The organism is Rufibacter sp. JT3400010 (assembly GCF_054956755.1).
The window spans coordinates 1-115,343 of the sequence record NZ_JBUDXA010000011.1 but is presented as its reverse complement, the minus strand read 5'-3'; the positions used below and the strand labels follow the sequence as shown (position 1 = coordinate 115,343).

The window sequence follows — 115,343 nt, the reverse complement described above, 5'->3', positions numbered from 1 at the left end:
TATGAAATGCCCTACAACATTAAGCGGGCAAAAAATGGAGGGTTTGGTGGAATCATCACCAGTTCATCTTTTGAGTATGACAGCAAGACCTATCATCTCCTGGGGCTAAGTGCCCGTGGGGAAATGATTGTTTGTCCATGGCATTCGTTGGGTTTCAGCCTTGGCGGAGAATTTCACTACAGCCGAAAAGTGCAGTACGGCGGCATAAACGTCAACCTCATGCTAGGCAGATTTCGGCCTAAGAAAGCAGATTGATGCTGAAAGGATAAATCTTTTTTCCTTTCCAAGGTCCATTCTCTGCTTTGGCTTTGCCTATTTTCCCTCCTCTAAATGCACGTAATACCGCGTGATCTTACCCCATTGCAGCGTCTGAAAACCAGCCCAGCCGCCGGCTGAGATAAGCGTGTTCAGGACGGCGCGGCCACCCGATTGCTCGCCTTGGTTATTGGGTTTTTCGTCTCGGCCAATTTCCATACCCATGATCTTGGTACCCTCGCGCACTACCCGGAAGGTGCTGGTGGCGTCATCGGTGAAGAAATGTTTTACTTCGTCGCCATCCAGGGCGTCTTTTTGTGGTTCGGGTTTAGGGCAGGGGCGTACCACAAACTGGGCGGCGTCTTCTTCCTCCACTACTTCAATTACGCTCACCCAGTTCTCAATGGGTGAGGCAGGCAGAATGATCTGCATGAAATCTCCCACCCGCACTTTGGTCGCGTTGGACGGATGCCCTTGCTTATCATAGAGCTGAAAAGTGGAGTTGACGCCGGTCAGGGTAGACCAACTGTTCACGTCAAACAGTTTCTGCTTGGTGCGGGTGAACTCCTGGCGGGCGGAGGCTTCGTCTGGGTACGTGTTCTCGTTGTAGAAAAACTTGTCTTTGGATTCCTCTCCCTTTAGTACTTCCCACTCTTTTTTGATCTTATTCAGAAAATCAGTGATAGCCATCGCGCTCCGGTTTTGTCTGGTAAAATGTTCTTTCCAAAAGCGTACGGGAGAAGAAGGGTGAGGTTAAGCAAAGCAGGAACCTACTGCCCTATTTTGGGCTGATTTCTCAAATTCAGTACAAATACAGAAAAGCAACGGGATATCCCGAAATGGATGCAACCGGTATATTCTGTTTCAGACTTGGTTTACAGAAAACACCTTCAAAACAGCGTTACTTCACCGGAGCCGACTGCGCAATACCATCCAATACTGGTCTAATCTGGTTGGCCTGTTGCATCATGTGGTACAACTGGTCGGTTTGGCCGTGCTGGAGGCACTGCTGAAACTGCTGCAAATGTTTGATGTACTCGCCCAGGGCGTGGCTCAGGAAATGGGCGTTCTGCTCAAAGATGGGAGCCCACATATCTGGCGAGCTTTTGGCCAGACGCACCGTAGACGCGAAACCAGAACCTGCCAGGGTGAAGATGTTTCGTTCGTCTTTCTCTACGTCCAGCACCGTTAAACCCAGCAGAAACGAACTCACGTGCGACAGGTGCGACACGTAGGCCACGTGCTTGTCGTGCTCCTCGGGCTGCATGTAGATGGTGTTCAGACCCAGCACCGAAAAGAGTGCCTCGGCGGTAGCCAACGCGTGAGCGGAAGAGAGTTCTTTCTCGCAGATAATGTTCATCTTGCCCTGGTACAGCCCTTCCAGCGCGGCGGTGGGGCCCGAATTCTCAGTACCGGCAATGGGGTGGGCGGCCACAAACTGGGCACGGTTGGGGTGCGTTTTCACAGCTTCGCACAAGAGACTTTTAGTGGAGCCCAGATCAATGACTACCGTCTGCGGCGGCACTAGGTCCAGCAGGGAAGGCAACAGTTTCTGAATAGCCGTCACCGGAATAGCCACCAGAATGACATCTGAAAGCGCGGCGGCTTCGGGCAGAGGCAGCACCCGGTTCACTAAACCTATTTCCACCGCCTGGGCAGCGTTCTGGGGGTTCTGTTCCACCCCAATCAGTTCGGCCGCGAAACCAGCTTTTTTGAGGTCTAACGCAGCCGAACCGCCAATAAGCCCGGTTCCTATGATGGAGATAGTTTTCATGGTTGAAAGCGTACGCATAGTAGAAACGCGAAGGTACTACAAGTTTTGCTATCGGCTTTCATTTGCGTGGGCGCACGTACGTAAAATAGCCTGGCTGATTTAAGGCCGTTTTTGGAAAACAACCTCTAAATCGGCGTATCACCAACTGGGCTATTTTGGAGCGTTAAGGTTAGCCTTCAGACATGAATTCTTTGTATTCGGGGTGCCGCTTTACGTAGGCTTCCACCACGGGACAAGACGCCACAAATTTCATTTTCTGGGCGCGTATGTGGTCCAGGGCGTTTTTCACTAACTGATCGGCCAGGCCCCGGTTGCGGAAGCCTTCGGGCACAAACGTATAGTCTAGGTCAAATTCCCTTTTCTCAGTGATAGAGTACGTGAGTTCGGCCTCTTCTCCGTCCAAGTCTATGTAAAACCTGGAATCATCTTCGTCATGAATGACTGTTTTCTTGTCCATGTATGCGGTTGTTTTATGGAAAGATATACGGGAATGGCGCCGGAAGGAGACTAAATACAGTACTTATCCCGTGCTTTACCGCATTAGTTGGGTAACAGAATAAGGCAGACAGCGGTAAAAGAAAACAAATGAGCCGGTGCTTCGGGCCATTTTCAGCAAAGGTACGTCACCGCATCTAAGCCTATGAACTATATAGACCTCCTTCTTTTGTTTATCGTGCTCACCAATCTCTGGACCGGTTGGTACCGTGGGTTTGCCTACGGAATGCTGGATCTGATCAGGTGGGTGGGCAGTCTGCTCATTGGGTTGAGTTTGTACCCGTACGTAGCAGATTGGCTGGGTACGGTGGTGGACTGGAACGAGCTGTGGTTATTGCCCATTTCCTTTTTTCTGGTGGCGTTACTGGCCAGTATTTTTATTCAGATGCTGGGCGAATGGGTGCTTGCCCAACTTCCGTCTACCATTCACCGCAACAGGGGGAATCAGGTGTTGGGCTTGTTGCCCGGCTTCTTCAGCGGCCTGGTGACCGCCATTATTGTAGTGGTATTGCTCACCGCATTCCCGTTGCCGCAGGGCGTGCAGGACGAGGTGCAGGAAAGCCGGTTGGCGTCACAATTATCTACCGTTTCAGACAAAGCCGAAATGGCCTTAACGCCCGTCTTCGGCGAAGCCATGAACCGCACCATGCGCAAACTTACGGTGCAGCCCGGCTCTGATGAGATGATTGAACTGCCCTACAAAGTCACCAGCATGAAGCCTCGCCCAGACCTGGAGGCCGAAATGCTGCAACTGGTTAACGAAGAACGCGCCAAAGAAAACCTGAAACCGCTTGCCGCCGATACCTCTCTGCGTCGCGTAGCCCGCCTGCACTCTGAAGACATGTTCCGGCGCGGCTATTTCTCCCACTACACCCCCGAAGGCTGGAGCCCATTTGACCGCATCAGGAAAGCGCGCGTCCCCTTCAGGTGGGCCGGGGAGAATCTGGCGCTAGCTCCAACCCTAGACATTGCGCATAATGGTTTAATGAACTCGCCGGGGCACCGCGCCAATATTCTGCGAACTCAGTTTGGCCGGGTAGGTATTGGCGTGCTGCAAGGCAGCGACCGGCGGTTAATGATTACCCAGAACTTCAGGAATTAAATGAACGGAGACAGTCAACATTATAGAATGGATTGTCGGTATCCGTACCGTTGCTGGCGCGAGCGGGACGCTCGCGCCAGCAACTTGAACCAAAGTACTATTTGGTATTACCCTTGAGAAAACACCTCCCAAATAAAAAGCCGCTCCTTCTCAGAAGCGGCTTTCCTTTAAGGCCGATGTGGAGGGTGTTACTTCTGAACCACTTTAATCAAAGTATTAGCGGCTATCTTGTCAGTTAACTGCATGCCGTTGAGAATGGCCATTTCTTCCAGACGTTTGTCTGGCACGTTGTAGGACCGAAGCACCTGAGACAGCGTGCCCGGTGTTTTGACGGTTTTGATGCGCACTACCTCGGGCTTGCGGTTGATTTTTTCCTGGTCGGTAAGTTGGCGGAAGTTCTGGGCGGTGGCACTGAACGCCGGGAAATAGGTATTGAAATCAGTAGCCGCGGAGACACCCGTAATGTTGTAAATCATGCCTCCGTACTGAATAAAGTAACTCAATGCCTGAATGGGAGCCGCTTGCTGTTGCTGGGCTTGTTGCTGCTGCTGCTGTTGGGGAGCCTGTTGCGCCATAACGGCCAAAGCAGGCAAGCCATTTACGGTCACTTGCTTAGATTCAATGGCTTGCAGTTGATTGTCGGTGAGCATTTTCTGGGCAGCAGCTTCTAACGAGGTGCCCTGGGCCAGACGCAAAAACATCATCGCTTTGCCGTCCTGCGGGGCCATCTGCACCTGTTGCGGGGTGTTCTGGTGTTGCCAGCCGGTGGGAATAGGGAACTGGAATTTCAGCTCTGGGTGGTAAAAGATGTTATTTTCCACGAAGCCCTGTTTGGGGTCATCGCCGTAAATCAAACCTTCCAGCATGCGCAGATAGCTGTCCCGACCCTCTTTCAAGTTAGTGGCGTTGGTTTGCTTTTTCCACTGGTCGGCTAATTGGTGCACGGTGTTATAACGGTCGCCGGGGTTAGGGTGGCTGGACATGAACGTAGGGATCTCTTCCTGTCCGCTTTGTTGCGTCTGGCGCTGCAAGGTCTGGAAGAAATCTGCCATGTGGCTGGCGTCATACCCAATTTTGGTGGAATATTCCACGCCCAACTCATCTGACTGGCGCTCATCATCGCGCCCGAATTTCAGGAACAAAAGACTGGCCCCCTGTGAAAGCTCATTGCCGTATTGGGCCAGGGTAGGGGAGGCAATCATACCGCCCATGAGCAGAACTTGCGCTATGGTAGATTTGCTTTGCTGCTGCGCCGAGTGCCGGGCCGTAATGTGCCCTATCTCATGGCCCAATACCCCGGCAAACTGCGCCTCACTGTTAAAGTGCGCCATAATGCCCCGGGTAAAATATACATAGCCGCCGGGCACCGCAAAGGCGTTCAGCACCGGAGTATCTACAATCTTGAATTCATATTTCAGGTTAGGGCGGTGCGAAATGGCGGCCATTTGGGAGCCCTTCTCCTGGATGAAGCGCTGCAACGTTGGATTTTCCACCAAGCCGAACTGGGCCACAATCTCGGGATCTGACTGCAAGCCCATGGCAATCTCTTGTTCTTCAGACACAAAGTTGATGTCCCGTTTACCGGTAACCGGGTTGGTGGCGCAGGAATTAAACAATAGCAGAGCCGCAACGGCCAGACTATAGGGATAGTGTTTTTTCATAGTGGTAAGGATTAGGGACATATAATATTACTGATAGTACTTACCAGCCGCGCCAGTAGTGCTGCTCTTTGCAACGTTTCCAGATATTAATGGTTGCAGCGTGCTTTTGATAGGACTAATCTTAGATAGATGAGTTGAGGGTGAACTTGCCTTTTAAGGCTGTTTTTAAGAAAATACCTAAAAAATAGAGAGGCATACTGGTTAAAAAAGGAGAGCATAAGTAAGATTTTCTCAGAGCCCAGAGGCATCTGTTGGCGGAAGCAAATCCAGAAAAGATTGTTCTTTCCAGCGCATGCGGTAGGCGTTCATGGCCGTGATCCCTAACTTCTGGAGTAGCCGGTAATTGACCACCGCGCCCACCGGAGCCCCAATGATAGGAATGAGCTGCGCCATTTTTGCCAGGTCAATATAGTCCCGGTATTCTTGCTGGAAAGTACGCCAATCAAACTGGTGAATGTCTTCGGGGAGATGGAGTTTCTGGGTTTCCCAATCTACCATCTGCAGGTACACCTCGCGCTTCTGTTGCTGTCCGCTAAAGGCCAATTGGAAAATGTGTAACAAGTAAATCCGCTCGCGGTAATCTTCTACAGAGTGGCCGTAGAGGGCCGCAATGTCAAAGAGCATCTTCAATTTGATGCCCAACAGAAGGGGGAAATCGGCGAGGCCGAGCAGGATGCCTCCGGCCCCGGTAATGCCTCCTTCGGCAGCGGCCGTTTTCTTGTAAAAGTCAATGCGTTCTAAAACCGCCGCTTCCCTCCACTCCAGGGTAGCAGGCGGCAAGGATTTGCTGGTGGTATACTTCGCCCCGAACAGCACCGCCCTAATCATCTGTTTAATGGCAGCGGTGATGGCCTTGTGGACTTTCTCTGGAATGTAGCTGTTCAACTTCTGCTGCATGCCCCTAGTGAACTGGTTCATCAAAGACGGCTCCTTCTGCATCTGCTGTTGCCACTCCCGCAGTTCCTGCAAAATCTTTTCTTCGTAAGCAGAGGGCGTCATGGCGAAAAGTTGAAAGGGTAAAACTCTAGACGAAGAACGACTTTTTAAGCGAAGAGCGCAACTATCCGTTACCTCGCCTTGGTTTCTGGCAAGAACACCGTCAGGTTGGATTTCTTTGAATTATCAATATTTTAACAAGAAAATAGAAGCCTACTTTGCTGTGTAGTTCACCAACGCATATAGTGCTAATAAATTTAAGTTTTACGTTATTACAGTAGTTATAGAGCATTAATAAACTAAAAATTGAAACAGCTTATTTTTATACTGATAGTTGGTACCTCTTTGACTTATTACCAAGTCAAATCGACCCTTGCTTCATCTCTGACTAAGGCGCTGGCAACAGAAAGAATATACAGCTTAGAACAGGATACTGGCAGAGTTACCTTCCAGAAAATTGAGCAGGTAGTTCAAAAAAGGAAACAAAACACATGGGTTGAATTTAGCGACAGCGCCGCCTCTCTAGCTTTGCATTTCGAACCTCGACACAAGGATACTCTTAATGTTTCATACTCTTCTGAGTGTTGGCTTTACTACCCATACACGATTAAAGACGGTAAAATCATTGTCTACTGGGACAAGTTGATTGACAGTAAATACAGCGACTTCGATATTCTAAAGGCAATAAGGAAAACAAGTAAGAAATCTATTGGCAAACCATTCATGGTCTTAGAACTAGCCAACGACACTACTCTCAAGGCAACATACCTACTTCCTGATTTAGTAAAGAAGATTAACAGTTCCAGTAAGGAGAGAATATTCTTCCCTGCAAAATTTACTGTTTCGCAAGAATTCTATCTATAAAAAAGAAGAAAAACGCCCTATAACATCTCGTGCATGAGGCATGCTAAGGCCGACGACCTCGCACGTATCATACACGAGGCCGTTGGCACAAATCGTAAAATAAAGAAAATGGAAAAACCAACCTTCCCGCTCATCTCGATTTATAATGAAGAAGTGTTAGAATTGATGCAAAGCGAGGAAGGCTATTCTAGAGCGACGGCTTTTGGACTTATTAAACAAAATGACAATAACGTTGCATTTGACAGCAAAGGAGTAAAGTGGAATTATCTTTACAAGTCTGCAAAGTTTAAGAACGACTTCATCACTCGATTGCTGGCAAACACATTTTATAACCCTAAGCTCGACGTTACCCTGGAATGGAGGGAAACAGGAAATTATAATATAGCGGAGCTTAAAGAAGCTATCAACCGCTGTGTTGACAAGGATGACGATATTATTACCCAATCTGCAGAAGGTGAAACTATAAAAGAAGCTGTCAACTCCTCTGTTTCGTTTATAGAAATAACCAAAGTACTGAAGAAGTATGCGTTTGGGGTAAATGAAGAGAAGTTGTGGCTAGAAATGGATAAAGAATAAAAACCACTTGTTTTACTTTTCAACAATAAATACCAAAATAACACTACCGTTTCTTTCCCTTTTTCACCGCCATTTCATTGTCACTCAGTTCTTGCCCGAAATCTGGTAGGCCGTCTTTGGTCCATCTGAGGACCCGGGCGCGGGTATGGCGGTTGGGGTCATACAAGGGCTCGCCTTTGATGTCTTTATAGTCGCGGGCGTGGTAAATCATAATGTCGGTTTTGCCGTCCTCAGCCACAATAAAGCTGTTGTGCCCCGGCCCGAAACGCTTGAGCGCCTCGTTGGTGGAGAAAACCGGTTCGGGTAATTTGTGCCAGGAGGTGGGGTTCAGGAGGTCGGCATTTTCATCTGCCCAGAGTAAGCCCAGGCAGTAGTTGGCATCGGTGGCGCTGGCCGAGAAGGTCATGAACACCTTGCCGTTTCGGATGATGACAGCCGGAGCTTCGTTTACGTTATGCCCTTTCCGTTCCCACGCATATTCTGGTTGGGTAATGACTACCTGTTGGTCACCCAGCGTGGTGGGGCTAGTCATTTTAGCGATATAGATGCCCGTGTTCACCTCCTTGTTAGAGGCCCGATCTACCCACAGCATGTAGCGTTGGCCCTTGTGCTCAAAGGTAGTGGCATCTAAGGTGAACTGATTGGGTTTGCTCACAATCTCGCCTTCCTCTTTCCATTCGCCTTGGGTGGGGTCTGCCGAGGCATTAGACAAAGCGTATTTGCGTATCGCCCATTTGTCTTCCACTGAACCGGCCGCGAAGTAGATGTACCATTTCCCCGCTATCTGGTGCAACTCAGGCGCCCAGATGTGATTGCCCATGGGGCCTTTGGTGTGCTTGCGCCACACCACCACAGGTTGTGCTTTTTTTATGCCGTTGATGGTCTTGGACTTCCGTAGTTCAATGCGGTCGTACTCGGGCACGCTGGAAATGAAGTAATACGTGCCATCAGAAGCTTTCCAAACGTGCGGGTCAGCGCGTTGCGCGGCCAACGGGTTGTCAAACTGGTTCTTCTTCAGTTTCTGTGCGGGCACAGCCCATCCGCTGAGGAAGAGCGTCACCGCAAGGAGGAGTTTCAGGTATTTACTGGAGTTCATGTGGTTTGTACCGTTCATATTCAACCGAGTTTCCCTTTTAGGCTTGTTTTGCTAAATATAACTGTAAAATATACATTTATAAATACACAATCCATAGATTCCTGCAAAGCCTTTTCTAAGGTTTACTTTTGGCGTTTGAATTGTTACAGCTTAGGCTTATCTGCAAAAAAGGGACAGCGTTTTGAGCCTGATTATTGAATTTCAGGCTCAAAATGCTATCCCTTTCTAAATTAATGCCAAAGCAGATTCTTCGGCACCAGAAGAGCCGGGAGTACTACTTACGGCCCTTGCCCCGGGTACCGGCGGTTCTGGTTGGTTTCTGGTCAGAGCCTGGTTTTGGTTTTCTGGCCGAGGCTGCTTTGGGGTTTCTGGCGGGCAGGGAGCCTTTGGGTGACCGAGGCGTTTTCTTGGAAACGTGCTCAGATTTGGTTTTCAGGTTTTTGCCGGTGGCTGGTTTGGGTCTCCGTTCTGCGGGTGCCTTGGAAGTTCTGGCAAAGTCTGGTTCATCATCAGCGTAGCTGGCTGCCTCTTTCTTCGGTCTTCTGCCGGGGGTATAGTCTTTGGGAATGCGGCGGGTGGCGCCGGAATCTGGGGCAGGTCTGCGGACCACTTTGGATTTGGGGTTCTCGTACTCCGCCGAGGTTCGTTTGGGTTTGCCTACGCTGTGTACTTTGACGCCAAATTCCTCTATTACCTCATCTTCGTCTTCCGGCACATCCTCGGCATCCGCTTTGCGGGCAGAACGGGCCGCTTCTTTGCCCCAACTAGAGGCATCTTCGGTTTTAGAAGATTCCGCCACCAGTTGATTGATGGACTTGATTTCCTCCAGCGTCAGGTAGCGCCAGTGGCCGGTAGGCAGGTCATCCAGTTTCACGGTCATGATGCGCACGCGCTTCAGCTTTTCCACTTTGTAGCCCAGCGCTTCGCACATGCGTCTTACCTGGCGGTTCAGCCCTTGGGTTAAGACAATCCTGAACACCTTGTGGCCCTGCTGCTGCACAAAGCATTTCTTGGTCACGCCCTCAAACAGACGTACCCCGTTGCTCATGTTCCGGATGAACTCGTCTGTTACGGGTTTGTCTACCATCACCACGTATTCCTTCTCATGGTTGTTATCGGCGCGCAGAATTTTGTTCACAATGTCGCCGTCGTTGGTCAGGAAAATGAGGCCTTCAGAGGCATTGTCCAACCGCCCGATGGGGAAAATGCGCTTAGGGTAGCCAATAAAGTCAATGATGTTTTTCTTGTCCTTGGTGTCTGTGGTGGTGGTTAGACCGGTGGGTTTGTTGAAGGCGATGTAGATAGGCCGCTCGTTCGGTTTTTTAGACCTGATGGCCTCGCCGTCCACGGCTACTTTGTCGCCGGGTTTTACGGTAGCACCTTTCTTGGCATCGCGGCCGTTAATGGTCACGCGGCCTTCCTCTATGTACTGGTCGGCTTCACGGCGCGAGCAGAAGCCCGAGTCGCTGATGAATTTATTGAGCCGAAGTCTGTTATCTGTTGACATGTTCTTGCTGATTCTGAATACTATACGTGTGCGGAAAAAGGAGCGCCAGGATTTTGGCACTATGTTTCTGAAAATGAAACAATTTAAGCGAAGGTGTCTAGATACAGGTCTTCTACTTTCTTGCGGGCCCAGGGCGTTTTGCGCAGAAAGGTAAGGCTGGACTTAATGCTGGGATTGTGCGTGAAGCTGTTGATTCTGATACGCTCCCCCAACTCTTCCCACCCGTAGTGATCTACCAACAGCACCAGAATCATTTCAAGGGTTTTCCCGTGCAGCGGATTGTTTTTCTGTTCTTCCATATTTCCAGTACAAAGGTAGTCTTTCTAGGTGAGTTTACGCGAATACCCCACAGAGGGTGGTTTGCAGGGTATTCAAGGCCAGGTTTTGCTAATAGCTGCTTCGTTTTACACTTGTTTTTCTGGAAATAGGCTAAAAAACAAAAATGTATCCCTTAATAGCAGCTGAAATTGTAATCCTATTGAGAATTGTCTGTAACTTAAGGGAGTTTTTAGCTATTGCTGTCTATCATAGCACCAAACCTATTCTTTCTACATGGATACCCTTGCCTTACCGCTTTCTGTTCCTGCTTCATCCCTTTCCATAGAGGAATTTATTCAGACTTATGCCAACCACCCGGTGTACATTGCTCCGCGTGGCCCGCAACTACACGCCAAAAACTGGCAGGCCGAGGCAGCCCTTCGGATGTTTCTGAACAACCTGAGCGCAGAAGTGGCCGAAGACCCGGAACAGTTGATTGTGTACGGCGGAACAGGGCAGGCGGCGCGCACTCCGCAAGACGCCCGCAAGATTGTGGAACTGCTGCTCACGCTGGAGGAAGACGAAAGTTTACTGATTCAGTCTGGAAAACCGGTAGGCAAAATCAGAAGCCACGCCGAGGCCCCGCGCGTGCTCATTGCCAACAGCAATCTGGTGCCCAAGTGGGCCACCTGGGAGCATTTCAACCAACTGCGCGAGCGTGGTCTCATGATGTACGGGCAAATGACGGCCGGTTCCTGGATTTACATTGGCAGCCAGGGCATTCTGCAAGGCACCTTTGAAACCTTCGCTGCCTGTGGCCGACTCCATTATGAAAACGATTTGCGCCACAAACTGGTGGTAAGCGGCGGTTTGGGCGGCATGGGCGGCGCTCAACCCTTGGCGGCTACCATGGCCGGCGCCACGTTCCTGGGCGTAGACATTGACCCCGAAAGAATCAGGAAGCGTTTGGAGACCCGCTACATAGACAAAATGACCTTTGATTACCGCGAGGCCGTGCGTCTGGCCCTGGCCGCCCGGGACAAAGGCGAAGCGGTCTCTATTGGCCTAGTAGGAGACATTGGCGATGTGCTGGAAAAACTTATCCAGGACGGCATCACCCCAGATATTCTTACAGATCAGACCTCGGCGCATGACCCGCTGAACGGCTATGTACCTCACGGCCTGTGCCTGCCCCAGGCGTTGGAGTTACGCGAAGCAGACCCAGCCGCGTACCGCGAACGCTCCTTAAAAAGCATGGCCCGCCACGTGGGTTTTATGCTGGAACTACAGCGCCGCGGCAGCCGCACCTTTGATTATGGCAACAACCTGCGGGAGTACGCGCAGCAGGGCGGCGAACCCAACGCGTTCCAGATTCCCGGGTTTGTGCCCGAGTACATCCGGCCGCTTTTCTGCGAAGGCAAAGGCCCGTTCCGGTGGGTGGCGCTCTCCGGTGATCCCGCCGATATCCAAGTAACGGATGAAGCCTTGAAAGCACTTTTCCCGGAGAATACGCACCTGATCAACTGGCTGAACCAAGCTCAGTTGCGCGTGGAGTTCCAAGGACTTCCCAGCCGTATCTGCTGGCTGGGCATGGGCGAGCGCGAAAAAGCCGGGCTCCTGTTCAACCAACTGGTGCGGGAAGGCAAGGTGAAAGCTCCCATTATCATTGGCCGTGACCACCTGGACTGCGGCTCTGTGGCCTCGCCCTACCGTGAAACCGAAGGCATGTTAGACGGTTCAGATGCGGTTTCTGACTGGCCGCTCCTCAACCTCATGGCCAATGCCAGCGGCGGCGCCACCTGGGTTTCTTTCCACCACGGCGGCGGCGTAGGCATGGGCTACTCCCAGCATGCGGGCATGGTGATTTTGGCAGACGGAACAGACCGCGCCGATGGCTGCTTGCGCCGGGTGCTGCACAATGACCCTGCGCTAGGCCTCTTCCGCCACGCCGATGCCGGATATGACACCGCCCAGGAGAACGTCCGAACCTTTGGGTTAGGGTTGTAGGAATAAACCATTTTGCATTGATGTATGAAAGATGCAGGAACGTGTTTTCGGCCTCTTTTCTTTAAAATACCGTTGAAACAGTTTAACTTAATATAAAGGTCTAAACAGTACAAGCTGCTTTCCATCTTCAGGTAGCCCATAAATGGAAATAACACCCCTCGCTCGTCTCTGGCGAGTGTGAGCTACCTGCGGCCTCTGGCCGAGTTATGGACAACTACCAGGCTAGATTCATGTAGCGGCGGGACGCCGCAGGTAACTCACACTCGCCAGAGGCGAGCGGGGGGGGGGACATTTATTGAAAAATCCACTAACCCTTTCAATAGCTTTCAGCTCCTGAAAACAAGAATTCTGATTAGATTGAGCCTCCCATTCTAATCTTTTAAAACCACATGGCAGCACCAGACGAAGTAATGACGCTTATTGGCCCCTTTACGCAAATCCTGCCGATGACGCATCTTCCTTTAGAGGGTCCTATCGCCGATGAGCAACTGGAGGTGCTGGAAAATGCAGGCGTACTCCTGAAGGGAAAGAAGATTGAGAAAGTAGGCAACTATGCTCAGTTAACGCGCGAAGCAGAAGCCAACCACTACCAGTTGCAGGAAATCAAAACTCCTATGGTGCTGCTGCCGGGGTTGATAGATGCCCACACGCATCTGTGTTTCGCGGGTTCCCGAGCCAATGATTACGCCTTGCGGGTTGCCGGTAAAAGTTATCTGGAGATTGCCCACAGCGGCGGCGGAATTCTGGATACGGTTTCAAAAACCAGGGCCGCCCCGTTAGACCAACTGGTGCAGGAACTCCTGGTTCGCTGCGATCGTCACCTCGCCGAAGGCGTGACTACCTGTGAGGTGAAAAGCGGTTACGGCCTCACCGTAGAAGCGGAACTCAAAATGCTGGAAGCCATTCAGCAGGTAAACCAGCAGCATCCCTTAGATTTGGTGCCCACGTGCCTAGCTGCTCACCTGTGTCCGCCTGAGTTTGCAGATGCGTCCTCCTATTTACAGCATGTTTTAGAAGAACTGCTGCCAAAAGTGAAAGAACGGAAGCTCGCCCAACGGGTAGATATCTTCATTGAAGACACCGCTTTTTCTGAAGCAGAGGCGTTGCCTTACCTGCAAGCTGCCCATGCCCTGGGCTTTGACCTCACCGTACACGCTGACCAATTCAGTACCGGAGGCAGCAAAGTCGCCGCCCAGGTAAAAGCCGTCAGTGCCGACCATCTGGAGGCCAGCGGCATTCTGGAGGTAGCGTTGCTGAAGGAAAGCGGCGTGGTAGCTATCGTTCTTCCTGGTGCTTCGCTAGGCTTAGGTATGCGGTATGCGCCCGCCCGTCAAATGCTGGATAATGGGCTCTGCGTCGCTATTGCTACGGACTGGAATCCTGGTTCTGCACCCATGGGCGATTTGTTGTTGCAGGCAGCCTTACTGGGAGCTGCCGAGAAACTGACCATAGCTGAGACTCTTGCCGGTATTACCTGCCGCGCCGCCCACGCCCTTCGACTCACAGACCGGGGAAAACTGGCCCCCGGCCTGCCAGCCGATATGATTGCTTTCCCCACCGGCCATTACCAGGAGATTCTGTACTACCAGGGAAAACTGAAGCCAACCATGGTTTGGAAAGAAGGAATATTACGGTAGAAGAGGGGTACCTATGTGTTTTCAGAAAGTCTGCATCCATTTTCAGAAAATCCCCATCCATACTAATTCCTGGATTTCTGCTTTTCTAAAAGAATGCGCACGATACGGGTGTCTTCATCATCCCAATTGATATTTTTGATGTTCTCTATCAATTGTACAGACAAACCATCATATTGCCCAAACGTGTTATAAACCTCAATCAGGAATTCGGTCTCATTTATTTCTTTGATGAAGCCATACAGCCCCAAGTCCTGATAAAAATTTACATAGATGAGGTTTTCTTCCTTTAAAGCCTGCTGCAGGATCTCTTCAATGCTGCAGTTCCCGATATGGAAGATAGCCGGAACGGAGGTGTCGGCGTAGAGCTTGCGGAGGCTAGCCTCTTTTACTTCTAATCTGCGCAGGAAAACATCGTCAAAATCTGCCCCAAAAAGATCAGAGGTTCTGATGATGGTGATACCATTGGGGAGGCCTTGTTGCGAAATAGACCTGATACTCACTGTTTCATCGTTTTGGTCAAGCAAATAGCCGAAGTGCAGCTTGGGGCCATCAGATGAGTTGACTCTAAGGGTTACTGGTTTCTGTTCTTCTATAGATTTTTGAAGTAATGCGTAGAGTAATGTCATGCAGGAAAGGGTAGGAAGATTTGTCTTTTATTAAATGATATTGTTGATGTAAAATAAGAAAATATTCTGTACCCGACAGGCCTGGAAAAGTAATGATGAGTAAAAGATATCACTCGCCAGAGGCAAGCGAGATGATTACTTTTTATGAATATCCTTTACCCTACATTAAAATTAGCTTCCATATATGTACAAACCCACAGATAAAACAACTTGGAAAGGAAGAATAGACCTACCTGATGGCGAACTGGGACTGAGGTGGCATCAGGTAATCCAGTTGCTAGATCTCACCGGCGAAGTGCCAAACGGGAACGGAAATTTCGTCTTTTTAGGCTTCTGTTGTGAGGAAGGGGTAAGAAGGAACCAGGGCAGGGTAGGAGCCGCCGCCGGTCCGGGTGCTATCCGTCAGGCTATGTCCGCTTTCGCGGAGCATCTGCCCGCCGGGGTGCAGTTGTTTGACGGGGGAGATGTGTTGTGCACGAACCAGCACTTGGAAGAGGCGCAGGCGCAACTAGGCAGAAAAGTGGAGCTGTTACTCCTGAAAGGTTTCAAGCCGATTGTGTTGGGCGGCGGACATGAAACGGCGTACGGCCACTTTTTAGGCGTCCAGAATGGTCTGAAAGAAAGTGAGAACCTGGGAATCATCAATCTGGACGCTCATTTCGACCTTCGCAGCTATGCCCAAGGTTCCAGCTCTGGTACGCCTTTCCGCCAGATAGCCGATGACCAAAACGCAGCCGGAAGGCTGTTCCATTACCTGTGTCTCGGCATTCAGGAATACGGCAATACCCGTCAGCTTTTCCAGACTGCCTCAGAATTGGGAACAGAATATGTGACCGCGCAGGAGATGCAATCCGGGGCCGTGGAGATGGTACAGGAGAAGCTACAGCAGTTCATGGACAAAGTAGACAAGTTGTACCTGAGCATTGACCTAGACGTGTTTGCCGCCGCCTATGCACCGGGTGTCAGCGCGACCAATGCATTGGGCCTTTCCCCGCACACGGTTTTGCCTTTACTGACGCAAATCATACGTAGCGGGAAAGTGGTTTCCTTTGATGTGGTGGAGTTAAATCCTACGTTAGATAGAGACAGCCAGACAGCCAAACTCGCTGCCACGCTGGTGTATTATTTGGTACAGGCCAGGGGCAAAAGTGCTTCTTAAGTAGTAGAAAGCGTCTTGGCTTGCACGAGTACCTCGTTACAGGGTAACGAGGCTGCATTCTGTATTCCGCAGCGACGTTACCCTGTAACGTCCTACAAATTCCTAATGCAGACATTTTTTAAGGCTGTTTTCCTGAGAATTGCCTTAAAACAGCAAGAGGCCGATTCTACAATAGAATCGGCCTCTTGCATTGATCATCCGCTACGCGGAATTCCGTTCGGCGTTGATAATCCCGAAGGAGCAGCGCATGACCAGTTTCTCGAATTTGCTTTTGGTGGAGGTATCGGATTGCTGTTCTTCCATCTCCCTTATCTTGGTGAGGGCAAACTGCTGGATGGTGAGGAGCGGCATTTCAATGCGTTGGCGCATCTGAATGGAATGCAGGTTCACCGGTTTGTCTGCCATGAGGTGCGCGTTGCCCGTGAGCCGAAGCACGTATTGTTTGGTGCGTTCAAACTCCTGGTGAATGACGTTCCAAAGTTCCCCATATGTAGGATGCTGGGCTAGAAACGCCGTGAGCGGGAAGAAACATTTGGTCATGGCCATCTCGCAGTTACCCAGCAAGGTTCTGAAGAACAAAGACCGCTGGTACAATTCTACAATGGCTTCCCACTGACCTTCGGCCTCCAGCTTTTCCAGGGCGCTGCCCACCCCGAAATACCCCGGCAAGTTCTGCTTTAACTGGCTCCAGGAACCCACGTAAGGCACCGCCCTTAAATCGTCTAGGTTTAGTTTGCCGGGCTTGCGCTTAGACGGGCGGCTGCCGATGTTCGCCTCGGCGTAATACCGGAGCGGACTGGCGTAATTCAGGTACTCCAGAAAGCGGGGGTTGTTTTTAAGCGAGTTGTAGGCCTGGTAACTTTCGTCTGCCAGGCGCTGCATCACCTGTTCCTCTGCGTCTGAAAGCGTGGTTTCCTGGGCGGTGAACAAGGCATTCTGGATACCCGCATGAATGAGTTGCTCCATGTTAAACTGCGAAGAATCTATGGTTCCGAAGTTAGAGCTGATGGTCTGACCCTGGATGGTCAACTGAATCTCTTGACTCGCAATCTTCGGGCCCATGGAGGCGTAGAACTGGTGCGTACTTCCGCCCCCCCGGGCAGGTGGTCCGCCCCGGCCATCAAAGAAGACAACCTGTAGATCGTACTGTTTGGCTAACAGCGTCAGTTCTTCCTTGGCTTTGTAGATACTCCAGTTAGACATGAGGTACCCGCCGTCTTTGGTGCCGTCTGAGAAGCCCAGCATAATGCTTTGAATGTTCCGGCGCCGCTTCAAATGCCGCCTGTATACCTCAGAGGTGTACAAGGCCTCCATTACGTCATGGGCATTCCCGAGGTCATCAATGGTCTCAAAAAGCGGCACAATATCTACTGAAAGCTCCTCCTGTTTCCAGCCGCTGAGCAGAAACAAGCCAAAGACCTCCATCACATCCAGCGCGCTGGTACTGTGACTGATGATGTAGCGGTGACAGCCTTCCGGTCCGTTGATTTGCTGAATGGTCTTGATGGCCTGCATAGACTCCAGCGTGTCGCGGTGCAGTTCATTCTCTAACGAGGCAGGGTCAACGGTGGTGTTGGACTGCAGCAAGGCAGAAATCTTATCGTCAGCGGAAAGTTGGGCGTAGTTCTCTGGCAACGCGGCTGTAGTGGCGGCAATGGTCTCCAGCGCCTCGGTGTGCGCCGAGCTGTCCTGACGAACATCCAGGGATGCAAAGAATAACCCAAACAGTTCTACTTTCCGGATAAGGTTTTCGGCCAGATCCAGGAACAAGTAGTTATGATCATTGATCAGGATTTCCTTGATTCTGTTCAGGGGCTCCAAAATATCTTCTTTGGAAATGTCTGCTTTGTAGCCCGGCAAAAACAGATTATTGTAGAGCTTCTCCTCCAGGGCAATCAACTCGCTCAGAACGCCTTTAAACGTAAGCCGGCGCTTTAACCGACGAACGTCCTGGTAATACGATTTGATGATGGCCCCACGCAACGCCTCGGCTACTTTGAGCGTGATGTCCGCCGTCACAAAAGGATTTCCGTCCCGGTCGCCGCCGGGCCAGAAACCTAACCTGATCAGAGGATGATCTTCTGACACTGCCTCGGGAAACTGTTTTTTCATGAACGTCATGATCTGCCCCGCCGATTGATAGAAGACATTCTCCAGGTACCAGATCAAGCTAACGGCTTCATCATACGGCGATGGCTTCTCGTTTTTGAAAAATGGCGTTTTCCCCAGTTGGCGCAGATAGCTGTTTACCTGCACGGTATTGTCGCTGACCAACGCTTTAGATAAATCATTGATGATGCCCAACACCTCACTGGGGTAAAACTGGGTAGGGTGGGCCGTGAGCACCAGCCTTACAGAGAAATCTTTTAGCTTCTCTTTTAGCTGCGCCTGAGTTTGGGTTCGTTCTACCTCCGCCTGCAAATGTTTGAGGGTTCCAGCACCAGCCATGTCGTGTATCTCCCTGAAAGAGGCGTCTTCCAGCGCATCAAAAAGAACCACCTGGCGCTCGGCGTACTGCACAAACCGGAAGAGTAGATCCATCTGCTCCTGCTCAGTGCGGTAAGGCGTGTACTGATTGAAGTACGTGCTGATGATTTCATTAGGGCTTAACTCTTTCGCAAAGCCTTCTTCGCAGTGCAATAGAAAGATAGAAAGGAGTACGCCCGTCTTCTCTACCCTGTGAAAAGGCAGGGACGTAAACAAGCTGTTGTACAATTGGAATTTCAGTCCTACGTGTTTGTCATAGGTTTGCAGGGCGCTGGTTGAAGAACCATCCATAGGAGTAGGGTTTGGCGTTGATGCTATTGGCAAGTAAAAGACGGGATTGCTTCTTTACAAGTAAATTTTGATTTTATTAGGGATTATGAGGTGATTTTGGAAAAGTGAAGGCAATTAGTTTGTTGCATTAAGGATTAGTCTATGTTGAAGCTGGTATATTGGGAATTTGTTAACGTGTTTTGTTGAGTTGTAACTAGAATGGTAGAGCTTTATCTGAGACGGTTATTGAATCAGATATAGGTAGTGGCAAAACAGGTTTTTAAACATAATTCTCTGACTTGTTTGGTGCATGCCTTACGCTGTTCCCTTGGATGTGCCGCTTTATGCGCAGGTGCAAGTGCTGTATTGTTACATTGTTTCCCTCCGTGCGCTCACGGCCGCGAGGCCCCGTCTTCCCCTCCCGCACTGCCCTTTCGGCCTGAGAAGTACTTTGCGCTTAGTTCTGCCAATCCAGGGCCAAAAGCGAGGCGCGCTCGGGAAAGACTGGAATTGGCAATGTGTAGAGGAAAGTAGCAAAGGGCTTCTGCCTATCAAAGCAGAGATTCCCCCTATGAAGGCAGGGCCGTTAAGTTCTAAAAATTGATATGGTTCAAGTTTTCAACTTGGACCTAAAATGAGCTGAAGTTTGCAAATCAGTGAGGCGTTAGCCTCAAACTCTGCAAGAAAGGCAATGGACTATACAGCAGTTTAAGCCTCCAATGTAGAACTTAACGGCCCTGCCCTTTGAATGGGCGAAGGGGGATGTTTACACCTGCCGGTTCACGCGTTCCTTTCTCATGCAGTTGGAGAGTGGATTTTATGCTCGTAGGTGTAATGGAAACACCAGAAACAGCCGTTTAAAACAAGAGCCTTCAAGTTGGTACTTAAAGGCTCTTGAAAGGACTCTAAATGTTGTTCGGCTTTCTAATAACCCATCTGCTTTCTTACAAAGCAACCGGCTTCATTTTAGGCACCAAAGACTTCATCACTGCCCAAGCTACCAAATAGGCCAACGCGCAGAACGCGAACATGATGGTGTAGCCGGTTTCGATATGGCCTAGTTTTTCATAATAGTCAAATAGGTAACCGCCTATTTTGGTTACGACCACTCCGCCGATACCGCCCGCCATACCACCGATACCGGTCACCGAGGCAACTGATTTCTTAGGGAACATGTCTGAAACGGTGGTGAAGATGTTGGCGCTCCAGGCCTGGTGGGCTGAAGCGCCAACCCCGATCAGGATCACGGGGAACCAGAAGCTGACATCGCCCAGCGGCTGCGCCGCCAAAACTACCAGTGGGAACAATGCGATTACGAGCATGGCTCGCATGCGGCCTTCGTATGGGTTATAGCCTTTATTGATGAAATACATGGGGAACCAGCCCCCGAAGATGCTTCCAAACATGGTCATGCTGTAGAGTACGCCCAAAGGCAGCATCACGTCGGTGCCGGTGAGGCCGTATTGGGCTTTCAGGTAAGCAGGCAGCCAGAAAAGGAAGAACCACCACACGCCGTCGGTCATGAATTTACCGAAGACGAATGCCCAGGTCTGCTTGAATTTGAGCAGGCTGAACCAAGACACTTTCTCCGCCGATGCGGGAGAATCCGGCTCCAGAACAGCTTCGCTGTCGCTGCTGATGTACGCTCTTTCCGGGGCAGACATTCTTTTTTGTCTATCAGGGGTGTCATAGAAAATGAACCAGAAAATCAGCCACAGGAACCCCACGGCCCCAATGATGAAGAAGGTATATTCCCAGCCCAAATGCGAGGCAATCCACGGAACGGTCAACGGCGCCAAAATGGCTCCCACGTTAGAACCAGAGTTGAAGATACCCGTAGCCAGCGAACGTTCCTTTTTAGGGAAATATTCGGCAGTAGCCTTGATAGCCGCCGGGAAGTTACCAGATTCCCCGAAGCCCAGGAAAGCCCTGGCTACCATGAACCCAATTACTGAAACCGGAATCGTGGCAAACCCAATCGCTGTGAAAACCGGACTCACCGCTCTGCCAAGAGGCTCTGCGTAGGCGTGCAGAATAGCTGCCAAAGACCAGATGATCAAGGCCCAGGCATACCCTTTTTTGGTGCCTAGCTTGTCAATAAAGCGCCCCGCAAAAAGCATGGAAATGGCGTAGGTGAATTGGAAAACAGCCGCAATGTTAGCGTAATCTGTGTTAGACCACCCGAATTTCTCCGCCAGCAAGGGCTGCAGCAGACTGAGTACCTGACGGTCAAGGTAATTGACGGTAGTGGCGAAAAACAAGAGGCCACAGATGGTCCACCTGTATCCGCCAATCTTTTCCTGTACCAAGGTCGATTGTGTGGTTGGTTGCATATAAGGTTTGTTTGTTAGTTGCTGTAAGGGTGCCCTAAGACCGGCTGGTTTTTACTAAGCTCAATGCCTGCTGCGTCAAATCATGTAATCGGTCATATTGTTGACCAGCGAGGATGTCTTTGCTGATGAGCTTGCTGCCCATGCCCACGGCACAAACGCCCGCCTTGAACCAGGTTCTGATGTTCTCTTCCTCCATTTCCACGCCGCCGGTTGGGATGAACAACTGACCCGGGAACAATTCTTTGATGGAAGACAGGAATGCCGGACCTAGAATATTGGCCGGGAACAGCTTGATCAGTGCTGCCTGCGCCTGCTGCGCCACATGAATCTCAGTAGGAGAGAAGCAACCCGGAATCCAAAGTAAACCAGCCTCGTGCACCAGATTTCCCACCTGCGCGTCTACAATAGGAGCCACCACGTAGTCAGCACCGGCTTTCAAGAAGTCGTTGGCCTGCTGCACGGTCTTGATGGTCCCAATGCCTAGGTGCAAGTCTTCGTACGTTTTCAGCTCTGATTTCAGATACGTGAAGTTTTCCAGTGCAGCGGCACCACGGTTGGTGTACTCCAGCGTTCTCACACCGGCCTTGTACAAGGTTCTAATGATTTCCAGGCTCACCTCGGGGCTTTCATAGAAGAACAAAGGCAGTAAGCCCTGGTCAACAATCGCCTGGAGGGCGGTTTCTTTAGTTGGCATATTCTCTGATGGTTTCTTCAATCTCGGCTACCGAGGTGGTGGTAGCGTCGCTCTCAATGAATAATTTTTTGAAGGCCGCAGCCGTGGCAAATTCCAAAGTCGTTTTAGGGCTGTTTTGGTGAAAGAAGCCATAAATCAGGCCAGCCATGAAACAGTCACCGCTGCCCACTTTGTCTACAATCTGGTCAACCACATACTCCTGTGACACCTGCAGTTCGCCTTGGGTGTACAGCGTAGTAAAATACCGAATGCCTTTGGCTCCATGGTCAAAACGGAAGGTGTTGGCGACTATTTTACACTTCGGGAATTCTTTCAGGATTGCTTCTGAGGTGAGCGTGGCGTGCTGCAACAGTTTTTCTTTCTCAATGTCGGCTACCAGTTCTTCCTGCAGCGGCATGCCCAGCATCTTGTTGGCAGCCCACACGTTGCCCATGATCAAATCACAGGAAGCAGCTAAGGCGGGTATTACCTCCACCGGGTCTTTGCCGTATTTCCACAGCTTGGCGCGGTAGTTCAGGTCCAGGGAAATAAAGATGTTCCTTTCCGAAGCTTCTTTCAAGGCTTCTTCGCAGACATCGGCCACGTTCTGATTGATGGCGGGGCAGATGGCACTGAAATGGAACCAGCTCACACCTTCAAACACCGCATCCCAGTTGATGGTACCGGGCGTAAGATCGGCGTACGCCGAGCCCGCACGGTCATAAATCACACCCGCGTTTTTGAGGTCTTTGCCTTTGGGCAAGTAATATAACCCAATGCGGTCGCCCTGCATCACGACCGGAGTAGTATCAATCTGGCGGTCCTGCATATAGCCCACCAACTGCTCCGAGATGAAGTTCTCGGGCAGCGCCGTGAGGTACGCTGAGGGAACGCCCCACAGCGCGAGGGCTGTGGCTACGTTCAGTTCAGCGCCGCCTACATAGAACGGCAATTTGTTCTCGCCCAACCACTGGCCGTCGCCATCGGGGCAGATTCTCAGGAGCAGTTCTCCAAATGATAAGACTTTCCCTGCAGTCATCCCTTAGAAGTTGAAGTAGTTTTTGGCGTTGTTGTAGCAGATGTTCTCTACCATCTGGCCAATCCAGGCCATTTCTGAAGACGGTAGTTCACCGTTCTCCACGTCATTGCCCAGCATGTTGCACAGGATTCTTCTGAAATACTCGTGGCGTGGGTAGGAGAGGAAACTGCGGGAGTCTGTCAACATCCCAACAAAGCGGCTCAGCAAGCCCATGTTAGATAGGGCATTCATTTGCTCTTCCATGCCTTGTTTCTGATCCAGGAACCACCACGCCGATCCGTACTGAATCTTGCCTGGCGTGCTGCCATCATTGAAGTTTCCAATCATGGTGGCGTAGAGCTCGTTTTGGCTCGGGTTCAGGTTGTACAGGATGGTTTTGGCCAGTTGGTTAGAGTTGTCCAACTTGTCCATGAACTTAGACAGTGGACGGGCCACGTCAAAATCCCCGATGGAATCAAATCCGGTGTCTGCGCCTAGTTCGCGCATCATGCGGGTGTTGTTGTTACGGAGTGCACCCAAATGGAACTGCTGGGTCCAGCCTTTGGCGTGGTCCATCAAGGCCAGTTCTACCAGCATGGCAGACTTGAATTTCAGCACTTCATCCTGCGTCAACGCTTGTTTCTGCAGTGCTTTTTCGAAGATCTGGCTAATCTCCTGGTCAGTGTATTCTTCGGCGTACATGGTTTCCAAACCATGGTCAGACAAACGTCCGCCCTGGGCGTGGAAGAAATCATGGCGCTGTTTTAAAGCATCTAGTAAATCTTGGTACTTGCTGATGGAAACGCCGGAAGCGGCTTCCAGTTTCTGCAGATAGGTTAGATACCCCGCGTCTTCAATGGCCATGGCCTTGTCCGGACGGAAGGTAGGCAACACCTTGATGCCGAAATCATCGGCGGCAATCTTTTGGTGGTGCTCTAGAGAATCAATTGGATCATCGGTGGTGCAGATAATCACCACGTTCATTTTCCTCAGAATGCCGCGTACGCTGTACTCCGGTGTCTGCAACAAAGCGGTGGCTTCGTCATAGATGGAGCGGGCGCTCTCGGGGTTTAGCACTCTCTCAATCCCGAAGGGTCTTTTCAGCTCCATGTGCGTCCAGTGGTACAAAGGATTCCGCATGGTAAACGGAACGGTTTGCGCCCACTTCTCAAACTTCGCGTAATCCTCGGCATCGCCGGTGCAGAAACGCTCTGGGATGCCGTTGGTCCGCATGGCACGCCACTTGTAATGGTCACCCTCCAACCAGATCTGCGTCAGGTTGTTGAATTTTCTATCGTTGGCAATGTCCTCCGGATTCAGGTGGCAGTGGTAGTCAATGATGGGCATGTGCTTGGCATGCTCATGGTATAACGTTTGGGCCGTCTTGGTCTGAAGTAAAAAGTTATCGTCTAAAAATGACATGTACGTACGTGGTGTTTTAATGGAAAGAAGCGGAAAATGCACTCATCTCTGGCTAACCAGCTGCTGCATTTTCCGGGTGATTTCATGAAAATAGGTTAAAAACAGATATGCCCAACTGGGTGTACCTATTCCTACTAAACAAGAGTAAGCGGAAGGTACTATTTAGACAACCCCACCTGCTCTTGTTGCTGAAGAAGCACCAATTGTTTGGTGACTGTATCTTGCAGGTTCGCTACTTGGGTCAGGTCGGTTCCCCAGAAATCCTGATTGGCTAATACGGCGGCTACAGTTTCCTCTACTGAGTCTTTTTGCCACGCTGCGGCAAAGAACTCTACCACATCTGGAGTATCACTCACCGGAGTTGGCTCCCCATTATATTCTCCTTTGTAAAACAGGATCATGGCTGCCAAAGAGTGCAACAGACGCTGCGGCAACTGGCCTTGGCGCTTTTGGTACTCCAGCACCGATGGCAACACCCGCACCTTGTATTTAGAAACCGAGTTCAGGGCAATGGATTGCAACTCGTGGCGGATGAACGGGTTTTGGAAGCGCTCTATCACGTCATTGGCGAACTGGTTCAGTTCCTCGGCAGAAAGGTCAAGCGTTGGGATGATTTCCTCAAAAATGGCTTCCTTGATGAACGTGCCAGCTTTTTCGTCTTCCACGGCTTCACGCACGGTGCGCAACCCTTGCAGGTAAGCTACCGGTACTAAGGCAGTATGGGCACCGTTTAAGATGCGCACTTTGCGGGTTCTGTACGGCGTAAGGTCGTCCACAAACTTCACCTGTAAACCAGCTTGGTCAGTCGGGAAGGCTTTGGCTACTGATTCAGGGGCCTCAATTACCCACAAATGGAAAGGCTCTGCTTTCACCACCAGGTTGTCTTCAAAGCCCAGGTTCTGCTGGATTTCTTTGATCGTGTCTTTCGGGAAGCCCGGTACAATGCGGTCTACCAAGGTATTGCAGAAGATAGTGTCATTCTGGATCCAGGAAGTGAACTCAGCTGGGAGGTTCCACAACTCCGCGAACTGAAGAATGGTCTGACGAAGGTTCTCACCATTTTTCTCAATCAGTTCGCACGGGATAATGGTAAGAGCTTTGTCTTTAGCCCCGTCAAAATGCGTGAAGCGGCGGTACAGCAAAGCAGTCAGTTTGCCCGGAAACGAGTTAGGTGTGGTTTCAAAAGAAGTATCTGCTGGGTCAAAGCTGATACCTGCCTCCGTGGTGTTGGAGATGACAAACTCCATGTCTGGGTTCTCGCCTAATTTCAGGTACTGTTCGTAATCGGCGTACGCGCTCAGGGCGTTGCTGACGCAGGTAATCAATCTGGTTTCCTGAACCGTTTGCCCCTCCTGAATTCCTTCCAGCACCAGGTGGTACAAGCCATCCTGCTGATTCAGTAACTGGTAAATGCCTTTATCGAGCGGCTGGATAATCTCCACGTTGCCGTTGAAATCTGTTTTCTCGTTGAGGATGTCAATAATCCAATCTACAAAACCGCGCAGGAAGTTTCCCTCGCCAAACTGTATTACTTTGGTGGGTCTTGTCTGGGTAATCTGGGCGGTGCTTCTGTTCAGTTGCTGCATATTTTTTGATTTGTTGGGAGAGAAACGGATTCTTTTTGCTCGTTTATTTTCTTCAGGCTGGGAAGATGTTTTCCTTCCACTTTCAGGATAAAGGGCTGTAAACGCGTTTAAAGCTCTGTTTTCAGAAAAAGGGAGCTAAACGCAAGTACATCGCCTGTACATTCCTATTAAGGAAAGGTTCCTGGTTTTATTTCTCTTGAGAATCAGCTTTAAGGGAAGATCCTCTTATGATCAATTCGGGTTTCAGCACGGTTTTCTGGGGTACCAGTTTCTTGTCTGGACCGGCTTTAAAGTTCTCGAAGAAAAGCTCGGCGGTGATGCGTCCCATGGTTAAGCTGAACTGGTCAACGGTGGTGAGCGCGGGGTCAGAAAAGGAGGTAAAAGGCTCATTCCCGAAACCGGCCAGCGCAATTTCCTGCGGTACTCTGATGCCTTTCTCCTTTAACACCTGCAAAGCTCCCATGGCCCCGTAATCTGACGCCGAGAAAACGGCATCGGGTTTTACGTCCAGTTCCAGTAGGGCCTCCATGCCGGCCCTGCCGTCTTCCAATTGAAGGTTGCTCTTGATCACCAACGACTCGTCAAAAGGAACTTCGTAGTCCCTGAGGGCATCCATGTACCCGCGCAAACGTTCCTTGAAAACGCTCACTTTTTTGGGGCTGGTAAAGTGGGCAATGCGGCGGCACCCTTGCTGAATAAGGTGTTCCACTACTTTGTAGGCACCTAAATAGTCATCAATCACTACCTGGCTTACTTCTAGGGCATCAGTGGTGCGGTCAAACAGAACCAGCGGAATCCCTTTTTCCTGGCAGCGTTTGTAGTGGTCAAAGTTCTCGGTGTTCTTGCCTATGGAGGCAATAATGCCGTCTACCCGGGCACTCAGCAGGGCGTCAATGGTTTGTACTTCCTTCTCGTAGTTGTCATATGACTGCGAGATGATCACCTTGTAATTCAGTTTATTGGCGATTTCCTCAATGCCGCGTACCACGGAGGCGAAGAAGGCACGGTCTGCCGTGGGCACAATGATGCCAATAATGTAGCTCTTGCCGTTGCGTAAGGCCGCGGCAATGTTATTAGGCTGATAGTTCAACTGCTTGGCCGCTTTTAAAACAGCCTTTTTGGTGATCTCACTGATTCTGGGGTTGTCGTTCAACGCCCGGGAAACGGTGGATGCCGTGATGTTGAGCTTCTCAGCTATGTGGTGAATAGTCACCTTCGGTTTATTGGCCATTTGATTAGTTGCCATGTAGGGATGTCAAGATCTACAACACATTTCTCCCCGAAGCAGTATCCCTACCGCTCGTTGCTGGGTTTTCCTATGGTGGCCAGGATGCCGCCGTCCACGTAGATGATCTGCCCGTTCACGAAGTCGCTGGCTTTGCTGGAAAGGAACACGGTGGTTCCGGCCAGGTCTTCGGGGTCGCCCCAGCGGCCGGCGGGCGTGCGGTGGATGATGAACTCGTTGAACGGGTTTCCGTCTACTCTGATGGGGGCGGTCTGTTCCGTGGCGAAATACCCTGGGCCAATGCCGTTTACCTGCACATTGTAGCGGGCCCATTCGGTGGCCAGGTTCTTGGTAAGCATCTTCAGACCGCCTTTAGCGGCGGCGTACGCACTCACCGTGTCACGGCCCAGTTCGCTCATCATGGAGCAGATGTTGATGATCTTGCCCGCCCGGCGTTCTACCATGTACTTGCCCACCGTCTTGGACATGATGAACGGACCGGTAAGGTCCACGTCCAGCACTTTCCTAAAATCGGCTACTTCCATCTCCAGGGCAGGAGTGCGCTGGATCATGCCCGCGTTGTTGACCAAAATGGCGATAGGGCCTACTTCCTGTTCAATGCGGGCTATGTTTTCTTTCGCCAACTCTTCATTAGTGACGTCAAACAGGTAACCTTTTACGTCCAGGCCTTCCTGCCGGTAGGCTTCCAGCGCTTTCTCCATTTTCTCGGGTGTGTTGCCGTTCACCACCAAGGTGGCCCCGGCTTTACCCAAGGCGGTAGCCATGGCCATGCCTAAGCCGTGCGTGGCGCCGGTAACCAACGCTACTTTTCCGGTTAAATCGAAAAGGTTTGTCATCTTCGGTTATTTAAGGTCAGTGGTGGCTACTTTGTCCATGTCATTGTAATCCAGGTTCTCCCCGGCCATGCCCCAGATAAAGGTATAGTTGGAGGTTCCGGCACCGGAGTGGATGGACCACGGCGGAGAAAGAACGGCTTGTTGGTTCTGCATCCAGATATGGCGGGTCTCCTGCGGCTCGCCCAGGAAATGACACACCGTCTGGTCTTCTGGTACCTCAAAGTAGAAGTACGCTTCCATGCGGCGGTCATGGGTGTGGGCGGGCATGGTATTCCAGACGCTGCCTGGTTTCAGTTCGGTCACGCCCATCTGCAACTGGCAGGTTTCCACCACCGAGTTGATCAACACCTTGCGGATGGTTCTGGCATTAGATGTTTCCAGGGAGCCCAACTCAACCGTCTCGGCTTCGCTCAGTTGTACTTTCTTGGTGGGGTAGGTGTGGTGAGCCGGGGCCGAGTTGAAGTAGAAGCGCGTGTCAGCACCGTTGGGCGCCGGATGGAAGAACACTTCCTGTACGCCTTTGCCTATGTACAAGGCCTCTTTGTTTTTTACCAGGAATTCCTGGCCGTCTACTGTTACAGTGCTGTCAGAAGAAACGTTGATGATGCCTATTTCGCGGCGGTCCAGGAAATTCTCTGAGCGCAGCGTGGGGAACGTATCTAAGCGTACGGGCCCTTTCACGGGGTGCACGCCGCCCACGATCAAACGGTCATATAGGGTATAAGTCAGTTGAATGGTGTCGGCCACAAATAGGTTCTCAATTAAGAACTCCTGGCGCAGTTTGGGGGTGTCGTAACCCTTGAAGTCCGCCGGGTGAATGGCGTGACGGGTCGTATGATGTACGCTCATAGAATAAGTGTAGATGGTGTAATCGTTTGCGCAAATTACAAATTTATCAATCCCATATACTATCTGGTGCTATAAAAATGTTTAGATAGTACCAAGTAGAAAAAAAACTACGCTGCTAACCTAGTGAAAAAATGGTGAACCTGTCTCTTGTTTAGGGGTTGTATTTTAAAAAGTAGCAAAAAAACGACCTATTTTTTTGCGAAAGAATTTTATTAGGTGTAAATATGCAATCGGTTGCGCAGAATAATGCCATACCGCCTGTCTTGCCCCAAATCCTTAACACTTTATCAAAAACCAAATTGTTACCTATGCAACAAGCATTACTAAAGAGGAGCCGGTACCTGCTGGTGCTAGCTTTTTTCTTCACTGCCGTAATGGGTGCCTTTGCTCAGACTGTTACCGTCACCGGGAAAGTGACAGATGAGAAAAAGGAAGGCTTGCCAGGCGTGACCGTTCTCTTAAAGGGAACCACTACCGCCAACGCCACCGACGTGGACGGGAACTTCTCCCTGACGGTGCCTAATGGAACGGGAACCCTGGTGTTTTCTTACATAGGTTTCGTGTCACAGGAAGTGCCCATCAATGGAAGGACTACTATCAATGTGGCTCTGGTTTCAGATTCAAAAGCGATTGATGAAGTGGTGGTGGTAGGTTACCAGCCGGTGACCAGAAGGGAATTGACCAGTTCTGTCTCTTCAGTGAGTGCAAAGCAGATCCAGGATGTGCCAGTAAGTACCGCCGCTGAAGCCTTGGCGGGCCGTTTGGCCGGGGTGCAGGTGAATACCTCAGAAGGCCAGCCAGGTGCCGAGATTACCATTAGGGTGCGGGGCGGTAACTCTATTACCCAAAGCAATGAGCCTTTGTACATAGTAGACGGAATTCAGGTAGACAATGCCTTGTCTTTCTTGTCTCCGCAGGAAATCCAATCCATTGACGTGTTGAAAGATGCCGCTTCTACCGCCATTTATGGTGCCCGTGGGGCGAACGGGGTGGTGGTGATCACCACCAAAGGCGGCCGTGAAATGCCGACGCAGGTAACGTACAACGGTTTTGCCGGGGTTAGACAGATTGTAAACAAACTGGATGTCATGAATCCATATGATTTCGTGCAGTACCAGTACCAGGTGTATAATTACAACCAGAATGAAGAAGTACGCAACAGTTTCAGAGACCGGTACGGCCGTTTCGAAGACTTGGATATCTACCAGAACATGCCTACTACTGACTGGCAGGAAGAAGTGTTCGGCCGTGCCGCCGCAAGCCAAACCCACGTGGTAGGTATTACCGGTGGTACCAAAACCACCTCTTTCAACTTCACCCTGAACCATGTGGACGAGGAAGGCATCATGCTGAACTCCGGAAACGTACGGACCTTGGCTTCCCTGAAGTTTGACCACTCCATTAACGACAGAGTGAAAGTTGGTTTCACTACCCGCTATAGCCGTCAGGAAATAGAAGGGGTTGGTACCTCTAATACCGGTACGCAAAGCACCAACCGCTTACGGAATGCCGTGCGTTTCAGACCGTTTGTAGCCCCTGGTTTTGAAGATCAGGTGAATGAATTTGATCCGAATGATTTTACCGTGACCAACCTGACCAGCCCTGTTTTGCTGGCGAATCAGGAAATTAGGTATGATAACAGAAATGATGTCATCTTCAATGGCTACGCTAGCATTGACTTAATCAAGAACCTGACCTTCAAAAGCGTTTTCGGGATCAATTCCACAGAACGCAAGAGAAACGAGTTCAACGGTCCGGTAACCGCCGTGGCCAGACAGAACAATGCCCAACCGGTTGTAAATATTACCGGCGGCGAGCAGTACACCATCACCAACTCTAACACACTTAATTACAGAACCAAATTTGGCCAGGACCATGGCTTAAATGTCTTGTTAGGTCAGGAAATCTGGAAAAGAGACAGCAAAGTGAATGGCGTACAGGTAAGATGGTTGCCTACAGACATCACGCCTGAGCAAGCATTTGCCGGTATCCAGAAAGCGACTCCTCCGGCAGGCTTGATCCAAAGCCCTGCTACCACCGGTGAATCAGGCGAGACACTTTTCTCTTTGTTCGGAAGCGTGGGCTACAACTACAAAGAGAAGTATAGAGCCAACGTAGCGTTAAGACGCGATGAGTCTTCTTTGTTTGACCCGGAATACCGGACCGGTTACTTCCCCACCTTCTCTTTGGCTTGGCACATTGCCGATGAAACCTTTATGTCTGGTACCAGAGACTGGCTGAATGACTTGAAAGTGCGTTTCGGGTTTGGGGCCGTGGGTAACAACCGGATCAGTCCTGACCAGTGGAGATCTGTCTATGAAGCTAATACCAACGAAGGGTATGCCTATACCGAAGCGATCACGCCCGGTTTCATTCCTACGGCGTTAGCTAACAGACGCTTGAAGTGGGAGACAACCGTTTCTAAAAACCTGGCTCTGGACTTCTCTCTCTGGAACAGCAGACTGAATGGTAGCATAGACTTCTATGATAACTCTACCAGCAACCTTCTGTTAGGGGTACAAATCCCAACTACCAGCGGATATACCACGCAGTTGCAGAACGTAGGTGAAACCAGAAACAAAGGAATTGAATTGCAGTTGAATGCAACTGTGGTAGACAAAGGTGATTTAACCTGGACTACTAACTTTAACATCACTACCCAAAAGAACCGAATTGTAAGTCTGGGTACAGATACCCAGGGACAGCCATTGAAATCATACACGGTTGCATCTGGTTGGATCACGAGCTCTTACCAGGATTTTTTGGTGGAAGTAGGAAGCCCGGTAGGCCAGTATTATGGCTATGAGACGGATGGTTTCTATACCCTGGATGATTTCACTGCCACATTGAACCCAGCAACCAATGTTTATACCTATGTCCTGAAAGAGGGAGTAGCCAACAGCCGCGATATTGCCCTGGGTAGCAGAGCCCCGCAGCCCGGTGACCTTAAACTGAAAGACCTGACGCCTGACAATGGAACCTCCATGATTGGGTTAGATGACAGAAAAGTACTGGGCAACAACCAACCAAAGTTCTTTGGTGGTTTCAACCAACAAGTAACCTACAATGGGTTTGACCTGAGCTTGTTCATGAACTTCTCTGTGGGAGCCAAGGTGTACAACGCCAACAAGATAGAATTCACTACCCTGTATGAGCAAAGAGACAACAACATGCTTTCGCTCATGAACGACCGTTGGAAGTGGTATGACAACACCGGAGCCTTGGTAACCGACCCAACCAGACTAGCCGAGATGAACCAGAACACCAAGTACTGGACTCCGGCCAGAGGCCAATACTTCCTGCACTCCTTTGCCATTGAAGACGGTTCTTACCTGAGAATCTCTAACCTGACCTTAGGCTACACCCTGCCAGATGCTCTGATCAAAAGAACACGGGTTATCTCAAAACTGAGAGTGTACGGAACCGTGAATAACCTGGCTACCATTACCGGTTACTCGGGCTATGACCCAGAGGCGAACACCAGACGCAACGCCTTGACTCCTGGCGTAGACTACGCGGCTTATCCGCGCAGCCGGTACATTGTGGGTGGTGTGAATGTTACCTTCTAATTTGTAAAAGAACAACAGATGAAAAATAGATATATCAAGTCCCTGCTGTTTTCGGCCGCAATGGGAGGCTTCCTCACCTTCTCGGCCTGCGACAATTTCCTGGATGTAGAGAATGATTCCACGCTTTCCCAGGATGCCGTTTTTACCAGTGTTTCCTACACCAACTCCGCGTTAACCGGGGTGTACAACATGCTGCCCGGCGACAATGGCTACGGCAGCAGAATCTCTACCCTGTTTCCTAACGCCGCTGATGATTTCAGGGTAGGGGGAGACCATAATGCGCAGAGCAGAACGGGTATTGCGCACTATGCGGTAGCTGCCGGAAATACAGATATTGAAGGTCCTTTCAACCAACTGTACAGGGGCATTGAGCGCGCGAACATCTGCATCAAGAACATCCCGCTTTCGGCGGCATACACCAGCGGTTCTGCCGCTGACCAGGCCATGATGCGGAAGTTTTTGGGCGAAGCCCTCACCCTGCGGGCGCAGTATTACCATGAACTGATCCGTAACTGGGGAGACGTACCCGCACAATTTGAGCCTTCTTCAGATTTACCCGATCTGTTTATTGAGAAGACCAATCAAGATGAAATTTATGACCGTTTATTGGCAGATCTGGCGCAGGCTGCTGAGTTGGTTCCCTGGAGATCAGAGTCTGGTGACCCCACTACCCGCGTGACCAAAGCAGCCGTGAAAGGGTTGCGGGCCAGAATCGCATTGGCGAGAGGTGGCTATGCTCTGCGCAGAGAAACCAAGAAGATGGAGCGCAGAAGCGACTATCTTAAATACTATGAGATTGCCAGAAATGAAACCCGTGACATTATTCAACGGGGAGAGAATCGTCTGAATCCGGTGTATGAAAACATCTTCCGCAGCCTTCACGGCGAAACCAGATTGGACCCAACCTTTGAGTTGATCTGGGAAGTAGGTGCCTACGGCGGAAATGCCAGAACCGATACAAAACTGGGTTACGGAAACGGGCCTAGAATCAACGGGGCCAACACCACTTACGGACAGGCCAACGGGTTGATAGAATCTGTTCCAACCTACTTCTATGAATTTGATTCCATTGGCGATGCCAGAAGAGATGTGACCTTAGCGTACTTTTCAGTAGAGGCGAACAACAACAAGACGTTGTCTACACCTCTCTTGATGAGAGAGGGCAAGTTCAGAAAATACTGGACTACCATTGCCGGTACCAACCAGACCTTGGGCATTAACTGGCCGCTTCTCAGATATGCAGATGTTCTATTAATGTTTGCAGAGGCTGAAAACGAATTGAATGGTCCTACTGCTGAAGCGGTATCTGCTTACGAATCTGTAAGAAGGAGAGCGTTTGTAGCCTATGAAAACAGAATGGGTACTACCCCTACCACCAAGGCTGGGTTCTTTAATGCCATTGAGCAAGAAAGGCTGCTGGAATTTGGGGGCGAAGGAATCAGGAAGTATGACCTGTACCGTTGGAACCTGCTTCCGGCCATGATTCGGGAAACCAGGGCTAAAATGGAGCAGATGATGAACAGAACCGGCCGTTATGCCAATGTGCCGCAATACGTGTTCTTTAAGCCGAATGTACTTTTAGGCAGAAACGTGACAGCGCAGGCTGAAGCAATGAACTTTGATTTGCTGGCCGGACTTGATGCAAATGGTTTGCCGATTAGAGGAAATGTAAACGAAGTAATGTACAAGCCAGCACCTACCACCGTTGCGCCTACTGGTTACACCAGAGTGAACTGGGCAGCCGCCATTACCCCAGAGCATTTCTCTAATCCACTGCGGTTGTTTGCCAGCCAGTTTCAGGAAAACAAATCAGAGCTTTTCCCCATCCCAACGGCTGCCTTGAACGCGAATTATAGGCTGACGCAAGATTTCGGAAACTAATCAGGGCCTTTTATATAACATCGTATAAAGACATGAAGACATTTAAATCAACATTATCTCAGTTGTTATATCCGGTATTTCTGTTGTTGGTACTGGGATTTGTTTCCTGTAAAGAAGACGAAGAGGAACTTGAGCCCATGCGCATGTTCATGCCAGGCGGCGTGATTGCATCTGCAAATGGCGAAACAGAGGTAACCTTATCCTGGAAAACCCCGGCCAACACCGTAGCAGGTACTACAACTTATACCGTGGAGGTAGCCAAAGATACGTTGTTCCAGACACCAATTATCTTAACAGCACAGGCAGATACAGCCACCATCACCTTCACAGACGAGCAACTCACCATTAAAGAAGATTATTTTGCCCGCGTGAAAACCAACGCAAATGGTAATTCTCCTGAATCAAAGTGGCTGGTAAGCTCACGATTCAGGATAAGAGGAGAACAGATCTTTAACGCTCCGCTTTCCTCAGAAATCAAAGATAAAACTGCGATCCTGAGATGGCGTCCTACGGCAGGTTTAACCAGAATTGTTTTGACTCCTGCCAACGGAACTCCAATCACCATCAATCTTACGCCTGCAGACTTAGCTGCGAACCGGGTGTTAGTTTCTAATTTAACCGCCTCTACAACCTATACCGCGGAGATTTTTGCAGGTACGGTTACCAAAGGAATTACTTTGTTCGCCACCAAAGAACCAAGTATTTTCACGTATACTATTTCTCCAGCCGATGATCTCCTTGCTGCAGTTGCAAACGCGGCTAATGGCGACGTAATTGGATTAGAACCAGGTGTCTACAATGCCAGCGGTGGAAACATACAAATAGTAGGCAAACATGTGACACTACAATCTACTTCCGGAAACCCTGCCTCTACCCGGGTAAACTTCAAAGAGGTAGTTCTGGAGGGAACCGGAGCTGGGGTGAAACTGAAAGGAATTGAATTTGATGGCGCACTTGGAAATGCTTCTTATTTTCTGAACCTCATAGGCACTTCTGCCAATAATGCGGCAGCTGCCACCTTCTCTTCCATCTTAGTGGAGGATTGCACGGTAAGTAATATGGCCAATTGCTTTATCAGAGCAGATAGAGGTGCCAATGCCAATGACCACAAAATTTCCTCTATCACAGTAAGAAACACCATTGCGGGCATCACTTCTCCTGGTACTACCTACGTGTTCTTCACCTTGCCAAAACTACAGTTTGAATCACTAACCTTAGAGAATTCGACCTTCCACAGCTTTGGAAGAACTTTTATAGCTGCTAGTACTGCCATTGCTGTGAAACCAACTATTCTAATCAACCAATGTACCATCGCCAACTTTGGCGGAGGTGGGACAGGCAGAAACTATTTACTGTTTGATGCCAATACAGTACCGGTAACCTTCACACTCCAAAACAGCATTATAGGGAACGCACCTTTAACCGGACAGCAAATAGGTAACTCCGCTTTCCGGGCGAGTGGTGCAGGGTCTGACATTGTGATCAGAAACAACAACATGTTCAATTTAACTAATGGCGCTTCACCTGCGGTGGATCTTACGTTTCCTACCAATGCCACTCCGGCTAACCAGAAAACCATTGCCTTGCCTAACTGGACAACGACTTCTTTTGAGGTGCCAGCCAACTCTGAATTGAAAACTGTCAGTACAACCGGTGGTCCAATTGGTGACCCAAGATGGGTTAAGTAAACGATTTGCTATTACATTGGGGATAGGTTCAGCTATTTAAGTTGTGCCTATCCCTGATTTATGTTTTTAGGCTATTTTATTGAAAACGGCTTAAAATTTGAATTCAGCCTGATTCACTTAAAATAAGCAATGTAATCCGCAGCATTCACCTGATTAGCCTCACCGGCCCCGTTCTTTCTGCCCAATGCAAGGCACTTCCGGCAGTTACTTTACAATTCTTACCCCCTGCAACTATGATTAGAAAGTACCCCACCTGGATCAATGGAGCGTTGAGTATGCTTCTTCTTTCCTCCCTTGGCTGTGCTTCCTCCCAAACGGGCACCACTAAAACACCAGATGCTTTTACCGTAGAAGTTTCCAACCCCTTGCAGCGGGAGCGGGAAAGTGTGCTAGTGCTGGTCAAAGAAGAAGACCTCCCGAAGAGACTATCATCAGCGAACAAACAAAGATTGGTGGTGCTGGACGGAAGCCAGGAGATTCCTAGCCAGTACAACAGCAAAGACGCCGAGAACCGGGGTGTGGTGTTTGTCCTGGACCAGATGAAAGCCGGGGAAACCCGCAAACTGACCATCCGGCCGGTAGGAGCGGGCGTTTCCCTGAAAACGTACCCGAAACGCACTCAGGCCGAGTTGTCCAAGAAAGTGGGTGGTCGTTGGGAGAACCGCAAATACATTGGCGGCACGTTCCAGAACATTGACTCTTTACGGGTACCTTCTGAACTCACTGACCATTCGTATTACCTGCGTTACGAAGGTCCGGGCTGGGAGTCTGACAAAGTGGGTTACCGCTTTTACCTGGATTGGCGCAATGCCATAGACGTGTTCGGGAAAAAGACGCCTGAAATGGCTTTGCAGAAAGCCGGATTGGATGGGTATGACTCTTACCACAATGACCAGCCTTGGGGCATGGATGTCCTGAAAGTTGGCAAGGCCCTGGGAGTAGGTTCGCTGGCCATGTTCACCGATGGCAAAGCCGTACGCGTTGAAAAAACCGACAGCACCTACAGCAAAATCCCGCAGAACGGACCCGTGTATTCTTCCGTTCTCACCGACTATTACGGCTGGCAAGTGGCGGGGCAAAAGCTGAACGTACATTCGCAGCTCAGCATCCACGCGGGTACCAGAATGACGCACCACCAGATCAGGGTAGACGGCGGAAATCCGCAAAATCTGGCCACCGGGCTCATCAAAGACAAAGCCGCCCCACTGGTAAGTGACAAAGGCGAAGCCGGAAAGCGCTTCGGGTATCTATACACCTACGGAAAGCAAAGCCTCAACACGCCGCCAGACAACATCGGGATTGCGGTGCTGTTCGACCCAACTGATTTCATTGCTTTCTCTGAAGACCCCTTGAGCCACGTAGTGCAGTTAAAACCTACTAACGGAAGAGCACACTATTACTTCCTGGCGGCCTGGGAAAAAGAGCAGAACGGCATCAAGACCGAAGAAGAATTCAAGCAATACATCCAGAGAACCGCTGAAGAACTGGCCAACCCGGTGAAGGTGAAAATCTCTAAGTAAAACAGGAGCAGGATAAGTGCTGCTGCTAAAGTGAAATTCAGAGAAAGGATTTAAGGCCCTTTTCCAGAAACCAGCATCAAAACCGATAGGCAGGCAAAAGGTAAAATGTCTTTTTGCTCTAGTTTATCAAAATCGGCTCTAAAACAGACGAAGGTTATGCAGATAGCTTTCGCCTCAGAGTAAGAGAATACATTAAAAGCAGGTGGGTAGAGGGGTTAAGCGTTAAGTAGAAGTACATGAAAATCAGAAACAACATCTTTACCAGTACGTCCCTCGGGCTAGTGATTCAATTGGCGGCAATTTCAGGCTGTGCCCAGAAAGTAGCCTCCGTTCCTGCTACACCAACTCCTCCGGCGATTCAAACTACAGCAGCAGTTGCAACAACCCCAGCAGTTACCACTTCAGCCTCAGAGCAATCTAACGTGCTGGCTTTCCCAGGGGCAGAGGGTTTCGGGAAGTTTACCACGGGTGGGCGCGGCGGTCAGGTAGTAGTAGTCACTAATCTGAACGACAACGGGCCTGGCAGCTTACGGGAAGCCATCCGGAAGAAAGGTCCGCGGATCATTGTGTTTGCGGTTTCTGGCATCATAGAATTAGAGTCTAACCTGGACATCAACAACGGCGACCTCACCATTGCCGGACAATCGGCCCCCGGTGATGGCATTTGCCTGAAGAATTACCAAGTGAGTATCAAGGCAGATAACGTGGTGGTGCGCTACCTCCGGTTTAGATTGGGCAACAAGGCTGCCCAACAAGCCGATGCGTTCGGGGCCAACAAAGGAAACAGCAACATCATCATTGACCATTGCTCCATGAGCTGGGCCACCGATGAAAGCGCCTCGTTTTACCGCAACAAGAACTTCACGCTGCAATGGAGCATCATCTCTGAAAGCCTGAATGCCTCGGTGCACGCCAAAGGTGAACATGGTTACGGCGGCATCTGGGGAGGAGAGGGTGCGTCTTTTCACCACAACTTACTCGCCAGCCATAACAGCCGGATGCCCCGGTTCAGCGGATCCAGCACCACGCCCAACTCCCCAGACGAACTGGTAGATTTCACCAACAACGTGGTGTATAACTGGGGGCAGAACAGCTCCTACGGCGGTGAGAAAGGCCGTTACAACATGGTCAACAACTACTACAAAGCAGGTCCGGCTACTACGCCCTCCAAGAAAGACAGAATTGTGAATCCATCGTCTCCGGTCGGGAAATTCTACGTGGCGGGAAACCATGTGGAGGGCTTTCCAGCCATTTCCCAAGACAACTGGGCCGGTGGGGTGCAGCCCGATAACAAAGACTCGCTTACGGCCTTGAAAGCCGCCAGCCCATTTCAGGTTACTTCTATTAATATCCAGGAACCGCAGGCCGCTTTTGAAGCCGTGTTGAGCCGTGCCGGGGCCAGTCATAAGCGTGATGCCGTAGATACCCGCGTAGTGCAGGAAGTAAGAACCGGCAAATCCGCTAACGGTAAAAAGAAGAACGGCATCATTGACACCCCGGAAGAAGCAGGTGGCTACCCGGTCTTGAAGTCAATTCCTGCACCGGCAGACAAAGACCAGGACGGCATGCCAGACGCGTGGGAAGTAGCCCAGAAATTGAACCCGAACAGCGCCAGTGATGCCGCCGCTTTCACTCTGGACAAGCAGTATTCCAACATTGAAGTGTATTTGAACAGCCTCGTAAAATAGTACCCCATGAAAAAGTGGATGCCTTTTTTGTTTCTGATGTTGATGGGGGTTCTGGCGCAGGCCCAGCAGAAAAAGCTGGTAGTGGCCCAGGACGGGAGCGGAGACCATACCACCATCCAGTCGGCGGTAGATGCCATTCCGGCCTTTCCCAATGAGCGCATCGAGATCCACATCAGGAACGGCACGTACCGCGAGAAACTGGTGGTCTCTTCCTGGAAGACCAGGCTCTCCTTCATCGGCGAAGACCGGGATAAAACCATCATTGTCTGGAACGACTACTCGGGCAAAGGCAACATTAATACTTTCACTTCCTACACCGTGCTGGTGCAGGGCAATGAGTTCAGGGCCGAGAACCTCACGTTTCAGAATGATGCCGGTCCGGTGGGGCAAGCCGTGGCGCTGCACGTAGAGGCCGACCGCTGCGTGTTCCGGAACTGCCGCATCCTGGGCGACCAGGACACCATCTATGCCGGGGTAGACAACAGCCGCCAGTACTACAAGGACTGCTACATTGAAGGCACCACCGATTTTATCTTCGGTCCGGCCACGGTGGTGTTTGAGAACTGCACCATCCATTGCAAGAAGAATTCCTATATCACCGCCGCCTCTACGCCGCAGAACCAGCCGTACGGGTTCGTGTTCCTGAACTGCAACATCACCACCGCTAGCCCTGGAACTGACAAGGTGTACCTGGGTAGACCCTGGCGACCCTACGCCCAGACGGTTTTCCTGAACACTGAACTGGGTGCACACATCAGGCCGGAAGGCTGGCACAACTGGGGCAAGCCCGAGGCCGAGAAAACGACCCTGTACGCCGAGTACAAGTCCACCGGGCCGGGTGCCGCCCCGGAGAAACGGGTGGGCTGGTCTAAGCAGCTTTCCAAGAAAGAAGCCAGGAAATACAAGCCTGAACTGGTGTTGGCCGGGCAGGACAAATGGAACCCAAACAAGTAAGGCCTCGGCCTAATAGTAGACTGAAATACCTCCCTCATTCGCTTACCAAGCACAAGACCCCAATCCCTATGAAGTTCAGCAAATTCGCCCTTCTCGCGCTCACCTTACTCTCCATGGCGTGCAGCTCAAGCAAGTCGTCCTCTTCCTCCGGGATCAGTGCCGTTTCCCCGTCAGGGAAACCGTACTCCGTCTGGATGGCCAACTCGGAGATGAAGCGCAGTCCGCAGGGCTGGATGATTGACTTCCGGCCGGAGCCGAAGTGGGATTACACCCAGGGCTTGTTCGCGAGTGCGCTGGAACGCGTCTGGAAACGGACCGGCGACCGGAAATACTTCACCTACATCAAGGCCTTCGCCGATACCATGATCACGGAGAACGGCACCATCAAAACCTACAAGAAGACCGACTACAACATTGACCGCGTGAACCCCGGCAAGTTCCTGATCGGCCTGCACCGCGAGACCGGGAAACAGAAATACAAGATTGCCCTGGATGAACTGCGCGACCAGATGCGCACCCACCCCAGAACGTCCGAGGGCGGTTTCTGGCACAAGAAAATCTACCCGCACCAGATGTGGCTGGACGGCCTGTACATGGCTTCGCCGTTCCTGGCCCAGTACGCCGCCACCTACAACGAGCCGCAGCTTTTCAACGACGTGGCCCTGCAGATTGAGTTGATTGACAAACACGCCTATGTGCAGGACAAGAACCTGTTCTACCACGGCTGGGACGAGAAACGGGAGCAGAGATGGGCCAATCCGCAGACAGGACTTTCGCCGGAAGTGTGGGGCCGCGCCATGGGCTGGTACGCCATGGCTTTGGTGGACGTGTTGGACTTCATTCCGCAGCACCACCCCAAAAGGGACGGTATTCTGAAAATCACCCAGAAAATGGCCGGCGCCATCGCCCAGTACCAGGACGCTTCCACCGGCCTTTGGTGGCAGGTAGTGGACAAAGGCGGCCGCGAAGGTAACTACAGGGAGGCCTCGGTTTCCAGCATGTTCACGTATTTTTTGGTGAAAGCGGCCAGGAAAGGCTACATAGACCAGAGATACATGGACAACGCCCGCCGCGGCTACAACGGCATTCTGGAGAACCTGATCCGGAAAGAGTCTGACGGCACCATCAGTATTACGCAGGTTTGCGCAGTGGCGGGCCTGGGCGGTACCCCGTACCGCTCCGGGACCTATGAATACTACATCAACGAGGAGAAGCGCGACAATGACCCCAAGGCCGTGTCGCCCTTCATCATGGCCTCCTTGGAGTTCGAGGACATGGGCAAAACATCCGCCTCTAAATAAGAACCACTATGACGCTAAAGAAACCACTTCTGTTGCTGGCCTTGCTTTTTGGGGCCTTGCTTGCACAGGCGCAGAAATATGACTTTGTGGTAGCCAAAGACGGCAGCGGGAACTTCAGAACCGTGCAGGAAGCCATCAACGCGGTGCCTGATTTCCGGAAGAACTCTACTACCATCTTCATCAAGAACGGCACCTACAAAGAGAAACTAACCTTGCCGGCCACCAAAACCGGCGTGAAGATGATCGGCGAAGACGTGAAGAAAACCATCCTCACCTTTGATGACTATGCGGCCAAGAAGAACCGCTTCGGCGAGGAGATGGGCACCACCGGGTCCACCAGTTTCTTCGTCTTCGGGGATGATTTCACGGCTGAGAACATCACGTTCGAGAACTCCTCGGGACCTGTAGGGCAGGCGGTGGCTGTTAGGATAGACGGGGATAAAGTCATGTTCCAGAACTGCCGTTTCCTGGGTTTTCAGGACACCTTGTACCCGCACGGCGAGAAAAGTCGCCAGTACTACCGAAACTGCTACATAGAGGGCACCACAGATTTCATCTTTGGGTGGTCTACGGCGGTGTTTGAGAGCTGCGAGATCTTCGCCAAAAAAGGCGGCAACTTCATCACCGCTGCCTCTACCATCGAGGGCGCGCCCTACGGGTTCGTGTTCCTGAACTGCCGGCTCACCGGCGATGCCCCCGAGAAGTCTTATTACCTGGGCCGCCCCTGGAGACCCTTCGCGAAGACGGTGTTCCTCAACACGTACCTGGGCAAGCACATCAAGCCCGAAGGCTGGCACAACTGGAACAAACCCGATGCCGAGAAACAAGTCCTTTACGCCGAGTACAACTCCACCGGTCCCGGCGCCTCCAAGGAGGGGCGCGTGAAATGGTCCAGGCAACTCACCGCCGAACAGGCCAAGGAATACACCTTGGAGAAGATATTCAAAGACTGGAACCCGCTGGCGGTGGCACCATCGGCCCAGGCCGGGAAATAGAACGGACTGCTGCTTTGGGGCTGATTTACCAAAAACGGCCCCAAAGCAGCAACACCAAGTTGGGCATACCCCAAGAGTGCATAAAAGGGAAGGCAAATTGAGCAGAAAAGGGGAGAGCCCCCGGAACCAGATTTGTACAAGCTGAACCAATCACAATTCAACATGAAGATCAGATATTACACCGCCGGGTTACTTTTCCTGGTGGCCTGCCAGACAGAGAAGTCGTCCCCCACAGTTTCCTCTTCCCCCGCCGTTTCCCCCAACGAAGTGTCAAAAGTGTGGGTCTCCGACAAGGGGGATGGCACGTTCCAGAACCCCGTGCTGGACGCCGACTACTCCGACCCCGATGTGATAAGGGTGGGCGACGATTTCTACATGACCTCCTCCAGTTTCAGCTCCATCCCGGGCCTGCAGATCCTGCACTCCAGGGACATGGTCAACTGGAAGATCATCGGCTATGCCCTGGACCGCCTGCCGCCGTACGGCCATTTCGCCAAACCGCAGCACGGCAACGGCGTGTGGGCGCCTGCCATCCGCCACCACAAGGGCGAGTTCTACATCTACTGGGGAGACCCGGACTTCGGGATTTACATGGTGAAGACCAAGAACCCGGCCGGAAGATGGGATGCCCCGGTCCTGGTGCTGGAAGGCAAAGGCCTGATTGACACCTGCCCTTTGTGGGACGAGGACGGCAACGCCTACCTGGTGCACGGCTGGGCCGGGAGCCGCGCGGGCATCAAGAGCGTGCTCACCGTGAACCGCATGAACCCCGAGGGCACCAAGGTCCTGGACGAGGGCGTGATGGTCTTTGACGGACATGACGCGCACCCTACCGTGGAAGGCCCCAAGTTCTACAAGCGCAATGGCTACTACTACATCTTCGCCCCGGCGGGCGGGGTGAGCACGGGCTGGCAGCTGGTGCTGCGCTCCAAGAACGTGTACGGCCCCTACGAGGAGAAGATCGTGATGGACCAGGGCCAGACGCCCATCAACGGTCCGCACCAAGGGGCCTGGGTGGACACCAAGTCCGGCGAGGACTGGTTCTTCCATTTCCAGGACAAGGAGGCCTACGGCCGCGTGGTGCACCTGCAACCCATGAAGTGGGTGAACGACTGGCCGGTGATCGGCGAGGACAAGGACGGCGACGGCAAGGGCCAGCCCGTGCTCACCCACAAAAAGCCGGACGTAGGCAAGACCTACCCCACCGTGACCCCTGCCGAGTCGGACGAGTTCAACAGCCATATGCTGGGTCTGCAGTGGCAGTGGCACGCCAACCCCAAGGCCACCTGGGCCTTCGCCTCCAACAAAGGCAACCTGCGCCTCTTCACCGACCAGATCCCCGAGGGCGGAAAGAACCTCTGGGACGTGCCCAACCTACTGCTGCAGAAATTCCCAACCGAGAACTTCACCGTCACCACCAAGCTCAGGTTCACGCCCAACCCCAAGCTGGAGAACGAGCGCACGGGCCTGGTGGTGATGGGCCTGGACTACGGCTTCGTGTCGGTGGTGAGCAGGAAAGACGGCCTGTACCTCACCTACAACACCGCCCAGAAAGCCGACAAAGGCACCCCTGAAAAGGAGCAGGTCCTTGGGAAACTGGCCGGAAACGAAGTGCAGTTCCGGGTGCAGGTGAGCCCAGGCGCCAAGTGCCAGTTCAGCTACTCCGAGGACGGGCAGAGCTTCAGGAACGCCGGCGCGCCTTTCACCGCCTCCGTGGGCAAGTGGATAGGGGCCAGGGTGGGGCTGTTCGCCATCAGGGAAGACAAAACCAATGACTCCGGCTTCGCCGATTACGACTGGTTCAGGATCACCAAGTAACAGAACAGGCGTTTAGGACTCGTTTTAGAGAAAACGAGTCCTAAACGCCTGTAGCAAAATCCTTGACCAATCCCTCCCGCACCTGTTGTTGAGGAGGTGTACACAGAATTTAAAGAGTAAAGATATGAGTATGAAAAAGGTATTTTCCAGCAAATTCCTATTGGCCCTCGGGTTGGTAAGTGCGGTCCAGTTTTCGTGCCAGCGAGAAACCTCTGCGCCGGCGGCAAGTGCAGCCTCAGCAAATGCCACTACGGCCGGAGTGAATGTCTCCAACGCCAGCGTAGACGCCACCATTTATGACGGCATTGAGTTCAACATGCCCAAGGTGAAGGAAACCAAGTTCCCTGACTACAGCGTGAGCATTACCAAGTACGGCGCCGTAGGCGATGGCATTACTAAAAACACCCAGGCCTTTGCGCAAGCCATTGCAGATGTGGCCGCGAAGGGTGGCGGGCGTGTGATTATCCCGCGGGGCTTATGGCTTACCGGGCCAATCGTGCTGAAAAGCAACATTGACCTGCACGCCGAGGCTGGTTCTATGGTGATTTTCAGCCGTGATTTCAACGACTATCCCTTGATTCAAACCAGCTTTGAGGGCTTGAACACCTACCGCTGTCAGTCGCCTATTTCAGGAAATAACCTGGAGAACATCGCTATTACCGGTGACGGGACTTTTGACGGAAACGGCGATGCGTGGCGGCCCGTGAAGAAAAGCAAAATGACCGATGCTCAGTGGAAGACGCTCACCAAAACCGGCGTGCTGAGCGAAGACGGCAAGACTTGGTATCCTACGGAAATCTCTAGAAAAGCCGATGCCAGAAACAACTTCAACGTGCCTGACTTCAAAACCAAAGCGGAATTTGAGGCCGTAAAAGACTATCTACGCCCAGTATTGTTGAGTCTGGTGAACTGCAAAACAGTATTGCTGGACGGACCTACCTTCCAGAACTCGCCGGCCTGGAACCTGCACCCGCTCATGTGCCAGGACATCATCCTAAGAAACCTGAACGTGCGCAATCCCTGGTATTCGCAGAACGGCGATGGCTTGGATCTGGAGTCCTGCAAAAATGCGCTGGTCTACAACAATACCTTTGACGTAGGCGATGATGCCATCTGCTTCAAGTCGGGGAAAGACAAAGACGGTCGTGACCGGGGTGTGCCTACGGAGAATGTGATCGTGAAGAACAACGTGGTCTACCACGGGCACGGCGGTTTCGTGGTGGGTAGTGAGATGAGCGGCGGCGTGAAAAACGTGCACGTATCTAACTGTACCTTCATGGGTACCGATATCGGGTTACGCTTCAAAAGCACGCGCGGCAGAGGCGGCGTGGTGGAGAATATCTGGATTTCCAACATTGACATGATCAACATTCCTACGCAGGCCATCAGCTTTAACCTGTTCTACGGCGGTAACTCGCCGGTGCTGGAAGAAGACCAGAAAGCCAGCACCGAAACCCGGGTAGAGAAATTGCTTCCGGTTACGGAAGAAACGCCTTCGTTCAAAAACATCTGGATGCGCAACATTACCGTGTCCGGAGCTGATGAAGCGGTGGCCCTGCAAGGCCTGCCGGAGATGAACCTCCAGAACGTGAGCCTTGAAAACGCTTATCTGAAAGCAAAGAAGGGAATCTCGGCGGTAGATGCTTCGGGCATCGCGCTGAAGAACGTGAAGGTAATCACGGAGAAAGGCCCGGCGCTCACTATTTTCAACAGCAAAGACATTAACGTACAGGGACTAACCTTCAACCAAACCAAGGAACCGGCGGTGAAAGTTATGGGACCGTTAACCAAAAATGTGAAACTTAATAACAAGGACTTCACTAGCGCCACTACTCAAATATCTAAAGGGAAAGACCTGGGGAAAGCCGCCGTTTCTATGCAATAATCTAAAAAGAGGGCCTAAAACAGGTCCTTTTTTATAGCTAACCCACAGATTAATTTCTGAAGATGAACAAGAAAATACTAGCAGCCTTCTTTCTGGTTTGCAGCGTAGCGGTGATGTCCTTTGTCCCCTTCAAAAAGAAGATTGTACACGTGTATCTGATTGGGGATTCTACCGTGGCAGACTACTCAGACTATGACGGCGAGGAATACATGAACAAACGTTACCCCGTTATGGGCTGGGGACAAGTTTTTAAGCCGTTTTTAGCAAAAGACAGCATAAACAAACTGAAACACCTCATCAAAGGAGACAGCGTGGTGCTCCTGGATAAAGCCCGAGGGGGCCGCAGCACCCGCACGTTTTTTGAGGAAGGCCGATGGGCGCAGGTGTACCAAAACCTGAAAAAGAACGATGTGGTCATGATTCAGTTCGGGCACAATGATGCCGCGGTAGACAAACCCGAACGGTACGTGAACCTTCAGGGCTACAAGGAATTTCTGCGCCTGTATGTGAATCAAACCCGCGAGAAGGGCGGTATTCCGGTACTACTCACGCCTGTTACGCGCAACTATCCCTGGAAAGATGGCAAGTTGGGCAACGTGCACGGCGAGTACCCACAGGCGGTGAAAGACGTGGCCAAAGAACTCAACGTACTTTTGATAGACTTGCAGCAACGCTCCATAGATTCGTTTTCGGCCAAAGGCCAGGAATATGTTTCAGCCAACTATTTTATGAACCTTCCGGCGGGTAAGTACCCAAACTACCCTGAAGGCCAGAAAGACAACACCCATTTCCAGCCCGCCGGTGCCCAGGAAGTAGCCCGATTGGTGTTTGAAGGAATGAAGGCATTGAAGTAGGCTTAAGAGCAAAGCGTTAGTTTACTAGCAAAAGTGTTTCCCCTCTATTTTCCAGAAAACAGAGAGGAAACACTTTTGCTTTTTACCCCCTTTCAAAAAGATGACAAACCTAAATGGTAAGCACATTGAGAGGTAATGATTTGAGCCATTCATTAGAACTCTCATATACAAGACACTACCATACTCTCTTAACAAGTAAGACCAAAAGTCTTTTTATAGTGAGATTTAGCCGATGAAGGACCCTTTTTAGAGAATAATAAAATTTAAGCCATAGGTTGCTTGTACTTTATTAAAAATACAATTAACTTTAATCTATAAGGGAAAAAGGTAAAGAGATAGGTTTTTAAGACCTATTTTTTTGAAAGCCTTGTGCAATCGATTGTCTTAAGAAAGTAAGACAAGCACACTCTACAAGAGAAGGAGGCAAAGTGCAGAAGGTACGGATAGAACATTTCCTTATGACATATTAGTGCTTCTCAGTCTGAGTTGTTCTGCTGGTAAAGAAATCAAGGCTAAATTTTAAAGAGTTCACTACTGTATATAGGTATCCTCCATATGATGTATTTGGTTCTACTCCTGCTGCTGGTTTCATTTTCTTTGATCAAGACTTACCAGTTGAAACAAACAAGAAGGTATTTCTCCAGCATTAGATTAGTAATAGAGAGCCTCAATCATTTCTCTGCTTTTCCTTATTCACCACTTAGGCTTCTTCGTTTTTTATTGGTTCAAAGAAAACCTATTTACCTCCACCAAAGAGTTTCCCTGTCAATGAATAGGGTACACCTTTTGTGAAATATTCTTCCAACGTACACTTGATACGCACACAAGTCTAACCTCTATAATTGAGTTCTTGAGTTACTTGTGCAATCGATTGCCTTTTGGTCTGCCAAGATTTTGTGGGCTAAATAGATGCTGTCTGAGGCTAAGTGATTCATATGTAAGTTTTCAAATCATTCACTGTTCATTTCATCACCTTAATTTATTCATTTATGAGAAGTACTTTACTTAAAAGAATTAGGTTTTTATTGGTGATTCCGCTTGTGGTCCTCACCATCATGGGGGCTGTAGCCCAAGGAAGAACTGTAAAAGGAAAAGTGGTAGATGATAAAGGAGAGGCATTAATTGGAGTAACTGTTCTTTTAAAAGGAACCTCTGTTGCCAGTGCTACAGATGTAGGCGGAAATTATTCCTTAAACATTCCTACTGAATCTGGAACCTTGGTTTTCTCTTATGTTGGTTTCAAAGCACAGGAAGTTGCTATCAATGGCAGAACCACCGTTAACGTTACCTTGGCCACAGACGCACAAACATTTGATGAGGTAGTGGTTATTGGTTACGGAACCGTAAAGAAGTCTGATTTAACTGGTTCAGTGGCCTCCGTTAGGGGAGAGGATTTGACGGCTATTCCTGTTACAAACGCCCTTTCAGTAATGCAGGGGAAAGTGCCTGGCTTGGATTTAACCGTAGGCAGCGGCCAGGCCGGAGCCGGCATAAACCTGAGTGTGCGCGGAAACAGATCAGTGAACGCCAGCAACAGTCCCTTGATTATTGTAGACGGCATCCGGTATGATGGTCCGTTAGATGTAAACCCCAATGATATTGCCTCTATGGAGGTGCTGAAAGATGCAGCTTCCACTGCCATTTACGGCTCTTTGGGAGCAAATGGGGTTATCTTAATCACCACAAAATCTGGTGCCGCCGGCAAAGCCAAATTGTCCTTTAATTCTTACTATGGCATTCAGAGCGCCAACGGATACCCAGACATGATGACGGGGCCGGAGTGGGTGCAGCTTAGAAGAGAAGCACGCAGAACCGTTGGCGAGTGGAACAGCCCCGCTGATGATGAGAAGATTTTACCTCCTGCCCAGTTTGAAAACTTCAAAAACGGTATCTGGACCAATTGGGCCGATGAGCTGATTAGCAATGGAAGCCAACAAAACTATCAGTTAGGCCTTTCAGGTGGCACAGATAAGTTGACCTACTACCTTTCCACCGAGTACTTTGATGAAAAAGGCCTCCTGAAAATGGACCAGCTAAAACGGTACAGCGGCCGCATGAACATTAGCTACAAGGTGTTGGACAACCTGAAAGTGGGCACGAACATCATGTACACCCAAAGAGACAGAGACATCCGCCGAGACCCTTTAAACCAGGCGAACAAGTTGAGCCCTCTGGGAAGACCGTATGATGAAAACGGAAATTTCCTCGTATTCCCGGTAGGAGATGCTTCTTCTTTGAACCCGTTGGTAGATGAGCAGGCAGGAGCCTACACCAACAATGATATCAACAGACGTTTCTTCGGGAACTTGTCTATTGACTATAACCCTATCAAAGATTTAACCATCACTTCCCGTTTTGGGGTGGACCAATCTAACAACAGAAATGGTTTGTTTGCGGCCACCAACACCATTGACACGGGTGCTAACGGACTTTCCCTGGCTCGGGCTGAACTAGGGAACTTCTCAAGATACACCCTTGAGAATTTCGCCAACTACTCCAAAACCCTTAATGAAAACCATGAATTCTCTGTTTTACTAGGTTCAAGTATCTGGGGTGAGAGAAGTGAGACGTTTGCGGCGCAAGGCAGAAACGTACTTTCTTCCACCTTGCTCTTCTACAACCTGGGAGCTACCCAAACGGCGTATCAGTTAGAAAGTAACCTTCGTGAAAGAAGCATGACGTCTTTCTTTACCCGGGTGAACTACAAACTGTTCAATAAATATCTCTTCACTGGTGTGCTCCGTACAGATGGTGCCTCTGTGTTAGCAGAAGGACATAAATGGGATTACTTCCCGTCTGCATCAGTAGCCTGGATCCTGAAAGAGGAAAGTTTCCTACAGAACGTAGATCCGGTAACCGATTTGAAACTTAGAGTTAGCTACGGTTTGTCTGGAAACAGCCAAATACCAGAATACATGACCTTGGGTGGTTTGGGAAGATCTACCTACGCCTGGGAAGAAACTCCAGCCTATGGCTATTATCCGGGTGCCCTGCCCAATCCAAACCTTAGCTGGGAAACAACCGCTACCACCAATGCTGGATTGGACTTCGGGTTCTTCAACAACCGGATAACGGGTACGTTAGACGTGTACCAACAGGATACCAAAGACTTGTTGCTGGAGCGCTTGCTGCCTACTACGTCGGGCTATGAGCGGGTAATTGACAATGTGGGCAAGGTGAGAAACAGAGGGGTAGAACTCCAACTGAACACGATCAACATTGATCAGCCGCAGGGCTTCAGATGGAGCTCAGATTTCAGCTTCGCCAGAAACAAAGAACAAGTGCGTTTCATTGGCGAAGGTGTTGAAAGAGACCTGAGCTTTGGGTCTAATGGCTTGCACGTGGGCTATCCTATTAGTGTGTATTTTGACTACGAGAAAATTGGCATTTGGCAGTTAGGCGAAGAAGAACTCGCTTTGAAAAACCAGCAGAGACCAGGAGACATCAGAGTGAAAGACCAGAACGGTGATGGCATCATTACTCCGGCAGACCGCAAGATCATTGGCAACAACGTTCCTGACTGGACACTTGGCGTAACCAACCGGTTCAGCTACAAAAACTTTGATTTGTCTGTGATGGTGTTCGCCCGTATTGGCCAGACCATCACCAGCGAAGCCGCCAACTCCTATAAAGTAGACGGGTTGGAGAACGGACCAATGGTAGACTACTGGACTCCTGAGAACCCAACCAATGCTTACCCAAGACCAAACGCCAGCACCAGCAGAGCCAGTACCCGGTACTACTCTACCCTGCAGTATGTAGATGGTTCTTTTGCCAAAGTGAGAGATTTGACCTTGGCCTACAATTTTCCAAAGCCTCTTATCAGCACCCTAAAGCTGTCAAGACTGAGAGCATATATGACGGCTAAAAACTACTTCATTTTATATAGCAAGATCAAACCGTATGACCCTGAAAGAGGAGGCGCCCTTAGCTTCCCAATGACTAGACAGTTGGTATTTGGTCTGAATGTAGAATTTTAAGAACGGGAAGATTCCTTATGAAAAAGTTTGTTTATAAATGCTTGCTATCGGTTAGCTTACTGTCAGCCGTTTCCTGTGAATCTTTTCTGCAGGAGGAAAACGTTTCTGGCCTCACCTCCAACACGTACTACAATACTGTGGAAGGCATGGAGAGTCTGGTGAACTCTTTGTACACGCCCATGCGCTTCTGGTACGGCAAAGAAAATGGGATTGCCATGTCTGAGTTGGGTACTGACATCTTTACCCGGGGCAGTGGCATGGAAAGTCCGCCCATTGCGCTCTACAACTCAGATTTGTCTGGCGCCAACTCAGCGGTTACGTTTTACTGGACTCGCTTTTACGCCGCTCTGAACGCGACTAATGCCGCTATTTCCAGAATGCCTACTTCGCCGCTGCCCTCCAACCTCAAGTTGATCAGGGAAGGAGAAGCCCGGTTCTTGCGGGCGTTTTACCTGTGGCACATTGTAGAAACCTGGGGAGGCGTACACCTTTCCACCACGGAGACCATTGGGGTGCAAACCACTGCTAACCGTACACCAGTGGAGCAGTTCTACAACCAGATTTTTGAAGACCTGCAATTTGCCGCCACTAATTTACCAGTGACAACCAGCCAGTATGGACGGGCAACCAAGCCAGCCGCTGAAGCCTTCATGGCCAGAATGTACCTGTACCGCAAGAACTACGCAGAGGCATCCCGCTTGGCTAAAAAGGTGATTTCAGACTACAGCTTCAAACTGGTGCCAACATACGCTGCCTTATGGGACATCAACAACGTGAAAAACACAGAGGCCATCTGGATTGTCAACTTCACGGCAGACCTGATCCTGAACCGCGAGTTTGACGGCTTAACCAGTTCTTCATCAGATGACATTCTCTTGCGCGATGGCGGAAACAACTCACACTTGTTCTATCTCATGACTTATGATCAGTTGCCCGGCATGCAGCGAGACATCCGTTACGGCCGTCCGTTTGCCCGGTACATGCCTACTGCCAAACTGTTAGATTTGTTTGATGAAACCAAAGATGCCCGTTACAACGCTACCTTTGAAACAGTTTGGTATTCTAACAGACCTGGTACCTACACTGTTACCACAACCACCGGTGCCCAGCGGCAGGTAACCTTCAAAGCAGGAGACACTGCCATTTACGCCACCAAGTATGTGGTGCCAAATTCAGTGAAAGACACCAAGCCGTACACCATCATTGACCGAAGCAGAACTTATGATGCGAATGGTACACCGCGGGTAAGAGACCGGTATATGTCGTTGAAGAAGTTCCTGGACCCATCCCGCTTAACCATCTCTCAACAGCAAGGCAAACGTGATGCTTTTGTGATCCGGCTTGCCGAAATGTACATGATTGCCGCAGAAGCGGATATGATGCTGGGTAATACCGAAACGGCTCTTCAAAGCATCAATGCCGTGAGAAGGAGAGCCGCCCTGCCGGGCAAAGAAGCTGCTATGGAAATTACGGCAAGTCAGTTGAACATTGACTTCATTCTGGATGAACGGGCTCGTGAATTTGCCGGCGAGCAACAGCGCTGGTTTGACTTGAAACGGACAGGTAAACTGGTAGAGCGCGTGAGAGCCTTCAACCCAGATGCAGCTCCCAATATTCAGGAATTCCATAACCTGAGACCAATACCGCAGGCTCAGTTGGATATCATTACCAACAAAGGAGAGTTTACTCAAAATCCAGAATACCGTTAACAGTTGATTAAAACAGAGGAGAGAAGATCTTTCCTCTCTTTTATATTTTCTGAGAATTTTAACTTCAGTGATGAAGTGAAGTTTAGAAAGACAAACATGCTTAAAAAGATATTGGTATTTGTTCTTTTCGGGTGTATTGGAAGTCACCTCCAGGCACAGCAGTTGGCCTTTCCGGGTGCCGAAGGGTTTGGGCGATACACCACTGGTGGCCGGGGAGGAGCCGTCCTAGAAGTAACCAACCTGAACGATTCTGGGCCGGGAAGTTTACGGGCAGCCATTACTGCCACAGGTGCCAGAACGGTGGTGTTCCGGGTATCTGGCACCATTGCGCTGGCTTCTGGTATGACCATTAAAAACCCCAACCTCACCATTGCCGGGCAAACCGCCCCCGGCGACGGCATCTGCCTCAAGAATTATCCGGTGACGGTAGACGCCGACAATGTCATTATCCGGTACCTTAGGTTCAGGATGGGAGACGAGGCAAAGCAGGAGGGAGATGCGTTTGGAGGCCGTTTTCACAAAAACATCATCATAGACCATTGTTCCATGAGCTGGTCTACCGATGAGTGCGTGTCTTTTTACGCCAATGAGAATTTCACCTTGCAGTGGAGTCTTATTTCGGAGAGTCTGCGAAACTCAGCGCATGCCAAAGGCGCGCACGGCTACGGCGGCATCTGGGGCGGCAAAAACGCGTCGTTCCACCACAATTTATTGGCCCACCATGACAGCCGTAACCCGCGCTTGGGCGAAGAGGCCGGCAAAGCCTTCGCCTTCACAGACCTGGTAGATGTGCGCAACAACGTCATGTTCAACTGGGGCAACAACAGCATGTACGGCGGCGAGGCCATGAACGTGAACATTGTCAACAACTACTACAAACCAGGCCCGGCCACCCTCAAGAAAGATCGTATTGTCTCGCTGGACAAAAACAAGATAGAGGGCACCGAGGTGTATGACCGCTGGGGTAAGTTCTTCATTGCGGGCAACTTTGTAGAGGGTAGCCCCCGCGCTACTGCTGATAACTGGACATACGGCGTTTACAATCAATTCCACAACAGCTATGGCACCGTGCCAGACGCAGATAAAGCGGCGCTCAAGATAGACGTTCCGCACCCCATCCAGAATAACGTGACCACACATACCGCCCAGGAAGCGTACGAACAGGTGCTGAACAAAGCCGGGGCTTCTCTGAAACGGGATGCCGTAGACCTGCGTGTGGTGGACAATGTGCGCAGCAGAACCTTCACGGCCCCAGGCTCCAACGGAAGCACCAACGGCATTATTGATAGCCAGAAAGATGTAGGCGGCTGGCCTGCGCTGAACTCCCTTCCGGCCCCCGCCGATACCGACAAAGACGGCATGCCCAATGAATGGGAAATCCAGAAGGAGTTAGATCCGGCCAATCCGGCAGACCGAAATCTGGACCGGAACTCAGATGGCTTTACTAATCTGGAGGAGTACCTGAACAGTCTGGTGCAGGCGGGCAACCTGACCAGTTCGCCTGCGTCTCAGCAGGGAGCCAACACAAATCCGTTTCCGAACCCTTTTTCAAATTCCACCTCGTTTTCTTTCCTGGCAAAGCAGCGGGGCTTGGTACAGGTAAACGTAACTGATGTAACCGGAAAGAAAGTGGTAACGTTGCTTGATGCTCCCGTGAGTTCGGGTACTCATACCATTAACTGGAACGGAACAAACGCAGGCGGAAGAAAACTGCCAGACGGTATTTACTTCATCTCGGTTCAGGCTGAAAATGAGAAAACCACAAGAAGGGTGGCCTTTGCGAAGGAATAAGTTTTATAAGAGTAGAATAATTGAAATTATATATAATGATGAATTTAGGATTCTATGAAAACAAGATTATTTCTGAATACATAACAGATGATATTGGCATTGACTTAGAAAAGATTGGGAAAAAGAATACGGAAATAAGTATCCCTATTGACCCAAGGAAAAAAGAACTTATTAGCATTAGAACATTATCACATGAGATTCTGGAAATAACAAGCTTCTTAAAGTCAAAACAACTTGAGTATAGAAGTACAGGCGACTCTAGAAGGTTGTTATGGTTCAGGATAAACGTGATAGACCAAGCAGTAAACCAATATTTAGGGATAGGATACATAAATATTGAACAGAGCTGGTTAAAATTCATAATTCACTCCTTAAGTCATGATAAGGCAGACCAATCTGGAGATGGGATATTTGCCATTATAGACGAAGATTTTAATTGGGCTGTGGAATTTACACTCTCACAGGATGATAATTGCTTTATCATTAAAAAGTTTGAGAAATAACCCCATACGCCAACCCCTAAGACTCAGTCTTCGGCCGACGGCCTCGCCGTTGTTTAGCCAAGTCAAATAAAAGAGAGCAATAAAGATGAAATCTTTTTTCAGGAATATATCCTACACGGTTGCACCAATGCTGTTTCCGCTGTTGCTAGGAAATGCACTAGCGGGGCAGGCGCAGGTATTACCGTTCAAAGCGCAGACAGTGTACAATGCGTACCTGGTGCGAAACCTGCACAACGTCTATGACCAGCGGCGCGAGAAATTAACCCAAGCTTTGGCTTCCGCCGAAGGCATGCAAGCGTACCAAGCCCAGGTGAAACAGCAATACTTGGCTACTTTGGGCACTTCCCCCCAAAAGCAGCCATTAAACGCAAAAGTCACCCGAACAATTAAACAGAAAGGCTATACGGTAGAGAATGTGGTGTATGAAAGTAGGCCTAACCACCACGTGACCACAAACTTGTACGTGCCGTCAGGCAAAGGTCCGTTTCCGGCGGTGATTCTGATGAACGGGCACGAAATGACGGCAAAAGCAACGGAGTCTTACCAGAAAACAGCCCGGCTTTTTGCTTCCAACGGCTTTGTGGTGCTCTCCATAGATCCTTTCTCCCAGGGCGAGCGCGTCCAAATGACCGACAAAACCGGAAAGTCCCTGACCAGAGGCTCCACTACTGAACATACTCTCTTGAACGCCGGGGCCAACCTGGTAGGAACCAGTGTGGCGGCTTACATGCTCTGGGACAATGTGCGCGGACTGGATTATCTGGAAACTCGGCGGGAAGTAGATAAAACCAGAATAGGGGCCATCGGAAACTCGGGAGGGGGGACCCAAACAGCCTATCTGCTGGCCTATGATGACCGCATCAAGGTGGCCGCGCCGTGCAGTTATTTTTCGCAATACGACCGGTACATTGATCTACCCGGTGGTCAGGACGGTTGCCAATTTCTACCCAACGAAGGCAGCCTAGAAATGGCAGATTTCATCATCGCGGCTGCGCCGAAACCCGTTTTGATTCTTGCAGGAGAGAACGATTTTGTAGACCACCAGGGCACCCTGAAAGGCTTTGAGGAACTGAAAAAGGTGTACCGCACCCTGCAGCAACCCGATAAAGTAAAACTCTTTGTCTGGCCAGACGGGCACGGCATCTCCCAGCCCAAGCGCGAGGAAGCCGTTACCTGGTTCAGGAAATGGCTTTACCAAGACGGCAAACCCGTGAAAGAAGGCGACCTGGGTACCTTGCCAGAGAAGGAACTATGGGCCACTACCACCGGCCAGGTAACAACCGCATACCCCGCAGAAGCTACTGTTCAGGAATTAAACCGTTTGCAGTTTCAGCAGCTGTCCTCGCAACGCCAAGCCTTTATGGCGCAAAATGAAGCAGTGCTCAAAGCGAAAGTGCAAGAAGTAATCGGGCTTAGGCTGAACACGAACCCTGTTTTTACCGAGGTGAACGGCAGTAGCCAGGGCAAGGGATACCAACTGGAGAAAAGAATTCTGATGCGCCAGGGCGAACTGCCGGTGCCTGCCATGATCTATTCGCCCGTTGGGAAAGCGAAGCCCACCAAAATGGTGATTAAGTTAACAGACCAGAGCAAAGGAAAAGAGGCACTCGCCAAAAACGATACGCTGGTGCAGAAACAGATGCAGGCCGGCGCGGTGCTGGTACTGGCCGACCTACGCGGCATGGGCGAAACCAAAGATGACCCCAAACTGAACGACCCCAAGTACTGGAGCGATGAATACCGGAACGCCGTGCTCAGTCTGCATCTGAAAAGGCCTTTGCTGGGCCAACGGGTGCAGGATCTGGTCACATTGTTGGATTACCTGAAAAGCCAGCCGAACTGGGAAAACGTACCGGTTTACCTGGAAGCCGATGGCGTTTATGGTCCGGTGGTCACCCACGCCGCGTTCCTAGACAACCGCATCAGCCAGGCCACCATCAGCAACGCCATCAGCAGTTATGAAGAGTTTTTAACCAATCCGCTGCAGAAAGATGCGTATTCTAGTGTAGTGCAGGGTATTTTGCAGTATTATGATTTGCCAGATTTAGTGAAGCAAGCTGGCAGTCGCATTAAACAGACACCAAATGAAATTAGAGCACTTCGCCCTTAACGTAGAAGAACCGGTGGCCATGGCGGCCTGGTATGTGCAACACGTGGGTATGCGCGTGATACGGCAACAGAAAGAAGCCCCTTTTACCACCTTCCTCGCCGATGACAGCGGGCGTGTTATGGTAGAGATTTACCTGAACCCCGCAGAGGAAGTTCCGCCGTACCGAACCATGAATCCGTTACTGGTGCACCTGGCGTTTGTGTCAGAAAACCCTTCTGAAGACCGGGAACGCCTTTGTGCGGCCGGCGCCACGGTGGTAGCTGACCAGCAACTGGAAGATGGCTCGCACCTCATCATGCTCCGCGACCCCTGGGGGTTGGCCCTGCAACTCTGCAAACGAAGCACGCCCATGCTAGCCCGAAACGAATGGTAACGCGAGCTCTGTTAAACGCCTGATTTTCGTAAAATAGCCCTAAAGCACTCCTAAAGTACCCATGAAATTTACCTCCGTTCTTCTGCTGAGTCTGGCCTGTCTGGGAATGATGTCTTTTCTCTCTTATGAGCAGCAGCCCATCACCGTATACCTGATTGGCGACTCCACCATGTCTATCAAAGAAACCAAGGCCTATCCTGAGACAGGCTGGGGCATGCCGTTTGTCTACTTCTTTGATAACAGCGTAAAAGTGGAAAACCACGCTAAAAACGGCCGCAGTACCCGTACGTTTATAGAAGAAAAGCTATGGGAACCAGTAACTAACAACATGAAAGCTGGTGATTACCTGTTCATCCAGTTCGGGCATAATGACGAGGTGCCCACCAAAAAAAGCTATACCACGGAAGCCGACTACACCGCCAACCTGGAGCGGTTTATCTCAGAGGCCCGAAAAAAGAAGGTCACTCCGGTACTCATCACGCCCGCCGCCCGCCGCTTGTTTAATGCCACAGGCACCATTGAGGAAACCCATGCCGTGTATTCTAACCTGGTTCGTGCTGTGGCCAAAAAGCAAAAAGTAGCCCTCCTTGACTTAGACCGTAAAAGCCAGGAACTTCTGCAAAAACTCGGACCCGAGCCTTCTAAACTGCTGTTTGTGCACCTTCAGCCCGGTGAGCATCCTAACTACCCCAACGGCAAAATAGACGATACCCACTTCAACGAACTAGGTGCCCGTGCCATGGCCCAAATTGTTTTAGCTGAAATGAAAGCCCAAAAGCTGAACTTAGCCGATAGGATTGTGAAACCGCAGGTAAAACAGTAACCCCATCGGGCACAAGTCGAATACGCCTGATCTCCGAGCACTAATTACTTGCGATTTCATCCGCTTTTCCAGAAAACAGCCCAAAAGCATCCACTACACCCTATGAGAAAAACTGCCTTTCTGCTGAGTGGCCTTGTAGCGCTGGTAGTTTCTTCCTGTGCTACCGTGAAGCCCACTGCATGGGAAATGACGTCGCTTTCATCCATTGGCGGCCATGCTACCGCTGTGCTGGGAAACCCCACGTTCAGGGAGGTAAAAGATGGAGCGCAGGTGATCGCTTTTGATGGGGTAGATGATGGACTGTTAGTTGCTCATAACCCCATTGCCGGCGCAGAGGAATTTACCCTAGAAGTTGTCTTCAAACCCAGGGCCGCCTGGCCCGCCAACGTAGAGCAGCGCTTCCTGCACCTGGAAGACCCGGCAACCGGACAACGCCGCATTCTCCTGGAACTTCGCCTGAACAGCCGCAACCAATGGTACGCCGATTTTTTCATGCGTACGGAAAAAGCTGCCCTTACGCTCATCGATTCCACCAAAACTCACCCGGTAGACCAGTGGGCCACCATGACCTTGACCTACAAAGACAAACAACTGAAAGGCTACGTGAACGGAAAACTGGAGCTATCCGGCGAGATGGAGTACTTGCCCATTCCACCCTCGGCCAAAACGTCTATTGGTACCCGTATGGATAAACGGTCGTGGTTTAACGGCGAGATTCAAAGTGTCCGGTTCTGGAAAGTAGCACTGCAGCCTAAGAAGTATTCTGAAGTTTTATAATTGTGTGAATGCTTTAGTGCATGCATTTTGCCTGTTGCTGGCGTGGCGAGTGGTTAATGCGGTGCCCTTATGCTTTGTTGTTGCAGGTTTCCCTCCGTGCGCTCACGGCCGCGAGGCCCCGTCTTCCCCTCGCGCGCTGCCCTTTCGGCCTGAGTTGCCTTTTGCGCTTAGTTTTGGCATTCCGGGGCCAAAAGCGAGGCGCGCTCGGGAAAGACTGGAAAGGGGAATGTAGCAATGGACTTCTGCCCTCTAAAGCAGAGACTCCCCCTTTGAAGGGAGCGAAGGGGGATGTGTACACCTGCCGGTCACAAGCATTTCTTTCTACCTTGAATATGGTTCAAGTCTGTGACTTGGACCTACCATGACCGGAAGTTTGCAACTTCCGTGCCTTACAATGGGGCTGCAATAAGTCACGGAAGTAACTTCCGCGCCATAGTAACTGCTGAATTATGAATAGGAATCATCGTTCAAGAGCAGCAGTACCGCTCACTCCAAAGACCTCGTGGTGTCCGAAGTTCCCTACGAGTGTCTGTGCAAATAGCGTTCCAAACGTGTTCTTTTTCCTACGGGATAGCACCTGAAAACAAAAGAAAAGCGTTTGTGGGCTGATTTGTTAAAAATAGGCCACAAACGCTTTTCTTTTACTTTAAGTAAATCAGCCTGCTTACAAGGTCATGTACTTTTTCACTTTCTCAATCATTTCGGCAGAGCCGATGACCAGGGGGCAACGTTCATGGAGGCTGGTGGGGGTTTTGTCTAAGATACGTTCCACGCCATCGGTGGCTTTGCCACCTGCCTGCTCGGCAATGAAAGCTAGAGGGTTGCACTCGTAAAGGAGGCGCAGTTTACCGGCTTTATTTTTAGCCGAGCCCGGATAAAAGTAAATGCCGCCTTTGAGGAGGTTCCGGTGGAAGTCAGCGACCAGGGAGCCGATGTAGCGGGAGGCGTATTTCTGCTCTTTGCAGAAGGCGATGTAGTTCTGAATACCCAACGGGAAGTTGCTCACATTAGACTCATTGCAGGAGTATTGTCGGCCGTCGGCGGGGATAGTGATGTCTGGGTGCGATAGGAAGAATTCGCCCAAAGAGGGTTCATAGGTGAAGCCGTTCACGCCCCGGCCGGTGGTGTACACCAGCATGATGGAAGCGCCATAAAGAATGTAACCCGCCGCCACTTGCTCAGTGCCTTTTTGCAGGCAGTCTTCCAGCGTTCCATTCTGCCCGCCGTCAGAAAGCCGGCGGTAAATCCCGAAGATAGTGCCCACCGGAATGTTGACGTCAATGTTGGAGGAGCCGTCCAGCGGGTCCATGGCCACAATGTACTTGCCTTTGACGTTGCCGGTGTGAATGATTTCCTCTTCCTCCTCAGAGACAATAGCACACACCTCGCCGCCGTTTCGGAGCGCCCTGATAAACCTGATGTTGGCAATCACGTCCAGTTTTTGCTGGTCTTCGCCCTGCACATTCTGCGTTCCAATGGCACCTAGTGAGTTTTGGTCGGCGCGGGTTAATTCCCGGCCCACAATCTTGGCGGCCAGCGCAATATCACGCAGCAACTGAGACAATTCACCAGATGCAAATGGAAAGTCTTCCTGCTTTCTCATAATAAACCGGTCCAGGGTAGTGCCAACGGGGAGTGCTAGTTCATCATTCATACAATAGGGATGGTATATTTTAAGGAATAGAGTTTGTCTGGATAAAATAAAGAGGCTCTGCACCTCTGCCTCAGATGTTACGCAAAACTGAAGCGATGATGAGGGGCAGAGCCTTGAAATTACTATAAAAACAGCCGAATGCCAGCCGTTACTTCCTGCTGAATGGCTTACAAAGAAACGCCGCGTTTCCACGGAATGAAATCATCTTGGTGCAGCGTTTTTTCTTTGGTCTCAATGCGGCCGCTGGCTACTTCAATGATGAAATCCAACACATCTTCGCCCATTTCTTCAATGGTTTTCTCTCCAGAGATAACTGCCCCAGTATCAATGTCAATGATGTCTGGCATGCGTTGGGCCAGTTTGGTGTTAGAAGAAATCTTGATCACCGGCGCAATCGGGTTGCCGGTAGGCGTACCTAAACCGGTAGTGAAAAGCACAATGTTGGTGCCGGCTCCTACCAAAGCAGTGGTACACTCTACGTCATTACCAGGGGTGCACAACAGGTTCAAACCGGGTTTTTTGATATATTCTGGGTAATCCAGGACATCTACCACAGGAGAAGTACCGCCTTTTTTAGCGGCTCCCGCCGATTTAATGGCATCGGTAATCAAACCGTCTCTGATGTTACCCGGGCTGGGGTTCATGTCAAAACCAGAACCTACGGCCTCAGCCGAGGCAGCGTACGCGCGCATCAAAGACGCGAAACGCTCGGCGGCTTCCTCGGTTTCACAGCGGTTAATCAGTTCCTGCTCTACGCCGCACAATTCAGGGAACTCTGAAAGCACGGTTGTGCCGCCCAACGCCACCAGAATATCTGAGGTATGGCCAATGGCCGGATTAGCGGAAATACCGGAGAATCCGTCTGAGCCGCCGCACTCCAAACCAATGGAAAGCTTGCTTAGCGGAGCCGGTTGTCTGGTTTGTTTATCGGCTTCAATCAAGCCTAGGAACGTCTGCCGAATGGCTTTAGACATCATTTCTTCCTCGGTGCCTTCTTTCTGCTGCTCCAGTACAATAAGCGGTTTAGAGAAGTTAGGGTTCAGGGCTCTAAGTTTGTTTTCCAGGATGCTTACCTGTGCGTTCTGGCAACCCAGGCTTAGCACCGTAGCACCGGCCACGTTAGGGTGGTGAATGTAATCTGCCAAGAGGGCGCACAGCATGTCAGAGTCTTGTCTGGTGCCGCCGCAACCGCCTTCGTGCGTCAGGAATTTGATGCCGTCTACGTTTTCAAATATACGACGCTGCACCGGGGCTGCGGTTTTCTGCAAGGTAAGCGTACCAATGGCCTCGGTGTTACCGGACTGGTACAAATCTACCATCTGCTGCACATACGATTTGTACACGTCACGCTGGCCAAAACCAAGCTCATCCAAGAAAGCTTGTTTGATGATGTCTACGTTGCGGTTCTCACAGAAGACCAACGGAATGACCAGCCAGTAGTTGCCGGTACCCACCTGTCCGTCGGCGCGGTGATAGCCCATGAAGGTGCGGTTGGCCCACTTGGAAACGTCTGGGGCTTGCCAGCCGATGGTTTTGGTCTTGCCGGTGAAGCCGTTTACTTGGTGTTTCACGTTAGAAGTGGTCAAAACGCCGCCCACCGGAATATCATACACAGCTTTGCCCACCAAAGAGCCATACATCAGAATCTCCTCACCAGCGGCGAGAGGTCTCTGGGCAAATTTGTGCTTAGCCTGAACATCGTCGGCTAGAACTATCTGCGAACCGTCGTATTCCACGATGTCGCCTTTTTTCAAATCCGTCAGTGCTACCAGCACATTGTCGTTCGGATGGATTTTTAAAAATCTGTGTACCATGTCTGTGAATGCTAGAATGTGCAATCGATTGCGCAAGATATCAATAATTGCGAGATATTGAAAAATTATAAAACAATTATTGCAAAAAATTAAAGTTTAAGAATGTTCCTTCCAGAATAAGTTGCCCGGTTTCCATATTCGGAAAAGCGAAAGCATTAGTTACTTCTTGAATGATGACCTTTCTTCGCGATTGTGATGAAATCTTTCCGCTGGAGAAAAGGTGACTTGTCTGTCTTTCAAACCTTGTTTCAACCTAAAAAATTCCTTTATCTGTTTAAGGCGGGTTTTCTAGAAAACAGCCCTTAAACTGAGAACAATTAAAGACTATGTAGTCCTTCAAAGTAAATATTTTACTCGCTCGCGTCCCGCGAGTGTGAGTTACCTGCGGCGTCCCGCCGCTTTGTGTCCATTTATTCAAAACAAGATGAGTAGCGGCTAGAGGACGCAAGTAGCCCGCACTCGCGGGACGCAAGCGAGGGTTCAGTTTTAGGGCTATTTCCCGGAACGAACCTGAAAACTAGCGACCCATTATCTGATCCATCACCCAGGCGGTGCGGGCACCCGATTCACCGGTGCTGGGGCATGTTCCCTGGCCGATTAGTTCTTCTACAATGGTCTGGATGAATGGTTGCTGCACGTGGGGTGGGGGAGGCAGAAAGAATTCTTCGGTTCCACTTTGCGTCTCCAATTTGATAGGTTCAAGGGCGAAACACGGAAACGTGATGCGGCCTTTGCTGCCGATGATTTCAATCTCGTCTTTGAATTGCTCTGGAGCCACGGTAAAGCACCAAATGCCCGTGCCCAGCACGCCATTTTGAAACCGGAACTGTGCGGTCACAATATCTTCGGCGGGGTACAGGTCCGCTTGGTTGGCCGTCTGCCCGGAAGCGGAAGTGATAGGACCTAAAAGATAATCCAGGTAGTCTAATTGGTGCGGAGCCAGGTCATAGAAAAGTCCGCCCCCGGCAATTTCGGGCTGTACTCGCCACGGAAGTGCGCTTGCGTCAAGTTTGTCCTGCACCGGATGAAACAGCCGAATATTAACCAATCTTACCTCGCCAATGGCACCTGCGTTTACCAGTTCTTTTACCTTCAGGAAAGACGGCAGGCACCTGCGGTAATAGGCCACAAACAAGGGTACGTTGGCTTCCTGGCAAGCCGAAATCATCTGCTGGCACTGCGCGTAATCCAAAGCCATGGGTTTCTCTACGTACACCGGTTTGCCCGCGGCGGCTACCTGTAAGGTGTACTCCGCGTGAGAATCTGGCGGCGTGGCAATGTACACGGCATCTACCTCGGGGTCATGGATGAGTGCCTGGGCGTTGTCATACCATTTGGGAACACCGTGCCGTTGGGCGTAATCCTGGGCTTTCTCCCCGTTGCGGCGCATGACGGCTACCAGTTGGGAATTGGGTATTTTCTGAAAGGCGGGCCCGCTTTTTACTTCGGTTACGTCGCCGCAGCCAATAATGCCCCATCTTATGGTTTTTGTTTTTTCTTCTGCCATTGTGTTTTCAGCCGGTTTTGTCAAAATGGGCCTCTAAATGTAGGGGAGTTCTACGGGAAAACGGTAGAAGATTCGCTTTTAAAGGATGAAAGTTTAGGAAGGCTTGTTTTAAGGCTGCTTTTAAGAAAAGCTGTCCTAAACGTTTGCTTAGTTCTGCGAAGCAATTAGATAGAAATATTTACATCTTCTTTCCTCTTTTGTCATCCTGAAAGGATTTTGTGGGCAAATAGTAGTGGCGTTGCCTACAAGGCTTTTCTAGTTCGCTCACAAAATCTTTGCAGGATGACAAAAGAAGAATGGTATGAGAATGCAGTGATTTTGGTATGCTTTTATCACTGCATTTGGGATAACACTACTTCTACATTAGGAGATGATTTCTGAACGGCTACTTCTTGGGGTGTGTATCCTGCCATGGAAACTACAATCACTGCTTTTTCATTGCCCATTGGTAAGCTGAATTCGCCACCTTGATTGGTAATAGTCTTTGAAGCATCATTTTTCAACTGTACTGTTGCACCGGCTATTCTCTCGCCAGAGGTATTGCTAACGTTTCCCTTTAATTGCCAGGTTGTTTGATGCTGAATGCTATGTGTTTGGGCTTTTTCGGGTTTGGCGAAGTAATGATGGTACACCACCTCGGCCACGGCAAATAACAGCACCAGCAGCACGGCGGCGGTCTGCCAGGCAGGCCACTGGAAGGTTCTTCTTTTGCGCTTTTTCTGGGCCAAAAGGTTTTTCAGGCGGCCACGGGTTTCGCGTACGGCTAACTTTACCCGGGCCGGTTGGGCCAGAGTCATGCCTTCCAGCAGGTCAGAGCACATTTCACAGGTAGTCAGGTGCTGTTCCAGTTGGTGGTGGAGGGGAGCGGGGAGTCCACCGGTTTGGTACTGCCGCAGCATGTCCAGCGATGGATGCTCTTGGGCGTCCCAGTGATCGGGGAGGTTATTCCTGCTCATAGTTTTTGTTTATGTAATTTTTAAGGTTTCGTTTGCCGTTCTGGATGTGGCTTTTCACTTGTCCAATTTCATACCCGGTCAGTTCGGCCACTTCTTTGTAGCTCTTTTTCTGGAGATAGAACAACTCCACGCAGGTGCGTTGCTCCGGGCTCAGTTCATGCAGGCCTTTGTTCAATAATTGCAGTTCGGGTTCTGGGTCAGCAGTATCACTTGCCTGTTCTAAGGCTGCTTTTTCCACTAAAGGCAATGTTTTTTCATCAATGAAATCAGCGCCGCGCTTTTTCTGGGACCGCAGCAGCATGAGGCAGTGGTTCTTGGTGAGCACGTGCAGCCAACTTTTAAAATTGGTGATCTCATGTTTGTGAAGCCCCGTGAGCAGTTGCTCAAAGATATGCATGGTGGCGTCTTTGCTTTCGTCCTCGTTCTTCAGATACTTCAGGCAAATCAGGTACACCATTTCTGTGTAGCGCTCAAACAACTGTCCTACCAACTCTACATCACCCGTCTCCCGATACTGCTGTATCAGTTCCAGGTCTTGCGGAGGCTTGGCGCGGGAGAATAGTTTTAGAAACATGCAGCGGGTCAGTAAGCGGGTCTAAATAAAGGGATATTCCTGAACTAGTAAAACATAGATGTCTGGCCTTTTCTATTCTTTACCTGTAAGATGCAGTTGGGCAGCAAAATCCATAAACCCGCGCTACGTTTTATGTCAATTACTGCTGCTTGCTGTGCTGGTAGGGTTGAGAATACCCCTGCTGAGACAGATGAAAAGCTTTAGTGTTTAAGACTCTGTTTAGGGAAACAAAGCCGAAATCAAGCAAAGTAGCTGAAAGTTAACGACAATTTAATGTAGACAAACCCAGTATAAATGGCGAAGCTACCGTATTAATTCGCTCAGAATCAGGGTAACTATGTTTGGTTGCCTACTCGTATTGCCAAAGGTTATGAAAAAAGAAGAAATCTATTTCCCAGATTGGCAACGTCTCCTGATTGGGAATACGCCCTGGGAGTTTATGGCGGAGGTGCTGCTGCGTACGCTTATCATTTATATAGTTTTACTGGTAATCCTGCGCTTGATGGGAAAGCGGATGAACGCGCAATTGACCATCTCAGAACTGGCCGTAATGGTAACCCTGGGCGGAATCGCCTCGGCACCCATGCAGTTACCAGACCGCGGAATTCTGATGGGCGTAGTGGCCTTTGTCTGCGCCTTAGTTTTCCAAAGAGGCTTCAACCTGTGGGCTTTCCGGAACAGGAAGGTAGAGCTGGCTGCCCAAGGCGATGTCAGCCTTATTTTAAGGGAAGGCGTGTTGCAGATAGAACAATTTGAGCACTCCCGTCTGTCCAAAGACCAGGTGTTTGCGGCTTTGAGAACCCATAACATAAAGCAGCTAGGCGAGGTAAAACGCCTGTACATGGAAGGCTACGGTCTGTTCAGTATTGTGAAAGAACCCAATCCCAAACCCGGGTTGGCCATTATTCCGCTCAAAGACAAATCCCTGTTGGACTCCTTTCCCACAGATGAAAACCTGGTGGCCTGCACCCGTTGTGGGTATCTGGCCGAAGCCAACCAGGTACAAGGCAAAGAATGCCCTAACTGCGGCTGCGATGAGTGGACCGCCGCAACCAAGTAATCAAGAAATAATTTATGAAACCAGAAGATATTCAGATAACAGATTGGCTGCGCATTGTCCTGGGCGAGGTGCCTTGGGTTTTTCTCCTGGAGATGGTGCTCCGGATTGCCTTCATTTATTTGGTGCTCATGCTTTCCATGCGGATCATGGGCAAGCGGATGGCTTCCATGCTGAGCAGAACCGAAATGGCCGCCTTAGTGTCATTGGCGGCGGCTAATGGAGTGGCGTTGATGGACCCTTCGCGCGGAATTCTCCCTATTGCCATCATTGCCATTGTAGTAGTAGGCATTCAACGGCTCATTGCCTGGCGAAGCACCCAGGATTCCAGTTTTGAGGAAACCGTAATGGATGACATGGACATTCTGGTGGTAGACGGTACCCTGCAACTAGATACCATGGAACACACCCGCATTACGCGCGAACGCCTCTTTGCCCAATTCCGGCACGAAGATATTTTCAATTTAGGCAAAGTACAGCGCGCCTACATGGAAGCCAATGGTTCCTTTACCATCATGCAGTTCACCGAGGAACGGCCAGGGCTTCCCTTGATACCAGATATTGACCCAGATTTTCTAAAAGAACAGAAAACTGCCTCACATACGTATGCCTGTCAGGGCTGTGGTTTGCTGGTGAAAAGTCAGTTGCCACCGCAACAGGATTGTATCAATTGTAATGCGAATGACTGGAAAGCTGCGGTCATTTCCTGAAAAGGCTTTTTCTGAGGAAAATGGTATTTGCATGATTTGGTGGAAGTAGGTGCATGCCTTACGCTGTTCCCTTGGCTTGGCTGCTTGTGTCGCGGGTGCAGGTGCTGGGTTGTTGCATTGTTTCTGATATGCGCTCACGGGAGCGAGGCCTCGTCTTTCCCTCGCGCACTGCCCTTTCGGCCTGAGGTGTCTTTTGCGCTAAGCTGAAGCCTTTCCAGGGCCAAAAGCGAGGCGCACCCGGGAAAGACTGGAAAGGGCAATGCGGGGGGAATGAAGCAGAAATACCGTTAAAAAAGAAGGAGGCTGGCGCATGCGCCAGCCTCCTTCTTTTTAGGTTAAAATGCTAAAAACTCCATCAAAACAGAAACTAATCATTCCAGCGCCATTCACCGGCTATTTTCAAGGGCTCCTTCAGGTTGTTCTTCAGGAGGAAGGACTTGGTTTCTTCATCAGACAGGCGCTTGGCGGGTATGATAGCGGCATCGGCGAGGCCGTATAAAAGCATACTGCTGAACCGGACGGTATTCTTTAGCTCTTGTTCGTTTACCAGAGAGAAAGAATCGCAGTCGGCGTGGTAGCAATCACCGGCTCCGGCGGGCAGTTTACCCCCCGAGGAACCTCCGGTAGGGATGCCGTGCAGCATGAACGGTTGGTGGTCTGAGTGCAAGCCCGCTCTGGGGGTAAAGCTGTTCTTGAACGTAGTATCAATCTTAGCGGCGATGGCTCCAATGGACTGGAATAACTCGCGGCAAGATTCCTGGCTGGCATTGTAGCCTTTGGGGTCATTGGTCATGTCATAGTTCAGCATGAATGCCAGTTGATTCAGGGTTTTATTTTTCTGGGCATCTTCCAGGTACGCTTCAGAGCCCAGCAGACCTTCTTCTTCGCCCATGAATAGGACAAACTCAATGGTGCGCTTCGGCCGAAGTTTCAACGTCTGGAACGTGCGGGCCATGTCCAGCACGGAGAAAGACCCGATGCCGTTGTCAATAGCACCGCTGGCCAAATCCCAGCTGTCCAGGTGGCCGCCAATGACAATCTTCTCGTTGGGCAGCGAGGAGCCTTTGAGCGTGGCAATCACGTTACGGGCTTTGATTTTGCCCGAGAAGTTGCTCATGTCTATATTGGCTGTAAGCGGCTTGGTTTGCAACTGCTCCTTTAACTTCATTCCGTCTTCCAGGCCAATGCACACGGCCGGAATTGGGATCAGTTTACCGGTGACGGAGGCTGTCCCGGTAAGCAGGGTTCCTCGGGGCACGGTATTGATGATGATGATGCCTTTGGCACCGTTGGTGATAGCCAAGGCGGTTTTCTCTGAACGGTGCAAGCTGCGGGTGCCTTCTGGCGAGCCCGGCAATACGCCCAGGTACACCAACGCAATCTTCCCTTTTACCGCATTGGGTTTGGCGCTGTAATCGGCTTCCAGGCCGTTGCCCATGTCTACTACCTCGCCGGTAAGCGATGCCTTCACGGGTGAATGCGCCAATGAAACAGATTTAATGTTTTGCCGGTGCGTGGCATCTGGACCCACCTGTAAGGTCAGTTTTCCGCGGCTCCAGCTTTCTACTTCAAACGGCTGGTAGCGTACATCAGAGAAACCGTAAGATTTGAAAAGATTGTAGGCAAATTCCTCGGCTTTTTTCCCGTTTTCAGAGCCCGTCATGCGGTGCCCAATGGTTTCCGAAGCTGTTTTCAGGGAGCTATAGGCTTTAGAGTTCTGCTGCACCTCGGTGTTTATCTTCTGGAAAATACCCGCCCACGCCGAGTTTTCCTGGGCCTGGGCCTGCAGGGAAAGCAATATTCCAGAAACAAAAAATCCCAAATACTTCTTCTTGAACATACTATATAACTAGTGTAAGCGGGAAAGATAAAGAAAGCAAGAATGGATAGCAACCCGTATACCTTGGAACTAAACGCAGCCTAAAACCTTTAAAGGATTTCTTGACCTCTGCTCTTGCAGAATAATTATATTAATTGCTTCTTACTCAGATATCTTTCCAGTTGGATTTTGAGAAGAGATGACAAATTTTTGTATGTTTACGTGTCGCTACATGATTCCTGGTTTCCTGTGTTAATAAGTAGGAAGATTCTGTGTTGATGATAACTGGTGAAGTGGCGGTTCATTCTCTTGTTTCTTTTCTATGAGAGTACTTTTATTTCTATTGCTTTTGATGGGGGGGCGGGTGTATGCGCAAGGCAAAACCATAGAACAGTTAACCCGGCAGGTGGCGAGTTCGCCGCAGGATACCGCAAAAGTTTCTCTGTTGTGTGATCTGAGCCGTCAATACCTGCTCACCGACGTGAAAACAGGAATGCAGTATGCCAGAGAAGCCCATGGTTTGGCAAAGCGCCTTCGTTTTCCAGAAGGGGAAGCAAAAGCGATCAACCTCATGGGAAGCGGGCATTTGGTTCTAGGTGAGTTTGATAAGGCGTTTCCTTACCACTATGCTGCGCTCAAAATTGGGGAGCAAATCAAAGACACGGCCCTCTTAGTAGCCACCTACAACACGCTAGGAGTTCTTTGTTTCAAGACCAAAGATGAGAAAAGAGCTTTCCAGAACTACGGTAAAGCCCAGGCTCTTGCCCTGCAGACAAACAATAAAGCTGGTTTGGGTAGGGTGTACAATAATGTGGGAAACATTTATGAAAGCAATGAGAACTACCCTAAAGCCCTGGAGTATTTTAAGAAGGGTGCGGCCCTTCAACAGGAGTTAGGTAAAAAGAAAGACTATGCTGTTGGCTTATTGAACATTGGTGCCGTGTACACCTTCATGAAAAAGCCTGAAGAGGGATTGCCATACCTGTTTCAGGCTTTGGAATTAGACAAGGAGTTGCAGAATAACATGAACATGGCCGTAACTCTGAACTGCATTGCAAAATCCTATCTTGCGCTTCATCAAACAGCGAAGGCATTGGCGTATGCCCGTAGAGGGTATGAAGTAGCAGAGAGTACAGAATCTGGCAAGAAAATCATGGCCGCAGCTCAACTACTGGCCGAAATTTATGCTTCCAAGAAAGACTATGAACAGGCGTATGCCTACCAACAGATATTTGCCCAGCAGGACATTAAATTGGATAAAGAGCGGCAAAACCGTACGGCCGCCGAGATAATTGCCAAGTACGAGAATGACCAACGCGAGTTGGAGAACCTTAAATTAAAAGCCCAGCGCCGTATACAGGCCATTGAAATAAAACAGCAGAAGGCCACCATGTGGTTTGAGGGAGGCATTCTGCTTCTGTTGGCCATTCTGGTGGTGATCCTTTACTTCAGCCGCAGGCATTTTAAAATCATCTCTAAGCAACTACAGGAAGCCACGGAGTTACTGTTGCAGAAAAACCAAAAAATTACCGCGCAAAAAGAAGAGATATCCCAACAATCGGCTGTTCTGGAAACAAAGAATCACCAGTTAGACCGGCATAATAGTTTCAAGAGCAAGATCTTCTCCATAGTAACGCATGACTTGCGTACGCCTTTCAGTTCTATCCAAGGCATTCTGCAAATGGTACAGACCAGAACGTTTACCGAGGAAGAAGTGAAGCGTATCTTTGAGTCTTTGGGCAAGAACATGGAGGTAGTAGTGAGCATGATGAACAACCTGCTGGGATGGTCCAAAGCTCAGATGCAAGGTTCTTCGTTGGAATTGGAATACTTACAGCTGCATGATTTTGTGGAGCAGAGTATAGAGGTAGTGTCTGAACAAGCCTCAGAAAAAGCGGTGCACCTGGTGAATCACGTAGATACGCAGATCCAGGTTTTCACAGATAAAGAGCGGCTGGCGTTTGTGCTGCGTAATCTCCTGGCCAATGCCATCAAGTTCAGCTACCAGGGAGGTGATGTCACGTTGGATCTGAAGGAAGAAGTAGGGGGTGTCTCTTTAACCGTAACCGATTTTGGAAAAGGAATCTCTGCAAAAAATCAGGCAAAGCTGTTCTCAGATAACCGTTTTACCACCTTGGGCACCTTGAAAGAAAAAGGAACAGGGTTGGGTTTAATGCTGTGCAAAGAACTAATGGAGAGCCTGGGCGGCGATATCACGGTAGAAAGTGTGGAGGACCAAGGCAGTTCCTTCACTATTTTTCTGCCTTGCCAGGTGCAGAAAGAAAGAACGGAAGCAGTACAGGAAAGAGTACTAGAACCTCTGGGAGCATAAGCTATTGTTACTTCTTTGCTCGTGCTTTTTGGTGCGGGCATTCGTTTAGAAAAGAAAAACTATCAGAATCCTGCTTTTGGCTTATTCTGGCGAAACCAGGTCAAAAGCAGAAGTCTGGTGGTTTGCGCAAATAGGATTTCTTGCCCTTGTCTTTTTTAAATTGCCAAGCTATCCGTTTATCGGCTTAAACTTCATCCAAGTAAAGGTTAAGCCTGTTTTGGGTGCTTTTTCTGAAAAGTGGCCAAAAACAGTTTCATCTTTACCAATAGTGTCTGCTAGGATTTTATGGATCTACCTGGCTCTTCCCCATTGAAACGGTAGTGTCTCACATCTTCTAAAACTTCAACAAGCTGCGAGGAATAGTCTGTTTTAAGGAAAAGCCTAAAACCTACTGGTAAGGGTTGGAAGAAGACTCTTTTCCATATTCAGAGAAAAGCCAATCAAGCGCAGCTTCCTTGTTGGAAAAGGACTCCAGTTGAACAAATAAATCATTGCCCTCTGTTTCTGAAATGGTATTATAGATACGATGAACATCCATTAGCCCAATGCTCTCTTTTGAGGAAAGGCGGGCATATTTTTTCAGGGTGGAAGTCATTAGTAACGGCTTCATGGCCCTTAATATCCAATTCTGATCGGCAAAATCAAGGTATGGAATTTGGCGGGCATCACTCAACCAATACTCACACTTGTGGGCAAGGGAAATGGTGCCTGCCAATTGAAATGATTTCCTAAAGTGTTCCGTGTCAGGAGCCTTGAGCCACTCTACATAAATATATTTGCATTGCTCGTCTACTTCAACCTTGATGAAGTCGTCTTGGTGTTTAAGCTGTAGCTGTAAGTCTATATGCATGGGGGAACGATTGTCTCTTTTTGGAGATAAATTTAAATAAGCCAAAATGACATTGTTGCCTTCTGTAGAAAGCAAGTTAAATAAAATTGGGAATTGTGGTACATGGTAGGGTAATAAATTGAAAGCATTTCAACAAGCGTGAAAGTATCTTGCCAACATGAAATCAGTAAGTAACTTCCAGTTAGCTCGTTAAATTCTATTTTATAAACCTGAGTTGGACATTGGAGTATTTCTGATTGAAAGCTTGATGAATAACCTGTTGCCAGCTACTATCTTGCAGGTAAATAAAGATAAAAAAGGGTTTATGCGTAGAATCACGAATGTTGTATTGGCTGGTGTACTCTTCCTGGTTGGGTGCGTGGGAGTAAGGCCAATAGATAAAAAGGCCACTCCTGAAACGCGGGCGCTCTACCAGAACTTAGGGAAACTTGCCAAGAAGCATACCTTGTTCGGGCACCAGCACGCCACCGAGTATGGTCATGGCTGGTTCAATGGCAAAGACAGGTCAGATGTGAAATCAGTGACGGGTTCGCATCCGGCGGTGATTGGGGTAGATTTCAGCGGATTTTCCGGACGTTCTCCCGAAGCTATCCAGCAGGCGAAAGAAGCCGTACGGCAGAACGTGATTGACACGTACAACCGGGGCGGAGTCACTACCGCTGCCTGGCATTTTTCCAACCCCGTGTCTAAAGGCGGCTTCTACTGGGTAGATTCCCTTTCTAAACCGGCGGTGAAATACATCATTCCGGGGGGCGAAGCGCACGAGCAATATAAAGAGATTTTACGCGGAATAGGAGAGTGGGCGCACAGCGTGAAAGGTGCCGATGGCAAACTGGCCCCCGTGATTTTTAGGCCTTTCCACGAATTTGACGGAGGTTGGTTCTGGTGGGGCAAGCCCCATACCAGCCGCGAAGAGTTTATTGCGGTATGGAAGTTTACCGTGTCTTACCTGAGAGACAGTCTGGGCGTTCATAACTTCATCTACGCCTTTTCGCCAGACAATAAATTCAACACCGAAGAGGAATTTCTGGAACGCTACCCCGGCGATAAGTGGGTAGACATGGTAGGAATGGACAACTACGGCGACATGGGCCGTGACCGTTACGCCATTGACACTGCCGCGCACAAACTGAAAATCATCTCTGATTACGCCCGCAAAGCAAAGAAACTGGCCGCTTTCACCGAGACTGGTCTAGAGTCAATCCCTAATCCCACCTGGTGGACCGGTACGCTGTTACCCGCCATGAAAAGGCACCCAATGCGGCTGGCTTACGTGCTGGTTTGGCGAAACGACACCCAAAGCCCTACCCATTTTTATGCTCCTTTCCCGGGGCAGGTAAGCGAGAAAGACTTCCTGAATTTCTACCAAGATCCGTATACCTTGTTTGAAAAAGACCTGAATAATATCTACCAACGGGAAAAGTTTTTAGGCATTTTCTAAGGAATGTTTTCCAGGAACGAAGGCTCCTTCATTATATAAATCAAAGAATCCGTTTCGGGACTGAATTTTTGAAATCAGGCCTGAAACGGATTCTTTGTTACGGCTGGTTTGGTTTACACATGATTAGGACCTCTTTTCAGAAAAGAAAGCGCTAAATGACAGGTAAGATTTGTTCGCACTTCTCTCAGGCTATACTCTAACAATGAGCTTCAATCGCAGAAGGGATACACTTTAGAGCGCTCATTGCTTTTACCGGTGGAGACAATTACGTGTTCCTGCGTCTTTTGACCAGCCAGGACATCATTCAGAAAATCGACTAAAAGCTGCTGGTTTTTGTTGAACAGTTCACCACTGTATTCATGTCCGCCGCCGCAATAGGTAAGTAAACGTGTGCTTCCGTTCATTTTTGCTAAGTGCTGGTAGATGGAATATGAACCATGCAGTAGGAGCCAGTTTGAAGCATTGGTAGGGCAGTAATGATGGGCGGCGGTGCCGTATGGTACCACCGGATCGGCGTTGCCGTGGAATAAAAATACTGGAAGCAGGCTTTGGGGCGTGATCAGGTTCAGGTCCATTAAGGCACCGGCTCCAGAAATGACTCCTTTGTACTTAAAATTACCCGGAAGTACCGTTTTTGGGTAAAGGTTCATGGTTTTATAGTCCCAAAAAGCGGCGTGTAGCGCGGCCTCGGCCCCGGCGCTGCTTCCTGCCAGAAAGAACTTAGTAGGGTCCAGGTTATAGGTGTTGGCATTTTTGAGAAAGAAGGCAGTAGCCAGCCAAAAGTCGTTTGCCGCATACTGGAAGGCTTTGATTTTCTCCGGAAGTTTTCCGTCGCACCCATAATTCTTATCTTTCATGTAGAGGGTGTACGTGAGGGTGGCGGCGGCATACCCGTTCTGGGCCAGATAAGCGCAGAAGCTGTGTCCGCTGCTTCTTTCACCGCCAGAGAAACCGCCGCCGTGTTCAAAGAGGACCAAGGGTAGCTTTTGCTTACCTGCCTTTTGGGGCAGGAACAGGTCTAATTCCAGCTTCAGGGTATCATCTTGGTAATAGGTGAGCGTCACAAATTTCTGGGCGTTTGCAAAGGGAATCATGGCGGTAAGCAAGAGCACAATCAATAGTAAGACTTTCCTCATAATAGTAGGTTTCTAGAGGTACGGTTATCGTGTGAAGGGGGAATGCTTTTCTTTAGGTGATACAGGGGCTTAAGTGAGCAGAGCGTCCAAAGAGTTTTCTTGACTTGCCAATATAGTCGGAAATTGGGTAACGTGTTTGCTTGAGGGGTTTCGGCAACAAAGTTCTCTTTTTACATGGATATTCTCCATCCTTGAGGAAAGATAGGCAGTGGGGGAGGGTTTTGAAGCAGCAACTGTAGAGACGCAATACTTTGTGTCTTATCGCTTTGGAACGTTTGTGCACACCAGACAGACGCGAGGCATTGCGTCTCTACAAAATGGCCAGTTTTCACCAGCATAACTTTTACTGAAAATAGATTATATCTGATGTAAGCCGATTTTTTAAGGAAACTGCTTGTAAATAGAAAGCTTCGATTTTCAAGCTAGACGAGGAGGCATATAAAAAGGCGACTGCCTATGTAGACAGTCGCCTTTTAACCTAGAATCTAATCTTGAGATTCTAATTGTTTAGATGAGTGTTGGATCACTAGTTAAACTGCCGCGGTCGCGGTCTGTGTCTGTGAAGCCGGAGCCTGTTTTGCCAATCCCTGTTCCCTTTGTGCCGGTGGCAATACTATCTAAGCCGCTTCCGGTTGTTCCGGTAGAGCCTATATTGGAGTTGGTGTCAGTTGTACCGGTCCCAAAGGTGCCTGTATTTTCAGCGCCTGAATTAGTTAGCGTAGATCCCGTGCTGGACGTGTCTGTGTTCAGGTTATCTACGTCTACCTCAGTAGAGCGTACGGTTTCCCTGATAACTTCATCCCGTTCTTCTACCTCTTTCCCTAGTGACACTTCTTCCACCACGCGGGCTTCTTTGTTCACCACAGGTACTTCGGCGCGTTCAGTCAATTCAATTTCGCCTTCCTGGAACCCGGTGAAGTCGGCTTCAGTGGCCGGACGGTCTACGGCACGGCGTTCTACTCTTACATGCTCAGAACGCAGACGCAGATGCTCTTCCACGGGGCGTTCCACAATTCTGCTGCGCAGACGGGCTCCGCCGGTTTCAATTTCGCGCTTGCCAACTTCCAGATTCTCTTCAATAATAGGAATAGAAGTGGAATCAGAAATATTGTTGTCTCTGGTGGTATCAGAGTAGTCTGCTCCGGTATTTGATAATACTGTGTTGTTAGTGGAACCGGTATAGGTAGCATCTGCGCCGCCGCCAAAAGTAGAATCTGTGGTGGAATCTCCGGTGTAAGAACTTCCGGAACGGTAGCCGTATTCGGTAGCGCGTTGGTCTACGTCTACAGAGCCGTATTGGTCCAGAATGATCGCTGCTCTGCGGGCTTCTTCCTGTGACTGGGCATGTACGGTTACAATGCAGTCTGAATGGCGGGCAACGTTAGAGTATGTGTTGGCACTGTCATCATCATCGCTGAACAAAGACCGGAAGAACCCTCCAATGCCGTCGTTGTGGTCATGGTTGGATGAAGTAGAGCCAGTCGTGCTTCCATAGGCACCGGTGGAGCCGCTTGCACCGTAGGCGCCGGTTGTGCCACTGCCATAGGAAGAATCTGAGCCGTATGAAGAGCCGGTGGTTGAACCGGAAGAACTTGCACTGGAAACATCAATATTGCTTTCGCTGATACCCATGTTTTTCAATTCTCTTACTGCCTGTTGGGCTTCTGCGGAACTATCAAAAATTCCAATTACTGTTTGTGCCATAGTTTTAAGTGTGTAAGTAAATGATTTGTTGACTGGTGTATAAAGTAGAAATCGATCAGGATTAGCTCTGAGGCTGGTTGTTGTTGGTAGGTTCAGGAGAAATACGCTCTACCCTTATTTCTTCTTTTCTGAGGTTCACCTGCTGAACATCATGGGTTTGCACTCTGTTTTTGGTGATGTGTAGCTCTTCCACCACCATGAGGCGTTTTTCCACTACCATCACTTCCTGAACTATAGGAATGATCATGGTGTCGCCCTCATACCTAACGGGTGGCGGCGGTGTGTCTACGTATTGGTTGATGGCTACCCGCTGAATGTCATGTTCCTCCTGGATCAAGGGTATATTTACGGGTACCGCCTGCTCTGTCACAGATTTGATAATGCGAACACTCCCTTTCTCCACTACTTGCTTATCTAGGTGAACGCGTTCCTCAATTACCGGAATGGTTATAGAAGATGATGCCTCAGAAGTATTGTTCGTAGTGTTCTGGTGCGGGGTGGTTCCGGCTCCGTATAAATCGCCCTCAAGATTTCTTGTCTGATCCATTTGGTTTTCTCTTTGCATAAGTAAACGGTTGTAGGAGGGTGGGGTTTCTAAAACAGATTAAAAAATTGTATTTTTATTATTAGAGGAACGTTGGGGATGAACGAGTGTAAACCGTTAGCAATAGAAAATGTTTGTGTAATATATTGTATGTCACAGTTATTTGATTTGTTGCAACCTGCTGAATTGTTATATATAGATATCTGGTGATTATAATATGCTAAGAAGTAGATACTCTGTTTATTCTTTCATATATAAAAATTTTAAAACAATATTTTGCATAAAAAGTAGGCAGGCTGATTTAAGGACTTTCTAAAAAGTGGAGTATGCGGTTATTAGTAGAGGAAGATGATTCAGTAAAAGTCCACTTTCAGATTTCCGTACAAATTCAGGAGTTTTATATGCCTGAGGCTAAAGAAAAGCCAGCTAGGTAGTTAATCTATTGAAGACATAGACAACTACGTAGCTGGCTTAGTAAGCTCAGGGATACAGATTGGATAAGACTTGAGTATTAGGTTAGCGGACGAGCGTTCCCGTTGGAGTCATCGCGTAAGTCTTCTATCTGTATTTCTGTTCTGCGGGATACTTCCTGGATCACTTCTTCATGTATTTCCACATCTTTGCCAATGGTAATTTCCTCCACTACATGAGCCTCTTTGGAGATAATCGGCATTTCCCCAAATTCTTTCAGTTCTATGACACCATCCTGAAAACTGTTAAAATTGGCCGTGTTAACTGTGTTGTCTAGTGGAATCCGCTCAAGCAGGATGCGTTCTCCAGGCAGGGACATGTTTTCTTCCGGTGGTTGCTCTGCAGTAGAACTCTGTAGACGGGTATTTCCGGTTTTTACTGGTTGCCTGTTGTTTTGAAGCTGCTTTTCAGCAATTGGGCTGGAAGTAGAATGAGCCGTCCTATCTTGACTTTGAGTGTCTGCTTGGGCGGAAGGAGTTGTCTGTTCTATTTTTATGTCCAGTTCAGGAGCCTTATGGGAGTCTGGAAGCTGTGCAGCGCGTTCCTGACGGTAATACTCAGGGTTGCCGGGTTGGCGGGCCGGGGCAGGAGCTATGCCATGCACATGGTTTCCCACAAAGATCCGTTGCACCAACCTTTCCGCTTCAGGTGTTAGGTTGTTTGTTTCATAAGCTGGCAGCGCCTGCAGTTGGGCAACGGTTAGGTTAGGAACTGTAATTACATCTTCGGCCTCGTGGATTTCGGCTAAGCCGATTGGGATCAAGACTTTGCGAGATTCCAGGTCCAGCTTATTCCCCGCCAAATCAACAATCAGGTACCGGACTTTAAGCGCCTCGGTATCGCAGAGTAGTTCTTTCACTTTGCCTACCAGATTGCCCTGCGCATCTCCCACCTGCCAGCCTCTAATGTCGGGGGCGCCTTTGGCTACCGCAAATTTGCTGTCTCCTAACTCCCTTAAATGATAACCAGATGCAGCATGATCTCTTCTTTCCATAGTATAGGTGTTAAAGACGTGGTGTTCCATTGCGTTTAGAAGGCCATTATTCGATTTTGACCTAAAAACCGAAGCCTTCTCTGGCCTTTCATCCCGTGGTGAATGCCATTCTAAAAAAATGCCTTTCCAAAAAGTAGCCTATGCTTAACCAGAGTTGCTAATTGCTTACGTGTGGAGGAGGGAGATGTTAGAGCTATAGCTAACCGTCTGACGGTGAGTTGCTTTTCTTGGTTTTGTCTTCGTTTTAGGAAAGCACCTCTAAAAAGCTACCTATGGGCAAGACCTTGATACATAAGTAGGAAAAGTGAAATATTACTTTTCTGATTTTCAATCAATAACGATCATGAGTAAAAGCTAAAATAAAGCCTTTGGTTTTCAATTGTCCTTTTCTTGAGAGTTTGAAAAGTGCAGTTTTTAACGCAATTCCAGGTTTGAAATGGATGTGTAATAAACCCTTAGAAGATCGCGGTAAATACTGTATATGCTTGATTATGATAGAGTTTTGCTTTGAAATGGCATTCAAATAAGCTAATTTAGTTTACGAGAACACAATACAAATAAACTTGTATGAAGAAAAAGATACCCCTGGAGAGCGTTCTATACATTATTTGTAAATCAGACTTAGTGGCCTGCTCAGATGCTGTTGAATTTATCAATAGTCTGGACTTCTACCAATATAGCCAGGAAGAGTTGAAGCTGATCAGTGATACCCTTAGTGAAAGAATTGCCATGCAGCTGCGTCTGGACCTAAGAGTAAGTCACGCCTAGAACTTCAAGATTTACAGGCTGTTTTTGGTAAAGCAAGCCTGAACTATAATTGATTGACGAGTAGAAGCGGTTAAAGCAGGTTCAACTGGATAGTACCGTATGCTACTTAATAGTGGCTGCTAACGAAATGGTGTTGGAAACTAGACCGTTGCTGCGGTTGTAATGGCCGTAACGAAACTCTACAGTGTTCAGCTTTTTTATGCCTAAGATTCCCTCCAAAGAGGTTACCCTGAAATTGACGCCCGCATAGTGGCTGGTGAAGGAAGAAAGGTCGTAATCGCTGGTGTAGCGGCGTTCCAACGGAGTGTGCTCTTTATAACCCGCAAAATAATCTGCCGCCGTTTGGGTGTAGAGGCGATAATAAGGGCTCACAGATAGAAAAGGAGTGATTTTGTAAGGAACCTCCAGTTCTAAGGTATGGGCTTGAATGCCCCAATTATCAGTATAAAAACGGTAAAAGGATCTCAGGATTACTTTGTCTGAAATAAAGTAATGCAGCCGCATGCCCACCGGTAGTTTCAGCCGAGTAGAAGGCAAACGTTCCACATTCAGGGAGTTGTCTGAAAAGTAAACCCGCTGATAAAGAGTGCCTAGCTGACCAGATTGGTAGGTGATATCAGATAAAAAGGAAAGTTGCAGGCGTTTGTTAATGACTTGCGCCAAAGAAAAAGAAGCATTGTACGTATTGCGTGGTCTGGAACCATGAGCCTCAGGATTATCCAAGACAGAGCCATTTACTTCAATGGTTCTGAGTTCAATAGGATAAATCACAGTCCAGGTGTCTAGGTAAGCACTGGCTGTTACCCCAAAAGAGCGGTTGTTGTCCCTGGAGAATTTTGTGAAGTTGAAGCTGGCCCCTTTAGAGAAGTAATCATACTCGGTAGACACAGAAGCCCCCGCGCCCACGGCATAATGTTTCTCGTCATCTTGCATGGACCACTGCACCGATGGGTAAATGCGGTTATCGGCTGCTGAGGCAGAGGAAATGGTAGTAGGATCTATCAGGTCAGAGGAGGCCGAAGAATAATGGTCAATCCCCACCGCCACGTTAAGCGAATGGGCTCGGTTGCGGGCATCTGACCGGGTGAACGTCACCTCAAAGCTAGTCGCTACATCAGTAAGTTTTTCTGTGCCAATTCCGCCGGTCACGGCTGAGTTATTTCCGTCCTGCGTGTAATAACTGGACACAAAGTTTACTTCTTCCAACTTCAGTTTACGGCTCTTGAACGCTGTGCTGTCTTTGGGGTTGCTTTGGGCAAAAGATGACAGAATGGAGACGAAAAACAGCGTGGCACTAAGGTAGATCTTCCGCATACAAGAGGCTTTCTAAGCGTTAATTACAGCCACAACCACCTCCGGAAGTGCCACCATTGGCTCCGGCAGCACCCTCGCGGTACTGCATGAAGTTCATCTCGGTTTTCTGTACTTTCCTGGCCGAAAGCTGCATCTCTGAATCATTCAGGTACATTTTGTTGTACTCCTTCACAGACTGGCAGGAAACCAGGCTGCCTGCACCTGTTGCCACCAACAGGAAAAACAAAAGCGGACGTTTGCAAAAGATCATGCGGTTAGCCTGATGTTATTGGAAGTAAATACGTTGTTCTGGTCATCTATCATGATGCAGGCAATTTTCTTCATCTGGTTAATCAGTTCCAGGCCCACCTTTACGCCCATTACCATCATGGGGGTGGCCATGGCATCTGCCAGTTCTGCATTGGGGCAAATGATAGTGGCACTTTTCACTCCTGTAACGGGTAAACCGGTTTTGGGATTGATGGTGTGGCTGTATTTTTTTCCATCAATAACCACATATTTTTCATAGTTGCCCGAGGTAGCCACCGCCATGTCTGTGATCTTGAGTTGGGAGAAGGGCTGGCGGGTGGCGTCTGGGTCAGCAATCCCTATAGTCCAGGCTTCTCCGGTGGGTTGCGTGCCCCAGGCAGTTAGGTCCCCGGCCGCATTCACAATCCCGCTTTTTACGCCCATTTTCTGCAAAACGGCTTTCGCCTGTTCGGCGGCATAGCCTTTGCCAATTCCTCCAAAACCAATACGCATCCCTTTCTCTTTCAGGAACACGCTTCGGTCTTTCGGGTTCAGTTCCACATTGCGGTAATTCACCAGCCTGACAGAAGCTTTTGCTACGGATGGGTGGGGTAGGGCTTTCATTTGCAAATTAAAGTTCCAGAGGCTTTTATCTACCCCGCCGTACGTAATGTCAAAAGCGCCCTGGGTTAACGCAGACAAGCGCAGAGAACGGGAAATAAGGTCAAAAACTTCCTGCGTGGTCTGCACCGGGGCAATGCCTGCCATTTGGTTAATCTGGTTGGTAAGGCTGCTGTCTGAAAAGGTGGTCAGAACCGCTTCAATGCGTTGTATCTCGGCTATAGCCTGGTCCAGGCAATGAGCTGCCTGAGGCTCATCTTCGGCTAGAATGGTGAGTTCAAACCTGTTTCCCATCAGTTTCTGAACACGCCGGAAGAGCCGGAGCGTAGGGGCAGTTGCTGAATGCTGGCTCACTTCTGAGGAACTGATAGGAGACTAATAAAGTCTTTCGCTTCTTTGGCCGGAATTCCTTCCCACTTCTTGATGATATTGCCGTTGGCGTCTAGCAACAGCGTAAGCGGAAAAATGCCGTTCTTGTTGTATTGCTCCGCCAAAGCTTCATTCAGGGCTATCTGGTTTTTGTCTAGTTGGTTTTTCTTCTGTCTGGGGAAATCGGCGTTTACCAAAACTAAGTTCTGGGCAGCGTAGGCTTGAAAAGCCTCATTTTCGAAAATGTCTTTCTCCAACTTGATACAGGGGCCGCACCAGTCAGAGCCAGAAAAATTAAGCAAGATGGACTTGTGTTCAGTATGGGCGACCGTTTTAGCCTGCTCCATTTCCTTGAGCCAAGCAGGCGAGGAAAAAGAAAGAAACGCACTGAAAAGAAGAAGCAGAAAATTCATCTGGAAAGATAGTTTAAATGGTGATAGAAAGGAAATAGCGGGTAGTTGCAGCCAGGTATCTCTTCTTCTCTAAGACTGTTTTGGTGCCTGATTGGTTCCTGTAAAATACGTTTAGAGGCTGATTTCAGGAAAGCGGGCCGAAAAGAAAACGAGTACGTAAGATTTGCTAAAAACAAAGCAAACAAGCCCCCGTACAGATTTAGATAAAAGAAAAGCTGTTGAGCGCAGCTTTCATTGTTTCACCCCTCTAAACCATCATTACTATGTGGCAACCAATTACCAGGCCCATGCACGGCGTTGCAGATGTGGCCTATATTCCGGCAGTAGCTGCGGCCCCAGAGACCGTGGGCTTTACCGAAGAAGAAACGGCAACCACCCTTTGCCGGGCCATTGCGGGCGGCACCCTGGTGTCGGCCTTGATCACCAAAGCTGAATGGGGCGCGGTGCAGGTGATGCCGTTCAAAGCACACCTGGCCGTTGACTTCGCTACCAGCGTCTTCTCCTTGGCTGCCCCCTGGATTTTCGGGTTCTCCCAAAACATGAAAGCCCGCAACACCTTTCTGGCCATGGGGCTGGTAGGCTTGGTAGTAGGTACGCTTTCCAGACCAGAGGAAATGGACCCTGGCAGAGTAAGAACCTTGAAAAGAAGAGCCAGCACGCACCCAGACTTGTAAGAAGAGTAGGTAGGCCCGTTGGCAGTTGGCACCTGAATTTGAGTTGCTTTCAGAAAAGCAGCCTAATTTCAGGTGCTTTTTATTTTACTCGGCGTAAGCCGAAATGCTGGGATGTAGGAATAGGGTAAGATTTATCTTAGGTGGCTGAAGGTTGAAATTCCTTCTTCGGAATATGACTATTCATTCTGAAAGCTGTTTATGCGGAAGAAATGGTATTTTAAACAACTCTAAGCGATCATCGTAAGAATTAAAATACCAATCTATTGAACAGATGAAATCAATAACTTATACAAAATCAGCTTCGGCGGTGCTTCTTTTTATTTTCCCGCTGCTGGTAAGTTGCTCAGTATTGACCGGTGGCGGCATGTCCAGTGACCCCATTGTGGCCGAGCAACAGCGCAGAGTGGAAACATTGAAGGCCGAGGTGAAAAGAGCTGAACAGGAATCTGACGATGCCAAGGAACGCGAGAAAGCCGCTAAAAGCAGACTGAAAGCAGCGGAGGACCAATTGAAAGTATTGCAGACCGAAGCCAAAAGGAGAGGCGCTTAGCCTCATGATTCAGCTTAATTTCAGCGGAGTTTTTGTTGCTTCATGAAATACAGGTAAAGGAAAGGATGCTCTAAAACCCCTGTTGGTTCCCTTGAAGGAAGGAGCCCACAGGGGTTTGTTTTTCCATGCGGGCTGCTTCTTTTCAGTTTTGTGCTGCTTTCCTTTAAAACAGCACAAAGTCTGTTCCGTACACTTTAACCAAACCAGCAGCAAGCCAGGCTTGCAGCACGAGCGTTTTTACGCTACGTTTGGGAAATCACGCTTAAATTGGCTTATGGCAAACTATGCAAGAATAACGAATACCGGTAAACCGAAAGTGGTGATTATTGGCGGTGGTTTCGCGGGGCTGGAATTGGTGAAATCCCTGAGAAACGCCGATGTACAGGTTATTCTCATTGACAAGCAGAACTACCACACGTTTCAGCCGCTCATGTACCAGGTGGCCACGGCGGCCATAGAAGCAGAATCCATTATTCACCCGTTTAGGAAGGTGTTTGACGGGCAAAAGAATTTCTTTTTCCGGCTGGCCGAAGTGCAGCAGGTAGACACCAAGCAGCAGTTGGTGGAGACCAACATTGGGCTCATCAGGTATGATTATCTGGTCATCGCCACGGGTGCTACGTCCAATTATTTTGGGGATGTGCAGATGGAGCAGAATGCCTTTTCCATGAAAAGCGTAGATGATGCCATCCATCTCCGGAATACCATTCTGAGCAACTTTGAAGATTCCCTGCAACTGGACGACCACGAGCAACTGAACAGCCTTATGGACTACGTGATTGTGGGCGGCGGACCCACGGGTGTAGAATTGGCGGGGGCGCTGAGCGAGCTCCGTAAGCACGTTTTCCCCAAAGATTACCCTGAGCTGGATTTCAAGTCCATGGACATTCACCTCATTCAGAGCGGTGGCGAGTTGCTGAAAGGGATGTCTAAGGAAGCCTCGCAAAAATCATTGCAGTTTCTGGAGGAAATGGGGGTGAAGGTCTGGCTAAACCGACGGGTGAAATCATACGACGGCTACACCGCTACCCTAGACAACGGCGAAACCTTGATTACCCGCACCCTCATCTGGGCGGCAGGCGTGACCGGCAACCCTGTGAAAGGCCTGAAGCCGGAAAGTCTCCTAAAAGGAAACCGCTTGCAGGTAGACGTGTACAACCGGGTGGTGGGCTATGAAAACGTATTCGCCCTTGGCGATATCGCTGCGATGGTAACGCCCGAGAATCCGCAAGGACACCCTATGTTGGCGCAACCCGCCATGCAGCAAGGAACCCTGTTAGGCAAAAACCTGATCAGACTCTTCGCCGGACAGCCCCTGCAGCCCTTCGTTTACAATGACCAGGGTTCCATGGCCACCATTGGCCGCAACAAAGCCGTCGCCGATTTGAAGCTGTTCAAAAAGGACATAAAATCGCAGGGTTTTCTGGCGTGGCTTATCTGGATGTTCATTCACCTGGTTTCCATTGTAGGCTTCCGAAATCGCTTAGCCATCATGCTTAACTGGGGTTGGAATTATTTTACCTACAACTCGGGCAACCGCCTCATCATCGGCAAAAAACACGAGAACATTCCTATTTCTGAGTCTATTACCCACAAAACAGTAATCTAGCTAAATGCCACTAGGTTGTTATCTGAAACAGATACGTGTAGTTCTGCTGCCAGAAATAAAGTACACCTTTCATGGTCCAAGTTGAAAACTTGAACCTCCCATGACCTGAAGTTTGAAACTTCAGTGAAGCGATAGCTTCAAATTATTACCAAGTCGCTTAAACAAGCATCCATTCAGTAAGTACTACCCAGTAGTACTTTGCTTCTGCCTTCAAGCTGCCGGAGGCTCGCGCCAGCAGCGGGAATAACCCAGCAAAAGCAAGTTGAGGCTCACGCCTCACGGAAGTTTCAAACTTCCGGTATTTTGGGTCCAAGTTGAAAGCTTGAACCATGGAGTATTCCTGTCATTTCCGCGAGCTCAAGCTTTTGTTCAATTTGCCTACCTACTAAGGTGTGAAGCGTCTGTTTTACAAAAGCAGAGGCATGCCCGATAGCGATCTTTGTGTACGGATTGGATTGTGTGCTAAATAGTAGAATTCACGCAGTTTGGATATCTCTACTATTAGTACAAAACGCAATAGCAGACTTGGTGCATAATTAGATAGTAAGAATCCTTTTGTGAAAGAAACTAATTGAAAATGAACTCGTTGAAAATATTAAAAATGTATAACTAAAGCTGATAATCATGAAAACACCTTTACTTATTTTGTCATTGGTATTGGCAGTAGTAGGAGATGCTATAGGCCAGACCGTCACTCCGCCGCAAAGCACAGCACCCGTAGCTGCTACGGCAGTAAGGCAGGGCAACTGGTTAATTGGAGCTGGTATTGGTGATATTGGCCACAACTTCAAATCAGAGACTTTTACCTTGAATATTGAGCCCAGGGCCGGATATTTCATCAGCGACAATGCAGCTATAGGAGCGCAAGTGCAATTGGGTGCCGAGTTCTATGATGGTGGTGAATTTTTTAACTATGGGCTTACTCCCTTTATCAGGTATTACTTTCCAGAAGGTGCAGCTCCTACGCACCGTTGGTTTGGGGAGGCTTTAGTGGGTATTGGTGGTAGCAATCAGGAAGACGCAGATGGGGACCGACTCCTTTCTACCGTATATGGTGTAAGGGCGGGCTACGCCCACTTTGTGGCAACCAACGTTTCTTTAGAGGGAACTCTCAACCTGGTGCGCAGCCATGCTAATATTGATGTAGGCTCGGGTACTTCTGGTAACACAGGTTTGTCTTTGGGTTTAGGGTTCCAGATCTATCTTCCATCTAGAGGCACTCGTTGATTCTCTTGGAAATTAGATGATGGGGTAGAAGTAATAGGACAAGCAAGAAGCCTGTTTAGGTGCTGTTTATAGAAAAACAGCACCTAAACAGGCTTCTTGCTGAACGGGCAGTGGTCATTAAAAATGAAAAGCTAGCTGCCGGGATGAAGTACTTTGATGGCTTCTTCGTTGCCAATCTTGTCGGCCATTTCTAAGGCGGTGAGGCCACGGCTGTCTCTGATGGATTGGTCTGCGCCGTGCTGGGCGACTAGTTTCATCAGTTCATGCCGGCCGAACATGGTGGCGAACATGAGGGCGGTGCCGCCGCTGTAATTCTGAATGTTTAAATCGGCTCCGCGGGCAATCAGAAGTTCGGCAATATCGGCGTAGCCTTTAAAGCAGAGACCCATCAGGGCGGTGTTTCCGCTCATATCTTGCATGTTCACATCGGCCCCGGCATCAAGAAGAACTCTGGTGGCTTCTAGATGACCTTCGTAAGAAGCTAAAATTAAAGGCGTGAAGCCCCGGCCATTCTGGGTATTGATGTCTACGCCTTGGGCGAGCAGATCCTGTATGGTGGCTACGTCGCCTTTGCGGCAGGCGTCAAAGAGAATGTCTTCGGGTCTGGTAGAAGTAAATTCCATGGTGCTGGTCAATTTTCTTGTTTCGTATTTCTTGCAGTACGTAACCTGTTCAGGGTTGAATATGTTTTCTGCCTTCGCAAAGGTACTCTTGATCACGGCGGAAGGGAATGGACGCGGTTACGTTTGGGAAAGTGACGTTAATTCAAAGCCCCTGAGTAGTGAGCGGAGGGGTGTACCTCTAGCTGATCACTCAGGGGCTTTGGGGTTGTAACGTGAAGTAACTTAATCTCTCTTTGAATCCTTCTTTTGTTGTTTCTCCGCCCTTTTTTCTTTCAGGGTTTTGGTGGCTGTCTTCTTCGCTTTTTCTTTGGTGGGTGTTTTTCCGGGCATGGTAGTAACGTTTACAGTGAAGTACTTGATTAAAGATAAAGAATTAAACAGATATATAACACATCTGCCAGCCTATCTATTGTGGCGGGGCGCAATGATCTTCTCTCACTTATACGCACAAACGTTGCCTTTAACCTGTATAAGATGAAGGAACTATTACTTTGTTGCTTCCAAAAAAAACAGGGGCTTTCCCTTTTGTAGGCTGTTTTACTATAAACGAACTCAAAACAGGGAAAGGAAAGTAAGATGGTTCGGTTTTAGCAGTTTAAGAAAGAAAAGCGGTTTAGCTTAGCAGCACCACCTTGTTGTTACGGTAAATGTCAATGCCTACCCGGGTAAGGTGTTTGATGCTTATTCTGACTTCGTAGACTGCTTTTTCGCCATTCTCTTCCCGTTCAAACCGGTGATTCTCGCCCAGCAGTGATTTCTTTTCCGAGACAATTTCGCCGTTGTATTTGATGGTTTCCAGACCGGTGAACGAATTGTCTACTTCTATTTTGACTGAATCTGTGAGGTTAAGCGTGAGCACGTTCATACAGGTAGATTTTTGAAGGTTCAGAAAGACGCTAGCGGCAGAAGTGCGTTCCTGCTGGTAACAAGCACTCGCTACGTTAGTTATTAGTCTGCTATCCCTTTGAATTCTTACAGCAGAAGCATGGTTTGTCAGGCTATTTCTTCATCCTGGGTTCAGGTTTCCGGCTGCAAACCTTCCCGTTTGTTTTACCTCTGATTTTCAGAAAACAAAGCCAGAATAAAGGTAAGCGGACAATCTACCTGAAGAAACGCAGTTTTTACTTTCTCCGGAACTCACCCTGGGCGTAAGGTTCTTCATAGTACCTTCTGGAGACCGTCCATTTCACAGAGGCTATGTTTTCGTTCACCAATGAGTCTGCGTAGAATTTCTGTTGGGCAGTGGTGTACGAGGCGGCCGAGTGCTGCATCTTCAGCTCTTTGAGGCATGTTTGGCCTTCTCCCGTGAACCTGCCCGCCCGTTTTATCTCTCTTCCGGATTTTGTCTGAATCACGAGCGCGTAAATGCCAGGCACCTCCTTGTTGAAACACATCTCAAAGGATTTCTGGTCCAGCACCTTGAACGAAGTCATTTTAATAGAATCATCTTGCCTGTTGGTGCAGCCAAGAAGCGAGAGGAAAAGGAAGCAAAGTAGCTTTACTTTCATGAATGGGTAGACATTAAATAAGTGCCTTTAAATGATGCCGTAAGCTTAGCCGAATAGCAAAATCAGACAGAGGTGCACTTAAAGAACAGCCTAAAGGTACGTATTCCTTGGTTGTCTACCGTGATTTGTAACGAATGCGGCGGCGTATAAAAAAGCCAGTTGAGTCAGATGAACAAACATCTGACTCAACTGGCCTTGGAAAAAGAACAGCTACCTTTTACTGACGGAGCAGCTTGATTCAAATTTGAGAAACTGCTTCTGCTGGGGCAATCCGCCACACTGAGGTTGTGAAAACAAAGAAACGAAGTGTGGCTCCTTAGTTACACTCCACTGCTTCGGCCGGAACAGAGTTGGCAGAAGTGCCGTCCAGCAGGAAAGTGATCACGGTTTTCCCGAACCAAAGGCCGTCTTCCACGCCGCCTCCTTCAATTTCCTCTACGGCTAATTCCAGCATTTTGGTCAAGAACAAAAACCGCTGGTGGGCTTGGGTGCCTTCAATTGAAGTCTCTACCAGATGCTGCAGTACTTCATGGGTTTCCTGAAAAGATGCCAGAATGGTAGGGGTTGCTGCTTCAGCGAAGCTGGTAGTGGTTTCCAGGTCTGCTAAAATGTTTCTCAGTTCCCGAATGATTTCTTCCCTTAGTTCCATAATGTAAAATTTCTTCTTATAAGCTTCATTAAGTTTTAGATGGCAATAGTGCCCGTATTTCTATGTTATGCTATATTTCTGTACTGGTGCTCAAATGTTAGTTAAGGCTGTAAATGCAATTCTGATACAGTTTGTTCCTGTTTCTTTAGAAAGTGGCTGATAATTGCATTTGTTGTAAGTTGTACTTTACCCTAAAAAACTGAATTGATTTGTCTTTTGCTGCAACAAGATACCTAAAAGTACAATAAATACAACACGCCTGATTCGCAACAAATATTTTTTTACCACTCTGACCAAGCGGTTCTTGGTTGAATAGTTGCTAACCAATGCATATTTAAAGATGGATTATAGTGAGGAGGATAGTTGAGGGTGTATGCTGAAAACGAGTTGTAGGAAGAGAGTTCATGTAATCTATTGATCTAAAAAACTGCTTTAAAGCTTAAAAAATGATGTTTTTAAAGGCTGGGTAAAAGTCTGATTCCTAATCAGGAAAGTCTTGTCGCCTTCTTTGAATTGCACTGCGTGGCAGAAGATATGTTTACTTCTGGCCTTGAGTTTATCATGAAATATTTTTCAAATTATTTTTAAGTTAGAATAGTGGTTTGGAAATAATTATATTGAATTGTTAGAGGAGTTATAAAGTAAGCAGGGGTGTGATTTGAATATTTATTGTACTTAAGAAAGTAAGATATAGATGCGAGTTGAAAAATATACTTACTGAGATGTTTAACTCTTTCTGAATGGTTGTGTGAAGACAAATTTTATCCATCAGACAAGATTAGTACCGCAAATAGACACAGATCTTATAATATTGCTAAACTGCTTAGAAAAGTTTTGGTCTGTTTCTCCTGTCCAGGAAGGTGGATAAGTAGTGATTGCTAACAAAGTTATCAACATGGTAAGGCTGAAACTGATTTGGCTACCTAAGTTAGTAGAGAGTTTTTCCTTTTTCTGCACTGGTTTTCTAAAAATGGACCATTAACGGAGGAGAAGGGAAAAGGAATGTTTCAGTTGTTTGTTGCTGGAGGAAGCTTAGGGATTGCTGACAGAAGTGCCCTCCAAAAAGAAAGTGATTGCTGATTTGCCGAACCAAAGCCCTTCCTGAATGCCGCCGGCTTCAATCTGTTTCCGGGCTAGTTCCAGAATGTTGGTCAGATAGGCTATTCGCTGAGCACTATACCCGAACTCAGATTGGTCTAGAAAATGAAAGATCAGCTCCCGGGCTTCTTTGATTGCCGCCAGGGAAAAAGCATACGCCACCATCCCTTCGTCTGTGCATGCCTCTAACTCCAGGGAAAGATCCTTTAGTCGCTGAATGTAAACGGCTGTCGATTGCATCTTCTGTAGGGCCACGCTGCTTAGGGTGTTGGTGTTAAACCGCTTAAAAACAGAAAAGTTGCTTCACCCGCCTAAATTTTTAGGGCATGAGTAAACGGGTGCAACGTGCCGGTGAAGTGCCTTAAGAAGTGGTGCCTTCCGTTTTCTTTAGAAATTCTGACAAGGCCGTAAACGCAATTCTGCCGCCCACCAACGTGGTGCTCATCCTGACTAAATTCTCAGCTTTGTCCAGTTCCTTGATTGTCTTTTTAACCTGTCCTTTTACTTTGGTATCCCCATTTTCGGCTAATTCCTGCAAGGCCTGTTTTGCCTGGGTAAAAATCCGGAAAGCCTCTGCGGAATCCAGAGGGTTTTCGGGCTGGAATTCCAGTTGGGCCAGCAATTCCTTGATACTGAGCAGTGCGGTGTTGTTTTCTTCCATAACGTTTTGGTAGGTTGGAATTCCTGTACGTCAAAAGACAGGTTTTGGTAGAATCTCGCTCTTTCTAAAATATAGAGAAAAGCAGAATAGCGGTCAGGATTTTGTGAAAAGCGATAAGGCTGCTTTTCGGCATTGGTTAGTATTGCTAATGTGTAACTACCCTGAAAGGGCAAGTCATAAGCGTGGCTACAGCCGCATTATTTTTCATTCCTGGTTTCCAATGGTCTTTGGTCAAGCGAATAACGCGTAGTGCTTCGGCATCAATTTCTGGGTGGATTGACTTTACAATTTTCAAATCAGATATGTTTCCTTGCGCATCTACCACAAAGCTGCAAAGCGTCTCGCCGTGCACGCGCGCTCTAACAGCATTAGCCGGAATCCTGAACCTTTCAGCCGTGAATTGCCCCAAGGCGCTAAATCCAGGTTTAGAGGCTTTTTTTGTGAAGATGGGTGCTTGATCTACCTCTCCTTCCGTGTAAATGCGGGTGGTGTCCTGAATTGTAGTTGAGGTGTTTGGTGCCTGAGCATAGCTAATAATAGGAGAGACAGCCAATAGGAGACCCGCCAGAAGAATGTTTTTCATGTATTTTGGTTAAAACGGAAGTAATGTAGGTGTAAGGTTCTTATTGCAGGTTTAGTTGGTCTTGTTTTTTTGTTTTCGCCCCAAGTCAGACGTAAGATGGTGTAATGGTAGTAGTTATTTCGCTAGATTATCTTTGCTTACTTTGTGGGTATTCTCGAAATCTCCCTTACGCCACCCCATATTGCTCAAGTCCCCGTTAATAATATAGGCCCCTGTCTCCACATCCAACACAATAACCCCTTTTTCTCCAACTTCCGTCTGGTATCTGCCTGCCTGTCCGTTGCTGCTGTTTTTAAAACTGAAAACCATGATCAATAAGGCGGCGCTTAAAAATCCGATTATAAGTGATTTAAGGTCTAACTGGTTCTTCATATTGATGGAGAGTATGTTTTCTTTACAAGGTTTTGAATCTAATTTTGTCTGCTTTTACAGAAAAGACAAAAAAAAGTAGTTCCTCAACAAGATATACAAAAGACGCAATACAAACTAACACCTTTGAAAAGCAAAAAGCCCTCTCTGCATCAAGCAGAGAGGGCTTTTATGAAAGTGGCAGATTGACGTCTATTGCACTACTGTGGCCGGAAATGCTTTTGCCTATAAATTGTTGCAAGGCGCGTAATGATTAGCTTCCTATGAAAACGGCTTTCCAGGGAGCTTTCCAGATTTGGTAAAGTAAAACAGCTATTCTGATTGTGAGTCTTTAAGCCACGTAATCGCAGCTAACGGGCAGCTGAAACTCTGAAACTGTACCGGTAAGTTCAGGTCTTTCGCAATCTTGGCAGATTTGCCTTCTCTCTTCACATCTTTAGGCAGAACGCGGGCTATCTTCTTCAACCGCGTGCCCATCAAATCTGAGGCGAACTTTTTGGTCACTACTTTGTAGGCCTCTTCCTCCACCTCCACCAAAGACTCTCTGGAATCAAGCATTAAGCGCTTGATGTCATAAGCTTTGATGCTGTCAATAATTATATCTAGGCAATAGTTTGCCTCAGACATGCCGAACTGTTTGACGTCGGGCATGAAAGCAATCAGAATATCTTCGGTAGGGCTATAATCTAGAGTGACGATACCGCTATGAATCACCATACAAGGTTTACTTTATAGATTTTTGCTGCGAATATACAGGATTTGTTAATTGCTGCGCGCATTTTTAAAGCACCAAGGCTCTAAATTTTAACTTTTTATTCTTGTCTGCAATCCTTATGGTTTAGAATTGCATTGTTTTGAGTTAGGTAAACTTTTATTCGTCAATGAAGTAGTTGCTTGCTGCATATGCTAAAATTGCTTTATCTGTTATCATAACCCACTTTGTCTTTATAGAAGCAAGTGAGCTTTCTATAAAAGCGGTTAATTATTTGGTTGTGGTATATTATATAGACCAAAGGAATGAAAATAGAGAATATACCGATTGGCTATACTTTAGCTACTCTTTTTCTGCCAAATATTTATATTTAAGTAAACATCTAAATGATGCCGTAAAGCTCAAGACCAACCTATTAATAGCAAAAGCAAAAAGCCCTCTCTGCATCCAGCAGAGAGGGCTTTTGAGGTAATGTGGCCGCGTCAGGAATCGAACCTGAATCGAGAGCTTCGGAAACTCCAATACTATCCGTTGTACTACGCGGCCCGGTATTGCGAGGGCAAATGTAGGGAATGGGAACCAAGAATGAAAGTCGCTTGCAGCGTTTTTTGGCTGTTTACACAAAAAGGGGCGTAAACGGGAAAGGAATACAAGTCGGGCCTAACATTTTCGGCTTGAAACAGTTTAGAGAGGTAGACACTGTTCAACACAACTTAAGCGACTATGAAAAGAGTTTACACGGCGGAAGTGACCGCTACCGGAGGCCGCAACGGTCAGGTAAAATCATCAGACGGAATCATTGACATGCCCGTGCGTCTGCCCGAGGGCTTAGGCGGCAAAGGCGGGGCGACTAACCCAGAGCAATTGTTTGCGGCGGGTTATTCGGCTTGTTTCCAGAGCGCCTTGCAGTTGGTGGCCAGCAAACAGCAGATTAGACTAGACGAGAACTCCACAGTCACCGCCCATGTGGGGCTGGATATGTTGGATGACGGGGGCTACGGACTTTCAGTGCAGTTAGACGTGAAAGTAGACGGCGTAGACAGAGCCAAAGCCGAAGAACTGGTGAAGCAGGCCCATGAGGTATGCCCTTATTCTGTAGGAACCCGCGGTAACATAGACGTGCAACTGAATGTGCTGGACTAATCAGCGGTAGCTGTTTTCAAGCAGATTTCTGGAAATAAAGGCAAAAACGGGAGCTCTACTACGGGGCTCCCGTTCTTATTGCCAGTATATAAAAAGAGAGCATCCGAGGGAGGTACCTGGATGCTCTCTTTTTATGTAATCAGTATTGTTCTGGGCTGCAAATAAGCTGAGGCCTGAACAATGTATTGGCTATCGGCCGAAGGCCCAGAACAGGAAGCAAGGGATCATTCTGGCCCAGGTAGGCAGGTCATGACGACCACCTATGAGTTCATAGTACTTCACCTCTTCTCCTTTTTTGTAGCCTTTTTTGTAAAGCTCCAGAATGAGGCTGGTGGTGTCATCAATGGAGTCAATGATGCCGTTCTGGTTCCGGTCAGATTTTTCGTCCTGGGTGCCGGCCTCAAACCAGAATTTGAGCTCGGGTTTTTCCTGGGTGGAGCTTACCAGTTTATGGGTGATTCGGTGTTTGTCTGGAGATTCTTTCTTGGCTTCTTTTTTACGCCACCAGAAAGCACCCGAGAAGGCGCCCACGGTAGAGAAAATATCGGGGTGGCGCCAGGCAATGTCAAAGGCGGAAACAGCACCTAGGGAGAACCCAATGATAGACGTAGTGGCGAACTCATAGATGCTGGTTTTCTCGTAAATGGCAGGCAAAAGCTCCTGTACCACAAACTGCCGGTAATTTTCGGCCTCGGCCCCTCTGCCCTTGTAATCTGCCACGCCAGAAATCCCGAATTCTTTGGTGCGCTCACCGGCTTTGATGCCGACGGTTAAGATGGGGTTGATTTGTTTCCTTTTATAAAGCGGCTGCAGGATCTGGTCATACTGCATGGTGGCAAGGTCTTGTCCGTCATTTACCAGAAGCAGATGCAGAGGCTCTACCACACCGTCCATGTCGGGTAGGTACAGCACGCATTCCACTTCTCGGTTTAAAAATTCTGATGTTACCGTCAACTCTTCCGTTCTGATACGCACATCAGTTGCGATGTATTCTAAAAGCATTATATTTAAAAAAGTATTTGTTACAAACTGAAACGAAGGCACTGGTGATAAATACTTTCCAAATCTCGGAATATTTTTAACAATAGTACCCTTTTTGGAATATCCTAATGGAAAGATACAACGTAACCATACAGAATTAATACTGAGGCCCATGATAGAACAGTATCATAAATGGTATTCGCAGCAATTAAGCCGAGACATGGAAATGTTGGTCTACGGCGACAGAGGATACCCCGTTATTCTCTTTCCCACGTCCATGGGCAGGTATCATGAAAACAAAGATTTCAAGCTCATTGACGCTGCCGCCTGGTTTATCAATGAAGGGCTGGTGAAAATCTATTGCATTGACTCCGTTGACAAGCAAAGCTGGTACAACAAAGAGATACATCCCGCAGACCGGGTCAGAACCCATATGGCGTATGATCAAATGTTGTACCAAGAACTGGCACCCTGGGCCATGCAGGAGACGGGTCAGGCCAAAGTGTGCGTGGCGGGTTGTAGTTTTGGCGGGTACCACGCGGCCAACTTCGCCTTCAAACACCCAGACCGGGTAAGCCACCTTTTCAGCATGAGCGGGGCCTTTGACATACGCGGCCAACTGGATGGCTTCTTCAATGATGACGCCTACTATAACAACCCCATAGATTTTGTACGCCATGCCACAGACCCGGCTTTATGGCAGTTAAAGATCATTTTGGGCACTTCTGACCAAGATATCTGCAAAGAATCTAACCTTGTGTTCTCTGCAATCTTACACGGGAAAGGCATTTCCCATTGGCTTGATGTCCGGCCCAACGCAGTCCATGACTGGGCTGTCTGGCGCGAGATGTTTCCGCATTATTTATCTCAGATCTAACGCAAACAACAACCACTATGAAAAAAATAGGAATCTTATTCGGACAGGAAAAAACTTTCCCGCAAGCCTTTGTGGACCGCATCAACCAAAAAGGAGGAGGAGACATTACGGCAGAATTCGTACGCATTGACAAGGTGATTCAGTCAGAAGGACCTGGGTATGATGTAATTGTAGACCGTATCTCGCAGAGCGTGCCTTTTTACCGGGCCATGCTCAAGAACGCCGCCATGGCGGGTACTGCTGTTATCAACAACCCTTTCTGGTGGAGCGCAGATGAGAAGTTCTTCAACAACTCTTTGGCCGTGAGATTGGGCGTGCCGGTACCAAAAACGGTTTTATTGCCTTCCTGCCAAATGCCCGATGATACCACCGGTGACTCTTTCCGGAACCTGAGTTTCCCACTGGACTGGGACGGTATTTTCAATTACGTAGGTTTCCCGGCGTACATGAAACCGTTTGATGGCGGCGGCTGGCGCGATGTCTATAAACTGCATGATGCCCAAGACTTTTTTGATAAGTATAACCAGACCGGCCAACTTGTCATGATGTTGCAGGAGGAAATCATTTTTGATGATTATTTCCGGTGCTACTGCATTGGCGGCGAGCACGTGCGCATTATGCAATATGAGCCCCGCAACCCGCATCATTTGCGCTACGAGCACGGCAAAGCCCCGGCTTCTAAAGAGATTCTGGACCAGGTGCGTGATTACGTCATCAAGCTGAACCAGTACCTGGGTTATGACTTCAATACTGTGGAGTTTGCCATCAGAGACGGGGTGCCGTACGCCATTGACTTCTGCAACCCGGCACCAGACGCAGAATTAACCAGCGTGGGCGAAGAAAACTTTGAGTGGGTAGTGGAAACTGCCGCCAACTACGCCATTGAGCGGGCCAGAAACCACCGGCCGGAGGCAGATAATCTTACCTGGGGCAAATTTGTGACTACGGGCGCAGCCAAAACTTCTTTGTTAGGTGACCAGGCTTCAGTAGGTGCAGCAACACCAGCGGCTATCACAGAGGCACCTGCCAAACCAGCCAGAAAGCCAAGAGCAAAGAAGCTTAGCTAAGTTATCCAACATATCTCGTGCGTTATGAATGAATTCACACTGGGAGTAGAAGAGGAGTTTATGGTGGTAGACCCGGTAACCAGGGAACTTACCTCTCATGATCAGAAGATTGTAGATGCTGCTCAAAAAATACACGAAGACCAGGTGAAAGCAGAGATGCACCAGGCGGTAGTGGAGGTGGGTACCAGCATTTGCCGAAACACAGATGAAGCTCGGGCCGAGGTGATCAAACTGCGGAAAACCGTAGCCACTCTGGCCGGCGAATTAGGATTGCGTATCGGGGCAGCCGGTACGCACCCTTTCTCGCATTGGCAACATCAATTAATTACCGACCATCCGCGCTACTTTGACATTGTCAATGAGCTGCAGGAAGCGGCCCGTTCTAACTTAATTTTTGGGTTGCACGTGCACGTAGGCTTCCAGAGCAGAGAAATGGCTATGCACATTGCTAACGGGGTCCGGTACTTTTTGCCGCACGTGTACGCCTTGTCCACCAATTCGCCTTTCTGGGAAGGCCGGAACACGGGTTATAAATCTTTCAGGACAAAAGTATTTGATAAATTTCCAAGAACCGGTATTCCAGATTATTTCACTAGCATAGAGGAATATGACAGTTATATCAAGCTGTTGGTGAAAACCAACTGCATAGATAACGCCAAGAAGATCTGGTGGGACGTGCGCGTGCACCCGTTCTTTGACACCATTGAGTTCCGGATCTGCGACTGCCCCATGCTGGTGAATGAGACCATGGCGTTTACGGCCATTTTTCAGGCAATCTGTGCCAAACTGTACAAATTGAGAATGCAGAACCTGAAATTCATCACCTACAGCCGGGCACTCATCAACGAAAACAAGTGGCGGGCGGCCCGTTATGGCATTGATGGTAAGATGATTGACTTCGGGCGGGAAGCGGAAGTGAATACCCGTTCCCTGGTGCTGGAATTGCTGGATTTTATTGACGATGTGGTGGACGAATTAGGCAGCCGGGATGAAATCAATTACGTGCACCAGATTCTGGAGCACGGCACCGGCGCCGACCGGCAATTGGAGGTATATAGTAAAAACCAAAGCTTTGCAGATGTAGTAGATTACATTACGTCGCAAACTTTACAGGGCGTTGACGTATAAGGCACAGCGAGCACAATTTCTTGATGTGTTCTGTTTTTGTACTTTCAAATGAAAAGTGCAATTAGTATCTTTGGATTTAACGTTTACTCCACCACAATGTCTATAAAAGTTGCCATCCTTGATATGTATGATGGTCATTCCAACCAGGGGATGAAGTGCATCAAGGATATATTAAAGAAGTTCAGAAAGAATAATGCCGTTGATTTAACCTATGACGCTTTTGATGTAAGGGGGAAAGGCGAATTGCCAGACACCAGTTATGATATCTACATCTCTACCGGCGGACCGGGAAGTCCAACGGAAAGCGAAGGCTCTGCATGGGAAAACAAGTATTTTGCCTTCTTGGATGAGTTAGAAGCCATTAACAATGACCCTAGCCGGTCAGACAAAAAGCATGGTTTCTTTATCTGCCACTCTTTCCAGTTATTGTGCAGAAAGTACCAGTTAGGGAAAGTTGTCAAGAGAAGATCTACTTCTTACGGCATTTTCCCTATCTACAAAACCGAGTACTGGGACCAGGAAGATATCTTCAGCGGCACAGACGAGACCTTCTACGCCGTAGATTCGCGGGACTGGCAAGTAATTGAACCAGATGAAGAGCAGTTCAAAAAAGTAGGAGCGAAGCTGTTGGCCATTGAGAAAGAACGTACCCACGTGAACCTGGAGCGCTGCATGATGGCCATCAGGTTTAATGAATATTTTCTGGGCACCCAATTTCACCCCGAGGCCGATCCTATTGGCTTGCGAACTTTCTTGTTAGAGGAAGAAAACAAGCAGCGCATCATCAATGCCCACGGCGAGAAGAAGTACAATGACATGATTGAGTTGCTGGAGAACCCGGTAGAATTGGAGCTGACTAGAAAAGAAGTTATCCCCACGTTTCTCCAGAATGCCATTAAAAGTATGCAGATCCAAGAGGTATGATCAAAGAAATCAGGGAGAAGTTTAACGCCGCCTTTACGCAGGAAGCGTACCAGCATTTACTGGCGGAACTAGATAGGCAACAAGGTACTCCATTGGGGTTCAGGGTGGCCGAAACCCCTGTTTTCATAGATCAAACCTTTAAACAGAAGCTGATGGCGGCCGGAGATGATTTGGTCAGCACCATCCTCAGAAAAGATTTTAAGCAGATTACAGAGAAGTCAATTCCGCAGGAATGGAGGACCGCTCATGAAAATGAGCGGCCTCATTTTCTTACGTTTGACTTTGCCGTCTGCCGTGACGCGAACGGAGAATTAACTCCTAAGCTCATTGAACTGCAAGGCTTCCCGTCCCTGTATGGTTTTCAGGCCGAATTAGCGAAACAGTACCAAATCCACTTCCCGGTTACCCGTCATCTGTCGCCCTATTTTCAAGACCAAAGTGAGGAGCAGTATTTAGATTTGCTTCGCCGGACTATTATAGGACAGCACCAACCCGAAGAGGTGATTCTGCTGGACATCAATGCCAGGGAGCAGAAAACAGCCATCGACTTCTTTGTCACTGCCCGCTACTTGGGTATTGAGATTGTGGGCTTGGAGGAGCTGAAACAAGTAGAGAATCAGTTCTTCTACATCAAAGACGGCGTAGATTACCCCGTCAAAAAAATCTATAACCGCTTAATCTTTGACGAGGTAGAAAACAGGGAAGAAGCTTTTAAAAACGTGCCTGACCTCTTAACCTCAGATCAGATTGAATGGGTAGGGCACCCCAACTGGTTTTACCGCATCAGCAAGTACACCATGCCTTTTCTGGAGAGCGAATTTGTGCCCCACACTGCTTTCCTATCAGAGGTAAAAACTTTGCCCTCCAACCTTTCAGACTACGTCTTAAAACCCCTTTTCTCCTTCGCCGGTCAGGGCGTGATCATTGATGTTTCTGAATCTGACCTTCATTCTGTAAAAGACCCCGAAAACTGGGTTCTCCAGGAAAAAGTCACCTATGAACCCGTGATCCAAGCCCCAGATGGTTTGGTGAAATGCGAAATCCGGCTCATGTACCTGTGGCCGGACGGTGATGAAAAACCTACGTTGGCTATTAATTTGGCTAGGTTAAGCCGGGGAAAGATGATTGGCGTTCGTTACAACAGTGATTTTGATTGGGTAGGAGGAACCGTTTGCCTTTTCTAATCAGGTATTGATTCATTTTAGGCTTTTGCATCAGCAGTGCGCTGCCGTTTAATAGATACTTTTTTTTATTTTGAGGTTGCTAGGGTGCAGGTAGTTTGCTGTTTCCTTGGATTGGCTGCTTTTGCGTGGGTAGTAGTTTGTGCATGCCTTATATACTTCCCTTGGCTTTTCTGCTTTTAGCGTGGGTGCAAGTGCTTTGTTGTTTCATCTTTTCCGGTAAGCGCTCACGGCCGCGAGGCCCCGTCTTCCCCTCTCGCACTGCCCTTTTGGCCTGCATTGTCCTTTGCGCTTAGCTAAAGCCTTTTTGGGCCAAAAGCGAGGCGCGCTCGGGAAAGACTGGAACTGGCAATGTGTAGGGGAAAGTAGTAATGGACTTCTGCTTCTCTAAAGCAGAGATTCCCCCTTTGAAGGGGGCGAAGGGGGATGTTTACACCTGCCGATCACACGCGTTCCTTTCTCCTCTGTACATGGTTCATGTCTTTGACTTGGACCTAACATGACCGGAAGTTTGCAACTTCCGTGAGCCATAAAGACAAAAGCATATTCCCCTCTTTGGAAGAGGTAAGGCTGGATTCTGTTTCTAACCGCAATACTGACCATTCCTAAGACCTCGTAGCGTCTTCAGATCTAGTAGTGTCTACGTAAATGCCGTTCATCGGCTGTTTTTAAACAAATAGCCTTAAAACAAAAAAAGCCTTCCCATTTCTGAGAAGGCTTTTTCTGGTATGATGTATAAAGCTTAGGCAGTTGCTAAAACTTCTTTCACTTTCTGAGCGGCATCTTTCAAGAGAACGGCAGAGAATACTTTCAGGCCAGACTCGTCAATGATGCGGGCACCTTCCTCGGCATTGGTTCCTTGTAGACGTACAATGATGGGCACATTGATGTCCCCGATGTTCTTGTAAGCTTCTACCACACCGTTGGCAACACGGTCGCAACGTACAATACCCCCGAAGATGTTGATCAGGATGGCTTTTACGTTAGGATCTTGCAGAATCAGGCGGAAACCAGCTTCTACGGTTTGCGCGTTCGCTCCACCTCCTACGTCCAGGAAGTTAGCCGGCTCACCGCCAGAAAGCTTGATGATGTCCATGGTAGCCATGGCTAGACCAGCACCGTTCACCATACAGCCTACGTTACCGTCCAGCTTTACATAGTTCAGGTTGCTTTTGCTAGCTTCTACTTCCAATGGATCTTCCTCGGCAATGTCGCGCAGGTCAGCCAAGTCTTTGTGACGGAACAGCGCATTGTCGTCTAAGTCTACTTTACCGTCTACGGCCAATATTTTATTGTCTGAGGTCTTCAACACCGGGTTGATCTCAAACATCGAAGCATCTGTCTCTAGATACGCCTTGTACAAGTTGGTCAGGAACTTGGTGAATTCCTTGAACGCCTCGCCTTGCAACCCGAAAGCAAATGCAATTTTGTTGGCTTGGAACGGACGAAGACCTACCGCTGGATCAATCCACTCTTTGAAGATTTTCTCTGGCGTGTGCTCGGCTACTTCTTCAATATCCATCCCACCTTCGGTAGACGCCATGATCACGTTCTGGCCTTTGGCGCGGTCTAATAAGATAGATACGTAGTATTCTTTCGGCTCAGAGTCGCCAGGATAATATACATCCTGCGCTACCAATACCTTGTTCACTTTCTTTCCTTCTGGACCAGTCTGGTGCGTTACCAACTGCATGCCAATGATTTGGCCCGCAATCTCTTTCACCTGCTCCAGGTTTTTGGCCAATTTCACCCCGCCGCCTTTACCGCGACCGCCCGCATGAATCTGGGCTTTGATAACGTGCCAGCCAGTGCCGGTTTCCTCGGTTAAACGCTTCGCTGCTGCTACCGCCTCTTCAGGGGTTTCGGCCACTATGCCTTCCTGAATTCTTACGCCGTAGCGTTTCAGAATGTCTTTCGCCTGGTACTCGTGTATATTCATGAGGTTAGGTTGATGTTTTTAGGTGCACGAAAGTAAGGTTTTCAAGGTTCTTTTCAAAACAAAGACCACGATGTGGTCAGTCCTGAGTTCTGAGTCGCAAGTCCTGAGTCATTTTTTACCGTAAAAAGTTAAGATAGTTTAAGCCAGGTGTAGCGGCGTTACACTGTAACCCCGTGGTGCTACAGGGCAATGCTGGTTTCCTACCCACATGCTTCGTTTGAAACAGCACCTTTTCTACGGGTACGGTTAATGGGGCAAAGGCAGCGATTTTGGGGACCTCTACCACGGCGTTACGGTGTAACGCCGCTACGGTTAACTTTAAATGGATTGCTCCGTTTTAGGCAAACAAGGGAACAATTTGCAAATGCCGCATGCTTCCGCTTCTTTTGTAGAAACCATGAGTATAGAGAAACCAGTTTTGTTGGAGGCCCGCGGGCTGTTTAAGTCTTACGGAAAGCTTCCGGTATTAAAAGGAATTGACCTTACCATCGGCGAAGCCGAAGTGGTGTCTATAGTAGGTGCTTCTGGGGCAGGCAAAAGTACGCTGCTGCATCTGTTAGGTACCTTAGACGCGCCTGATGCCGGGGACGTGTACCTGCACGGACAGAAAATATCGGGGATGAGCAACAAAGAGGTGGCCCGTTTCCGGAACCGCAACATTGGCTTCATCTTTCAGTTTCATAACCTGCTGCCTGAGTTCTCTGCTTTGGAAAATGTGTGCTTGCCCGGTTTTTTAGCAGACAGGCCCGAAAAAGAAGTGGAGACCCGCGCCCGAGAACTGTTGCAGATGCTAGGTTTAGGCGAAAGGGTGCACCACAAACCTTCTGAGATGAGCGGCGGCGAACAACAACGTACCGCCGTGGCCAGAGCTCTCATCAACTCGCCCAAACTCATCTTTGCCGATGAACCCAGCGGGAACCTGGACTCCAAAAACGCCGAGGAACTCCACCAGATCTTCTTCAAACTCCGCGAGGATTTGGGTCAGACCTTCGTGCTCGTCACCCACAACCCCGTTTTAGCAGACATGGCTGATCGCAAGCTCACCATGAAAGACGGTTTCCTCCTTCAACCCGAGGAGGTAGAGTAGGGTGAGGCACTCGTAGGCCTGAGGACACTAGGAGGTTATTTAAAGGAAAGCTAATTCTTGTGCGGGAGGTGCTTTCTGCATGAACGTAGATTGTTTAAAGCCCACTTACTTAAAAAAAGCCCAAATCAGAACTTACTCACACTTTTAGCGCGAAGCTCAGTTTCTTGACGTAAGCTGATGCGCATCTATTAGACTGGTCTAAAGAGGAAAGCAGCAATGTTAATCCTTGTGTTTTGCTTACTGTCTTTTCAAGCCGAATTTCCTAAAACAACCCTGAAACTACCTTAGCCTCCTGTTCAGCTTAGAACCCATATTTCCGCATTAACTCACCGTCTTTACGTTATGATACTAGCAGCATCATCGTCACAAAGACCAGGATGTGCGTAAACATATCGGAGGTCAGGTTGCACAACAGCCCTTTGTTTACTTTGAAGTTACGCCTGCGGCTGATGGGGAAAGTGGAAGGGTAGGGCATGAGTTCTCAGAACCGCCTTTCTGGAAGGAACATTTGCATTACTATCTAAACCAATGGGACGTTTAACCTCTAGACTGAAGCCGGTAGAACGTAGCAGCGCTGAAGGAACCAGAACGTAGTATGGCTAAAAGAATCAGGAAGAAGGAAGAGAGCGCAGACCCGCTATGTGCGCTGTGTGAACGGGAAGTAGGGTTCACCACCTTGCATCACCTTATACCTAGAGAGGAGGGAGGTCGGCACGGGCCCACGGCTCCCTTGTGCCAGCCTTGCCACAGTACGGTTCATCTCACCTTTACTAACAAAGAGTTGGCCGTGTTGTAAAATTCCATTCCGGCGTTACGGGCTGCTGAAGGGCTTCAGAAATACCTGCAGTGGGTGCGCACCAAACGGCTAGATAAAATCACCAACCGGCGTGGGAAAAGGAAGTAATTTATAAGTTCGTCTTTTCAGGCTGTTTTTGCCAAATCGGTCTCCAAATACCTAATTTAGAATACTGGTTGTTTAAAGCAACAACCGCTTACGTTAACCCCCGCTCGCCATTTCTCTCTTATGAACCAATTTACATATCTCCCTTTTCCGCAGATAAAAGAACAGCCCGCCGTGGTGGTAGACAGTTTTCACCCCAATGGATTAGTGCTGTCGCACTGGCGGGAAGCGCCTACCCCGGTAGAACTTCGGGAAGATACCAGTGCCGGCATGGTACTCCAGGCGATCAAACAAGGTTGGCCAGATCTGCAGAAGTACCGGTTCGTGACGGCCAACCACTTTGACATAGATGCGTTTGTAGGTGTGTGGGCGCTCCTGAACCCAGAGCTGGCGTTGCAACATGAAGAAACTTTGCGGCAAATGGCCATCATCGGAGATTTCAGGGAGTTGGATTTAGAGGCTCCTTTCGCCAAAGAAGCCCTAAAGCTGGTTTGCTGGATAAATGCCGAAGAAAAGGCCAGGTTTTATCCTCCGTTCGGGGCCGAAGATCTGGAAGAAAATGAGGTAATTGCCTCTATCCCTAAATTCTTATACTTTATTGATTCTTTTGAAAAAGTGATTCTAAATACTGCATTATTTCAACAAGTGTGGCAAGCGGAATTTAATGAGGTATTGAGAGGGTATGGCCAAATACATGGTATTGATTCTAAAATAATTCACAATAATGGTTTGGGTTTGGTTGTTATAGAAACCCCAAATCCTGTTCATTATTATGCGTTGTTCGGTCCTACGACTGGGTATGACATTGTGGTTTCCTGCTACGCCCAAAATCGTTACGAAGTAGAATGTAAGTACACCACCTGGGTAGACCTGGAAAGCCGGACTACACTCCCTCGCCCCAATTTGCGGCCTTTGGCCCAACTTCTTACTTCTATGGAGGAGTCTGGTTGCAGCTGGGTAGCCGATGGCGTGACCGACACCGGCCCTTTGCTGCGGTTGCAAGGAGAAAGGTTGAGCAAAGTCCAACGGTACGGCAACCCCACTGAAAGAACCATTGTTTCTTCTTCCATTCGCAGAGATTCATTCTTGGAGACAGTGCTAAATTATTTGCAAAATACATTTTATGGAGTAGCTCCTAGAAAACGGTGGACCTGGGCAGAAGTAAAAGATTTCAATCAGTGAAATGATAAAATTCTGTGTTGTTATTGCTGTGTTATGAAATGTTTTCTATCTTTGTATAAACAAAATAGTTTAATTGCCCCTCTCCGGTATCCCCCATCCTGATAGTGGTGCTTCTGCAGAAATGTTTGATGCTCCCATGGTTATAATCGCCCAAACTCCCTTATACCACTTGAAAGTGGAAAGGGAGAAGAATAGAATCTACCTAAACCTTCTAGGCTCCTGGAACAAGCCAGAAGAGGTGCCTTTCTATTTAGTACATCTGAAGGAAGCGTTAGATTTGGTAAAGCCAGGTTTCTCAATCTTAACAGACAGCAGGGTGTTAGAAGAGTACGCACCATCGGTACGTCAACTGCACATTGATGCTCAGAAAATGACCATAAAGGCCGGAATTTCACAGGTGGCAGAGGTGCATGACCCAAAAAACGAAATCAATCAGGTGATTGTGGCCATTGCCGAGGAAAGCAAAATGCCGCTTAATATTTTTGACAGCCTGGAAGATGCAGATGCCTGGCTCTCTGAAACACATCCTAAATAGGGGAGGTTTCCTTTTCAGGAAAGTATAACCCATTTGCTATATTCACGTTTTGTAAGGTAATACGCATGTTCAGATTTGAACCATTCTCTAGCCTTGCATCCTATGAAAAAGATTGTTTGCCCCGTTGATTTCTCCAAGACATCTAACAAAGCGGCCGAATATGCCGCACAAATAGCTCAGCGTACCGGTGCTTCGCTTACGCTGCTTCACGTCTTGCATTTGCCCATGATGGACACCACCGAATCTGCCCTCATGGCCAGTCAGGTGTTGGACGAGCAACGCCGCATCACTTCAGATAAACTCCATTCTCTTTCTCTGCACTTGCAAACCGCCTTTGGCGAAGGCGGTGCCTCTGTGTCCATTGACACCAAAGTGCAGGAAGCGTTTCTAGCCGATGCCGTAGAGCGCCTGGTGAAGGAGGAAGGATATGATTTTGTGGTCTTGGGCACTACGGGTGGCGGCAATACGCTGGAAGAGATTCTGATTGGCAGCAACACAGAAAGCGTTATTTCACAGTTAAAATGCCCGGTTTTGGCTATTCCGGCCAATGCAACTGTGCCGGAACTCCACCGCATTGTGTACGCCTCAGATTACCAACCCGAAGACACGCGCGCATTAGCTCAGGTTTTGGAATTGGCGCGCGTCTTTCAGGCAGAGGTGGAAGTAGTGCACATCACCAACAAAGCCGGGGCAGATGGCGGCAGCCATGCCCAGGAGTTTATCCAGATGCTACGAAACCAGTTCAGCAATTTCCCTATCCATTTTCAGGAAGTGGAACACTCTGATAAAGAGACGGGCCTTAAAGAGTTTCTGAGCCATACCCAAAGCAATATGCTGGCCATCCTGAAAAAGCGCCGAAGCTTTTTCAAAGATCTGTTTGGGATGAGCCTTTCAGAGAAACTAACGTATCAAACCAAATTGCCGCTGCTGGTGCTCCACGCAGACGCTGATTAATCCACATGAACACCCCTACATCTTCCAGTGCTCCGGCTACCGGATGGCTTAAAATCGCGGCCTTTGCCGCGATTTACATTATATGGGGCTCCACATACCTGGCCATCGCCTTTGCCATAGAAACTTTGCCGCCTTTCTTAATGGCCGGGCTTCGGTTTTTATTGGCGGGCGCTATTTTATTTACGTGGGCTCGTTTGCGCGGCGAGAAAGCGCCCTCGGGCCTGCATTGGCGTAATACGGCCATCATTGGCGGTTTGCTCTTATTGATTGGGAATGGAGCCGTGGTGTGGGCTGAGCAGCGGGTGGCTTCTGGCATAGCAGCCTTGTTGGTCACCACAGAGCCGTTGTGGGTAGTGGTTCTGCAATGGCTGGGCAAGTCTAAAAGAGCTCCTTCCAACGGCGTGATGCTAGGCCTTGTGTTGGGTGCCATAGGTATGATGGTGCTGGTAAGCCCCTGGGAATTGGAGGGCGGCGTTGATTTACTGGCCAGCACCGCCATCTTTTTATCTGCGGGAGCCTGGGCCTGGGGCTCTCTTTTTTCGTCCCGGGCAACTTTGCCTTCTTCGCCAGTGCTCACCACGGGCATGCAAATGCTGTGCGGCGGCGGCTTGTTACTGTTAGCCGGTACTGCGGCGGGCGAATGGCAAACTACCCAGTGGTCTGCCGTAAGCCAACGCTCCTGGCTGGCTTTAAGCTACCTGGTGGTGTTTGGGTCATTGATTGCGTTCTCGGCGTATAGCTGGCTGACTAGAGTAGCGCCTCCCGCGCAGGTTTCCACGTACGCTTACGTCAATCCGGTTATTGCGGTGCTGCTGGGCTGGGCCTTCGCCCATGAGATAGTGACCGGCCAAACGATCATTGCGGCCTTTCTGCTGGTAGCCGCCGTGGTGATTATTACGCTTAAGTCTAAGCACTAAAAGTTTAGCCGAGTTTATTAATAACAAAATTTGGAGTGAATTATTCCCTCGCTCGCCTCTGGCGAGTGTGAGCTACCCGCGGCGTCCCGCCGCTTAGAATATAATTAACAGATAACATCACGCGGGCATAGGCCGCAAGTAGCTCACACTCGCCAGAGGCGAGCGAGGGCGTAACTTATGAGTATAGTGAAAAGCAAAATGTCTAGCACCGTCTGTTTCAGCCCTGTTTTCTAAAAACATCTTCTAAACAGATCAGCCCGGCTTAAAGTTTGAAAGACTGCAAGCCGGGCTGGTCTTCTATAAAGAAATGGACGGCTATCGAGGTAACCGGAAGCTGATTCCGCCGCCAACAAACATTTCGGGAGCTTGGGAGGAAACGCCAGTTCCTACAATGGTGTCTAGTTGCAGGTTGGGCAATACCATGTATTGAATGCTGCCGTCTATCTGATTTTCGGCGGGACTGCCTTTGGGTTTTTCGCTGAAGAATTCTGCTGCCAGTGTAATTTTCTCACTTACCTTTCCGCTAAACGTGGCCGAGTATTGGAGCTGGTTTTCCATCCCTTCGTCTCCCATCTCGCGCTGAAAGCCCGCATTGTACTGGAGCTTTAGCTTGTCTGAGAGTTCGTTTGAAAACAGGACCATTACTTCTGGGGCTACTTTTCTGGGTTCAAAGGCATCGGCACCCCAGGGTAATTCCAGCATAGCTAGTAAGGAGATCTGAGGGACGGCACCCTGGGCCTCTACAAAGTTTATCTTCGTGCCCACGCGTACGGTACTCAGCCCTTTTTCCTGTTGTAGCAGACTTTCACCCATCCGGTAATCTTCGCGGCGAAAAGTGGCTTCTACCCTGAATTCGGCAGATTTTAAAACGCCAATACGTAGTAGTGCCTGCGGATAAAGCCATTGTTTGTTTTCAATTCCATCCTGCTTTTGCTTCTGGTATCTAAAGCCGGTTTCCAATTGGTAAAAACCGCGGGGTACCACGCTGGCTGCTTCTGTGCGAGTGGGACGGTCTGTTTCAAACTCCGGATCTGAGTTCTCCGTTTGCTGGGCAAAAGCCCCTAATTGAAAGAGGGAAAGTGATAGAAGTAGTAAAAGCTTTTTCATGGTTATAGATAAGTACGATCTGCGTACGGGGTGGCACATGCCCGGGTTGATACAGCAACCCATTTCAACTTCTATATAGTAGAAACTAGCGCAGAAACCGTATTAATTCTACTCTGCCAAAAGCAACCACAATGTCTGGGAGTAGTAAAAAGCAAAGACCATCTTCCCTATCTGCCATGCCTATTCAACGCGACCGCCTCTACGCCGATGTGCAATTTTTAACAACGCTGAACCCGCCCCGCAGCATCAGCTACCCGGAGTCACTAAAGAAAGCGGCAGCGTACATTGAAGCAGAATTTTGTAAGCTGAGCGGACGGGTAAGCAAGCAGGAACTGCACCGGGGCTTTCAGAACCTAATTTTGTCTTATGGTCCGGAGGGCGGTGAACGGGTGATTGTAGGCGCCCATTATGATGCCTGCGGCGATACTCCCGGCGCCGACGACAACGCCAGTGCCGTAGCTGGTTTGTTGGAATTGGCCCGCGCCCTGCATGAGGAAAAGCCCGAAGTAAAGCACAGGATTGATTTTGTCGCTTTCAACTTTGAGGAGCCGCCATATTTTGCCACCGAGAAAATGGGGAGCGCCGTGCACGCCAAAGCTATGAAGCAAGACAAAGTTGCCGTAAAGCTGATGATCTGCCTGGAGATGATCGGGTATTTTACAGACAAGCCCAACTCGCAGGAGTTTCCGCACCCGTCTCTGAAGAACCTGTATCCCAGCATCGGTAATTTCATTGTGGTGGTAGGAAAAATGGGACAGGAGCGTACCATTAACCGGGTACAGCAATTCATGAAAGAACATTCCAGGGTAGATGTCCAGTCCATTGCCGCGCCGCCGGGGTTGCCGGGCGTCTCCCTTTCAGACCACCGCAACTACTGGGAACAAGGCTACCAGGCCGTCATGATCAATGACACCTCCTTTCTGCGGAACCCCCATTACCACCAGAAATCAGATACCATAGACAAACTTGACTTTGCCAGAATGACCGAAGTAGTAAGGGGTGTGTACGCGGCTATGTTGAATTTCTAAGGTAATTGGCTGAGAGCAAGTAGGCTAGAGAAGAGGCGTATTGCCCATGCTTGCCGTTAAAGTGTAAAAATAGCCTCTCATAAATACGATGGTTCAACTGTCTCCAGAAATATTTTAGCGTAAGAAAATATGTAACTGCTTCTGTACTAATACTATGAAAGGTGCGCGTTTAAGCAACAAAGAACCTATGCCGAATACTGGCATGTATATTGCAATATTATTTTATATTTTTGCACTTTGTTGAATTAAAATTGATTTATTTTCCTTTCTTGAGAATGAATAGAAGCGCTTTCTTTTTACTATGCTTTTGTTTCTTTGCCCAGGTTTCCTTTGGTCAGACGAAGCTTAAACCTCTTGTCTTGCTGAAACACGAAGAAGACCTGAAGTTTCAGGATGCAGATTTCTCACCAGAGGGGAATAGGCTTGTTTCTGTGGGGAACAAAGGCGCGGTGTACCTGTGGGACGTTTCCCAGACCTTTCCGGTGAGCTATAAACAAGTGCACGAGGGTACTGCGTTGGCTTGTGCCTACTCTAGTGACGGTAAATACATTATCACCGGGGGTGAGGAGAAGTCCATTAAAATACTGCGGGCAAATGATCTCAGCCTGGTGAAAACCATTGAAGGTCTGCCTGCGCAGGTCAGAGAAGTTGCCTTGTCTGGTAACCGCTTGGTGGTGCTGCTGCAAAACAGTGAAATTCAAATCTATGCTGCTGATTCCTGGACCAAAGTGGGCCAACCCCGCTACGCAGCCAGGGAGTCCAGAATTCTGTTTAACCACAAAGGCGACCGTTTCTATACTTGGTTCTCCAGCCGTATTTCGGTTTACTCCGCTAAGGATGGGCAACTGCTCAAGGTTTTCAAAACCAATTACGCCACGCCCACAGACCTGGCCATCAGCAGAGATGATAAGTACTTAGTGGTGGGTTTTGGGCAAGCAGATGACATCATGCGCATTTACCACATTCCAGATTTCAAGCAAGTCAAGGCAGTGAAGAAAAGCGGCTCCGGAGATTACGCCAGCGGTATTTCGTTTTTCCATAACAGCAACAAAATCATTTACCAATCAAATGCCGGTATCTCTAACCTAAAGGTCTATGATTTGGAAAAGGACAGGCATAGCTCGTTGTCCAGAGGAAATCCGGTGGTGAGAACTTCTCTCTCCAAAGATGATACTACCTTGTTACTGGCGCCTAAGGCAAGTAATGCCATTCAGCTAATGTCTGTGCTATAGGCTTTCGTTTTGGCATTGTTTTCAGAGAAATCCCTTCAAAACAGGAGCGCCCACCTTTCTAGGTGGGCGCTCCTGTTTTGAAGGGATAGAAATAGGTTAGGCACTGGTATTTTCCAGACTAGCCATGTCTATCACAAAACGGTACTTCACGTCGCCGGCCAACATACGGTCATAGGCCGTGTTGATCTGGTTGATGTTGATGACCTCAATATCAGACAGAATGTTGTGCTCGGCGCAGTAATCCAACATTTCCTGGGTTTCGGCGATGCCACCGATCAAAGAACCGGCAATGCTGCGGCGACCGAAAATAAGGGTACCCGCGTGCAATTCAGGAGCTTCGGGCGGAACGCCCAGCAGAATCATGGTTCCGTCGCGGCGCAGCAGACTGGCGTACATGTCCAGACTTACCTTCGCCGATACGGTGTTGATGATAAAGTCAAAATAGCCGCTCACTTGCTTTAAAGCCTCTGGGTCTTTGGTGACTACAAATTTGTGAGCGCCCAAAGCCTGCGCATCGGCTTCTTTGTTAGGTGAGGTACTCAGAACGGTTACTTCGGCGCCCATGGAAGCCGCCAATTTCACCGCCATGTGGCCCAGTCCGCCCAAGCCTACTACGCCCACTTTGTGGCCTTGGCCCACGCCCCAGTGGCGCAGCGGAGAGAAAGTAGTGATACCGGCGCACAGCAAAGGAGCCACGCGGGCCAAATCCTGATTTTCCTGAATTCTCAGCACGAAGTCTTCAGACACTACAATCTGGTTGGAGTAACCACCGTAGGTAGGCGTTTCCAGGCCCGGTTCAGGGCTGTTGTAGGTGCCAATGAAGCCTTGCTCGCAGTATTGTTCCAGCCCGTCATTGCAGCTGGGGCAAGACTGGCAGGAACCTACCATACAGCCTACGCCCGCCATTTCGCCCACGCTGAATTTCTTAACGTGGTCGCCAACTTTCACAATTCGGCCTACAATCTCGTGGCCTGGTACTACGGGGTACAGGGCACCGCCCCATTCGCCTTTAGCGGTGTGTAGGTCTGAGTGGCAAACTCCGCAGAACAGGATTTCAATCAAGACATCATGCGGACCTACGTCACGGCGTTCAAAGTTGAAGGGCGCTAATGGGGAGTTGGGGTCAAAAGCAGCGTATCCCTTGGTTTCTATCATAGTCTTATAATTAATGGTATAGTGGATGAGGTGTGAACTTTCAAATACGGGAAGTTGGCTGTGAAGATATGGTTGCTTTTGGGCTTATCCTTTCCGTAGATGGTAAGGGGTTGGCTTTCAAGTGCTGTTCTCCAGGAAACCATGTCTGTGGCAAGTCTCTTCTCAGGCACGTTCTCTTTTACGCCTGCTTTACCAAAACAGCCCTAAAACGGAAGTTTGGTGACATCTACGTTGCCGCCCGACAGAATCACGCCCACCTTTTGACCGGCGTAATCAGATTTGTCTCGTAGTAAGGCGGCCAACGCGACGGCGCTGGAAGGTTCCACAATTATTTTCATGCGCTCCCAGATAAGCCGCAGGGCCGCCGTGATTTCGCTTTCCTCTACCCTGATGATTTTCGCTACATATTGCTGAATAATAGGAAAGTTGATGTCGCCCAGCTGGGTTCTGAGTCCGTCTGCGAGGGTGTTGGTGCTGTCATTGCTTTCTATCTGTCCGCTGAGCAGCGAACGGTAGGCGTCATCGGCTTCAAAAGGTTCTCCGCCTATCACTTGGCAGTTATTCCCGAAAAAGTGGGCTGCCAACGCGGTACCGCCAATCAGGCCACCTCCGCCCACGGGCGAAAAAAGGTAACGTAAATCGGGATGGTTTTCCAACAGTTCCAGCGCCGCGGTGCCCTGCCCCAGAATAACTTCCCTATCATTAGACGGATGGATGAAGAACGCGCCCGTTTCTTTTTCAACCTGCGCGGCCACTTCCTCCCGCGCCATGGGTGTAGAGGCACTCTCAATGATTTCACCACCGTACCCCCGCACAGCATCTTTTTTCACCTGCGGTGCATTCTCAGGCATGACAATGTAGGCTTTCACGCCAATGCTTTGCGCCGCCAAGGCCAACGCCTGCGCGAAGTTACCGGACGAATGCGTGACCACACCCTTTGCTTTCTGTTCTTCTGAAAGTTGCAGCACGGCGTTCATGGCGCCCCGCATTTTGAAAGCGCCCATGCGTTGGAAGTTCTCACACTTAAAGAACAGTTCTGCTCCGGCTATTTCATTGAGCAAGCGGGAGGTAAGCACCGGGGTGCGGTGAATGAAAGGCACAATTCTGGACTGGGTGGCAAGTAGGTCTTCTTTTTGCATAGGAAAAGATAACTGGGTTTCTGGGCTTCTATTTACAAAGAAAGCAGAAACCAGGAAAGTGGAGCGGAATGAAGCGGGAGCGGGTTTTCTGTGTCATTTTGTGAAAACGGCCTGAAAACAGAAATGCCACCCCAAAGAGGCGGCATTTCTTACCTGTGAATTAAAAAACAACTAAACAATTAATAGGGATCTGCCGGATGCGACACTTCTTTGGCCTGGTCTACGCCTTCCTGCGGAGAAATGGCGCCGCTTGGGCCTTTATCGTCCTGAGATTTGGTGGTTTTCGCCAGACCTTCGGCTACTCTGCGGCCATAATCTTCATCTGCCAGGGTGAAGTGCTCAATCATCTTGTCCTGAATCCGCTTATCGGCAGTAGCCAGGGTATTGACCAGATTGGTGATCAAATCATCGCGCTCCCAGTCCTGGAAGTTGCGGTACGTCTCCCCGGCTTGCTTGAAGTCATTGGTGCGGTCAATTTTCTGACGAACCAGATTGGCTTCGTAGCGAGGTTGGTACTCTTTTCCGGCTTTTGGCGCTTCTTTGATGTTACCCAAGGTAGAAGGCTCATAGTTGATGTGCGGGTTTTGGCCGTCTCCGAAATCAGAGTGGAAGGACATCTGGCCGCCTCTTTGGTTGGTGGCCACTCGGGCTTTAGGTGCGTTGATAGGCAGTTGCAGGTAGTTGGCACCTACTCTGTACCGTTGGGTATCTGAGTAAGAGAAAGTACGACCCTGCAGCATTTTGTCATCTGAGAACTCCAGACCGTCAACCAGAACCCCAGTTCCAAACGCTGACTGCTCTACCTCGTTGAAATAATCAACCGGGTTGCGGTTCAAGGTCATTTTACCTACTGGCAGGAACGGGAACTGCTCTACTGGCCATAATTTAGTGTCATCCAGCGGGTCGAAGTCTAGTTCTGGGTGCTCGTCATCGCTCATGATCTGCACGCAAAGCTCCCACTCTGGGAAGTTTCCTTCTTTAATGGCCTCAAACAGGTCTTGGGTAGCGTGGTTGAAGTTCTTGCCCTGGATTTCCTGTGCCTCGGCTTGTGTTAAATTGCGGATGCCTTGCAGTGGTTCCCAGTGGTATTTCACCAGCACCGCTTCGCCCTCGGCGTTCACCCATTTGTAGGTGTTCACGCCGGAGCCTTGCATCTGGCGGTAGTTGGCCGGAATGCCCCACGGCGAAAACAGGAATGTAGCCATGTGGGTAGCTTCTGGCGTATTGGCGATAAAGTCAAAAATACGCTCGCCGCTTTGGATGTTGGTTACCGGATCTGGCTTCTGCGAGTGAATCAGATCTGGAAATTTCATGGCATCTCTAATGAAAAAGATCTTCAGGTTGTTTCCAACTAAATCCCAGTTTCCGTCTTCAGTGTAGAATTTAACGGCGAAACCGCGTGGGTCACGCAGCGTTTCCGGGGAGTGCCCGCCGTGGCCTACGGTAGAGAAACGCACAAATACATCGGTTTTCTTTCCTTTTTCCTGGAACAGCTTGGCGCGGGTGTATTTGGCAATTGGCTCATCACCTACTTTTCCGTATGCCTCAAAAACACCGTGCGCCCCGGCTCCTCTAGCGTGTACCACGCGTTCTGGGACGCGCTCCCGGTCAAAGTGGCTGATCTTCTCAATGAAGTGGTAGTTCTCCAACGTAGCGGGACCACGGTTCCCCACCGTCCGGATGTTCTGGTTGTCGGTAACCGGATGGCCCTGGCGCGTGGTGAGGTTCTGGCTCTCCTGGCCATTGCTTCCGGCTTGTCCGTTGGCTTTATTTTGATCTTTTTCCATAGATGAATGGGATTTAGGGATGTTAACTATATAAACGCTTCTACCTCAAGGAGGTTTAATAATTGCGCATGACTTTAGGGCTACTCGCCAGAAGAAGCAAGAAAAGCTTTTTGGGCTCGTTTTAACTCACTTTCTGCTGAAGTATACCCTAAAGGTGCGGGGTTTGTTTTTATCTATCAAATCAATAATGATTATGGTTTGATAGTTTTGTGTTATAAAGAACCTTTAGGTAAAGAAAAGAGGTGCGTTTGTGGGGCATGTCGTTTGCTGTTTCCTTGGCGTGGCCCGGTTGTTACTTTGTATTTGTTTGTGCACGCAGTTTGCCTGTTGCTGGTGTAGCGGGTGTATGATGCGGTGCCCTTATGCTTTGTTGTTGCATGGTTTCCCTCTGTGCGCTCACGGCCGCGAGGCCCCGTCTTCCCCTCGCGCACTGCCCTTTCGGCCTGCAGTGTCCTCTGCGCTTAGTCTTGCCTTTGCAGGGCCAAAAGCGAGGCGCGCTCGGGAAAGACTGGAAAGGGGAATGTAGCAATGGGTTCCTGCCCTCTAAAGCAGAAACTCCCCCTTCGAAGCAGGGCCGTTAAGTTCTAAAAGTTGATATGGTTCAAGTTTTCAACTTGGACCTAAAATGAGCTGAAGTTTGCAAATCAG

Annotated in this window: 98 protein-coding genes and 1 tRNA gene (1 of these 99 running past the window's edge); 49 read left to right on the top strand and 50 right to left on the bottom strand. The window is 49.2% G+C overall.

Annotation, left to right across the window (positions count from 1 at the left end):
• Window positions 1-255, top strand: partial view of a hypothetical protein gene (locus ACY0JR_RS12450; protein ID WP_462634422.1) — the end only. The gene continues 363 nt to the left of window position 1, outside the view; 255 of the gene's 618 nt are visible here — the last part of the coding sequence; its start codon lies off the left edge, out of view; the stop codon is at window positions 253-255.
• Window positions 256-312: 57 nt separating this feature from the next.
• Here the strand turns inward: ACY0JR_RS12450 and ACY0JR_RS12445 are convergent, their stop codons facing one another.
• The 3 genes from ACY0JR_RS12445 to ACY0JR_RS12435 form a co-directional block, all read right to left on the bottom strand.
• Entirely contained in the window at window positions 313-945 is a 633-nt protein-coding gene (locus ACY0JR_RS12445) for a hypothetical protein (protein WP_462634421.1), read from the bottom strand.
• A gap of 211 nt (window positions 946-1,156) precedes the next feature.
• Window positions 1,157-2,029, bottom strand: a complete 873-nt coding sequence (locus ACY0JR_RS12440) for a prephenate dehydrogenase (protein ID WP_462634420.1) — start codon at window positions 2,027-2,029, stop codon at window positions 1,157-1,159.
• A gap of 169 nt (window positions 2,030-2,198) precedes the next feature.
• Entirely contained in the window at window positions 2,199-2,486 is a 288-nt protein-coding gene (locus tag ACY0JR_RS12435) for a GNAT family N-acetyltransferase (RefSeq protein ID WP_462634419.1), read from the bottom strand.
• A 183-nt stretch (window positions 2,487-2,669) separates the two neighbouring features.
• Here ACY0JR_RS12435 and ACY0JR_RS12430 point away from each other — a divergent pair, with 183 nt between their 5' ends.
• Window positions 2,670-3,626, top strand: coding sequence for a CvpA family protein (locus tag ACY0JR_RS12430; RefSeq protein ID WP_462634418.1), 957 nt, complete (start codon window positions 2,670-2,672; stop codon window positions 3,624-3,626).
• A 188-nt stretch (window positions 3,627-3,814) separates the two neighbouring features.
• On the opposite strand, the gene ACY0JR_RS12425 is transcribed toward ACY0JR_RS12430, so the two are convergent.
• Together ACY0JR_RS12425 and ACY0JR_RS12420 are read right to left on the bottom strand one after the other, a co-directional pair.
• Window positions 3,815-5,287 (bottom strand): M48 family metalloprotease, encoded by a 1,473-nt coding sequence (locus ACY0JR_RS12425; protein ID WP_462634417.1) that lies wholly within the window; start codon window positions 5,285-5,287, stop codon window positions 3,815-3,817.
• A gap of 231 nt (window positions 5,288-5,518) precedes the next feature.
• Window positions 5,519-6,286 carry an EcsC family protein gene (locus ACY0JR_RS12420; RefSeq protein WP_462634416.1) on the bottom strand — a complete coding sequence of 256 codons (768 nt, stop codon included), beginning with the start codon at window positions 6,284-6,286 and terminating at the stop codon, window positions 5,519-5,521.
• 243 nt (window positions 6,287-6,529) lie between these two features.
• Here ACY0JR_RS12420 and ACY0JR_RS12415 point away from each other — a divergent pair, with 243 nt between their 5' ends.
• Both ACY0JR_RS12415 and ACY0JR_RS12410 read left to right on the top strand, forming a co-directional pair.
• Window positions 6,530-7,087: a hypothetical protein gene (locus tag ACY0JR_RS12415; protein ID WP_462634415.1), complete on the top strand. Its 558-nt coding sequence runs from the start codon at window positions 6,530-6,532 to the stop codon at window positions 7,085-7,087.
• A gap of 108 nt (window positions 7,088-7,195) precedes the next feature.
• Window positions 7,196-7,663: a hypothetical protein gene (locus tag ACY0JR_RS12410; RefSeq protein WP_462634414.1), complete on the top strand. Its 468-nt coding sequence runs from the start codon at window positions 7,196-7,198 to the stop codon at window positions 7,661-7,663.
• A gap of 43 nt (window positions 7,664-7,706) precedes the next feature.
• Here ACY0JR_RS12410 and ACY0JR_RS12405 read toward each other — a convergent pair whose 3' ends face one another.
• From ACY0JR_RS12405 to ACY0JR_RS12395, 3 genes are all read right to left on the bottom strand, one after another.
• Complete coding sequence (locus ACY0JR_RS12405; RefSeq protein ID WP_462634413.1) at window positions 7,707-8,759, bottom strand: glycoside hydrolase family 43 protein; 1,053 nt, start codon at window positions 8,757-8,759, stop codon at window positions 7,707-7,709.
• A 274-nt stretch (window positions 8,760-9,033) separates the two neighbouring features.
• Complete coding sequence (gene rluF, locus ACY0JR_RS12400; protein WP_462634412.1) at window positions 9,034-10,266, bottom strand: 23S rRNA pseudouridine(2604) synthase RluF; 1,233 nt, start codon at window positions 10,264-10,266, stop codon at window positions 9,034-9,036.
• A gap of 83 nt (window positions 10,267-10,349) precedes the next feature.
• On the bottom strand, window positions 10,350-10,565 hold the full coding sequence (locus ACY0JR_RS12395; RefSeq protein WP_462634411.1) for a VF530 family protein: 216 nt from the start codon (window positions 10,563-10,565) through the stop codon (window positions 10,350-10,352).
• A gap of 253 nt (window positions 10,566-10,818) precedes the next feature.
• Here ACY0JR_RS12395 and hutU point away from each other — a divergent pair, with 253 nt between their 5' ends.
• The gene (gene hutU, locus ACY0JR_RS12390) at window positions 10,819-12,531 is read left to right on the top strand and encodes a urocanate hydratase (protein ID WP_462634410.1); all 1,713 of its coding nucleotides are present in this window, start codon (window positions 10,819-10,821) and stop codon (window positions 12,529-12,531) included.
• A 389-nt stretch (window positions 12,532-12,920) separates the two neighbouring features.
• Window positions 12,921-14,168: an imidazolonepropionase gene (hutI, locus tag ACY0JR_RS12385; RefSeq protein WP_462634409.1), complete on the top strand. Its 1,248-nt coding sequence runs from the start codon at window positions 12,921-12,923 to the stop codon at window positions 14,166-14,168.
• A gap of 62 nt (window positions 14,169-14,230) precedes the next feature.
• Here the strand turns inward: hutI and ACY0JR_RS12380 are convergent, their stop codons facing one another.
• Window positions 14,231-14,794: a hypothetical protein gene (locus ACY0JR_RS12380; RefSeq protein WP_462634408.1), complete on the bottom strand. Its 564-nt coding sequence runs from the start codon at window positions 14,792-14,794 to the stop codon at window positions 14,231-14,233.
• Window positions 14,795-14,978: 184 nt separating this feature from the next.
• Between ACY0JR_RS12380 and hutG the strand changes: the two genes are divergently transcribed.
• Entirely contained in the window at window positions 14,979-15,953 is a 975-nt protein-coding gene (gene hutG / locus ACY0JR_RS12375) for a formimidoylglutamase (RefSeq protein ID WP_462634407.1), read from the top strand.
• A 201-nt stretch (window positions 15,954-16,154) separates the two neighbouring features.
• Here hutG and ACY0JR_RS12370 read toward each other — a convergent pair whose 3' ends face one another.
• The 9 genes from ACY0JR_RS12370 to kduI all read right to left on the bottom strand — a co-directional run bounded on the left by ACY0JR_RS12370 (window position 16,155) and on the right by kduI (window position 28,673).
• Window positions 16,155-18,731: a phosphoenolpyruvate carboxylase gene (locus ACY0JR_RS12370; RefSeq protein WP_462634406.1), complete on the bottom strand. Its 2,577-nt coding sequence runs from the start codon at window positions 18,729-18,731 to the stop codon at window positions 16,155-16,157.
• A 923-nt stretch (window positions 18,732-19,654) separates the two neighbouring features.
• Window positions 19,655-21,043, bottom strand: coding sequence for an MFS transporter (locus ACY0JR_RS12365; RefSeq protein WP_462634405.1), 1,389 nt, complete (start codon window positions 21,041-21,043; stop codon window positions 19,655-19,657).
• Between the two features lie 34 nt (window positions 21,044-21,077).
• The gene (locus ACY0JR_RS12360) at window positions 21,078-21,737 is read right to left on the bottom strand and encodes a bifunctional 4-hydroxy-2-oxoglutarate aldolase/2-dehydro-3-deoxy-phosphogluconate aldolase (protein WP_462634404.1); all 660 of its coding nucleotides are present in this window, start codon (window positions 21,735-21,737) and stop codon (window positions 21,078-21,080) included.
• Window positions 21,727-22,755: a PfkB family carbohydrate kinase gene (locus tag ACY0JR_RS12355; protein WP_462634403.1), complete on the bottom strand. Its 1,029-nt coding sequence runs from the start codon at window positions 22,753-22,755 to the stop codon at window positions 21,727-21,729. Before ACY0JR_RS12355 ends, ACY0JR_RS12360 begins: the two co-directional genes overlap by 11 nt.
• Before the next feature lie 3 nt (window positions 22,756-22,758).
• Window positions 22,759-24,156, bottom strand: a complete 1,398-nt coding sequence (gene uxaC, locus ACY0JR_RS12350) for a glucuronate isomerase (RefSeq protein ID WP_462634402.1) — start codon at window positions 24,154-24,156, stop codon at window positions 22,759-22,761.
• A gap of 158 nt (window positions 24,157-24,314) precedes the next feature.
• On the bottom strand, window positions 24,315-25,742 hold the full coding sequence (locus ACY0JR_RS12345) for a tagaturonate reductase (RefSeq protein WP_462634401.1): 1,428 nt from the start codon (window positions 25,740-25,742) through the stop codon (window positions 24,315-24,317).
• Window positions 25,743-25,929: 187 nt separating this feature from the next.
• Complete coding sequence (locus tag ACY0JR_RS12340; RefSeq protein ID WP_462634443.1) at window positions 25,930-26,973, bottom strand: LacI family DNA-binding transcriptional regulator; 1,044 nt, start codon at window positions 26,971-26,973, stop codon at window positions 25,930-25,932.
• A 62-nt stretch (window positions 26,974-27,035) separates the two neighbouring features.
• Window positions 27,036-27,824 (bottom strand): gluconate 5-dehydrogenase, encoded by a 789-nt coding sequence (locus ACY0JR_RS12335; protein ID WP_462634400.1) that lies wholly within the window; start codon window positions 27,822-27,824, stop codon window positions 27,036-27,038.
• 6 nt (window positions 27,825-27,830) lie between these two features.
• Window positions 27,831-28,673, bottom strand: coding sequence for a 5-dehydro-4-deoxy-D-glucuronate isomerase (kduI, locus tag ACY0JR_RS12330; RefSeq protein ID WP_462634399.1), 843 nt, complete (start codon window positions 28,671-28,673; stop codon window positions 27,831-27,833).
• A gap of 308 nt (window positions 28,674-28,981) precedes the next feature.
• Here kduI and ACY0JR_RS12325 point away from each other — a divergent pair, with 308 nt between their 5' ends.
• The 19 genes from ACY0JR_RS12325 (at window position 28,982) to ACY0JR_RS12235 (ending at window position 58,892) form a co-directional block, all read left to right on the top strand.
• A complete protein-coding gene (locus ACY0JR_RS12325) occupies window positions 28,982-32,242 on the top strand; it encodes a SusC/RagA family TonB-linked outer membrane protein (RefSeq protein WP_462634398.1) in 3,261 nt (1,086 codons plus the stop codon).
• Between the two features lie 18 nt (window positions 32,243-32,260).
• Window positions 32,261-34,123 carry a RagB/SusD family nutrient uptake outer membrane protein gene (locus ACY0JR_RS12320; protein ID WP_462634397.1) on the top strand — a complete coding sequence of 621 codons (1,863 nt, stop codon included), beginning with the start codon at window positions 32,261-32,263 and terminating at the stop codon, window positions 34,121-34,123.
• A 32-nt stretch (window positions 34,124-34,155) separates the two neighbouring features.
• Complete coding sequence (locus ACY0JR_RS12315; protein ID WP_462634396.1) at window positions 34,156-35,811, top strand: DUF4957 domain-containing protein; 1,656 nt, start codon at window positions 34,156-34,158, stop codon at window positions 35,809-35,811.
• 233 nt (window positions 35,812-36,044) lie between these two features.
• Entirely contained in the window at window positions 36,045-37,331 is a 1,287-nt protein-coding gene (locus ACY0JR_RS12310; RefSeq protein ID WP_462634395.1) for a DUF4861 domain-containing protein, read from the top strand.
• Window positions 37,332-37,567: 236 nt separating this feature from the next.
• A complete protein-coding gene (locus ACY0JR_RS12305) occupies window positions 37,568-39,019 on the top strand; it encodes a pectate lyase family protein (protein ID WP_462634394.1) in 1,452 nt (483 codons plus the stop codon).
• Between the two features lie 6 nt (window positions 39,020-39,025).
• On the top strand, window positions 39,026-39,973 hold the full coding sequence (locus ACY0JR_RS12300; RefSeq protein ID WP_462634393.1) for a pectinesterase family protein: 948 nt from the start codon (window positions 39,026-39,028) through the stop codon (window positions 39,971-39,973).
• Window positions 39,974-40,041: 68 nt separating this feature from the next.
• Entirely contained in the window at window positions 40,042-41,274 is a 1,233-nt protein-coding gene (locus tag ACY0JR_RS12295) for a glycoside hydrolase family 88/105 protein (protein ID WP_462634392.1), read from the top strand.
• 8 nt (window positions 41,275-41,282) lie between these two features.
• Complete coding sequence (locus ACY0JR_RS12290; RefSeq protein WP_462634391.1) at window positions 41,283-42,269, top strand: pectinesterase family protein; 987 nt, start codon at window positions 41,283-41,285, stop codon at window positions 42,267-42,269.
• Between the two features lie 162 nt (window positions 42,270-42,431).
• Window positions 42,432-44,087, top strand: a complete 1,656-nt coding sequence (locus tag ACY0JR_RS12285) for a glycoside hydrolase family 43 protein (RefSeq protein WP_462634390.1) — start codon at window positions 42,432-42,434, stop codon at window positions 44,085-44,087.
• 124 nt (window positions 44,088-44,211) lie between these two features.
• Window positions 44,212-45,972: a glycoside hydrolase family 28 protein gene (locus ACY0JR_RS12280; RefSeq protein WP_462634389.1), complete on the top strand. Its 1,761-nt coding sequence runs from the start codon at window positions 44,212-44,214 to the stop codon at window positions 45,970-45,972.
• A 62-nt stretch (window positions 45,973-46,034) separates the two neighbouring features.
• Window positions 46,035-46,826: a rhamnogalacturonan acetylesterase gene (locus ACY0JR_RS12275; protein WP_462634388.1), complete on the top strand. Its 792-nt coding sequence runs from the start codon at window positions 46,035-46,037 to the stop codon at window positions 46,824-46,826.
• Window positions 46,827-47,815: 989 nt separating this feature from the next.
• On the top strand, window positions 47,816-50,806 hold the full coding sequence (locus tag ACY0JR_RS12270; protein WP_462634387.1) for a SusC/RagA family TonB-linked outer membrane protein: 2,991 nt from the start codon (window positions 47,816-47,818) through the stop codon (window positions 50,804-50,806).
• 17 nt (window positions 50,807-50,823) lie between these two features.
• Window positions 50,824-52,515 (top strand): RagB/SusD family nutrient uptake outer membrane protein, encoded by a 1,692-nt coding sequence (locus ACY0JR_RS12265; RefSeq protein WP_462634386.1) that lies wholly within the window; start codon window positions 50,824-50,826, stop codon window positions 52,513-52,515.
• 96 nt (window positions 52,516-52,611) lie between these two features.
• Window positions 52,612-54,306: a FlgD immunoglobulin-like domain containing protein gene (locus tag ACY0JR_RS12260; protein ID WP_462634385.1), complete on the top strand. Its 1,695-nt coding sequence runs from the start codon at window positions 52,612-52,614 to the stop codon at window positions 54,304-54,306.
• Window positions 54,307-54,341: 35 nt separating this feature from the next.
• Window positions 54,342-54,809, top strand: coding sequence for a hypothetical protein (locus tag ACY0JR_RS12255; protein WP_462634384.1), 468 nt, complete (start codon window positions 54,342-54,344; stop codon window positions 54,807-54,809).
• 85 nt (window positions 54,810-54,894) lie between these two features.
• Window positions 54,895-56,919: an alpha/beta hydrolase family protein gene (locus ACY0JR_RS12250; RefSeq protein ID WP_462634383.1), complete on the top strand. Its 2,025-nt coding sequence runs from the start codon at window positions 54,895-54,897 to the stop codon at window positions 56,917-56,919.
• Window positions 56,894-57,292, top strand: coding sequence for a VOC family protein (locus ACY0JR_RS12245; RefSeq protein ID WP_462634382.1), 399 nt, complete (start codon window positions 56,894-56,896; stop codon window positions 57,290-57,292). The genes ACY0JR_RS12250 and ACY0JR_RS12245 overlap by 26 nt, the downstream gene beginning before the upstream one ends.
• 61 nt (window positions 57,293-57,353) lie before the next feature.
• Window positions 57,354-58,115 (top strand): rhamnogalacturonan acetylesterase, encoded by a 762-nt coding sequence (locus tag ACY0JR_RS12240; RefSeq protein ID WP_462634381.1) that lies wholly within the window; start codon window positions 57,354-57,356, stop codon window positions 58,113-58,115.
• Window positions 58,116-58,217: 102 nt separating this feature from the next.
• On the top strand, window positions 58,218-58,892 hold the full coding sequence (locus tag ACY0JR_RS12235) for a LamG domain-containing protein (RefSeq protein WP_462634380.1): 675 nt from the start codon (window positions 58,218-58,220) through the stop codon (window positions 58,890-58,892).
• Window positions 58,893-59,556: 664 nt separating this feature from the next.
• Here the strand turns inward: ACY0JR_RS12235 and fbp are convergent.
• The 5 genes from fbp to ACY0JR_RS12210 all read right to left on the bottom strand — a co-directional run bounded on the left by fbp (window position 59,557) and on the right by ACY0JR_RS12210 (window position 65,397).
• Window positions 59,557-60,546, bottom strand: a complete 990-nt coding sequence (gene fbp / locus ACY0JR_RS12230; protein ID WP_462634379.1) for a class 1 fructose-bisphosphatase — start codon at window positions 60,544-60,546, stop codon at window positions 59,557-59,559.
• Between the two features lie 167 nt (window positions 60,547-60,713).
• Window positions 60,714-62,360: a UxaA family hydrolase gene (locus ACY0JR_RS12225; RefSeq protein ID WP_462634378.1), complete on the bottom strand. Its 1,647-nt coding sequence runs from the start codon at window positions 62,358-62,360 to the stop codon at window positions 60,714-60,716.
• Window positions 62,361-62,877: 517 nt separating this feature from the next.
• Window positions 62,878-63,867 carry a Gfo/Idh/MocA family protein gene (locus tag ACY0JR_RS12220; RefSeq protein ID WP_462634377.1) on the bottom strand — a complete coding sequence of 330 codons (990 nt, stop codon included), beginning with the start codon at window positions 63,865-63,867 and terminating at the stop codon, window positions 62,878-62,880.
• A gap of 332 nt (window positions 63,868-64,199) precedes the next feature.
• Window positions 64,200-64,823: a carboxypeptidase-like regulatory domain-containing protein gene (locus tag ACY0JR_RS12215; RefSeq protein ID WP_462634376.1), complete on the bottom strand. Its 624-nt coding sequence runs from the start codon at window positions 64,821-64,823 to the stop codon at window positions 64,200-64,202.
• Window positions 64,810-65,397, bottom strand: coding sequence for an RNA polymerase sigma factor (locus ACY0JR_RS12210; RefSeq protein ID WP_462634375.1), 588 nt, complete (start codon window positions 65,395-65,397; stop codon window positions 64,810-64,812). Before ACY0JR_RS12210 ends, ACY0JR_RS12215 begins: the two co-directional genes overlap by 14 nt.
• 370 nt (window positions 65,398-65,767) lie before the next feature.
• On the opposite strand from ACY0JR_RS12210, the gene ACY0JR_RS12205 reads away from it, so the two are divergent.
• Both ACY0JR_RS12205 and ACY0JR_RS12200 read left to right on the top strand, forming a co-directional pair.
• Window positions 65,768-66,457, top strand: a complete 690-nt coding sequence (locus ACY0JR_RS12205) for a DUF421 domain-containing protein (RefSeq protein WP_462634374.1) — start codon at window positions 65,768-65,770, stop codon at window positions 66,455-66,457.
• A gap of 14 nt (window positions 66,458-66,471) precedes the next feature.
• Window positions 66,472-67,164 carry a DUF421 domain-containing protein gene (locus tag ACY0JR_RS12200; protein WP_462634373.1) on the top strand — a complete coding sequence of 231 codons (693 nt, stop codon included), beginning with the start codon at window positions 66,472-66,474 and terminating at the stop codon, window positions 67,162-67,164.
• A 367-nt stretch (window positions 67,165-67,531) separates the two neighbouring features.
• On the opposite strand, the gene ACY0JR_RS12195 is transcribed toward ACY0JR_RS12200, so the two are convergent.
• A complete protein-coding gene (locus tag ACY0JR_RS12195) occupies window positions 67,532-69,004 on the bottom strand; it encodes a M28 family peptidase (protein ID WP_462634372.1) in 1,473 nt (490 codons plus the stop codon).
• Window positions 69,005-69,305: 301 nt separating this feature from the next.
• Here ACY0JR_RS12195 and ACY0JR_RS12190 point away from each other — a divergent pair, with 301 nt between their 5' ends.
• A complete protein-coding gene (locus ACY0JR_RS12190; RefSeq protein WP_462634371.1) occupies window positions 69,306-71,315 on the top strand; it encodes a tetratricopeptide repeat-containing sensor histidine kinase in 2,010 nt (669 codons plus the stop codon).
• A 388-nt stretch (window positions 71,316-71,703) separates the two neighbouring features.
• Here ACY0JR_RS12190 and ACY0JR_RS12185 read toward each other — a convergent pair whose 3' ends face one another.
• The gene (locus ACY0JR_RS12185) at window positions 71,704-72,240 is read right to left on the bottom strand and encodes a hypothetical protein (protein WP_462634370.1); all 537 of its coding nucleotides are present in this window, start codon (window positions 72,238-72,240) and stop codon (window positions 71,704-71,706) included.
• Between the two features lie 229 nt (window positions 72,241-72,469).
• Here ACY0JR_RS12185 and ACY0JR_RS12180 point away from each other — a divergent pair, with 229 nt between their 5' ends.
• Window positions 72,470-73,606: a glycoside hydrolase family 26 protein gene (locus ACY0JR_RS12180; RefSeq protein WP_462634369.1), complete on the top strand. Its 1,137-nt coding sequence runs from the start codon at window positions 72,470-72,472 to the stop codon at window positions 73,604-73,606.
• A 209-nt stretch (window positions 73,607-73,815) separates the two neighbouring features.
• On the opposite strand, the gene ACY0JR_RS12175 is transcribed toward ACY0JR_RS12180, so the two are convergent.
• From ACY0JR_RS12175 to ACY0JR_RS12160, 4 genes are all read right to left on the bottom strand, one after another.
• Window positions 73,816-74,742: an alpha/beta hydrolase gene (locus ACY0JR_RS12175; protein WP_462634368.1), complete on the bottom strand. Its 927-nt coding sequence runs from the start codon at window positions 74,740-74,742 to the stop codon at window positions 73,816-73,818.
• 507 nt (window positions 74,743-75,249) lie between these two features.
• Window positions 75,250-76,446, bottom strand: a complete 1,197-nt coding sequence (locus tag ACY0JR_RS12170) for a YsnF/AvaK domain-containing protein (protein ID WP_462634367.1) — start codon at window positions 76,444-76,446, stop codon at window positions 75,250-75,252.
• Window positions 76,447-76,507: 61 nt separating this feature from the next.
• Window positions 76,508-76,993 carry a YsnF/AvaK domain-containing protein gene (locus tag ACY0JR_RS12165; RefSeq protein WP_462634366.1) on the bottom strand — a complete coding sequence of 162 codons (486 nt, stop codon included), beginning with the start codon at window positions 76,991-76,993 and terminating at the stop codon, window positions 76,508-76,510.
• 508 nt (window positions 76,994-77,501) lie between these two features.
• A complete protein-coding gene (locus tag ACY0JR_RS12160) occupies window positions 77,502-78,455 on the bottom strand; it encodes a DUF2382 domain-containing protein (RefSeq protein WP_462634365.1) in 954 nt (317 codons plus the stop codon).
• Between the two features lie 567 nt (window positions 78,456-79,022).
• Here ACY0JR_RS12160 and ACY0JR_RS12155 point away from each other — a divergent pair.
• The gene (locus tag ACY0JR_RS12155) at window positions 79,023-79,223 is read left to right on the top strand and encodes a hypothetical protein (RefSeq protein WP_462634364.1); all 201 of its coding nucleotides are present in this window, start codon (window positions 79,023-79,025) and stop codon (window positions 79,221-79,223) included.
• Between the two features lie 102 nt (window positions 79,224-79,325).
• On the opposite strand, the gene ACY0JR_RS12150 is transcribed toward ACY0JR_RS12155, so the two are convergent.
• Genes ACY0JR_RS12150 through ACY0JR_RS12135 form a run of 4 tightly spaced genes read right to left on the bottom strand, consistent with a single transcriptional unit; the run spans window position 79,326 to window position 82,168 of the window.
• The gene (locus ACY0JR_RS12150) at window positions 79,326-80,537 is read right to left on the bottom strand and encodes a DUF3570 domain-containing protein (protein ID WP_462634363.1); all 1,212 of its coding nucleotides are present in this window, start codon (window positions 80,535-80,537) and stop codon (window positions 79,326-79,328) included.
• A 19-nt stretch (window positions 80,538-80,556) separates the two neighbouring features.
• Window positions 80,557-80,787: a DUF4266 domain-containing protein gene (locus ACY0JR_RS12145; RefSeq protein ID WP_462634362.1), complete on the bottom strand. Its 231-nt coding sequence runs from the start codon at window positions 80,785-80,787 to the stop codon at window positions 80,557-80,559.
• A complete protein-coding gene (locus ACY0JR_RS12140; protein WP_462634361.1) occupies window positions 80,784-81,680 on the bottom strand; it encodes an FAD:protein FMN transferase in 897 nt (298 codons plus the stop codon). Before ACY0JR_RS12140 ends, ACY0JR_RS12145 begins: the two co-directional genes overlap by 4 nt.
• Window positions 81,681-81,736: 56 nt before the next feature.
• Window positions 81,737-82,168, bottom strand: coding sequence for a thioredoxin family protein (locus ACY0JR_RS12135; RefSeq protein ID WP_462634360.1), 432 nt, complete (start codon window positions 82,166-82,168; stop codon window positions 81,737-81,739).
• Window positions 82,169-82,431: 263 nt separating this feature from the next.
• Between ACY0JR_RS12135 and ACY0JR_RS12130 the strand changes: the two genes are divergently transcribed.
• The 4 genes from ACY0JR_RS12130 to ACY0JR_RS12115 all read left to right on the top strand — a co-directional run bounded on the left by ACY0JR_RS12130 (window position 82,432) and on the right by ACY0JR_RS12115 (window position 86,228).
• A complete protein-coding gene (locus tag ACY0JR_RS12130; RefSeq protein ID WP_462634359.1) occupies window positions 82,432-82,842 on the top strand; it encodes a hypothetical protein in 411 nt (136 codons plus the stop codon).
• Between the two features lie 271 nt (window positions 82,843-83,113).
• A complete protein-coding gene (locus tag ACY0JR_RS12125) occupies window positions 83,114-83,392 on the top strand; it encodes a hypothetical protein (protein ID WP_462634358.1) in 279 nt (92 codons plus the stop codon).
• A 274-nt stretch (window positions 83,393-83,666) separates the two neighbouring features.
• Window positions 83,667-85,001 (top strand): NAD(P)/FAD-dependent oxidoreductase, encoded by a 1,335-nt coding sequence (locus ACY0JR_RS12120; RefSeq protein ID WP_462634357.1) that lies wholly within the window; start codon window positions 83,667-83,669, stop codon window positions 84,999-85,001.
• 624 nt (window positions 85,002-85,625) lie between these two features.
• Window positions 85,626-86,228 (top strand): hypothetical protein, encoded by a 603-nt coding sequence (locus ACY0JR_RS12115; RefSeq protein ID WP_462634356.1) that lies wholly within the window; start codon window positions 85,626-85,628, stop codon window positions 86,226-86,228.
• Window positions 86,229-86,359: 131 nt separating this feature from the next.
• On the opposite strand, the gene ACY0JR_RS12110 is transcribed toward ACY0JR_RS12115, so the two are convergent.
• The 10 genes from ACY0JR_RS12110 to ACY0JR_RS12065 all read right to left on the bottom strand — a co-directional run bounded on the left by ACY0JR_RS12110 (window position 86,360) and on the right by ACY0JR_RS12065 (window position 92,977).
• Window positions 86,360-86,851 (bottom strand): ankyrin repeat domain-containing protein, encoded by a 492-nt coding sequence (locus ACY0JR_RS12110; RefSeq protein ID WP_462634355.1) that lies wholly within the window; start codon window positions 86,849-86,851, stop codon window positions 86,360-86,362.
• Between the two features lie 613 nt (window positions 86,852-87,464).
• Window positions 87,465-87,716, bottom strand: coding sequence for a hypothetical protein (locus ACY0JR_RS12105; protein ID WP_462634354.1), 252 nt, complete (start codon window positions 87,714-87,716; stop codon window positions 87,465-87,467).
• Window positions 87,717-87,972: 256 nt separating this feature from the next.
• On the bottom strand, window positions 87,973-88,359 hold the full coding sequence (locus ACY0JR_RS12100; protein ID WP_462634353.1) for a hypothetical protein: 387 nt from the start codon (window positions 88,357-88,359) through the stop codon (window positions 87,973-87,975).
• A 316-nt stretch (window positions 88,360-88,675) separates the two neighbouring features.
• Complete coding sequence (locus ACY0JR_RS12095) at window positions 88,676-89,008, bottom strand: hypothetical protein (RefSeq protein ID WP_462634352.1); 333 nt, start codon at window positions 89,006-89,008, stop codon at window positions 88,676-88,678.
• A 1,032-nt stretch (window positions 89,009-90,040) separates the two neighbouring features.
• A complete protein-coding gene (locus tag ACY0JR_RS12090) occupies window positions 90,041-90,346 on the bottom strand; it encodes a hypothetical protein (RefSeq protein ID WP_462634351.1) in 306 nt (101 codons plus the stop codon).
• Between the two features lie 121 nt (window positions 90,347-90,467).
• Window positions 90,468-90,767 carry a hypothetical protein gene (locus tag ACY0JR_RS12085; RefSeq protein ID WP_462634350.1) on the bottom strand — a complete coding sequence of 100 codons (300 nt, stop codon included), beginning with the start codon at window positions 90,765-90,767 and terminating at the stop codon, window positions 90,468-90,470.
• A gap of 145 nt (window positions 90,768-90,912) precedes the next feature.
• Entirely contained in the window at window positions 90,913-91,350 is a 438-nt protein-coding gene (locus tag ACY0JR_RS12080) for an energy transducer TonB (protein ID WP_462634349.1), read from the bottom strand.
• A 114-nt stretch (window positions 91,351-91,464) separates the two neighbouring features.
• A complete protein-coding gene (locus tag ACY0JR_RS12075; RefSeq protein ID WP_462634348.1) occupies window positions 91,465-91,722 on the bottom strand; it encodes a hypothetical protein in 258 nt (85 codons plus the stop codon).
• A gap of 309 nt (window positions 91,723-92,031) precedes the next feature.
• Window positions 92,032-92,436 (bottom strand): hypothetical protein, encoded by a 405-nt coding sequence (locus tag ACY0JR_RS12070; RefSeq protein ID WP_462634347.1) that lies wholly within the window; start codon window positions 92,434-92,436, stop codon window positions 92,032-92,034.
• 469 nt (window positions 92,437-92,905) lie between these two features.
• Window positions 92,906-92,977, bottom strand: a tRNA-Arg gene (locus tag ACY0JR_RS12065).
• A gap of 177 nt (window positions 92,978-93,154) precedes the next feature.
• Here ACY0JR_RS12065 and ACY0JR_RS12060 point away from each other — a divergent pair.
• Window positions 93,155-93,574, top strand: a complete 420-nt coding sequence (locus tag ACY0JR_RS12060; protein ID WP_462634346.1) for an organic hydroperoxide resistance protein — start codon at window positions 93,155-93,157, stop codon at window positions 93,572-93,574.
• Window positions 93,575-93,763: 189 nt separating this feature from the next.
• On the opposite strand, the gene ACY0JR_RS12055 is transcribed toward ACY0JR_RS12060, so the two are convergent.
• Entirely contained in the window at window positions 93,764-94,576 is an 813-nt protein-coding gene (locus ACY0JR_RS12055; protein ID WP_462634345.1) for an alpha/beta hydrolase, read from the bottom strand.
• Window positions 94,577-94,727: 151 nt separating this feature from the next.
• Between ACY0JR_RS12055 and ACY0JR_RS12050 the strand changes: the two genes are divergently transcribed.
• The 5 genes from ACY0JR_RS12050 to ACY0JR_RS12030 all read left to right on the top strand — a co-directional run bounded on the left by ACY0JR_RS12050 (window position 94,728) and on the right by ACY0JR_RS12030 (window position 99,735).
• The gene (locus ACY0JR_RS12050) at window positions 94,728-95,432 is read left to right on the top strand and encodes an esterase family protein (protein WP_462634344.1); all 705 of its coding nucleotides are present in this window, start codon (window positions 94,728-94,730) and stop codon (window positions 95,430-95,432) included.
• Window positions 95,433-95,449: 17 nt separating this feature from the next.
• Entirely contained in the window at window positions 95,450-96,499 is a 1,050-nt protein-coding gene (locus tag ACY0JR_RS12045; RefSeq protein WP_462634343.1) for an ATP-grasp domain-containing protein, read from the top strand.
• 24 nt (window positions 96,500-96,523) lie between these two features.
• Window positions 96,524-97,627, top strand: coding sequence for a carboxylate-amine ligase (locus ACY0JR_RS12040; protein WP_462634342.1), 1,104 nt, complete (start codon window positions 96,524-96,526; stop codon window positions 97,625-97,627).
• A 96-nt stretch (window positions 97,628-97,723) separates the two neighbouring features.
• Complete coding sequence (locus ACY0JR_RS12035; RefSeq protein ID WP_462634341.1) at window positions 97,724-98,551, top strand: type 1 glutamine amidotransferase; 828 nt, start codon at window positions 97,724-97,726, stop codon at window positions 98,549-98,551.
• Window positions 98,548-99,735, top strand: a complete 1,188-nt coding sequence (locus ACY0JR_RS12030; protein ID WP_462634340.1) for a hypothetical protein — start codon at window positions 98,548-98,550, stop codon at window positions 99,733-99,735. The genes ACY0JR_RS12035 and ACY0JR_RS12030 overlap by 4 nt, the downstream gene beginning before the upstream one ends.
• 739 nt (window positions 99,736-100,474) lie before the next feature.
• Here the strand turns inward: ACY0JR_RS12030 and sucC are convergent.
• Window positions 100,475-101,671 (bottom strand): ADP-forming succinate--CoA ligase subunit beta, encoded by a 1,197-nt coding sequence (sucC, locus tag ACY0JR_RS12025; RefSeq protein WP_462634339.1) that lies wholly within the window; start codon window positions 101,669-101,671, stop codon window positions 100,475-100,477.
• A gap of 397 nt (window positions 101,672-102,068) precedes the next feature.
• Here sucC and ACY0JR_RS12020 point away from each other — a divergent pair, with 397 nt between their 5' ends.
• On the top strand, window positions 102,069-102,758 hold the full coding sequence (locus tag ACY0JR_RS12020; protein WP_462634338.1) for an ABC transporter ATP-binding protein: 690 nt from the start codon (window positions 102,069-102,071) through the stop codon (window positions 102,756-102,758).
• A gap of 340 nt (window positions 102,759-103,098) precedes the next feature.
• On the opposite strand, the gene ACY0JR_RS12015 is transcribed toward ACY0JR_RS12020, so the two are convergent.
• Window positions 103,099-103,233 (bottom strand): hypothetical protein, encoded by a 135-nt coding sequence (locus tag ACY0JR_RS12015; protein WP_462634337.1) that lies wholly within the window; start codon window positions 103,231-103,233, stop codon window positions 103,099-103,101.
• Window positions 103,234-103,353: 120 nt separating this feature from the next.
• Between ACY0JR_RS12015 and ACY0JR_RS12010 the strand changes: the two genes are divergently transcribed.
• The 5 genes from ACY0JR_RS12010 (at window position 103,354) to ACY0JR_RS11990 (ending at window position 107,247) form a co-directional block, all read left to right on the top strand.
• The gene (locus ACY0JR_RS12010; protein ID WP_462634336.1) at window positions 103,354-103,554 is read left to right on the top strand and encodes an HNH endonuclease; all 201 of its coding nucleotides are present in this window, start codon (window positions 103,354-103,356) and stop codon (window positions 103,552-103,554) included.
• 228 nt (window positions 103,555-103,782) lie between these two features.
• Window positions 103,783-104,841, top strand: coding sequence for a DUF6687 family protein (locus ACY0JR_RS12005; RefSeq protein WP_462634335.1), 1,059 nt, complete (start codon window positions 103,783-103,785; stop codon window positions 104,839-104,841).
• Between the two features lie 136 nt (window positions 104,842-104,977).
• Window positions 104,978-105,376 (top strand): hypothetical protein, encoded by a 399-nt coding sequence (locus tag ACY0JR_RS12000; protein ID WP_462634334.1) that lies wholly within the window; start codon window positions 104,978-104,980, stop codon window positions 105,374-105,376.
• A 102-nt stretch (window positions 105,377-105,478) separates the two neighbouring features.
• The gene (locus ACY0JR_RS11995; RefSeq protein ID WP_462634333.1) at window positions 105,479-106,330 is read left to right on the top strand and encodes a universal stress protein; all 852 of its coding nucleotides are present in this window, start codon (window positions 105,479-105,481) and stop codon (window positions 106,328-106,330) included.
• A gap of 5 nt (window positions 106,331-106,335) precedes the next feature.
• Complete coding sequence (locus tag ACY0JR_RS11990; protein ID WP_462634332.1) at window positions 106,336-107,247, top strand: EamA family transporter; 912 nt, start codon at window positions 106,336-106,338, stop codon at window positions 107,245-107,247.
• Window positions 107,248-107,562: 315 nt separating this feature from the next.
• Here ACY0JR_RS11990 and ACY0JR_RS11985 read toward each other — a convergent pair whose 3' ends face one another.
• On the bottom strand, window positions 107,563-108,354 hold the full coding sequence (locus ACY0JR_RS11985) for a transporter (protein WP_462634331.1): 792 nt from the start codon (window positions 108,352-108,354) through the stop codon (window positions 107,563-107,565).
• A gap of 176 nt (window positions 108,355-108,530) precedes the next feature.
• Between ACY0JR_RS11985 and ACY0JR_RS11980 the strand changes: the two genes are divergently transcribed.
• Both ACY0JR_RS11980 and ACY0JR_RS11975 read left to right on the top strand, forming a co-directional pair.
• Window positions 108,531-109,382 (top strand): M28 family peptidase, encoded by an 852-nt coding sequence (locus ACY0JR_RS11980; protein WP_462634330.1) that lies wholly within the window; start codon window positions 108,531-108,533, stop codon window positions 109,380-109,382.
• A gap of 359 nt (window positions 109,383-109,741) precedes the next feature.
• Window positions 109,742-110,614, top strand: coding sequence for a WD40 repeat domain-containing protein (locus ACY0JR_RS11975; protein WP_462634329.1), 873 nt, complete (start codon window positions 109,742-109,744; stop codon window positions 110,612-110,614).
• A 96-nt stretch (window positions 110,615-110,710) separates the two neighbouring features.
• On the opposite strand, the gene ACY0JR_RS11970 is transcribed toward ACY0JR_RS11975, so the two are convergent.
• The 3 genes from ACY0JR_RS11970 to ACY0JR_RS11960 form a co-directional block, all read right to left on the bottom strand.
• A complete protein-coding gene (locus tag ACY0JR_RS11970) occupies window positions 110,711-111,769 on the bottom strand; it encodes an NAD(P)-dependent alcohol dehydrogenase (protein WP_462634328.1) in 1,059 nt (352 codons plus the stop codon).
• A 203-nt stretch (window positions 111,770-111,972) separates the two neighbouring features.
• Window positions 111,973-112,908: a pyridoxal-phosphate dependent enzyme gene (locus ACY0JR_RS11965; RefSeq protein ID WP_462634327.1), complete on the bottom strand. Its 936-nt coding sequence runs from the start codon at window positions 112,906-112,908 to the stop codon at window positions 111,973-111,975.
• 179 nt (window positions 112,909-113,087) lie between these two features.
• Window positions 113,088-114,695 carry a catalase gene (locus tag ACY0JR_RS11960; protein WP_462634326.1) on the bottom strand — a complete coding sequence of 536 codons (1,608 nt, stop codon included), beginning with the start codon at window positions 114,693-114,695 and terminating at the stop codon, window positions 113,088-113,090.
• Window positions 114,696-115,343 lie beyond the last annotated feature (648 nt).

Coding starts and splice junctions, on each gene's coding strand:
- ACY0JR_RS12445 (WP_462634421.1), bottom strand. CDS start 945: ATGGCTATCACTGATTTTCTGAATAAGATCAAAAAAGAGTGGGAAGTA.
- ACY0JR_RS12440 (WP_462634420.1), bottom strand. CDS start 2,029: ATGAAAACTATCTCCATCATAGGAACCGGGCTTATTGGCGGTTCGGCT.
- ACY0JR_RS12435 (WP_462634419.1), bottom strand. CDS start 2,486: ATGGACAAGAAAACAGTCATTCATGACGAAGATGATTCCAGGTTTTAC.
- ACY0JR_RS12430 (WP_462634418.1), top strand. CDS start 2,670: ATGAACTATATAGACCTCCTTCTTTTGTTTATCGTGCTCACCAATCTC.
- ACY0JR_RS12425 (WP_462634417.1), bottom strand. CDS start 5,287: ATGAAAAAACACTATCCCTATAGTCTGGCCGTTGCGGCTCTGCTATTG.
- ACY0JR_RS12420 (WP_462634416.1), bottom strand. CDS start 6,286: ATGACGCCCTCTGCTTACGAAGAAAAGATTTTGCAGGAACTGCGGGAG.
- ACY0JR_RS12410 (WP_462634414.1), top strand. CDS start 7,196: ATGGAAAAACCAACCTTCCCGCTCATCTCGATTTATAATGAAGAAGTG.
- ACY0JR_RS12405 (WP_462634413.1), bottom strand. CDS start 8,759: ATGAACTCCAGTAAATACCTGAAACTCCTCCTTGCGGTGACGCTCTTC.
- rluF (WP_462634412.1), bottom strand. CDS start 10,266: ATGTCAACAGATAACAGACTTCGGCTCAATAAATTCATCAGCGACTCG.
- ACY0JR_RS12395 (WP_462634411.1), bottom strand. CDS start 10,565: ATGGAAGAACAGAAAAACAATCCGCTGCACGGGAAAACCCTTGAAATG.
- hutU (WP_462634410.1), top strand. CDS start 10,819: ATGGATACCCTTGCCTTACCGCTTTCTGTTCCTGCTTCATCCCTTTCC.
- hutI (WP_462634409.1), top strand. CDS start 12,921: ATGGCAGCACCAGACGAAGTAATGACGCTTATTGGCCCCTTTACGCAA.
- ACY0JR_RS12380 (WP_462634408.1), bottom strand. CDS start 14,794: ATGACATTACTCTACGCATTACTTCAAAAATCTATAGAAGAACAGAAA.
- hutG (WP_462634407.1), top strand. CDS start 14,979: ATGTACAAACCCACAGATAAAACAACTTGGAAAGGAAGAATAGACCTA.
- ACY0JR_RS12370 (WP_462634406.1), bottom strand. CDS start 18,731: ATGGATGGTTCTTCAACCAGCGCCCTGCAAACCTATGACAAACACGTA.
- ACY0JR_RS12365 (WP_462634405.1), bottom strand. CDS start 21,043: ATGCAACCAACCACACAATCGACCTTGGTACAGGAAAAGATTGGCGGA.
- ACY0JR_RS12360 (WP_462634404.1), bottom strand. CDS start 21,737: ATGCCAACTAAAGAAACCGCCCTCCAGGCGATTGTTGACCAGGGCTTA.
- ACY0JR_RS12355 (WP_462634403.1), bottom strand. CDS start 22,755: ATGACTGCAGGGAAAGTCTTATCATTTGGAGAACTGCTCCTGAGAATC.
- uxaC (WP_462634402.1), bottom strand. CDS start 24,156: ATGTCATTTTTAGACGATAACTTTTTACTTCAGACCAAGACGGCCCAA.
- ACY0JR_RS12345 (WP_462634401.1), bottom strand. CDS start 25,742: ATGCAGCAACTGAACAGAAGCACCGCCCAGATTACCCAGACAAGACCC.
- ACY0JR_RS12340 (WP_462634443.1), bottom strand. CDS start 26,973: ATGGCCAATAAACCGAAGGTGACTATTCACCACATAGCTGAGAAGCTC.
- ACY0JR_RS12335 (WP_462634400.1), bottom strand. CDS start 27,824: ATGACAAACCTTTTCGATTTAACCGGAAAAGTAGCGTTGGTTACCGGC.
- kduI (WP_462634399.1), bottom strand. CDS start 28,673: ATGAGCGTACATCATACGACCCGTCACGCCATTCACCCGGCGGACTTC.
- ACY0JR_RS12325 (WP_462634398.1), top strand. CDS start 28,982: ATGCAACAAGCATTACTAAAGAGGAGCCGGTACCTGCTGGTGCTAGCT.
- ACY0JR_RS12320 (WP_462634397.1), top strand. CDS start 32,261: ATGAAAAATAGATATATCAAGTCCCTGCTGTTTTCGGCCGCAATGGGA.
- ACY0JR_RS12315 (WP_462634396.1), top strand. CDS start 34,156: ATGAAGACATTTAAATCAACATTATCTCAGTTGTTATATCCGGTATTT.
- ACY0JR_RS12310 (WP_462634395.1), top strand. CDS start 36,045: ATGATTAGAAAGTACCCCACCTGGATCAATGGAGCGTTGAGTATGCTT.
- ACY0JR_RS12305 (WP_462634394.1), top strand. CDS start 37,568: ATGAAAATCAGAAACAACATCTTTACCAGTACGTCCCTCGGGCTAGTG.
- ACY0JR_RS12300 (WP_462634393.1), top strand. CDS start 39,026: ATGAAAAAGTGGATGCCTTTTTTGTTTCTGATGTTGATGGGGGTTCTG.
- ACY0JR_RS12295 (WP_462634392.1), top strand. CDS start 40,042: ATGAAGTTCAGCAAATTCGCCCTTCTCGCGCTCACCTTACTCTCCATG.
- ACY0JR_RS12290 (WP_462634391.1), top strand. CDS start 41,283: ATGACGCTAAAGAAACCACTTCTGTTGCTGGCCTTGCTTTTTGGGGCC.
- ACY0JR_RS12285 (WP_462634390.1), top strand. CDS start 42,432: ATGAAGATCAGATATTACACCGCCGGGTTACTTTTCCTGGTGGCCTGC.
- ACY0JR_RS12280 (WP_462634389.1), top strand. CDS start 44,212: ATGAGTATGAAAAAGGTATTTTCCAGCAAATTCCTATTGGCCCTCGGG.
- ACY0JR_RS12275 (WP_462634388.1), top strand. CDS start 46,035: ATGAACAAGAAAATACTAGCAGCCTTCTTTCTGGTTTGCAGCGTAGCG.
- ACY0JR_RS12270 (WP_462634387.1), top strand. CDS start 47,816: ATGAGAAGTACTTTACTTAAAAGAATTAGGTTTTTATTGGTGATTCCG.
- ACY0JR_RS12265 (WP_462634386.1), top strand. CDS start 50,824: ATGAAAAAGTTTGTTTATAAATGCTTGCTATCGGTTAGCTTACTGTCA.
- ACY0JR_RS12260 (WP_462634385.1), top strand. CDS start 52,612: ATGCTTAAAAAGATATTGGTATTTGTTCTTTTCGGGTGTATTGGAAGT.
- ACY0JR_RS12255 (WP_462634384.1), top strand. CDS start 54,342: ATGATGAATTTAGGATTCTATGAAAACAAGATTATTTCTGAATACATA.
- ACY0JR_RS12250 (WP_462634383.1), top strand. CDS start 54,895: ATGAAATCTTTTTTCAGGAATATATCCTACACGGTTGCACCAATGCTG.
- ACY0JR_RS12245 (WP_462634382.1), top strand. CDS start 56,894: ATGAAATTAGAGCACTTCGCCCTTAACGTAGAAGAACCGGTGGCCATG.
- ACY0JR_RS12240 (WP_462634381.1), top strand. CDS start 57,354: ATGAAATTTACCTCCGTTCTTCTGCTGAGTCTGGCCTGTCTGGGAATG.
- ACY0JR_RS12235 (WP_462634380.1), top strand. CDS start 58,218: ATGAGAAAAACTGCCTTTCTGCTGAGTGGCCTTGTAGCGCTGGTAGTT.
- fbp (WP_462634379.1), bottom strand. CDS start 60,546: ATGAATGATGAACTAGCACTCCCCGTTGGCACTACCCTGGACCGGTTT.
- ACY0JR_RS12225 (WP_462634378.1), bottom strand. CDS start 62,360: ATGGTACACAGATTTTTAAAAATCCATCCGAACGACAATGTGCTGGTA.
- ACY0JR_RS12220 (WP_462634377.1), bottom strand. CDS start 63,867: ATGGCAGAAGAAAAAACAAAAACCATAAGATGGGGCATTATTGGCTGC.
- ACY0JR_RS12215 (WP_462634376.1), bottom strand. CDS start 64,823: ATGAGCAGGAATAACCTCCCCGATCACTGGGACGCCCAAGAGCATCCA.
- ACY0JR_RS12210 (WP_462634375.1), bottom strand. CDS start 65,397: ATGTTTCTAAAACTATTCTCCCGCGCCAAGCCTCCGCAAGACCTGGAA.
- ACY0JR_RS12205 (WP_462634374.1), top strand. CDS start 65,768: ATGAAAAAAGAAGAAATCTATTTCCCAGATTGGCAACGTCTCCTGATT.
- ACY0JR_RS12200 (WP_462634373.1), top strand. CDS start 66,472: ATGAAACCAGAAGATATTCAGATAACAGATTGGCTGCGCATTGTCCTG.
- ACY0JR_RS12195 (WP_462634372.1), bottom strand. CDS start 69,004: ATGTTCAAGAAGAAGTATTTGGGATTTTTTGTTTCTGGAATATTGCTT.
- ACY0JR_RS12190 (WP_462634371.1), top strand. CDS start 69,306: ATGAGAGTACTTTTATTTCTATTGCTTTTGATGGGGGGGCGGGTGTAT.
- ACY0JR_RS12180 (WP_462634369.1), top strand. CDS start 72,470: ATGCGTAGAATCACGAATGTTGTATTGGCTGGTGTACTCTTCCTGGTT.
- ACY0JR_RS12175 (WP_462634368.1), bottom strand. CDS start 74,742: ATGAGGAAAGTCTTACTATTGATTGTGCTCTTGCTTACCGCCATGATT.
- ACY0JR_RS12170 (WP_462634367.1), bottom strand. CDS start 76,446: ATGGCACAAACAGTAATTGGAATTTTTGATAGTTCCGCAGAAGCCCAA.
- ACY0JR_RS12165 (WP_462634366.1), bottom strand. CDS start 76,993: ATGGATCAGACAAGAAATCTTGAGGGCGATTTATACGGAGCCGGAACC.
- ACY0JR_RS12160 (WP_462634365.1), bottom strand. CDS start 78,455: ATGGAAAGAAGAGATCATGCTGCATCTGGTTATCATTTAAGGGAGTTA.
- ACY0JR_RS12155 (WP_462634364.1), top strand. CDS start 79,023: ATGAAGAAAAAGATACCCCTGGAGAGCGTTCTATACATTATTTGTAAA.
- ACY0JR_RS12150 (WP_462634363.1), bottom strand. CDS start 80,537: ATGCGGAAGATCTACCTTAGTGCCACGCTGTTTTTCGTCTCCATTCTG.
- ACY0JR_RS12145 (WP_462634362.1), bottom strand. CDS start 80,787: ATGATCTTTTGCAAACGTCCGCTTTTGTTTTTCCTGTTGGTGGCAACA.
- ACY0JR_RS12140 (WP_462634361.1), bottom strand. CDS start 81,680: ATGGGAAACAGGTTTGAACTCACCATTCTAGCCGAAGATGAGCCTCAG.
- ACY0JR_RS12135 (WP_462634360.1), bottom strand. CDS start 82,168: ATGAATTTTCTGCTTCTTCTTTTCAGTGCGTTTCTTTCTTTTTCCTCG.
- ACY0JR_RS12130 (WP_462634359.1), top strand. CDS start 82,432: ATGTGGCAACCAATTACCAGGCCCATGCACGGCGTTGCAGATGTGGCC.
- ACY0JR_RS12125 (WP_462634358.1), top strand. CDS start 83,114: ATGAAATCAATAACTTATACAAAATCAGCTTCGGCGGTGCTTCTTTTT.
- ACY0JR_RS12120 (WP_462634357.1), top strand. CDS start 83,667: ATGGCAAACTATGCAAGAATAACGAATACCGGTAAACCGAAAGTGGTG.
- ACY0JR_RS12115 (WP_462634356.1), top strand. CDS start 85,626: ATGAAAACACCTTTACTTATTTTGTCATTGGTATTGGCAGTAGTAGGA.
- ACY0JR_RS12110 (WP_462634355.1), bottom strand. CDS start 86,851: ATGGAATTTACTTCTACCAGACCCGAAGACATTCTCTTTGACGCCTGC.
- ACY0JR_RS12105 (WP_462634354.1), bottom strand. CDS start 87,716: ATGAACGTGCTCACGCTTAACCTCACAGATTCAGTCAAAATAGAAGTA.
- ACY0JR_RS12100 (WP_462634353.1), bottom strand. CDS start 88,359: ATGAAAGTAAAGCTACTTTGCTTCCTTTTCCTCTCGCTTCTTGGCTGC.
- ACY0JR_RS12095 (WP_462634352.1), bottom strand. CDS start 89,008: ATGGAACTAAGGGAAGAAATCATTCGGGAACTGAGAAACATTTTAGCA.
- ACY0JR_RS12090 (WP_462634351.1), bottom strand. CDS start 90,346: ATGCAATCGACAGCCGTTTACATTCAGCGACTAAAGGATCTTTCCCTG.
- ACY0JR_RS12085 (WP_462634350.1), bottom strand. CDS start 90,767: ATGGAAGAAAACAACACCGCACTGCTCAGTATCAAGGAATTGCTGGCC.
- ACY0JR_RS12080 (WP_462634349.1), bottom strand. CDS start 91,350: ATGAAAAACATTCTTCTGGCGGGTCTCCTATTGGCTGTCTCTCCTATT.
- ACY0JR_RS12075 (WP_462634348.1), bottom strand. CDS start 91,722: ATGAAGAACCAGTTAGACCTTAAATCACTTATAATCGGATTTTTAAGC.
- ACY0JR_RS12070 (WP_462634347.1), bottom strand. CDS start 92,436: ATGGTGATTCATAGCGGTATCGTCACTCTAGATTATAGCCCTACCGAA.
- ACY0JR_RS12060 (WP_462634346.1), top strand. CDS start 93,155: ATGAAAAGAGTTTACACGGCGGAAGTGACCGCTACCGGAGGCCGCAAC.
- ACY0JR_RS12055 (WP_462634345.1), bottom strand. CDS start 94,576: ATGCTTTTAGAATACATCGCAACTGATGTGCGTATCAGAACGGAAGAG.
- ACY0JR_RS12050 (WP_462634344.1), top strand. CDS start 94,728: ATGATAGAACAGTATCATAAATGGTATTCGCAGCAATTAAGCCGAGAC.
- ACY0JR_RS12045 (WP_462634343.1), top strand. CDS start 95,450: ATGAAAAAAATAGGAATCTTATTCGGACAGGAAAAAACTTTCCCGCAA.
- ACY0JR_RS12040 (WP_462634342.1), top strand. CDS start 96,524: ATGAATGAATTCACACTGGGAGTAGAAGAGGAGTTTATGGTGGTAGAC.
- ACY0JR_RS12035 (WP_462634341.1), top strand. CDS start 97,724: ATGTCTATAAAAGTTGCCATCCTTGATATGTATGATGGTCATTCCAAC.
- ACY0JR_RS12030 (WP_462634340.1), top strand. CDS start 98,548: ATGATCAAAGAAATCAGGGAGAAGTTTAACGCCGCCTTTACGCAGGAA.
- sucC (WP_462634339.1), bottom strand. CDS start 101,671: ATGAATATACACGAGTACCAGGCGAAAGACATTCTGAAACGCTACGGC.
- ACY0JR_RS12020 (WP_462634338.1), top strand. CDS start 102,069: ATGAGTATAGAGAAACCAGTTTTGTTGGAGGCCCGCGGGCTGTTTAAG.
- ACY0JR_RS12015 (WP_462634337.1), bottom strand. CDS start 103,233: ATGCCCTACCCTTCCACTTTCCCCATCAGCCGCAGGCGTAACTTCAAA.
- ACY0JR_RS12010 (WP_462634336.1), top strand. CDS start 103,354: ATGGCTAAAAGAATCAGGAAGAAGGAAGAGAGCGCAGACCCGCTATGT.
- ACY0JR_RS12005 (WP_462634335.1), top strand. CDS start 103,783: ATGAACCAATTTACATATCTCCCTTTTCCGCAGATAAAAGAACAGCCC.
- ACY0JR_RS12000 (WP_462634334.1), top strand. CDS start 104,978: ATGGTTATAATCGCCCAAACTCCCTTATACCACTTGAAAGTGGAAAGG.
- ACY0JR_RS11995 (WP_462634333.1), top strand. CDS start 105,479: ATGAAAAAGATTGTTTGCCCCGTTGATTTCTCCAAGACATCTAACAAA.
- ACY0JR_RS11990 (WP_462634332.1), top strand. CDS start 106,336: ATGAACACCCCTACATCTTCCAGTGCTCCGGCTACCGGATGGCTTAAA.
- ACY0JR_RS11985 (WP_462634331.1), bottom strand. CDS start 108,354: ATGAAAAAGCTTTTACTACTTCTATCACTTTCCCTCTTTCAATTAGGG.
- ACY0JR_RS11980 (WP_462634330.1), top strand. CDS start 108,531: ATGCCTATTCAACGCGACCGCCTCTACGCCGATGTGCAATTTTTAACA.
- ACY0JR_RS11970 (WP_462634328.1), bottom strand. CDS start 111,769: ATGATAGAAACCAAGGGATACGCTGCTTTTGACCCCAACTCCCCATTA.
- ACY0JR_RS11965 (WP_462634327.1), bottom strand. CDS start 112,908: ATGCAAAAAGAAGACCTACTTGCCACCCAGTCCAGAATTGTGCCTTTC.
- ACY0JR_RS11960 (WP_462634326.1), bottom strand. CDS start 114,695: ATGGAAAAAGATCAAAATAAAGCCAACGGACAAGCCGGAAGCAATGGC.